The 114,627-nt window shown below is 65.6% G+C and carries 97 protein-coding genes (2 of these 97 only partly in view); 34 read left to right on the forward strand and 63 right to left on the reverse strand.

Annotated features, from left to right (window positions below; genetic code table 11):
• The 3 genes from mfd to FAZ95_RS11420 form a co-directional block, all read left to right on the forward strand.
• Positions 1-2,297: the 3' portion of a transcription-repair coupling factor gene (gene mfd / locus FAZ95_RS11410; RefSeq protein ID WP_137332552.1), read on the forward strand. It extends 1,192 nt beyond the left edge of the window; only the last 2,297 of its 3,489 coding nucleotides appear in the window; the start codon falls outside the window, past its left edge; its stop codon occupies positions 2,295-2,297.
• Positions 2,298-2,589: 292 nt separating this feature from the next.
• Positions 2,590-3,846: an acetylornithine deacetylase gene (gene argE / locus FAZ95_RS11415; RefSeq protein WP_137332553.1), complete on the forward strand. Its 1,257-nt coding sequence runs from the start codon at positions 2,590-2,592 to the stop codon at positions 3,844-3,846.
• A gap of 59 nt (positions 3,847-3,905) precedes the next feature.
• Positions 3,906-4,919 carry a threonine/serine dehydratase family protein gene (locus FAZ95_RS11420; protein WP_137332554.1) on the forward strand — a complete coding sequence of 338 codons (1,014 nt, stop codon included), beginning with the start codon at positions 3,906-3,908 and terminating at the stop codon, positions 4,917-4,919.
• 220 nt (positions 4,920-5,139) lie between these two features.
• Here the strand turns inward: FAZ95_RS11420 and FAZ95_RS11425 are convergent, their stop codons facing one another.
• Positions 5,140-7,611, reverse strand: coding sequence for a penicillin-binding protein 1A (locus tag FAZ95_RS11425; protein WP_137332555.1), 2,472 nt, complete (start codon positions 7,609-7,611; stop codon positions 5,140-5,142).
• A 513-nt stretch (positions 7,612-8,124) separates the two neighbouring features.
• Between FAZ95_RS11425 and FAZ95_RS40035 the strand changes: the two genes are divergently transcribed.
• The 4 genes from FAZ95_RS40035 (at position 8,125) to FAZ95_RS11445 (ending at position 12,555) form a co-directional block, all read left to right on the forward strand.
• Positions 8,125-8,718, forward strand: coding sequence for a plasmid mobilization protein (locus tag FAZ95_RS40035; protein WP_254699673.1), 594 nt, complete (start codon positions 8,125-8,127; stop codon positions 8,716-8,718).
• A gap of 430 nt (positions 8,719-9,148) precedes the next feature.
• Complete coding sequence (locus FAZ95_RS11435) at positions 9,149-9,829, forward strand: PspA/IM30 family protein (RefSeq protein ID WP_137332556.1); 681 nt, start codon at positions 9,149-9,151, stop codon at positions 9,827-9,829.
• Positions 9,830-9,877: 48 nt separating this feature from the next.
• On the forward strand, positions 9,878-11,062 hold the full coding sequence (locus tag FAZ95_RS11440) for a tetratricopeptide repeat protein (RefSeq protein ID WP_137332557.1): 1,185 nt from the start codon (positions 9,878-9,880) through the stop codon (positions 11,060-11,062).
• Positions 11,063-11,118: 56 nt separating this feature from the next.
• Complete coding sequence (locus FAZ95_RS11445) at positions 11,119-12,555, forward strand: flavin-containing monooxygenase (protein WP_137334516.1); 1,437 nt, start codon at positions 11,119-11,121, stop codon at positions 12,553-12,555.
• Between the two features lie 38 nt (positions 12,556-12,593).
• Here FAZ95_RS11445 and FAZ95_RS11450 read toward each other — a convergent pair whose 3' ends face one another.
• Both FAZ95_RS11450 and FAZ95_RS11455 read right to left on the reverse strand, forming a co-directional pair.
• Positions 12,594-13,361, reverse strand: a complete 768-nt coding sequence (locus tag FAZ95_RS11450) for a class I SAM-dependent methyltransferase (protein WP_137332558.1) — start codon at positions 13,359-13,361, stop codon at positions 12,594-12,596.
• A gap of 187 nt (positions 13,362-13,548) precedes the next feature.
• Entirely contained in the window at positions 13,549-15,147 is a 1,599-nt protein-coding gene (locus tag FAZ95_RS11455) for a methyl-accepting chemotaxis protein (protein ID WP_137332559.1), read from the reverse strand.
• Between the two features lie 332 nt (positions 15,148-15,479).
• Here FAZ95_RS11455 and FAZ95_RS11460 point away from each other — a divergent pair, with 332 nt between their 5' ends.
• Both FAZ95_RS11460 and mscL read left to right on the forward strand, forming a co-directional pair.
• A complete protein-coding gene (locus FAZ95_RS11460; protein ID WP_137332560.1) occupies positions 15,480-16,886 on the forward strand; it encodes a methyl-accepting chemotaxis protein in 1,407 nt (468 codons plus the stop codon).
• A gap of 134 nt (positions 16,887-17,020) precedes the next feature.
• Complete coding sequence (mscL, locus tag FAZ95_RS11465; protein ID WP_137332561.1) at positions 17,021-17,467, forward strand: large conductance mechanosensitive channel protein MscL; 447 nt, start codon at positions 17,021-17,023, stop codon at positions 17,465-17,467.
• A gap of 25 nt (positions 17,468-17,492) precedes the next feature.
• Here mscL and FAZ95_RS11470 read toward each other — a convergent pair whose 3' ends face one another.
• Entirely contained in the window at positions 17,493-19,481 is a 1,989-nt protein-coding gene (locus FAZ95_RS11470) for a hybrid sensor histidine kinase/response regulator (RefSeq protein ID WP_137334517.1), read from the reverse strand.
• 43 nt (positions 19,482-19,524) lie between these two features.
• A complete protein-coding gene (locus tag FAZ95_RS11475; protein ID WP_137332562.1) occupies positions 19,525-21,264 on the reverse strand; it encodes a sensor histidine kinase in 1,740 nt (579 codons plus the stop codon).
• 419 nt (positions 21,265-21,683) lie between these two features.
• Between FAZ95_RS11475 and FAZ95_RS11480 the strand changes: the two genes are divergently transcribed.
• Complete coding sequence (locus tag FAZ95_RS11480; RefSeq protein WP_137332563.1) at positions 21,684-22,166, forward strand: hypothetical protein; 483 nt, start codon at positions 21,684-21,686, stop codon at positions 22,164-22,166.
• Between the two features lie 80 nt (positions 22,167-22,246).
• On the opposite strand, the gene FAZ95_RS11485 is transcribed toward FAZ95_RS11480, so the two are convergent.
• Together FAZ95_RS11485 and FAZ95_RS11490 are read right to left on the reverse strand one after the other, a co-directional pair.
• Positions 22,247-23,131 carry an NAD(P)-dependent oxidoreductase gene (locus FAZ95_RS11485; RefSeq protein ID WP_137332564.1) on the reverse strand — a complete coding sequence of 295 codons (885 nt, stop codon included), beginning with the start codon at positions 23,129-23,131 and terminating at the stop codon, positions 22,247-22,249.
• A 102-nt stretch (positions 23,132-23,233) separates the two neighbouring features.
• On the reverse strand, positions 23,234-23,824 hold the full coding sequence (locus FAZ95_RS11490) for a flavin reductase family protein (protein WP_137332565.1): 591 nt from the start codon (positions 23,822-23,824) through the stop codon (positions 23,234-23,236).
• A 126-nt stretch (positions 23,825-23,950) separates the two neighbouring features.
• On the opposite strand from FAZ95_RS11490, the gene FAZ95_RS11495 reads away from it, so the two are divergent.
• On the forward strand, positions 23,951-24,160 hold the full coding sequence (locus FAZ95_RS11495) for a dodecin (RefSeq protein ID WP_137332566.1): 210 nt from the start codon (positions 23,951-23,953) through the stop codon (positions 24,158-24,160).
• Between the two features lie 180 nt (positions 24,161-24,340).
• Here the strand turns inward: FAZ95_RS11495 and FAZ95_RS11500 are convergent, their stop codons facing one another.
• From FAZ95_RS11500 to FAZ95_RS11515, 4 genes are all read right to left on the reverse strand, one after another.
• Positions 24,341-25,429 carry a BMP family ABC transporter substrate-binding protein gene (locus tag FAZ95_RS11500; protein WP_137332567.1) on the reverse strand — a complete coding sequence of 363 codons (1,089 nt, stop codon included), beginning with the start codon at positions 25,427-25,429 and terminating at the stop codon, positions 24,341-24,343.
• Between the two features lie 96 nt (positions 25,430-25,525).
• On the reverse strand, positions 25,526-26,455 hold the full coding sequence (locus tag FAZ95_RS11505; RefSeq protein WP_137332568.1) for an ABC transporter permease: 930 nt from the start codon (positions 26,453-26,455) through the stop codon (positions 25,526-25,528).
• An 86-nt stretch (positions 26,456-26,541) separates the two neighbouring features.
• Positions 26,542-27,645 (reverse strand): ABC transporter permease, encoded by a 1,104-nt coding sequence (locus FAZ95_RS11510; RefSeq protein WP_137332569.1) that lies wholly within the window; start codon positions 27,643-27,645, stop codon positions 26,542-26,544.
• An 87-nt stretch (positions 27,646-27,732) separates the two neighbouring features.
• Positions 27,733-29,334 (reverse strand): ABC transporter ATP-binding protein, encoded by a 1,602-nt coding sequence (locus FAZ95_RS11515; RefSeq protein ID WP_137332570.1) that lies wholly within the window; start codon positions 29,332-29,334, stop codon positions 27,733-27,735.
• A 348-nt stretch (positions 29,335-29,682) separates the two neighbouring features.
• On the opposite strand from FAZ95_RS11515, the gene FAZ95_RS11520 reads away from it, so the two are divergent.
• Entirely contained in the window at positions 29,683-30,615 is a 933-nt protein-coding gene (locus FAZ95_RS11520) for a LysR substrate-binding domain-containing protein (RefSeq protein ID WP_137332571.1), read from the forward strand.
• An 87-nt stretch (positions 30,616-30,702) separates the two neighbouring features.
• Here FAZ95_RS11520 and FAZ95_RS11525 read toward each other — a convergent pair whose 3' ends face one another.
• Positions 30,703-32,139 (reverse strand): 8-oxoguanine deaminase, encoded by a 1,437-nt coding sequence (locus FAZ95_RS11525; protein WP_137332572.1) that lies wholly within the window; start codon positions 32,137-32,139, stop codon positions 30,703-30,705.
• A 543-nt stretch (positions 32,140-32,682) separates the two neighbouring features.
• Between FAZ95_RS11525 and uraH the strand changes: the two genes are divergently transcribed.
• Both uraH and FAZ95_RS11535 read left to right on the forward strand, forming a co-directional pair.
• Positions 32,683-33,036: a hydroxyisourate hydrolase gene (gene uraH, locus FAZ95_RS11530; protein WP_137332573.1), complete on the forward strand. Its 354-nt coding sequence runs from the start codon at positions 32,683-32,685 to the stop codon at positions 33,034-33,036.
• A gap of 41 nt (positions 33,037-33,077) precedes the next feature.
• A complete protein-coding gene (locus FAZ95_RS11535) occupies positions 33,078-34,268 on the forward strand; it encodes a urate hydroxylase PuuD (protein ID WP_137332574.1) in 1,191 nt (396 codons plus the stop codon).
• Between the two features lie 399 nt (positions 34,269-34,667).
• Here FAZ95_RS11535 and FAZ95_RS11545 read toward each other — a convergent pair whose 3' ends face one another.
• The 15 genes from FAZ95_RS11545 to FAZ95_RS11615 all read right to left on the reverse strand — a co-directional run bounded on the left by FAZ95_RS11545 (position 34,668) and on the right by FAZ95_RS11615 (position 49,644).
• Positions 34,668-35,180 (reverse strand): ureidoglycolate lyase, encoded by a 513-nt coding sequence (locus FAZ95_RS11545; protein ID WP_137332576.1) that lies wholly within the window; start codon positions 35,178-35,180, stop codon positions 34,668-34,670.
• A gap of 11 nt (positions 35,181-35,191) precedes the next feature.
• The gene (alc, locus tag FAZ95_RS11550) at positions 35,192-36,202 is read right to left on the reverse strand and encodes an allantoicase (RefSeq protein WP_137332577.1); all 1,011 of its coding nucleotides are present in this window, start codon (positions 36,200-36,202) and stop codon (positions 35,192-35,194) included.
• A 135-nt stretch (positions 36,203-36,337) separates the two neighbouring features.
• Entirely contained in the window at positions 36,338-36,859 is a 522-nt protein-coding gene (uraD, locus tag FAZ95_RS11555; protein WP_137332578.1) for a 2-oxo-4-hydroxy-4-carboxy-5-ureidoimidazoline decarboxylase, read from the reverse strand.
• The gene (gene puuE, locus FAZ95_RS11560) at positions 36,856-37,809 is read right to left on the reverse strand and encodes an allantoinase PuuE (RefSeq protein ID WP_137332579.1); all 954 of its coding nucleotides are present in this window, start codon (positions 37,807-37,809) and stop codon (positions 36,856-36,858) included. The genes uraD and puuE overlap by 4 nt, the downstream gene beginning before the upstream one ends.
• Before the next feature lie 197 nt (positions 37,810-38,006).
• On the reverse strand, positions 38,007-38,861 hold the full coding sequence (locus FAZ95_RS11565) for an aspartate/glutamate racemase family protein (RefSeq protein ID WP_254699674.1): 855 nt from the start codon (positions 38,859-38,861) through the stop codon (positions 38,007-38,009).
• Positions 38,862-38,885: 24 nt separating this feature from the next.
• Positions 38,886-40,382: an NCS1 family nucleobase:cation symporter-1 gene (locus FAZ95_RS11570; protein WP_137332580.1), complete on the reverse strand. Its 1,497-nt coding sequence runs from the start codon at positions 40,380-40,382 to the stop codon at positions 38,886-38,888.
• 216 nt (positions 40,383-40,598) lie between these two features.
• The gene (locus FAZ95_RS11575) at positions 40,599-41,324 is read right to left on the reverse strand and encodes a GntR family transcriptional regulator (protein ID WP_137334518.1); all 726 of its coding nucleotides are present in this window, start codon (positions 41,322-41,324) and stop codon (positions 40,599-40,601) included.
• Positions 41,325-41,632: 308 nt separating this feature from the next.
• The gene (ldcA, locus tag FAZ95_RS11580; protein WP_137332581.1) at positions 41,633-42,559 is read right to left on the reverse strand and encodes a muramoyltetrapeptide carboxypeptidase; all 927 of its coding nucleotides are present in this window, start codon (positions 42,557-42,559) and stop codon (positions 41,633-41,635) included.
• Between the two features lie 37 nt (positions 42,560-42,596).
• On the reverse strand, positions 42,597-43,154 hold the full coding sequence (tadA, locus tag FAZ95_RS11585; RefSeq protein WP_137332582.1) for a tRNA adenosine(34) deaminase TadA: 558 nt from the start codon (positions 43,152-43,154) through the stop codon (positions 42,597-42,599).
• Positions 43,151-43,552 (reverse strand): DnaJ family domain-containing protein, encoded by a 402-nt coding sequence (locus tag FAZ95_RS11590; protein ID WP_137332583.1) that lies wholly within the window; start codon positions 43,550-43,552, stop codon positions 43,151-43,153. The genes tadA and FAZ95_RS11590 overlap by 4 nt, the downstream gene beginning before the upstream one ends.
• A 215-nt stretch (positions 43,553-43,767) precedes the next feature.
• Positions 43,768-44,019, reverse strand: a complete 252-nt coding sequence (locus FAZ95_RS11595) for a hypothetical protein (protein ID WP_137332584.1) — start codon at positions 44,017-44,019, stop codon at positions 43,768-43,770.
• Between the two features lie 152 nt (positions 44,020-44,171).
• Entirely contained in the window at positions 44,172-45,410 is a 1,239-nt protein-coding gene (gene boxA / locus FAZ95_RS11600; RefSeq protein WP_137332585.1) for a benzoyl-CoA 2,3-epoxidase subunit BoxA, read from the reverse strand.
• A gap of 4 nt (positions 45,411-45,414) precedes the next feature.
• A complete protein-coding gene (gene boxB, locus FAZ95_RS11605) occupies positions 45,415-46,842 on the reverse strand; it encodes a benzoyl-CoA 2,3-epoxidase subunit BoxB (protein ID WP_137332586.1) in 1,428 nt (475 codons plus the stop codon).
• Between the two features lie 57 nt (positions 46,843-46,899).
• Positions 46,900-48,561: a 2,3-epoxybenzoyl-CoA dihydrolase gene (boxC, locus tag FAZ95_RS11610; RefSeq protein ID WP_137332587.1), complete on the reverse strand. Its 1,662-nt coding sequence runs from the start codon at positions 48,559-48,561 to the stop codon at positions 46,900-46,902.
• Positions 48,562-48,684: 123 nt separating this feature from the next.
• Positions 48,685-49,644: a helix-turn-helix transcriptional regulator gene (locus FAZ95_RS11615; protein ID WP_137332588.1), complete on the reverse strand. Its 960-nt coding sequence runs from the start codon at positions 49,642-49,644 to the stop codon at positions 48,685-48,687.
• Between the two features lie 165 nt (positions 49,645-49,809).
• On the opposite strand from FAZ95_RS11615, the gene FAZ95_RS11620 reads away from it, so the two are divergent.
• The 4 genes from FAZ95_RS11620 (at position 49,810) to FAZ95_RS40490 (ending at position 52,871) form a co-directional block, all read left to right on the forward strand.
• Entirely contained in the window at positions 49,810-51,402 is a 1,593-nt protein-coding gene (locus tag FAZ95_RS11620; RefSeq protein WP_137332589.1) for a benzoate-CoA ligase family protein, read from the forward strand.
• Positions 51,399-52,262: an alpha/beta fold hydrolase gene (locus FAZ95_RS11625; protein WP_137332590.1), complete on the forward strand. Its 864-nt coding sequence runs from the start codon at positions 51,399-51,401 to the stop codon at positions 52,260-52,262. The genes FAZ95_RS11620 and FAZ95_RS11625 overlap by 4 nt, the downstream gene beginning before the upstream one ends.
• 108 nt (positions 52,263-52,370) lie before the next feature.
• Complete coding sequence (locus tag FAZ95_RS11630) at positions 52,371-52,706, forward strand: ArsR/SmtB family transcription factor (protein ID WP_137332591.1); 336 nt, start codon at positions 52,371-52,373, stop codon at positions 52,704-52,706.
• Positions 52,707-52,742: 36 nt separating this feature from the next.
• Positions 52,743-52,871: a hypothetical protein gene (locus tag FAZ95_RS40490; protein ID WP_302674731.1), complete on the forward strand. Its 129-nt coding sequence runs from the start codon at positions 52,743-52,745 to the stop codon at positions 52,869-52,871.
• Between the two features lie 71 nt (positions 52,872-52,942).
• On the opposite strand, the gene FAZ95_RS11635 is transcribed toward FAZ95_RS40490, so the two are convergent.
• From FAZ95_RS11635 to FAZ95_RS11650, 4 genes are all read right to left on the reverse strand, one after another.
• Positions 52,943-54,523: a methyl-accepting chemotaxis protein gene (locus FAZ95_RS11635; RefSeq protein WP_137332592.1), complete on the reverse strand. Its 1,581-nt coding sequence runs from the start codon at positions 54,521-54,523 to the stop codon at positions 52,943-52,945.
• Positions 54,524-54,668: 145 nt separating this feature from the next.
• Positions 54,669-55,226, reverse strand: a complete 558-nt coding sequence (locus FAZ95_RS11640; RefSeq protein ID WP_254699675.1) for a cation:dicarboxylate symporter family transporter — start codon at positions 55,224-55,226, stop codon at positions 54,669-54,671.
• Positions 55,227-55,353: 127 nt separating this feature from the next.
• Complete coding sequence (locus FAZ95_RS11645; protein ID WP_137332593.1) at positions 55,354-56,529, reverse strand: UxaA family hydrolase; 1,176 nt, start codon at positions 56,527-56,529, stop codon at positions 55,354-55,356.
• 57 nt (positions 56,530-56,586) lie between these two features.
• Positions 56,587-56,868: a UxaA family hydrolase gene (locus tag FAZ95_RS11650; RefSeq protein ID WP_137332594.1), complete on the reverse strand. Its 282-nt coding sequence runs from the start codon at positions 56,866-56,868 to the stop codon at positions 56,587-56,589.
• A gap of 221 nt (positions 56,869-57,089) precedes the next feature.
• Here FAZ95_RS11650 and FAZ95_RS11655 point away from each other — a divergent pair, with 221 nt between their 5' ends.
• A complete protein-coding gene (locus FAZ95_RS11655; RefSeq protein ID WP_137332595.1) occupies positions 57,090-57,848 on the forward strand; it encodes a GntR family transcriptional regulator in 759 nt (252 codons plus the stop codon).
• 30 nt (positions 57,849-57,878) lie between these two features.
• Here the strand turns inward: FAZ95_RS11655 and FAZ95_RS11660 are convergent, their stop codons facing one another.
• From FAZ95_RS11660 to FAZ95_RS11675, 4 genes are read right to left on the reverse strand one after another with little or no spacing between them, the layout of a single operon-like run.
• Positions 57,879-58,556, reverse strand: a complete 678-nt coding sequence (locus tag FAZ95_RS11660) for a DUF2894 domain-containing protein (protein ID WP_137332596.1) — start codon at positions 58,554-58,556, stop codon at positions 57,879-57,881.
• A complete protein-coding gene (locus FAZ95_RS11665; protein WP_137332597.1) occupies positions 58,537-59,184 on the reverse strand; it encodes an OmpA family protein in 648 nt (215 codons plus the stop codon). Before FAZ95_RS11665 ends, FAZ95_RS11660 begins: the two co-directional genes overlap by 20 nt.
• The gene (locus tag FAZ95_RS11670) at positions 59,181-61,277 is read right to left on the reverse strand and encodes a DUF802 domain-containing protein (RefSeq protein WP_137332598.1); all 2,097 of its coding nucleotides are present in this window, start codon (positions 61,275-61,277) and stop codon (positions 59,181-59,183) included. Before FAZ95_RS11670 ends, FAZ95_RS11665 begins: the two co-directional genes overlap by 4 nt.
• A 10-nt stretch (positions 61,278-61,287) precedes the next feature.
• On the reverse strand, positions 61,288-62,064 hold the full coding sequence (locus FAZ95_RS11675; RefSeq protein WP_137332599.1) for a DUF3348 domain-containing protein: 777 nt from the start codon (positions 62,062-62,064) through the stop codon (positions 61,288-61,290).
• Positions 62,065-62,358: 294 nt separating this feature from the next.
• Between FAZ95_RS11675 and FAZ95_RS11680 the strand changes: the two genes are divergently transcribed.
• Genes FAZ95_RS11680 through FAZ95_RS11690 form a run of 3 tightly spaced genes read left to right on the forward strand, consistent with a single transcriptional unit; the run spans position 62,359 to position 65,097 of the window.
• Entirely contained in the window at positions 62,359-63,036 is a 678-nt protein-coding gene (locus FAZ95_RS11680; protein ID WP_254699676.1) for an ATP-binding cassette domain-containing protein, read from the forward strand.
• Positions 63,037-63,061: 25 nt separating this feature from the next.
• Entirely contained in the window at positions 63,062-64,087 is a 1,026-nt protein-coding gene (locus FAZ95_RS11685) for an ABC transporter permease (RefSeq protein WP_254699677.1), read from the forward strand.
• A gap of 17 nt (positions 64,088-64,104) precedes the next feature.
• Positions 64,105-65,097 (forward strand): sugar-binding protein, encoded by a 993-nt coding sequence (locus tag FAZ95_RS11690; RefSeq protein ID WP_137332601.1) that lies wholly within the window; start codon positions 64,105-64,107, stop codon positions 65,095-65,097.
• An 88-nt stretch (positions 65,098-65,185) separates the two neighbouring features.
• On the opposite strand, the gene mdeB is transcribed toward FAZ95_RS11690, so the two are convergent.
• Positions 65,186-67,906 (reverse strand): alpha-ketoglutarate dehydrogenase, encoded by a 2,721-nt coding sequence (gene mdeB / locus FAZ95_RS11695; RefSeq protein ID WP_137332602.1) that lies wholly within the window; start codon positions 67,904-67,906, stop codon positions 65,186-65,188.
• A gap of 153 nt (positions 67,907-68,059) precedes the next feature.
• Between mdeB and FAZ95_RS11700 the strand changes: the two genes are divergently transcribed.
• On the forward strand, positions 68,060-68,587 hold the full coding sequence (locus FAZ95_RS11700; RefSeq protein WP_137332603.1) for an Lrp/AsnC family transcriptional regulator: 528 nt from the start codon (positions 68,060-68,062) through the stop codon (positions 68,585-68,587).
• A gap of 310 nt (positions 68,588-68,897) precedes the next feature.
• A complete protein-coding gene (gene pdxR, locus FAZ95_RS11705; protein ID WP_137332604.1) occupies positions 68,898-70,415 on the forward strand; it encodes a MocR-like pyridoxine biosynthesis transcription factor PdxR in 1,518 nt (505 codons plus the stop codon).
• Between the two features lie 41 nt (positions 70,416-70,456).
• On the opposite strand, the gene FAZ95_RS11710 is transcribed toward pdxR, so the two are convergent.
• Complete coding sequence (locus FAZ95_RS11710; protein WP_137332605.1) at positions 70,457-71,887, reverse strand: amino acid permease; 1,431 nt, start codon at positions 71,885-71,887, stop codon at positions 70,457-70,459.
• A 180-nt stretch (positions 71,888-72,067) separates the two neighbouring features.
• Complete coding sequence (locus FAZ95_RS11715; protein ID WP_137332606.1) at positions 72,068-73,486, reverse strand: NAD(P)/FAD-dependent oxidoreductase; 1,419 nt, start codon at positions 73,484-73,486, stop codon at positions 72,068-72,070.
• 262 nt (positions 73,487-73,748) lie between these two features.
• Here FAZ95_RS11715 and FAZ95_RS11720 point away from each other — a divergent pair, with 262 nt between their 5' ends.
• Positions 73,749-74,573, forward strand: coding sequence for an IclR family transcriptional regulator (locus FAZ95_RS11720; protein ID WP_137332607.1), 825 nt, complete (start codon positions 73,749-73,751; stop codon positions 74,571-74,573).
• 21 nt (positions 74,574-74,594) lie between these two features.
• Here the strand turns inward: FAZ95_RS11720 and FAZ95_RS11725 are convergent, their stop codons facing one another.
• The 3 genes from FAZ95_RS11725 to FAZ95_RS11735 all read right to left on the reverse strand — a co-directional run bounded on the left by FAZ95_RS11725 (position 74,595) and on the right by FAZ95_RS11735 (position 77,304).
• On the reverse strand, positions 74,595-75,332 hold the full coding sequence (locus FAZ95_RS11725) for an ABC transporter ATP-binding protein (protein ID WP_137332608.1): 738 nt from the start codon (positions 75,330-75,332) through the stop codon (positions 74,595-74,597).
• Between the two features lie 103 nt (positions 75,333-75,435).
• A complete protein-coding gene (locus FAZ95_RS11730; protein ID WP_137332609.1) occupies positions 75,436-76,455 on the reverse strand; it encodes a taurine ABC transporter substrate-binding protein in 1,020 nt (339 codons plus the stop codon).
• Between the two features lie 24 nt (positions 76,456-76,479).
• Complete coding sequence (locus tag FAZ95_RS11735) at positions 76,480-77,304, reverse strand: ABC transporter permease (RefSeq protein ID WP_254699678.1); 825 nt, start codon at positions 77,302-77,304, stop codon at positions 76,480-76,482.
• Between the two features lie 441 nt (positions 77,305-77,745).
• Between FAZ95_RS11735 and FAZ95_RS11740 the strand changes: the two genes are divergently transcribed.
• From FAZ95_RS11740 to pta, 3 genes are all read left to right on the forward strand, one after another.
• On the forward strand, positions 77,746-78,150 hold the full coding sequence (locus tag FAZ95_RS11740; RefSeq protein WP_137332611.1) for a nuclear transport factor 2 family protein: 405 nt from the start codon (positions 77,746-77,748) through the stop codon (positions 78,148-78,150).
• A 136-nt stretch (positions 78,151-78,286) separates the two neighbouring features.
• Positions 78,287-80,104 (forward strand): sulfoacetaldehyde acetyltransferase, encoded by a 1,818-nt coding sequence (gene xsc / locus FAZ95_RS11745; protein ID WP_137332612.1) that lies wholly within the window; start codon positions 78,287-78,289, stop codon positions 80,102-80,104.
• A 120-nt stretch (positions 80,105-80,224) separates the two neighbouring features.
• Positions 80,225-81,241: a phosphate acetyltransferase gene (gene pta, locus FAZ95_RS11750; protein ID WP_137332613.1), complete on the forward strand. Its 1,017-nt coding sequence runs from the start codon at positions 80,225-80,227 to the stop codon at positions 81,239-81,241.
• On the opposite strand, the gene FAZ95_RS11755 is transcribed toward pta, so the two are convergent.
• On the reverse strand, positions 81,238-82,959 hold the full coding sequence (locus FAZ95_RS11755; protein ID WP_137332614.1) for a cobaltochelatase CobT-related protein: 1,722 nt from the start codon (positions 82,957-82,959) through the stop codon (positions 81,238-81,240). The two genes, pta and FAZ95_RS11755, sit on opposite strands and share 4 nt — an antisense overlap.
• The gene (locus FAZ95_RS11760) at positions 82,956-83,930 is read right to left on the reverse strand and encodes an AAA family ATPase (RefSeq protein ID WP_137334520.1); all 975 of its coding nucleotides are present in this window, start codon (positions 83,928-83,930) and stop codon (positions 82,956-82,958) included. Before FAZ95_RS11760 ends, FAZ95_RS11755 begins: the two co-directional genes overlap by 4 nt.
• 319 nt (positions 83,931-84,249) lie before the next feature.
• Here FAZ95_RS11760 and FAZ95_RS11765 point away from each other — a divergent pair, with 319 nt between their 5' ends.
• Positions 84,250-85,899 carry a GMC family oxidoreductase gene (locus tag FAZ95_RS11765; protein ID WP_137332615.1) on the forward strand — a complete coding sequence of 550 codons (1,650 nt, stop codon included), beginning with the start codon at positions 84,250-84,252 and terminating at the stop codon, positions 85,897-85,899.
• Positions 85,900-85,950: 51 nt separating this feature from the next.
• Here FAZ95_RS11765 and FAZ95_RS11770 read toward each other — a convergent pair whose 3' ends face one another.
• The 3 genes from FAZ95_RS11770 to sauS all read right to left on the reverse strand — a co-directional run bounded on the left by FAZ95_RS11770 (position 85,951) and on the right by sauS (position 90,578).
• A complete protein-coding gene (locus FAZ95_RS11770; protein ID WP_137332616.1) occupies positions 85,951-87,333 on the reverse strand; it encodes an MFS transporter in 1,383 nt (460 codons plus the stop codon).
• Between the two features lie 96 nt (positions 87,334-87,429).
• Positions 87,430-89,133 carry an AMP-binding protein gene (locus tag FAZ95_RS11775; RefSeq protein ID WP_137332617.1) on the reverse strand — a complete coding sequence of 568 codons (1,704 nt, stop codon included), beginning with the start codon at positions 89,131-89,133 and terminating at the stop codon, positions 87,430-87,432.
• Positions 89,130-90,578, reverse strand: a complete 1,449-nt coding sequence (gene sauS, locus FAZ95_RS11780) for an acylating sulfoacetaldehyde dehydrogenase (protein WP_137332618.1) — start codon at positions 90,576-90,578, stop codon at positions 89,130-89,132. Before sauS ends, FAZ95_RS11775 begins: the two co-directional genes overlap by 4 nt.
• A 211-nt stretch (positions 90,579-90,789) precedes the next feature.
• Here sauS and FAZ95_RS11785 point away from each other — a divergent pair, with 211 nt between their 5' ends.
• Positions 90,790-91,554, forward strand: a complete 765-nt coding sequence (locus FAZ95_RS11785; RefSeq protein WP_254699679.1) for an IclR family transcriptional regulator — start codon at positions 90,790-90,792, stop codon at positions 91,552-91,554.
• A gap of 229 nt (positions 91,555-91,783) precedes the next feature.
• Positions 91,784-93,130 (forward strand): cupin domain-containing protein, encoded by a 1,347-nt coding sequence (locus FAZ95_RS11795; RefSeq protein WP_137332619.1) that lies wholly within the window; start codon positions 91,784-91,786, stop codon positions 93,128-93,130.
• A 273-nt stretch (positions 93,131-93,403) separates the two neighbouring features.
• Here the strand turns inward: FAZ95_RS11795 and FAZ95_RS11800 are convergent, their stop codons facing one another.
• Genes FAZ95_RS11800 through FAZ95_RS11810 form a run of 3 tightly spaced genes read right to left on the reverse strand, consistent with a single transcriptional unit; the run spans position 93,404 to position 96,734 of the window.
• Positions 93,404-93,526, reverse strand: a complete 123-nt coding sequence (locus FAZ95_RS11800) for a helix-turn-helix domain-containing protein (RefSeq protein WP_175425572.1) — start codon at positions 93,524-93,526, stop codon at positions 93,404-93,406.
• Positions 93,523-95,904, reverse strand: a complete 2,382-nt coding sequence (locus FAZ95_RS11805) for a hypothetical protein (RefSeq protein WP_137332621.1) — start codon at positions 95,902-95,904, stop codon at positions 93,523-93,525. Before FAZ95_RS11805 ends, FAZ95_RS11800 begins: the two co-directional genes overlap by 4 nt.
• Positions 95,905-95,951: 47 nt before the next feature.
• A complete protein-coding gene (locus tag FAZ95_RS11810; RefSeq protein ID WP_137332622.1) occupies positions 95,952-96,734 on the reverse strand; it encodes an eCIS core domain-containing protein in 783 nt (260 codons plus the stop codon).
• A 546-nt stretch (positions 96,735-97,280) separates the two neighbouring features.
• Here FAZ95_RS11810 and FAZ95_RS11815 point away from each other — a divergent pair.
• The 3 genes from FAZ95_RS11815 to FAZ95_RS11825 all read left to right on the forward strand — a co-directional run bounded on the left by FAZ95_RS11815 (position 97,281) and on the right by FAZ95_RS11825 (position 99,907).
• Positions 97,281-98,807: a hypothetical protein gene (locus tag FAZ95_RS11815; RefSeq protein WP_137332623.1), complete on the forward strand. Its 1,527-nt coding sequence runs from the start codon at positions 97,281-97,283 to the stop codon at positions 98,805-98,807.
• Between the two features lie 180 nt (positions 98,808-98,987).
• Positions 98,988-99,470, forward strand: coding sequence for a lysozyme (locus tag FAZ95_RS11820; protein ID WP_137332624.1), 483 nt, complete (start codon positions 98,988-98,990; stop codon positions 99,468-99,470).
• On the forward strand, positions 99,470-99,907 hold the full coding sequence (locus FAZ95_RS11825; protein ID WP_175425573.1) for a lysozyme inhibitor LprI family protein: 438 nt from the start codon (positions 99,470-99,472) through the stop codon (positions 99,905-99,907). The genes FAZ95_RS11820 and FAZ95_RS11825 overlap by 1 nt, the downstream gene beginning before the upstream one ends.
• 86 nt (positions 99,908-99,993) lie before the next feature.
• On the opposite strand, the gene FAZ95_RS11830 is transcribed toward FAZ95_RS11825, so the two are convergent.
• The 14 genes in view from FAZ95_RS11830 to FAZ95_RS11890 are tightly spaced (at most 49 nt apart) and all read right to left on the reverse strand, a layout consistent with a single transcriptional unit that may run on beyond the window.
• On the reverse strand, positions 99,994-102,162 hold the full coding sequence (locus FAZ95_RS11830) for an ATP-binding protein (protein ID WP_137332626.1): 2,169 nt from the start codon (positions 102,160-102,162) through the stop codon (positions 99,994-99,996).
• Between the two features lie 10 nt (positions 102,163-102,172).
• Complete coding sequence (locus tag FAZ95_RS11835) at positions 102,173-103,186, reverse strand: hypothetical protein (protein ID WP_137332627.1); 1,014 nt, start codon at positions 103,184-103,186, stop codon at positions 102,173-102,175.
• Complete coding sequence (locus FAZ95_RS11840) at positions 103,161-103,817, reverse strand: phage tail protein (protein WP_137332628.1); 657 nt, start codon at positions 103,815-103,817, stop codon at positions 103,161-103,163. Before FAZ95_RS11840 ends, FAZ95_RS11835 begins: the two co-directional genes overlap by 26 nt.
• Positions 103,814-104,890, reverse strand: a complete 1,077-nt coding sequence (locus FAZ95_RS11845) for a hypothetical protein (RefSeq protein ID WP_137332629.1) — start codon at positions 104,888-104,890, stop codon at positions 103,814-103,816. The genes FAZ95_RS11840 and FAZ95_RS11845 overlap by 4 nt, the downstream gene beginning before the upstream one ends.
• A gap of 5 nt (positions 104,891-104,895) precedes the next feature.
• Positions 104,896-107,793 (reverse strand): putative baseplate assembly protein, encoded by a 2,898-nt coding sequence (locus FAZ95_RS11850; protein WP_137332630.1) that lies wholly within the window; start codon positions 107,791-107,793, stop codon positions 104,896-104,898.
• Complete coding sequence (locus FAZ95_RS11855; RefSeq protein ID WP_137332631.1) at positions 107,790-108,203, reverse strand: GPW/gp25 family protein; 414 nt, start codon at positions 108,201-108,203, stop codon at positions 107,790-107,792. Before FAZ95_RS11855 ends, FAZ95_RS11850 begins: the two co-directional genes overlap by 4 nt.
• A 49-nt stretch (positions 108,204-108,252) precedes the next feature.
• Positions 108,253-108,900 carry a phage baseplate assembly protein V gene (locus FAZ95_RS11860; RefSeq protein ID WP_137332632.1) on the reverse strand — a complete coding sequence of 216 codons (648 nt, stop codon included), beginning with the start codon at positions 108,898-108,900 and terminating at the stop codon, positions 108,253-108,255.
• Positions 108,897-109,967: a phage late control D family protein gene (locus tag FAZ95_RS11865; RefSeq protein ID WP_137332633.1), complete on the reverse strand. Its 1,071-nt coding sequence runs from the start codon at positions 109,965-109,967 to the stop codon at positions 108,897-108,899. Before FAZ95_RS11865 ends, FAZ95_RS11860 begins: the two co-directional genes overlap by 4 nt.
• Complete coding sequence (locus FAZ95_RS11870; protein ID WP_137332634.1) at positions 109,964-110,668, reverse strand: CIS tube protein; 705 nt, start codon at positions 110,666-110,668, stop codon at positions 109,964-109,966. The genes FAZ95_RS11865 and FAZ95_RS11870 overlap by 4 nt, the downstream gene beginning before the upstream one ends.
• Positions 110,659-113,322 (reverse strand): hypothetical protein, encoded by a 2,664-nt coding sequence (locus FAZ95_RS11875; RefSeq protein WP_137332635.1) that lies wholly within the window; start codon positions 113,320-113,322, stop codon positions 110,659-110,661. The genes FAZ95_RS11870 and FAZ95_RS11875 overlap by 10 nt, the downstream gene beginning before the upstream one ends.
• Positions 113,319-113,774 (reverse strand): phage tail protein, encoded by a 456-nt coding sequence (locus FAZ95_RS11880; RefSeq protein ID WP_137332636.1) that lies wholly within the window; start codon positions 113,772-113,774, stop codon positions 113,319-113,321. Before FAZ95_RS11880 ends, FAZ95_RS11875 begins: the two co-directional genes overlap by 4 nt.
• A gap of 3 nt (positions 113,775-113,777) precedes the next feature.
• Entirely contained in the window at positions 113,778-114,005 is a 228-nt protein-coding gene (locus FAZ95_RS40690) for a DUF6760 family protein (RefSeq protein WP_367872632.1), read from the reverse strand.
• Positions 113,948-114,316 (reverse strand): phage tail assembly protein, encoded by a 369-nt coding sequence (locus FAZ95_RS11885; RefSeq protein WP_137332637.1) that lies wholly within the window; start codon positions 114,314-114,316, stop codon positions 113,948-113,950. The genes FAZ95_RS40690 and FAZ95_RS11885 overlap by 58 nt, the downstream gene beginning before the upstream one ends.
• Positions 114,313-114,627 carry the 3' portion of a phage tail protein gene (locus tag FAZ95_RS11890; protein ID WP_137332638.1) on the reverse strand. Its footprint extends 132 nt past the window's final position, so 315 of the gene's 447 nt are visible here — the last part of the coding sequence; its start codon lies off the right edge, out of view; it ends in the stop codon at positions 114,313-114,315. The genes FAZ95_RS11885 and FAZ95_RS11890 overlap by 4 nt, the downstream gene beginning before the upstream one ends.

The raw sequence follows: 114,627 nt of genomic DNA on the forward strand, positions 1-114,627 counted from the left end.
GCGAGACCATCGCGCAGTTGCTCGCGGAGCAACACCTGCGTCCCACGTCGAGCGACAGCTTCGAAAACTGGCTGACGAGCGACGAGCGCTTCGCGCTCGGCGTCGCGCCGCTCGCCAACGGCTTCGCGCTGCCGGGCGAAGGCTACGCGATCATCACCGAGACCGAACTGTACGGCCCGCTCGCGCGCCGCGCCGGAAGGCGCCGGCAGGAACAGGCGAGCAACGTCGACTCGATGGTGCGCGATCTGTCGGAGCTGAAACTCGGCGACCCGGTCGTGCATTCGCAGCATGGCATCGGCCGCTATATGGGTCTCGTGACGATGGACCTCGGCGAAGGCGACACCGAGTTCCTGCACCTCGAATACGCGGGCGACAGCAAGCTCTACGTGCCCGTCGCGCAACTTCACGTGATCTCGCGCTACAGCGGCGCCGATCCGGAAAGCGCGCCGCTGCATTCGCTCGGCTCGGGCCAATGGGAAAAAGCGAAGCGCAAAGCCGCTCAACAGATTCGCGACACGGCCGCCGAGCTGCTGAACCTGTACGCACGCCGCGCGGCGCGCGAAGGTCACGCATTCAAGCTCGATCCGCGCGACTACGTGAAGTTCGCCGAAAGCTTCGGCTTCGAGGAAACCCCCGATCAGGCGGCGGCGATCGCCGCCGTGATCGGCGACATGACGAGCGGCAAGCCGATGGACCGGCTCGTCTGCGGCGACGTCGGTTTCGGCAAGACCGAGGTCGCGCTGCGCGCCGCGTTCATCGCCGTGATGGGCGGCAAGCAGGTCGCGCTCCTTTCGCCGACCACGCTGCTCGCCGAACAGCACACGCAGACCTTCTCCGACCGCTTCGCCGATTGGCCCGTGCGGGTGGCCGAACTGTCGCGCTTCAAGTCGGGCAAGGAAGTCAGCCAGGCGATCTCGCAGATCAACGAGGGCAGCGTCGATATCGTGATCGGCACGCACAAGCTGCTGTCGTCCGAGGTGCAGTTCAAGCGGCTCGGCCTCGTCATCATCGACGAGGAACACCGCTTCGGCGTGCGGCAGAAAGAGGCGCTCAAAGCGCTGCGCGCCGAAGTCGACGTGCTCACGCTCACCGCGACGCCGATTCCGCGCACGCTCGGCATGGCGCTCGAAGGGCTGCGCGACTTCTCGGTGATCGCCACCGCGCCGCAAAAGCGGCTCGCGATCAAGACCTTCGTGCGGCGCGAGGAAGAAAGCGTGATCCGCGAGGCGATGCTGCGCGAATTGAAGCGCGGCGGCCAGGTCTACTTCCTGCACAACGAAGTCGAGACGATCGAGAACCGCCGCGCGATGCTCGAAGAACTCGTGCCCGAAGCGCGCATCGCCGTCGCTCACGGACAGATGCACGAACGCGAGCTCGAGCGCGTGATGCGCGATTTCGTGGCGCAACGCGCGAACGTGCTGTTGTGCACGACCATCATCGAGACCGGCATCGACGTGCCGAGCTCGAACACGATCCTGATTCATCGCTCCGACAAGTTCGGTCTCGCGCAATTGCACCAGTTGCGCGGACGTGTCGGGCGCTCGCACCACCAGGCGTACGCGTACCTGCTCGTGCACGATCCGCAGGCGCTCACGAAGCAGGCGCAGCGGCGGCTCGAAGCGATTCAGCAGATGGAGGAGCTCGGCTCGGGCTTTTATCTGGCGATGCACGACCTCGAGATCCGCGGCACCGGCGAAGTGCTCGGCGACAAGCAATCGGGCGAAATCCAGGAGATCGGCTTCCAGCTCTACACCGACATGCTCAACGACGCCGTGAAGGCCCTCAAGGACGGCCGCGAGCCCGATTTGACGGCGCCGCTCGCCGCGACCACCGAAATCAACCTGCACGCGCCGGCGATCCTTCCCGCCGACTACTGCGGCGACGTGCAGGAGCGTCTGTCGCTCTACAAGCGTCTCGCGAATTGCGAGCACAACGATGCGATCGACAACATCCAGGAAGAGCTGATCGACCGCTTCGGCAAGATGCCGCAACAGGCGCACGCGCTGATCGAAACGCACCGGCTGCGGCTTGCGGCCAAGCCGCTCGGCATTTCGAAGATCGACGCGGGCGAGTCCGTGATCGGCTTGCAGTTCATCCCGAACCCGCCGATCGACGCCATGCGGATCATCGAGATGGTGCAGAAGCACAAGCACATCAAGCTCGCCGGCCAGGACAAGCTGCGCATCGAAACGCGCAGCCCCGATCTCGCGGTGCGCGTCTCGACGGTCAAGGAGACGCTGCGCGCGCTCGGCACGCCGTCGAAGCAAGGCGCGCAAGCGGCAGCTGCGGCACGCTGAGCGCGGAAACCTCGAGCCCCTTCCGTTAGCCGCGTGGAAGGGGCTTTTCTGTCGACCAGAGTGAGCCTGGTCCCATGCAACGCTGCACTGCCGCATCGCCGCGCGACTCAGTTCGTCTTACGGATTGCCGACCGACGAAGGCCACCCCACGCAAGCTCCCTGCCGCCCGCAAACGTTATACCTCGCTCGCGGCGCAAGGAGCGTTCGCCACCGCGCGCAATCGGCCCCCGACCGCTTTGGCGCACACCGATTTTTCGGTATGATCGAAAGACTAATGAGTTGGAGTCTTCTCATGTCACAGGTCGCTGAAACGGCGCATCTCGTCTCCCCCGCCTCCTCGCATTCGCAGCCCTCCTCCCCCGCTTCTTCCCATTCGTCGCCCGTCAGCCTGCCTTGGGTCGAGCGTCTCGTATCGATGAATACAACGAGCCGCCTGCCGAACCTGGGGCTGATCGAAACCGTGCGCGACGCATTGCGCGAACGCGGGATCGACGCGACGCTCACCCATGACGCACGCGGTCAATGGGCGAACCTGTTCGCCACCGTGCCCGCGCACGACGGCGAGACCAACGGCGGCATCGTGCTGTCGGGGCATACGGACGTGGTCCCGGTCGACGGCCAGCCATGGGACAGCGACCCTTTCAAGCCGGAAACGCGCGACGGCAAGCTCTATGGACGCGGCACTTGCGACATGAAAGGCTTCATCGGCGCCGCGCTCGCGCTCCTGCCCGAGATGCAGGCGGCGAAGCTCGCGAAACCGATTCACTTCGCGCTGTCGTTCGACGAGGAGATCGGCTGCGCCGGGGCGCCGCTCATGATTGCCGATCTGCAAAAGCGCGGCGTGAAGCCGGACGGCTGCATCGTCGGCGAGCCCACGAGCATGCGCCCGATCATCGCGCACAAGGGCATCAACGCTTACCAATGCTGCGTGCGCGGCCACGCGGCGCATTCGTCGCTGACGCCGAAGGGATTGAACGCCATCGAATACGCCGCGCGCCTGATCTGCTATATCCGCGACATGGCCGATCGCTTCCGCGCGGAAGGTCCGTTCGACGACCTCTACGACGTGCCGTTCACGACCGCGCAGACCAGCACGATCGAAGGCGGCAACGCGCTCAACACCGTGCCCGCCGAATGCCGCTTCGCGTTCGAATTCCGCAACCTGCCGACGCTCGACCCCGAGCCGATCTTCAAGCGCATCGAAGACTACGCCAAGAGCACGCTGCTCCCGCAGATGCAGCGCGAGCATCCGAACGCGGCGATCGAGTTTTCGAAGATCGCCGCGGCTCCGGGTCTCGACGCATCGGAACAAGCCGCGATCACGCAGCTCGTGCGCGCGCTCACGGCGAATCAAGAGAAGCGCAAGGTGGCCTATGGCACCGAAGCGGGTCTCTTCGCACTAGCCGGCGTGCCGAGCATCGTCTGCGGCCCCGGCAACATCGAGCAAGCGCACAAGCCAAACGAGTACGTCGAACTCGATCAACTGGTCGCCTGCGAGGACTTCTTGCGCAAGTTCATCCATAGCATGTCGGTGGAGGCGCACGCGTAACGCGTGCGCGGGTCAGACCGAGCACCGCCGATCTCCTACAAAACGAGACGCCCACGCCCATGTCCACCGCTACGCCGCAGCACACCAATCACACGATTGACGGCGAACCGATCCCCACGCTGGATGCGATCGCCACGCAGCACTTTGCGCTCACGCCCTGGGTCATGCGCACGCCGGTGTTCGAACGTCAGGACTTTCCGTCGCTCGAAGGGACGCACGTCAACTTCAAGTTCGAGCTCTTGCAGGCAAGCGGCAGCTTCAAGGCGCGCGGCGCGTTCACGAACCTGCTTGCGCTCGACGCCGCGCAACGCAGCGCCGGCGTGACCTGCGTCTCGGGCGGCAATCACGCGGCGGCCGTGGCGTACGCCGCGATGCGCCTCGGCATCAGCGCGAAAGTCGTGACCTTCCGGACCGCGAGCCCCTCGCGCATCGCGCTGTGCAAGCAATATCGCGCGGAAGTCGTGACGGCCGATACGCCCGCCGAGGCATTCGAACTCGTGCGCCGTATCGAAGCCGAAGAAGGCCGCTATTACGTGCATCCGTTCAACGGCTATCGCACCGTGCTCGGCACCGCGACGCTCGGCTACGAATGGGCCACCCAAACGCCCGATCTCGACGCGGTGATTCTGCCGATCGGCGGCGGCGGTCTGGCGGCCGGCGTCTCGACGGCGCTGCGTCTCGCGAATCCGCGCGTGCACGTGTACGGCGTCGAGCCGGAGGGCGCCGATGCGATGGGCAAGAGCTTCGCCGCCAATCACACGGTCAAGATGGGGCCGATGCACACGATCGCCGATTCGCTGATGGCGCCGTACACCGAGCAATACAGCTACGAGTTGTGCCGGCGGCATATCGACCGCCTCGTGACCGTATCGGACGACGAGTTGCGCTCTGCGATGCTCAAGCTCTTCGCGAATCTCAAGCTCGCGGTGGAACCCGCCTGCGCTGCCGCCACAGCGGCGTTGCTCGGGCCGCTGCGCGAGACGCTGCAGGGCAAGCGCGTCGGCGTGCTGCTGTGCGGGACCAATACGGACCCGGTGACGTTTGCGGCGCAGATCGAAAGCGCGAAGCCCTGACGCGCGTTTGCGCGCAGCGCAGCGCCGCACACGCTTTGCCCTTATCCACAGATTGTGTTGACAGGGCTGTTGATAAGCGCTGGGCTAACCGCGTAAGTGGTTGAGCCCGCAACGAATTCTGCCACTGACAAACAAAAGGCCCGCGGTGCGCAAAAGCGTGCGCATCGCGGGCCTTTTCCGTTTCCTTTTCCCTACCGCGGGTACTTTCCGCGCGCTCGGATCAAGGCTTGTTGTCCTCGAACATGTTCATGATCTGCTGCTTCTCGCCTTGCGAGACAGACGGCGTCTGAAGCCCCGCCGGCCCGATGCTGCCCACCGCATCGCTCGCCGCCGCAAGCGCGTTGCCCGACTCGAGGCCGATGCTCGCGACGAAGCCGTTGCCCGGCACCATGTCCGCGAAATACAGCTCGCCGTCGACGGTCGTCACGCTATCGGGCATCGGCATCTCCTGCTGCGGCACGCCGCGCAGCGCGCGTCCCATGTACTCGACCCAGATCGGCAGCGCGAGCTGCGCGCCGAATTCGCGGCTGCCGAGGCTTTTCGGCTGGTCGTAGCCCATCCAGGCGACCGCGACCAGCGACGGTTGATAGCCCGCGAACCAGCCGTCCTTCGCATCGTTGGTCGTACCCGTCTTGCCCGACAGATCCGAACGTTTCAGCACGTTCGTGCCGGCGCCCGTACCGGACGTCGCCACCGAATGCAGGAGGCTGTTCATGATGTAGTCGTTCGCGGCGCTGATCGTGCGCGGCGCGTTCTGTCCGGCGACGATCGGCTGCGCCTTCGAGATCGGCTGGCCGCGCGCGTCGTCGACTTCGGCGATCAGATACGGGTTGATGCGATAGCCGCCGTTCGCGAACACGCTATAGGCTCCCGCCGATTGCAACGGCGTGACGAGACCCGCACCGAGCGCCATCGGCAGGTACGGCGGCGTCTTGTCCGCGTCGAAACCGAACTTCTGCGTCACGTAGTCCTGCGCGTACTTCGTGCCGATGTACGAAAGGATGCGGATCGACACGAGGTTCTTCGACTTCTCGAGCGCGACGCGCATCGGCATCGGACCGTCAGGCTGATCGTCGTCCTTCGGCTCCCACGCGTCGCCGCCCGGCGTGCTCGGCGGGAAGTACAACGGCGCATCGTTGATGATCGTCGCGGGGGCGAGCCCTTTTTCGAGCGCGGCCGAATAGATGAACGGCTTGAAGCTCGAGCCCGGCTGGCGCCATGCCTGCGTCACGTGGTTGAACTTGTTCTTGTTGAAGTCGAAACCGCCGACGAGCGCGCGGATGGCGCCGTCCTGCGGCGTCAGCGACACGAGCGCGCCCTCCACTTGCGGCAATTGCGTGATCTGCCAATCGCCGTCCTTCGCGCCCGGCATCACGCGCACGATCGAGCCGGGCTTGATGCGCTGCGCCTGGTTCGCGCGCGGGCTCAGTGCCGTCGCGACGAACTTGAGGCCGTCGCCCTTCACCGTCACCGTCGTGCCGTCGACGAACTGCGCCGTCACCGAAGCCGGGCTCGCCTCGGTCACGACGGCCGCGACGATCTCGCCGTTGTCGGGGTGATCGGCGAGCGCATCGTCGATCGCCTGATCGCGGTCGTCGGCGTTGTCCGGCAGCTGGATGAAGCCTTCCGGGCCGCGATAGCCATGGCGCCGCTCGTAGTCCATCACGCCCTTGCGCACCGCGCGATAGGCGGCGTCCTGATCGCCGGAATCGATGGTCGTCACGACCGTCAGGCCGCGCGTGTAAGTCTCATCCTTGTATTGCGCGTACATGAGCTGACGCACCATTTCCGCGACGTACTCGGCGTGCACGCTGTACTCGTTGCCCGACGCCTTCGTATGAATCGGCTCCTTCACGGCCTGGTCGTACTGCGCCTGCGTGATGTAGTTCAAATCGAGCATGCGCTTCAGGATGTATTCCTGACGGATCTTCGCGCGCTTCGGATTGACGATCGGGTTGTACGCCGACGGCGCCTTCGGCAAGCCCGCGAGCATCGCCGCCTGAGCAAGCGAGATGTCCTTCAGGTCCTTGCCGAAGTAGACACGCGCCGCGGCGGCGAAGCCGTATGCGCGCTCGCCGAGATAGATCTGATTCATATACAGCTCGAGAATCTGATCCTTCGTGAGCGCGCTTTCGATCTTGTACGCCAGCATCATTTCGTAGATCTTGCGCGTGTACGTCTTCTCGCTCGACAGGAAGAAGTTGCGCGCGACCTGCATCGTGATCGTGCTCGCACCCTGTGAAGCGCCGCCGTGCATGAAGTCGGTCATGCCCGCGCGCAGGATGCCGATGAAGTCGACGCCGCCGTGCTCGTAGAAGCGGTAGTCCTCGATCGCGAGCACCGCTTTCTTTTGCATGTCTGGAATGTCCTGGAAGCGCACGAGGCTGCGGCGCTCTTCGCCGAACTCGCCGATCAGCACGTGGTCCGCCGTGTAGACGCGCAGCGGCACCTTCGGCCGATAGTCGGTCAAGGCATCGAGCGACGGCAGCTGCGGCGCCATCACGACGAGCGCATAGCCGACGATCAGCGCGCCGACGACAGCGAGCGTCGCGAAGAGACCAACGAACGTGAGCGCGATGCGCGCGCCGAATGAGCGGCCGCGAGGTGCGGATGAGCGTTCGGTGTAGTGTCGGTTGGAATCTCGGTCGTCTGCCGATTCGTGCGAGGATTGCGGTCGTTTAATGATAGGCATGACTGGAAAGGTGGACGCGGCGTGCCGCGCCGGTTGCGCGCTGGTTTCTCGCGCGTGTGGATCGTGATCGTGACGTCATGGCATCGTGCGTGCGCGGCGTGTCTGTCATGTTTGGCCGGCCGCGTTTTCGAGACTTCCCGGCAGCGCCCGCCCCCCGGGCCAAGCCGCTGCACCACGCCAAGCGTGCAATGCAACAGCGCATTTTAATAAAACCCGACGGTTGACAACGAACTTTTTTTGTAAGAATTCCCTATTGGTCGGACCCTGTTCCGCCGGATCTCGGGCCGGCGCACATACCGGCGCGATCGGCCTAAGTTATCAACAGAATATGTTGAAAGCCCTGTGGAAAAAAGTCAGACAAGGTCATCAACTCGTTGATACCGCAGACATTTCGCGGGCTGCACGTTTCGCGCCTGCCGATCTCGTCTTATGATGGACAACGTTCTGCACCGTCTGCCTCGAGGCGCACAACGCCGGGCGCTTCGGAGTCAAACGCATGTCCGCGAATCGACCATGAACAAGTCCAGTGAACGCATCGTCATCTTCGTCACGCCTGCGCAGAAACTTGCCATCTCGACGAGCGCGCAGCGTCTTGGGATCAGCGTCAGTGAATTGATCCGGCGAGCCGTGCTCGAGTTCGATGCGACGGGCGATCAGGTCAAGGCGGCGAGCATCGTCGATCGTCTTCATGCCCCTCAAGCCCCCAATGCGTTGAACGAAACGCTGCGGCGCGTGGCGAAAGCGGCGCCTGCGGGGCGTCACGTCGTGCCGGCGCTTTCGGGAGAGACGCGGGGCGAGAAGCCAGGCGATGGCAAGCCGCCGCGCACGTCGCTCGGCGCGTCGGTCGCGCAAGCGCTCGCCAAGGCCGACGACGACACGCGCTTCACACAGGAGGCCGTCGAAAGGGTCACCGCGAAAAAAGCAGCGGAGCAGACGCGTCCGCGGGCGAAAGCGGCCACGCCGAAGCCGGCCTCGGCGAAGTCGGCTGCGCCAGAAACGCCGCTCGACGCCGATGGCTCGGGCTCCGAAGTGACCTCCAACGTCACCTCCAATTCGGCTGGCGACGAAGCGGCAGGTTCTACCGACGATGACGGCAGTTTCGCTTGACACGAATCCTTTCAAAATCGAAAGCATCAGTCGCGAATTTAAGCGGCAATTCGCTAAAGCATTCGTTTTCCATGCCTGATTACATGGCGTGTTTTTCCCGTTCGCCTTGCCCATTTACGCCACGCAAAAACACCAACCTATTCGTCATCCGTTGAAATCGATACGCAGCGTGCGTTTAAGCATTCTTTAAGCGAACGCATGCTGTAATATTCGCCGCGTAAAGCACAAATAGCGTTGGCGCTTGCGGATAGGACTCACATACGCCAGTCACCGCATCCTCATAAAATGGACGCATGACTATTGCAATCCGCCCGCCTGCCCCGACATCCGCGTCGCGTGCATCCAATGGCGCACAGGCGCCCCGCGTAGCGTATCGATGGCTCGCAGCGCTATTCGGCTTAGGCGCCGATTTCAATCCACGGAGGAATTCATGTCGCTTTTCGATAGCATTTCGCGCACGGTCAAAGGACTTTTGAACGACGCTGCCGATTCCGTGCAGGACCCGTCGCGCGACGCGCGCCAGATCGTGCGCGAGCTCGACGACAGCATCGCCAAGGCGGAAAACTCGCTGATCGAGATCGAAGCGCAGGTCGCCACGCAGCAAAGCAAGCGCGATGTCGCGGCTGAAAAGGCGAAGAAATACGAGGACGGCGCGAAGCGCGCGCTGCAATCGGGCGACGAGGGCCTCGCACGCGAAGCGCTTTCGGCGCAGGCGAATGCGGAAGCCGAGCGCGACGCGCTCGCCGGCGAACTCGCCAAGCTCGAACCGTCGGTCGATCAATTGAAGTCGCAGATCGCCGACATGCGCCAGCGCCGCAACGATCTCAACGCGCGCTCGAACATCCTCCAGGCGAAGCAGGAAATCGCGCAGGCGAAGGACGTCGCCGCGACCGCGCTTGGCGGCATCGGCGGCAAGAACCTGTCGGAAGACTTTCAGAAGCTCGAAGACAAGGTCACGCTGCAGAACGCGCGCTCCGACGCGCGCCTGAATTCCGCCGATACGGCAAGCGGCAAGGCGCTCGACGACAAGCTCGCCGCGCTGAACCATGGCCCGTCGGTGGAAGATCGTCTCGAAGCGCTGAAAAAACAGTTGAATACGCCGGCGGAATAACACCGCGTTCACGACATGGAGACGGGCGCTCGCCGCCCGGTCCGCATCATGAAGAAATTTCTCGCAGCCGCTGGAATGTCGCTGATGCTGGTATCGGCCGCGGCGTTTGCCGTGCCGAGCGCGCAGCAAGTCGAGCGCGCGATGGCGCAAGGCAACTGGCAGCAAGCCGATTCGGAACTGAGCCAGGTGCTCGAAGCGCATCCGAACAACGCGCACGCGCATTACCTCTACGGTCAAGTCCTCGATCGCGAGGGACGCTACGCCGACGCGCTCGCGCAAATCCAGCAGGCGAAGTCGCTCGATCCGCAAATCCGCTTCACGAATCCGTCGAATTTCGCGCAGGTCGAGGCGCGTATCCAGGCCCACGCGCAAGCCCATGCGAATGCAGGCAGCGTGACGACGCAGCCACGCTCCTCCGTCATGTCGACCACGTCGAATCCGTTCACGCAAACGCAGGCCATGCCGCAAGCGAGCGAGCGCCATGGTCCGTCGATGGCGGCTTGGATCGGCATCGTGCTGCTGTTCGTGGTGATCGCGCTCGTGCTGCGCTGGACGTTGCGCCGCGCCCGCTCGACCGAAGACACGCGAGCCGACGAAGACCGCCGCGCCCAACTGAAGCGCGCGACCGATTTGCTGAACGCGGTGCGCTCGCTGAAGCTCGACGTGCGTCTTTCGACGGCGCCGGGGCATGAGGCGCTGACAAACGAAGTCGAAGGCGCCGAGAACCAATTGCGCGACCTCGTCGAAACGCTCTCGAACGGCAAGAACCCGGTGCCGCCGTATCAGATCGACGACCTCGAAAAGCAAGTCGCGAGCCTCAAGGCGCGCGCCGAAGGACGGCCCGATCCGAACGCGGCGCCCGCGCCCGGACAGTCCGCCTATGCGCAAGAAGCCGAGCGCTTCGGACAGCCGCAACAACCGCCCTATCCGCCTCAGTATCCGCCGCAGCAACAGCCGCAAGTCGTCGTGCAGCAAGGCGGCGGCTTCGGCAGCGGCATGGGCGGCCTGCTCACCGGCGTGCTGCTTGGCGAAGCGCTGTCGGGCAACCGTGACCGCGTGGTCGAGCGCGACGTGATCGTCGATGACGAAACGCGCCGTCGCGAACCCGGCGGCGCCCAAGGCGGCGATGGCGGCGTCGACTTCGGCACAGGGTCGAACGACTGGAACGACAACAGCGGTGGCGGCGTCGACATGGGCAACAACGACGATTCGGGCGGCTGGTCCGACACGTGAAGCACCCTCCATCGCCGCGCATTGCGATCGTCGGCAGCGGCTTTGCCGGCATCGGCATGGCGATCCGCTTGAAACGCCTCGGCATCACGTCGTTTACGGTCTACGAGGCAGCCGACGACATCGGCGGTACCTGGCGCGACAACACCTATCCCGGTACCGCCTGCGATATCCCTTCGCACCTCTACTCGTTTTCGTTCGAGCCGAACCCGTCGTGGTCGCGCGCGTTCGGGCAACAGCACGAAATCCTCGCCTACCTCAAAGGTTGCGCGCGCAAGTACGACATCGAGCCGTTCATTCGCTGCAAGACGCGCGTCAATTCGGCCCGCTTCGATGACGCACGAGGCGTATGGCAACTCGAACTGCGAGGCGGCGGCAGCGCTCAGGAATCGGCGAGCGTCGAAGCAGACATCGTGATCGCCGCGAGCGGCGCGCTGTCGCGTCCGGCGATGCCGCGCATCGTCGGCATCGAGCGTTTCGAAGGCACGCTCTTTCATTCCGCGCGGTGGGATCACGCCTATCCGCTCGAAGGCAAGACCGTCGCCGTGATCGGCACCGGCGCGAGCGCGATTCAGTTCATCCCGCGGATCCAGCCGCTCGTCGCGCGCTTGCATCTGTTCCAGCGCACCGCGCCGTGGATCATGCCGAAGCCCGATCGCGCGCTCACCGAGCGCATGCAGCGGCTCTTCAAGCGCCTGCCGTTCACGCAGCGGCTCGTGCGCCACGCGCTCTACTGGCAACACGAGTCGCGCGCGCTCGCGTTCGTGGCGCACCCCATGCTGATGAAGTGGCCGACGAAGTTCAGCCTGAGCTATCTCGAGCGGCGCGTCCCCGACCCGGTGCTGCGGGCGAAGCTCACGCCGAACTACACGTTCGGCTGCAAGCGCGTGCTCTTGTCGCGCGACTACTATCCGGCGGTGAGCCAGCCCAACGTCGACGTCGTGACCACGCCGATTCGCGAGATCGTCGCCGACGGCATCGTGACCGACGACGGCCTGCACTACCCCGTCGATGCCATCATCTGCGGCACCGGTTTTCAGGTGAGCGATGCCGGCGGCGCGCCATTCGACGTGATCGGCGCGCAAGGCGCGGATCTGGATGCGCTATGGCGGCAGCACGGCCCCGAGGCGTATCTCGGCACGAGCGTCGCCGGATTTCCGAACTTCTTCATGCTGACGGGCCCGAACACGGGGCTCGGCCACAACTCGATGATCTACATGATCGAGTCGCAAATCGCGTACATCGTCGATTGCCTGCGCGCGATGCGCCGGCGGGGCGCGCGCACGATGTCGCTCAAGCACGAAGTGCAGCGTGCGTTCAACGCGCAGCTGCAGCACGACACGCAACGCTCGGTGTGGGCCACGGGCTGTCATAGCTGGTATCTGTCGAAAAGCGGCAAGAACACCGCGCTATGGCCCGGCTTCACGTTCACGTTCCGGCGGCGCACGCGGCGCGTGCGCGCGGCCCACTATCACTTCAATCACTTCGGGCCGTGAGCGCAGCCCCGCGCTAACGCGGCAATCGCCACGCCCGCTCAAGCCGGCTTGCGCCCCACGTACACAAGCGTGTCGTAGACGAAATCGACGAGGCCGTCTTGCGCATCCTTGTCGAACAGCTCGCGCAGCGCCGCAAGCATCGGCTCGTAGTTCGCATGCCCAGGTTTCGGCGCATACGACGACGAGGCGAGCCGCCCCTTGAGTCCGTCGAAGTCGAGCCGCTGGATGTTGTCGAACATGCCCTTTTTCACGAAGTCCGCGCCGAACCACTCGGCCATCCACGCATCGCCCGGATAGCCGTCGGCAACTTGCGCGTAGTCGAGCGAATAGCGGCGCAGCAGGGCTTCGTAGTCTTCGAGAAACGGCGTGCCCGTCACGCGCCGGAAATTCCAGATCAAGGCGATCGAGCCGCCCGGTTTCAGAACCCGCGCGAACTCGCGTTTGGCGGCCGGCGGATCGAACCAGTGAAACGCCTGCGCGGCGATGACGAGATCGACGCTCGCATCGGGCAACGTCGTCGCTTCGCCTGTGCCCGACACGCTGCGGTATTGGATAAAGCCGGCGAGCCACCGATCGGCGGCCTGGCGCATCGCATCGTTCGGTTCGACGGCCACGACCGGATGGCCCGCGTCGAGAAAAAGCTTCGCCGAGATGCCGGTGCCCGCGCCGATATCGGCGATGCGCGCATCGGCCGCGAGTCCGCACGTGTCGCGCAGAAACGCGACGATCTCGCGCGGATACGTCGGCCGGTATTTGACGTAGTCGGCGACGCGGTCGGTGAAGCGATGGGTGGAGTCGTTGCTCATCGGCGGGGTCCTCGGTCGGCTGGATCAGGGTGCTGACGAGGAACGTTACCGCAAGCGCGCGTCGCGTGCAGCGGCAATCAACGGCCGCCCAAAAGCTGCAGCAAGCGCCACAGAAACCGGATCACCAGCACGATCAGCTCCCACAACTTGACGAGCTGATCCCAGCCTGTGGCGCTTGGCGGATCGATCACGTCGGCAGGAGGCGAGGCGCGGCCAAGCGCGGCGGATCGGCCGCCCGATCGCCCACGTGGAACACGGCGACCGCCGCATCCAACTGCGCGGCCTGCTCCTCGAGCGAGGCCGCGGCCGCCGCCGCTTGCTCGACGAGCGCGGCGTTCTGTTGCGTCACTTGGTCCATTTGCGCGACTGCACGATTGATTTGCTCGATCCCTGTCGATTGCTCGGTCGAGGCCGAGCTGATCTGGCCGATGATGTCGGTCACGCGCCGCACCGACGCGACGACCTCGTCCATCGTCGAACCGGCGCGCGCGACGAGCGCCCCGCCCGCCTCCACGCGGTCCGCCGACGCGACGATCAGCGCCTTGATCTCCTTCGCGGCGCTCGCGCTCCGCTGCGCGAGACTGCGCACCTCGCCCGCGACGACCGCGAAGCCGCGCCCTTGCTCGCCCGCGCGCGCCGCTTCGACCGCGGCGTTCAATGCGAGGATGTTGGTCTGGAACGCGATCCCTTCGATCACGCCGATGATATCGCCGATCTGATTCGAGCTCGTGGCGATCTCGTTCATCGTGCGCACGACTTCGCCGACCACTTCGCCGCCGCGCGCGGCCGTCTCGGACGCGTCGGACGCGAGCGCGCTCGCCTGCTTCGCGTGATCGGCATTCTGCTTCACCGTCGACGTCAGTTGCTCCATGCTCGATGCGGTCTGCTGCAGCGACGCGGCCTGCTCCTCGGTGCGCTGCGACAGATCGGCGTTGCCGGACGCGATTTCGCGCGCGCCGTGCGTAATCGCCGCCGACCCGCCGCGCACTTGCGCGACGGTGGCGGAAAGCGCGGTCTGCATGCTCGCGATGCCCGAGAACAAGCGGCTCATTTCGTTGTTGCGCGAGACGTTGACCGCGCCCGTGAGGTCGCCGGCGGCGATACGCTCGAAGTGGCGCACGGCCCCGTCGATCGGCCGCACGACCGCGGCGACGAGCGCCGCGCGCGCAAACACGCCGATCACGAACGCCGCCACCGCGATCGCGGCCGCGGCGATCAAGAGCCGATGGAACAGCGCCTGCGCGTCGTCATAGCGCGTTTTCTGATGCGCGACCTGCAGCGCTTCGAGCGCCGTCATCGCTTGCGCGTAGCGGGCGTAGAGCGCATCGGCCGTCTGCGCCTGAATGGTGCGGAACGTGTTGAAGTCGTTTTGCGTGAGCGCCTGGAACTCCGGCTCGATCGCCTGCGCGACGAGTGCCGCGCGCGCGGCCTGCACCGCATCGGCCAGATGCGCCTCGTCGCCGGTGCGCGGCTTCGTGAGATACGCGGCCCAGTTGTCGTCGCTGTCCTTCAGCACGGCGTGCGCCTTCGGAAGCAAATCGTCGCTCGCGCGCCCCATCGAAAACAGCGTCTCGAAGTTGCCGAGCGCGAGGCGCACCTGGAGCATGCGCTCGGAACTCGTCTTGAGATGCGTGAGCGCGGCCGTGTCGGTCGCGTACATCTGCTCGAGCGCGCCGTTGCTTTGCTGGAGTCCGAGCATGCCGACCGCCATCGTGGCGATCAGGGCGAGCGTGTAGCCCGCAATCGTGAGCGTGAGCCCGCCGCGTATCGTGAAGCGTTTGAACATGGCAATCGGCGTGCGGCCGCGCCCGGGGCGAGGCGGCGCACGTTCCCCTCCGTAGTGGTCTGCGCGCACGGATCGCTCTCTGACGGAGCGTCTGGGTTGGCGGACACGGCCTGCTGCGAGCGGTTTGATGGCGGCGTCGTGCGTGCGGCGCCGCCCAATCTATGCGTTTCCACGCGATTGCGCAATGCACGAAAGTCTCTAGCGTTTTACCGCCCTCAAGTCATGCGGAAAGCTGCCGTAAATGCGATGTAGAGAGCCCGCATCCACCGTGAAAAAAGCACGGAAAAGTGGCAACAAGCGGGCCCGCCAAGCCACCAAGGAGACCCCTCACCATGCGGCGCTTCCGCTTTCCCCGTCCCGCCACCAAGTCGAACTCGCTCGTCGGCGACATCGCCGCGCAGGCGGGCAAGCTCTCGATCGAGATCTGCGATGTGTCCGGGCACGTCGACGAAGTCGCGGCGCGCGTCGCGGGCCAGGCGCAGGTCTGCCGGACCTTGCGCGAATCGGCGGCGGTGACGATGGAGGGCAACCACCGGATCGCCGAGGCGGCGCGGCAGGTGCGCGTCGTGAGCGCCGAGGCGTCGTCCGAAGTCGGAGCGTCGCAGGCGACGCTGGACGCCGCGCTCGCCGACATACATGGGCTCGTCGAAGGCGTGACGGTCATCGAAAGCCAGATCGGCTCCCTGCGCGCCGCGCTCGCGCACGTCAGCAAGGTATCGGAAGAGATTTCGCTGATCGCCCGGCAGACCCACCTGCTGGCGCTGAACGCCGCGATCGAAGCGGCGCGCGCCGGTGACTCCGGCAAGAGCTTCGCGGTGGTCGCAGCCGAAGTCAAAAATCTGTCGAGCAAGACGGCGCAGGCCACCGCGCAAATCGAAACGACGCTCGCGCAGCTCACGCAGCAGACCGACCGCCTGATCGCCGAAGGCACCGAGAACACCGCGCGCGCGCATCGCGTGAAGGACGGCACGCGGATGATCGGCGACGTCGTGCAGGCGACCGGCCACGCGATCACGCAGCTTCATGGGCAAGCCGAAGAGATCGCGACCCTCACCGGCGAAATCGAATCGCAATGCAACGGCCTCGAAGCCCAGGTGCTGGAGATGGCGAGCGGCGTCGAGGATTCGAGCGAGAACTTCGCGCGCGCGAAAGACCGCTTGGGCAGCCTGCTGTCGGTCTCGGAGACGCTGATCGAACTGACGGCCGCGACCGGCGTGGAGACGCCCGACTCGCGCTTCATCGCCGCCGCGCAAGAGACGGCCGCAGCCATCGCGAAGGTCTTCGAGCGCGCGGTGGAGCGCGGTGAGATCACGCTCGCCGACCTTTTCGACGATACCTATGCGCCGATCCCGAACACGAACCCGCCGCAGTTCCTGACGCGCTTCACCGCGTTCACCGACCGCGTGCTGCCCGCGATCCAGGAGCCGCTTCTCGCACTCGACGAACGGGTCGCATTCTGCGCGGCCGTCGACGTGCGCGGCTACCTGCCCACGCACAACCGCAAATTCTCGCAGCCGCAGAGCCCGGACCCGGTATGGAACGCCGCGAACTGCCGCAACCGCCGCCTCTTCAACGACCGCACGGGTCTCGCCGCGGGCTCGCATACGAAGCCGTTCCTGCTGCAAACGTACCGCCGCGACATGGGCGGCGGCGCCTTCGCGATGATGAAAGATGCCTCGGCGCCGATTCTCGTCGCCGGGCGGCATTGGGGCGGCGTTCGGATCGGCTACCGAGGATAGACTCTCCTGCCGCGCCGGTTTATCCGAAAAAAGTTTTCGCCTGCGCCGCCTCCCTTCGCTATCATGACCGCCAACGCACGCGCGGCCTGCCGGGCGCCGCCGCGTGCGGTTCAACATCACGGAGGAAGCCACCTATGAGCATCGTTAAAGAATTTAAGGAATTCGCCCTCAAGGGCAACGTGATGGACCTGGCGGTCGGCGTCATCATCGGTGGCGCGTTTTCGACCATCGTCAACTCGATCGTCAAAGACCTGATCATGCCGATCGTCGGCGTGGCCACCGGCGGGCTCGACTTCTCCAACAAGTTCATCCGCTTGGGCAACATCCCCGCGAGCTTCAAGGGCAGTCCGGAGTCGTACAAGGATCTGCAAACGGCCGGCGTCGCCGTGTTCGGCTACGGTTCGTTCATCACGGTGTTGATCAACTTCATCATCCTCGCGTTCATCATTTTCATGATGGTGAAGTTCATCAACAACCTGCGCAAACCGGCCGAAGCGGCCCCGGCCGAGCCGCCGCCTCCCGCCGAAGACGTCCTGCTGCTGCGCGAGATCCGCGATTCGCTGAAGAACTCGCCGCGCTAAACGAGACTGACCCACGCGCGCGGCGTCACGCGGACGCCGCGCCGCTCATCCCTTGCGCCTTCGCGCTCGCCGCGCTCTGGATCACCTCTTCGAGCTGATTGAAGTTCACAGGCTTGGTCAGATGCGACGTGAAGCCGGCAGCGAGGCAGCGGCGCACGTCGTCGTCGGTGCCGAAGCCGGTTAGCGCAATGGCGGGCACCTGAGAGCGCTCGCGGAACGCGCCGATGAAATCGAGTCCGGTGCCGTCCGGCAAGCCCACGTCGCTCACGATCAGGTCGAACACCGCGGCTTGCGACGCGGCAAGCGCGTCGGCCACGCGCCCCGCCACGGTCACGTCGTGGCCGAGCCCGCGAATCAATTGCGCCATGACCTCGGCGGTATCCTCATGGTCCTCGATCAACAGGATCGCGAGCCGCTCTTCCGTGCGGCGCTCGGCAGGCGCCACCTGTTCCGCTTCGCTCGACGGCTCGGGCGCCGTCGGCAGCGTGATCGTGAAGGTCGCGCCGCAGTGCGCCCCCGGGCTCGCGGCGCTCACCGTGCCGCCGTGCACGTCGGTCAACGCCTTCGTGATCGCCAGGCCGAGGCCGAGACCGCCGAACTGCTGCGTCATCGTCTGGCTGCCCTGCTCGAACGCGTTGAACAGCTTGCCGATCTGCTCCGGCGCGATGCCGATGCCGGTGTCTTCGATCTCGATCTCCACCTGCATGCGCGAATCGCGCGTGCGCACGTAGATGTGGCCGCCGTCCGGCGTGAACTTCGCGGCGTTGCGCACGAGGTTCCAGAACATCTGCTGCAGCCGCGCGCGATCGGCGAGCACGTAGTGGTTCGCCGCGCGCTTGTCGAGATGGACGTCCTGCTGTTTGACCTGGATTTCGCTGCGGAACAGCTCGAGCACGGCATCGATCACCTCATGCACGTCGACCGTTTCGAGCGAGAGCCGCAGCTTGCCGTTCGCGACCCGAGTCAGGTCGAGCAAGTCGTCGATGAGCCGCGCCTCGAGTTCGATGTTGCGGCGAATCATCTTGACGTTCGAGCGCGCCGCTTCGGGCAAGTCGCCCATCAGCTCCAGGAGCCGCGTGCCGGCCAGCACCGGCGTGAGCGGCGTGCGCAGCTCGTGCGAGAGCATCGCGAGGAAGCGGTCCTTCGCGCGATTCGCCTCTTCCGCCGATTGGCGCGCGCTTTGCTCGGCCGCGAGCAGCCGCTCGCGGTCCTCGATCGCCTCGCGCTGCGGATGAATGTCGGTGCAGCTGCCGAACCATTTGCTCACGCGGCCGGCCGCGTTGCGCACCGCGACGATGCGCGCGTCGAACCAGCGATATTCGCCGTCGCGCGAGCGAATGCGCAACTCGTGGCGGTAATCGGATGCGTCCATGCGGACCGTATCGAGCCAGGTGCGGCGGATCTCTTCGCGGTCGTCGGGATGCACTGCGTCGAGCCACGCGAGGCCGCGCGACAGGTCGACGTCCCAGCCCGTGTACTCGTACCACTGGGTCGACAGGAAATCGCAATCGCCGTTCGCGTTGCAGGTCAACACGAGGTGCGGCAGCGCCTCCGACAAGCTGCGGTAAAACTGTTCGCGCTCGCGCAAGAGCGCCGCTTCCGCCGACGCGCGCTGCAGCCTCACTTGCGACAGCACGCGCTCGACCGCCTCGGGCAGATAGTCGAGATAGCCTTCGGACTTCGGCACGACGTCGGAGACGCCGGCGCGCAGCGCTTCGATCACGCGCGATTCGTCGGCAAAACCGGTGACGAGAATCGCCGGCAGCCGCACGCCATCGGTGCGCAGACGGCGGAAGAAATCGAGCCCCGTTTCCGCGCTGCCCAACTGATAGTCGAGCACGAGGAGATCGGGTGCGTCGTTCGTGATGCAATCGCGCGCGGCGTTCACGGTCGCGCACGCGAATACGCGGCAGCCCGCGCGTTCGAGCGATTTGCGGGCCAGCCGGAGAATGCCCTCGTCGTCATCGACGACGAGCACATGGGCGGGTTCGGGAAGCGAGACTTCGTCGGTCATGTTGGTCTTGTCGTTGCGTCTTCTTGTATTCACGGCGCGCTCGTCACGACGGCGCGCGCATCGGCTGCTCGGGCAGCGACACGAAGAACGTCGCGCCGGCGCCTTCGGCCGATTCGACCCAGACGCGCCCGCCATGCCGCTCGGTCATGCGCCGGACGAGCGCGAGGCCGATGCCGTCCCCTTGCGCGACGTCGCCGTGCAGCCGCTGGAACGCATTGAACATTTTCGGCATGCAGGCCGCCGGAATGCCGAGCCCGTTGTCGCGCACATAGTAGGTCCGCATCGGCGGCGCGTCGGGCGCCAGCGAAGCCGTCCCCGATGCTATCGCCCCTGGGGCAGCCGATGCTGCTGCGGCCGTTGCTGCGGCAGTCGAGGCGCTGGCGGTCAACACCGCAGCGCCGGCCTCTTGCGCACCGCCTTCGGCCGGCTCCTCGGCCTCGGGCGCGGCAAGTGCGCCGATCTCGATGCGGCCGGGCCGCTCCGGATCGAGATAATTGACGGCGTTGCCGATCAGGTGACTGAAGATCTGCTCGACCGCGCCGGCATCGCCCCAGGCCGGCGGCAGGTCGGCCACTTCGAGCGCCGCGCCGCGCTCGTCGAGCGTCGGCTGCAGCCGCTCGACGATGCGCTCGACCACGCGCCCCACGTTCACGCGCTGCCACTGGTATTCGAAGCGGCCGGCGCGCGAAATGCGCAACAGCGCGTCGATGATCGACGCCGAGCGCGCCACGGCGGTGCGCAGATAGTGCAGCGATTCGCTCAGGTCGCCATCGAGCACATCCGCCATGCGCGCACGGTCGGATGCGCTCACGTGCGCGGCGTCGAGCGTCGCGCGCAATTCATCGCACGATACCTGCAGCTCGCGCGAGAAACCCTGCAGGTTCACGAGCGGCGAGCGCAAATCGTGGGACACGCTGTAGATGAACATCTCGTTGTCCTGCGTCTGCTGCCGCAGGTCGTCGTTCAGGCGCGTCAGTTCCTCGGCGCGCGCCTCCAGCTTTTCTTTCAGCGCGGCCTGCTCGCCCTCGGCCTGGCGCAGCCGCACGCTGGTCTGGTGCAGCACCGCATCGAGCTGCGCGATCTCGTCGTCTCCCGACAGCGGCGTGCCGAGCGATTGGCCGCGCCCCAGGCGTTCCGCCTTGGCCGTCAACGCCGCGAGCCGCCGCCCGATATTGCCCGCCAGCGCGAGCGCCGCCAGCCCCCAGATCAGCATCGAGCCCGCGACGGCCGCGATCAACGCGTTGCGCTGCTCCGCGCGTGTGACGGAGAGCGCCTCGCTGCGGTCGCCGTCGAGGCGCGATTCCTCGGCGACGAACGCGTCGAGCTGCCGGCGAAACTCCTGGATTTGCGGCGGTAATTGCGTGCCCTCGAAGGCCGCGAGCACGATCGGGCGCTCGCCGTCGGCGAGTGCCTCGTAAACCTGGTTGGTCTGCGCCCGGTAGACGTCGACCGCCTCGCGCATGCGGCGCACGCGATCGAGCTGCAGCGGATTGTCGGCAACGAGACTTTGCAGCTGCGCGAGCCGGTCGTTCAAGTCGATCCAGACGGCGTGCTTGTCGATGAACGACGCGTCGTCGACGATGATCGCCGCGCGCAGACGCGAAGCCTGGCGCAACAGCGGGTCCATGATCGTGGAAGCCTGATAGAGCACCTGCTTGCTGCGCGACGCCCACAGCGCGGCCTGCGCTGCCTGCCCCTGCGTCTCGAACAAGACGCCGAGCAGCGCAAGCTCGACGATGCTCGGCACGGCAATCAGCAGCAAACCTTTGGTGAACAGTTTCATGTGCCCTTGGCAATCCTCTTGGCGCGCACGCAACGCACGAACCGCCCGCTGGCCGATACGGAAGATGAGCCAAGAAGCCGCGAGGCGCTGATCGAGCGCCGGGCGAGGCGCTGCACCAGGCGCGCGTGAGCCCGGACCGGCCCATTATCGATGCAGTTTTGAGATATTACAACGGAGCCAATAGAAGCGACGCCGCACAGAAAGATGGCTTTTTTATGTCCTGAAAGCGCACGCGGACGAATCTCGGGCCTATTATTGAGAAACACGCCGAATACAGCAGGGTGCGCGAACCGCGGCGATTCGGCAGGCAGCGTGCGAGCGTCCGGAGAGCACGGGCGAGGCGTCGAATCACCGTGAATCCGCCATCCTCGTATGCTATAAAAGATCGACGTGCGGCGCGCGAAGCCGGGAGTGGTCGCATGAGGACGCTGTGTTTCTTGCAATCCTTTTTCAGGCGAATTTTTATGTCCTTCCCGAAAAAGCGTAGGCGCGCGCGAGTGGACAACGAGGAATCGTTCCTCGCTGTGCTGCGTCATTTCAAGCCGTTCGGCCAGCTCGATACGAAGATCGCGCGTGCGCGAGCCCAGGACGAACCGGTTCTGTATGCCCACGTGCTGCCGGGTCTCGACGTGCTGCTCTGTAGCGTGCGCGGCACGCAGCCGCCCTATCCGGCCATCGAGGAATTGCACCGGCGCTGCATCGAATCGATCGCGAATGCGCTCGAGCAGCCGCTCGACGGACTCGAAAACGGCGGGTACTGGTACGAGGCCAACGGATTCGGTTTTCTCGTGTTCGCGAGCCGCGCGCGGGCGCGGATTCTGCCCGAGTTCGGTGCGGGCGCCGTGCGGCGCGGCACGCGGCGCCAGGATGCGGGAGACGCGGCGCCGCGCTCGTTCCGGTAGTTCGCTGCGGTGATGCGTTCGCGCAGTTCGTGCTTTTTTTAGGTGTGATCTCGCTTCGCTAGACCGCTTTCCCGGCCGGCTCAGCGCCTTGGCCGCACCACGTCGATGAACGCGGCGAAGTCCGCGTCCGAGAGACCCATCGCCCCCGCGAGACGCAACACCTGCTGCACCGCCCCCGACACCGGCATCGCCGCGCCGACCTCGCGCGCGGCGTCGGCCACCGTGTCGACATCCTTCTGATACGTCCTCAGCGCGCCGATCGGCGCGAAGCCCGCGCTTGTCATGCGCGGCACGAACGTCTGCAATAGCGTCGAATCCGCCCATCCGCCTGCGAGCGCCTCGGCGAGACGCGCAGCGTCGATGCCCGAAAGCTGTGCGAGATTCACCGCTTCGGCGATCGCCGCAATCGTCGCGGAGACGATCGCCTGGTTGCAGAGCTTGGTCGTCTGCCCGGCGCCGGCCGCGCCCATGTGCGTGACGCGTGCGGCGTAAGCGCGAATGGCCGGTGTAACCGCGGCGACATCGTCCGGGCTGCCGCCCGCCATCACCGCGAGCGTGCCCGCTTCGGCGCCCGGCACGCCGCCCGATACCGGCGCGTCGATCCAGCCCACGCCCATCGCGGCCGCGCGCTCGGCATAGGCGCGCGTGGCCGACGGGGGAATGCTCGAATGATCGACGATCCAGCGCAAGCGGCTCGCGCCGGCGTCCGCTGTGTCCTCGCCGATCACGCCGCCGAGGCCGAACACGACTTCCTCGACCGCATGCGCGTCCGTCACGCACAGGAACACCGCGTCCACGCGCGACACCAATTCGCGCGGCGTATCGACGATGTGCGCGCCGTCGGCGGCCAACGGCTCGGCTTTCGCGCGCGTCCGGTTCCAGACCCACACGGTATGGCCCGCGCGCAACAAGTGCCGAATCATCGGCGCGCCCATGAGCCCGGGGCCGCAAAATCCAATGTCCATTCCCACTCCTCGACTTCGTATCGACTTCGTCAGCGGCTTCGACCGGTGCAGATCGCACCGCTCGCCGTCAAACGCCCCTCGTTTGACGGACTACCGCATCGCTCATTCCACCGGCTCGCTGCCGCGAACCGTCAGCGGATTGCCGATAGCGTAGAAGTGGCCGCCCGCGACGTAGTGAAGACTGCGCCACGCGGGATCGGCGCTCTCGAAGTTCCAATGACCCGACGCGAACACGCGCGTATCGGACCACGCCCCGACGACCTCGCCGATAAACAGGTCATACGTCTGCTGGTTGTGAGGTTCGGGAATGAGTGTGCACGCGAGCCACGCCGAGCATCCGGCGACGAACGGCAAGTCATGGCCCTCGATGCCGAACAGCTCCACGCCGGCGCGCGCGAGCTTGCCGGGTTCATCGGCAAGACTCGAGGTGCCCACCTCGTGCGTCAGCTGCAGTTGCGCCGCCGTCGGCACCTGGATCACAAACGTGCCGCTTTTCTCGACGAGCTCGCGCGTCTTCGCCGTCTTGTCGAGGACGACCGTCAGCTTGGGCGGCGAGAAATCCAGCGCGCAAGCCCATGCCGCCGCCATCACGTTGTCCACGCCGTCATGGCGAGCGGACACGAGCACGGTCGGGCCGTGATTGATCAGCCGGTGCGCTTTTTTCAGCTCGACCGGAACGATGTAGCTATCCATGCCAATTTTTCCAGAAAGAAACCCATTCGAAACGGTACGCATTGTTACCGATCTGCGGGCCGACGAACAAAGTCCGCAGCCCTTCAAGGGGCATTCTAAAATGACCAGTACACGGAGGAGGCAACCATGAGCGACCACGTCTACAAGCAGATCGAACTCACCGGCTCGTCGACGCAATCGAGCGACGACGCGATTCGTTGCGCGATCGCAAAGGCGTCGAAGACGCTGCGCAACCTGCATTGGTTTCAGGTGACGGAGACCCGTGGGCAGATCGAGAACGACGCAGTCGTTCGCTGGCAGGTGACGATCAAAGTCGGCCTGCGCATCGACGATTAGCGGCGACGCGCGCGCGTAGAGCACACCGAGCGATACGTGAGATAGCGCGCGCGATGACTGACGAGCAATAAAAAGGGCCGCGTCGTTCAAGACGCAGCCCTTCGATGAGCCGTTGCCTTCGGCAATGGCAAAACCGCGCGGCGCCCTTCCGAGCAGCGCCGCGTGGGTCACTAAGCGCGCTTATTTCGGCAGCGCGCCATCGACACCTTCGACATACCAGTTGAGCCGCTGCAATTCCGGATCGGCGAGCGTCTTGCCGGCAGGCACCTTCACGGCGCCCGTCTGATCCTTGATCGGGCCCGTGAACACGTCCCACTTGCCGCTTGCCAGCTCATCGCGCTTCGCGGCCACCGCCTGCTGCGCATTCGCCGGGATCGCCGCCGTGTTCAGATCCTCGAGATTGACGGCCTTCTGCGGAATCCCCCACCACACCGGCGCATTCGTCCACTTGCCGTCGAGCACCTGCTGGATCGCGGCGTCGTAATAGACGCCCCAATGCGCGACCACCGAGCCGAGGTGTGCGTCAGGCCCGAATTTCTTCATGTCCGAATCCCAGCCGAACGCGTGCACGTGCTTCTCGGACGCGGTCGCGAGCGTGGCGCTCGAATCGGTGTTCTGCAGGAGCACGTCGGCGCCCTGGCCGATCAGCGTCTCGGCGGCCTGCTTTTCCTTGCCCGGATCGAACCAGCTGTTGATCCAGATGACCTTCGTATGAACCTTCGGATTCACCGAGCGCGCGCCGAGCGTGTACGCGTTGATGTTGCGCACGACCTCGGGGATCGGCACCGATGCGACGAAGCCGAGCGTGTTGGTCTTCGTCACGTAGCCGGCCGCGACGCCCGCGAGGTAGGCGCCCTGATACATGCGCACGTCGTAGGTGCCGAAATTCGCCGCCTTCTTGTAGCCGGTCGCGTGCAGGAACACGGTGTCGGGGAAATCCTTCGCGACCTTCAGCTCGAAGTCCTGATAGCCGAAGCTCGAGCCGATGATGATCTTGTTGCCCTTGCTCGCGAGATCGCGGAACACACGCTCGGAGTCGGCCGATTCCGGCACGTTCTCGACGCGCGTGATCTTGATCTTGTTGCCGAACTTCGCCTCGGCTTCCTTCGAGCCGGCATCGTGCGCGAAGGTCCAGCCCGCGTCGCCAGGGTTGCCGAGATAGACGAACGCAACGCCCGGCGCGTCGGCGGCTTGCGCGCCTTGCGCGAGTGCGCCGCCGAAGGCGAGCACCGCGGCCGCGGCGAACGTGGTCAGCACTTTTCTTCTCATTGGGATTCTCCAGTCGTGTGATTGATGTGCGAAATGAAGTGCGAAATGAAGTACGAAAGGGTTGGGAAACTCAGCGATGCAAGCCGCGTCTCGCGCTCAGCTCGTCGCAAAGAACGGCTTGCCGAGCGACGCTGGCGCATTCAGCTTGATCGTGTTCGGATTGCGCGAAATCACGGCGAGCACGACGACGGTCGCGAGGTACGGCAGCATCGCGAGAAACTGCGTCGGCACCGGCACGCCGATCGCTTGCGCGTAGAACTGCAGGCCCATCACCGCGCCGAACAGGAGCGAGCCGATCAAGAGGCGCCCGGGCCGCCACGTCGAGAACACGACCAGCGCGAGCGCGATCCAGCCGTAGCCCGCCGTCAACTGCTCCTGCCACAGATGCAGGTAGACGATCGAGTAATAGCCGCCCGCGAGACCCGCCATGCCGCCGCCGAACAGCACCGCGCCGTAGCGCACGCCGATCACGGGAAAGCCGACCGAATGCGCGACCTGCGGCGACTCGCCGACGCTGCGCAAGACGAGCCCGGCACGCGTGCGATAGAGGAACCAGCCCACCACGCCGAACATCGCGAACGCGAGATAGCCGAGCGGCGTCAGGCTGAAGAACGCGGGCCCGAGCACGGGAATCTGCGAAAGCCCCGGAATCGGCCAGACATCGATCGTCGCGCGCACCGCCGCCGACGTATAAGGCTTGCCGACGTAGGCCGACAAGCCAATGCCGAAGATCGTCAGCGACAGGCCCGTGGCCACTTGATTGGCGAGCATCGTGAGCGTGAGAAAGGCGAACAGGAGCGCCATCGCGACGCCCGCCGCGATGGCCGCGACGACGCCGAGCCACGGGCTGCCCGTGATGGCGGTGACCGCATAGCCGCTGACGGCGCCCATCAGCATCATCCCTTCGACGCCGAGGTTGAGCACACCCGATTTCTCGGTGACGAGCTCGCCGACACCGGCGAGCATCAACGGAATCGCGGCGATGACGGCGGTCGAGGCGAGCGTGCTGGCTTGTTGAATGTCCATGTTGGAAATCGGGTTCTTTCTGGATCGTATCGGTGGCTGTGAACGGCGCTGGCTGCAGGCGCTGGCTTTGAATTGCGCGCGTTGCGTCAGTGGGCTGCAGCCGTCGTTCTGCGGCGCACCCGGTAGTTGACGAACAGGTCCGCGCCGAGCAGGCAAAACAGCAAGAGGCCCTGGAACACGCCGCTCAATGCTTGCGGCAATTGCAGCGAGGTCTGCACCGATTCGCCGCCGAGATACAGGAGCGCCATCAAAAGGCTCGCAAGCACGATGCCGACCGGATGCAGCCGCCCGACAAACACGACGATGATCGCCGTGAAGCCGTAGCCCGGCGACCACGTCGCCTGCAACTGGCCGATGGGGCCCGCGATCTCGCCCATTCCCGCGAGACCCGCGAAGCCGCCGCTGATGAGCAGCGACGTCCAGATCGTCTTCTTGTCCGAGAAGCCCGCGTAGCGCGCGGCGAGCGGCGCGAGACCGCCCACGTTCATCCGGTAGCCGGCGAAGCTCTTCCGAATGAAGATCCACACGAGCGGGATCGCAATCAACGTAAGGAAGATCGACGCGTTCAGACGCGTGCCGCGCAAGACATGCCAATGCCAGTCGCCGCCGAACGTCGGGTAGAGCGCATCGCCCGAAAACATTTCGGAGAGCGGAAAGTTCATCCCTTGCGGATCGCGCCACGGGCCGCTCACGAGGTAGATCAGGAGCTGCGTCGCGACGTAGGTGAGCATCAGGCTCGTCAGGATTTCGCTCGTGTTGAAGCGGCTTTTGAGGAAGGCGGGAATCGCCGCCCACACCATGCCGCCGACAATGCCCGCCAGCATCATCAGCGCGAGAATCCACCAGCCCGTCGATTGATCGAAGTAAATGGCGACGCCGCTCGCCGCGATGCCGCCGAGCAGCATCTGCCCTTCGGCGCCGATGTTCCAGACGTTCGCGCGGTAGCCGATCGCGAGGCCCAGCCCGATCAGGCACAGCGGCGACGCCTTGAGCAGCAGTTCGGACCAGCCGTTCACGTTCGACAGCGGATCGACGAAGAACGCACGCATCGCAGCGGCCGGGTCTTTGCCGACGAGGCCGAAGATCAGAAAGCCGATCACCAGCGTGAGGAGCGCGGCGATCAGCGGCACCGCGAGCTGCATTTTGCGGGACGGCGTGGTGCGCGCTTCGAGTTGATAGGGGAAGTGCATGGTTCGGTCTAGGTAGCGTGTCGTGATCTCTGTGGTGGCGCGTCGGCATTTGCCGCCGCGCATCTGCGTGATGTGTAGCGACAAACGCTACACATGCGCCGGCTCTTCCGCCGGCGGCGGCATGGCCCCGCCCTTGCCGTCGAACAGACCTGCCATCCAGAGCCCGATTTCCTCGGCGTTCGTCTCGCCGGTCTTGCGCGACGGCGACAGGCGGCCGCGCGCGAGCACGGCAATGCGGTCGCAGATATCGAACAGCTCGTCGAGCTCTTCGGAAATCACGAGCACCGCGACGCCGCGCGCCGACAAGTCGAGCAGTTGCTGCCGAATGAACGCCGACGCACCCACGTCGACACCCCAGGTCGGCTGCGCGACAACGAGCACCTTCGGCGCCTGCAGCATCTCGCGCCCGACGATGAACTTCTGCAAGTTGCCGCCCGAGAGCGACTGCGCGAGCGCATCCGGGCCGCCGCAGCGCACGTCGAATGCCTGAATGCAGCGCTCGGCAAAGCCGCGCATCGCCTTCGCGCTGATCCATCCGGAGCGCACCATCTGCTGGCGGTGTCCGGTGAGCAACGCGTTCTCGGCCAGCGACATCGCGGGCACCGCGCCGCGCCCCAGGCGCTCTTCCGGCACGAACGCGAAGCCGAGCTTGCGCCGGCCGCCCGCGCCGAGCTTGCCGGCGGGCTTGCCGCAGATCGTCACCGCATCGGCCTTCGCCCCGCCGTGTTGCTCGCCCGAAAGCGCCGCGAGCAATTCCGCCTGCCCGTTGCCCGACACGCCCGCGATCCCGAAGATCTCGCCCGCGTGGACATCGAACGAGACGTTGTCGAGCGAGGTGCCGAACGGATCGTCACTTGCGACCGACAACTGCTTCACGCTCAGCAGCACATCGCCCGGCTGGTGCGGACGGCGCGTGTAGTCGGGCAGCGAGTGCCCGACCATCAACTGCGCGAGCGACGCATGCGTCTCGTTGCGCGGCTTCACATTGCCGGTCACGCGGCCGCCGCGCATCACGGTGGCCGTGTCGCACAGCTCCTGAATCTCGTCGAGCTTGTGGCTGATATAGAGAATGCTGCAGCCTTCGGCCGCGAGCCGCCTGAGCGTTTCGAAGAGCGTCCTCACGGCTTGCGGCGTGAGCACCGAAGTGGGCTCGTCCATGATCAGGAGGCGCGGGTTCTGCAGCAGGCAGCGCACGATCTCGACGCGCTGCCGCTCGCCGACCGTCAGGCTATGCACGTGGCGCTGCGGATCGATATCGAGCCCGTACTCCGCCGACACCTCCTTGATGCGCTTGCCAAGCGCCTTCATGTCGAACTTCTCGTCGAGCGCGAGCGCGATGTTCTCGCCGACGGTCAGCGTCTCGAACAGCGAGAAGTGCTGGAACACCATGCCGATGCCGAGCTTGCGCGCGGCGGCCGGATTCGCGATGTCGACGGCCCGCCCTTCCCAGCGGATCTCGCCGGCATCGGGCCGCACCGCGCCATAGATGATCTTCATCAGCGTACTCTTGCCCGCGCCGTTCTCGCCGAGCACGGCGTGGATCTCGCCCGGCGCGACGACGAGGTTCACGTTGTCGTTGGCGCGCACGGCCGGGTATTGCTTGCTGATGCCCGCGAGCGCGAGGCGCGGCGCCGCGAACGTGCCGCCTGCGCCTATCGAATGGCCGTCGAAAGTGGAAGAGTCGCCCATGTGATTCAGTCGTTTAGCCTCAAAACCAACTTGATGAATTCAACGTTGCTACGTCGAAGCGAAATACTTTTGAATCTGAAATGAAATGCATTAGTAAGAAATAGCCAATATCGACTCGAATATCCCGCCGCGCTCCGTGATGCGTGGTCATCTGCCCCAATCGCCGGGTGACGATACCCAAATCGGGCCATAGCGTCGAGCCATCAAAATTCGCCGGGGACACGGCGCAAAGCCCCGCCACGCCGTGCTTTGGGGGTATCCCACTCTTGACGCAACTTTATGCGCATATTAAAAGCGATATACCCCTGCCCCAGTTCGATCAGCCAATACATATAAACCGGAGAAATCATGAGTCAGCAACGCGAGGCGATCGACACTTATTTATTGCGCGTCTTGCACACCCTTTTGATGGAACGCAGCGTGACGCGCGCGGCTGTCAAGCTCAATCAGTCGCAACCCGCAATCAGCGCGGCGCTGCGGCGTCTGCGCGACATCACCGGCGATCCGCTCCTCGTGCGCGGCAAGTCCGGCATGGTGCCGACCGAATACGGCCTGCGTCTGCTCGAGCCCGTGCAGAACGCGCTGCGCGAAATCGAGCGCATCAAGTTCCAGCAACACAACTTCGATCCGGCAACGTCGATCCGCTGCTATCGGATCGGCTGCCCCGACTACCTCAACGTGCTGTTCGTGCCGACGGTCGTCGAACGTTTCCGCCAAGCCGCGCCGAATGCGACGCTCGAATTCCATTCGCTCGGGCCCGCGTTCGACTACGAGCTCGCGCTCGAGGACGGCAAGCTCGACATCGTCGTCGGCAACTGGCCCGAGCCGCCCGAGCAACTGCATTTGTCGAACCTGTTCGTCGACCAGATCGTGTGCCTCATGAGCAACACGCATCCGTTCGCGAAGCGCGGCAGCCTCACGCTCGACCAATACCTGAACGCCCCGCACCTCGCGCCGACGCCCTACTCGGTCGGCCAGCGCGGCGCGATCGACGTGCATCTCGCGCGCGAGCGGCTCAAGCGCCATGTGGTCGTGACGCTGCCGTATTTCAATTTGGCACCGTACGTGCTCGTCAAATCCGATCTGATCTTCACGACCACCCGCCTCTTTGCCGACCATTACGCGAAGTTCCTTCCGTTGACGGTGGTCCCGGCGCCGCTCGATTTTCCGCCGATGCAGTACTACCAGCTGTGGCACGAGCGCTGCCACTACTCCGACGAAGTGCGGTGGCTGCGCAGTCTCGTCGCCGATGCGACCAAGACGCTGATCGATCGCCCCTGACGCGAGCCGCGGCCGGCCGCTCGCGTTCGACGCCGGCGGCTTCCATGGGCCGCCGGCGTCGAAGCGTCCGATGCGTCCGAACTGTCCTTAACGCGCCGCTTCGAACAAGTCCTTCGCCAAGCGGTTGTGCCGCTCGATGACCGGCCCCAATTCGACCGTCGCGAGCTGCCCTTCCCGCACCACCACCTTCCCGCCGATCACGCTGTACGCCACCTGCGACGGCGCACAGAACACGAGCGCCGCGACCGGATCGTGCAACGCGCCCGCAAAGAGCGCCTGGCGCAGGTCGAACGCGACGAAATCGGCCGCCATGCCCGGCGCGAGCGCGCCGACGTCATCGCGATTGAGCACCTTGGCGCCGCCGAGCGTCGCGATTTCGAGCGCCTCGCGCGCCGTCATCGCATCGGGGCCGAAGCCGACACGCTGCAACAGCAGCGCCTGCCGCACTTCCGCGACCATCTGCGCGCCGTCGTTGGACGCCGAGCCGTCGACGCCCAGCCCCACCGGCACCCCCGCCAAACGCATCTTGCGAATCGGCGCGATGCCCGACGCGAGCCGCATGTTCGAGCACGGGCAATGCGCGACGCCCGTGCCGGTGCGCGCGAAGAGCGCGATGCCGGGCTCGTCGAGCTGCACGCAGTGTGCGTGCCAGACGTCGTGCCCGACCCAGCCCAGATCCTCGGCATATTCGGCGGGCGTCATGCCGAACATCTCACGGCTGTAGGCGATATCGTTGACGTTCTCGGCCAGGTGCGTATGCAGCGACACGCCGTACTGCCGCGCGAGCACGGCCGAATCGCGCATCAGATCGCGGCTCACCGAAAACGGCGAGCACGGCGCCACCACGACGCGCAGCATCGCGTAGCGCCCTTCGTCGTGATACGTCTCGATCAGGCGCTGCGTGTCCTTCAAAATGTCGGCCTCGCGCTCCACGACCGAATCGGGCGGCAAGCCGCCATCCTTCTGTCCGACGCTCATGCTGCCGCGGCTCGCGTGAAAGCGCATGCCGATGCGTCGTGCCGCCGCGATGCTGTCGTCGAGCCGGCTGCCGTTCGGGTAGATGTACAGATGATCGCTCGACGTCGTGCAGCCCGAGAGCATCAGCTCGGCCATCGCCGTGAGCGTCGAGACTTCGATCATCTCGGGCGTCAGGTTCGCCCAGACCCGGTACAGGTTGGTCAGCCAGCCGAAGAGCTCGGCGTCCTGCGCGGCGGGGATCGCGCGCGTCAGGCTTTGGTACATGTGGTGGTGCGTGTTGACGAGCCCGGGAATCACCAGATGCCCGCGCAAATCCAGCACTTCGTCGGCCGTCTGCGGCAGCTCGGCCGTGGGGCCGACCGCGACGATCCGGTTGTCCTCGATATACAGACCCGCGTCGCGCAATTCGCGGCGCGCGCCATCCATCGTCACGAGCACGTCGGCGTGCTTGACGAGCATCGTCTTGCCACGGTTCGTTCCGCGCGTCTGTCCGGAAGCGCCGCCGTTCTCAACGGCTGTCGCGCCGGTTTGCTGCTCCATCGTCATTCGTGTCTCCGCTTCAAAGGTGCCTGTCTAGGCGGTAAGCAAAGCCGTCCGAACGCGATTGGCGAGAGCACGCCGCCGGTGCCCACGCGTTCGTCTCGTTCGAACGCACTGGCCCGGTTACCCAGCGTGCTGCGCCGTCTTCGGGATGCGCTGCCCTGCTGCGCATGTCGCTACGATCCGAAGCCAAAATAGCGATGACAATGCGCGCCGGTGCGATACCCGCCTTCACATCCCCAATATATTCATCGAATTTTGGTGTGGATAGGATCGGAAAAAACCGGCAACCGGCGGGTTTACCATGCCTCCGAAGCGCTCGGGCGCCTTGCCCACCAAGGCTTTCGACACCCTGTCATGCGCGGCCTATTATCTTTCTTATCGGTCACGCACAGGCTGCCGCAAATTCCTACAATGGCCCCCACGGCGCTCGCTTCAATTCGCCGACGGGTATGTAGCCACAGCTGACGTGGAGCCTCGATCCGCCGCACATCGTCATTGGATCGAGACGCCGCCGAAACCTCGCATTCATCACAAGGAAAATTGCGAATGGGCAAGCTGACTACCCACGTGCTCGACACCTCGCATGGCCGCCCCGGCGCGGGCATCAAGGTCGAACTCTTTGCGCTTGACGGCGACGCGCGCCGTGCGCTCAAAACCACCACCACCAACGACGACGGCCGTTGCGACGCGCCCCTGCTCGAAGGCGCTGCGCTCGTCCCCGGCGAATACGAACTCGTATTCCACGCCGGCGCCTACTTTGCCGCTGCGGGCGTGAACGTGCCCGAACCGCGCTTTGTCGACCGCGTCGTGCTGCGCTTCGGCATCGCCGACGCCAACGCCCACTATCACGTGCCGCTCCTCGTTTCCCCGTGGGCGTACAGCACGTACCGCGGCAGCTGAACTTGAGCGCAGATAACAAATCAGGAGTTTGGAGGCATTAAATGGAAGGCTTTATCACTGACGGGCTGAATCTCGTCCTTCGCTGGCTGCACGTCGTCGCCGCGATCGCGTGGATCGGCGAATCGTTCTACTTCGTCGCGCTCGACAACAGTCTCAAACCGCCGACCGATGCGAACCTGCGCAAGCGCGGCGTGTTCGGCGAGCTGTGGCACGTCCATGGCGGCGGTTTCTACAACATGCAGAAGTACACGGTCGCGCCGCCCGAGATGCCGGAAGACCTGCACTGGTCGAAGTGGCCTTCGTACACGACGTGGATGTCGGGCTTCGCCCTCTTCACCGTGCTGTACCTCTTCTCGCCGGAAACCTACCTCATCGACAAGAACGTGCTCGACATGGGCCCGGTCGTCGCGATCTTCTCGGCGCTCGGCTTCCTGATGGGCGGCTGGATCGTCTACGACTCGCTGTGCCGCCTGCTGGTCGGCAAGGACAAGATCCTCGGCATCTGCGTCGCCACCTATGTCCTGATCGCCATCTGGCTCGCGTGCCATATCTTCGCGGGCCGCGCGGCTTACCTGATCGTCGGCGCGATGATGGCGACGATCATGTCGGCGAACGTGTTCTTCGTGATCATCCCCGGCCAGCGCAAGATGGTCGACAAGATGCTGAAGGGCGAAGAGCCGAACCCGATCTACGGCAAACGCGGCAAGCAGCGCTCGGTGCACAACACCTATTTCACGCTGCCCGTGGTGTTCGCGATGCTGTCGAACCACTACGCGATGACGTACACGCATCCGTTCAACTGGGCGATCCTCGCGATCATCATGGCAGCCGGCGCGATGATCCGTCAGTTCTTCGTGATGCGTCACCGCGGCCAGGTGCTCTGGTACCTGCCGGCGGGCGGCGTCGTGCTGATGGCCGCTGCGCTCGTCTGGATGATGCCGCGCCCGATCGCGCCCGAAGCGCAGGCCGCGAACGCGCCGACCGTCAAGGTCGCCGACATCCAGCCCGTGCTGCAACAGCGCTGCGTGGCCTGCCACTCGGCACACCCGACGCTGATGGGCGCAGCTCCGGCCGGCGTGCTGCTCGATACGCCTGACGAGATTTCGAAGAATGCGCAGCGCATCTATCAGCAAGCCGTGACGCTGAAGGCGATGCCGCTCGGCAACGTCACGCACATGACCGACGATGAGCGCATGAAGATCGCCGCGTGGTTCCAGGAGGGCGCGAAGTAAGCGCGATGTGATGTGCGGAGGGAGCGGCATTCCCTCCGCTGTTGCTGATGTTCTGTCTGCAAGGCCCGCTTTCATAGCGGGCCTTTTCGTTTGGCGTGCGCCATTGCGCTCCGTGCGCGTCGCGTCTTGCTCGCCTCGCAGCGCACTCATGCCGCCGGGTCTACTCCTTTCGAACGACTCCCGATGAGCGGCCGGCCGGTCGTCGCCAACGACGTGACGGTGAAGCTCATCGCGCAAATGCGCCGCACTGCGTGTCCGCTCGATGCCAGGACGATACAGAACCGGCGACGCAATAAAAAACGCCCGCAGTATGTCGCGGGCGTCAATCAAACTGCTTTAGAAGGCAAGCCGTCTGCCTCTTCATGCTTCACACGCGAGCTATCCGCCCGCTAACGAGCTTCAAGCCGTCACCGCACTCAGCGCATCTTCGGTCAGCCAAAGCGACTCGGCCAAATCCTGCTCGTTCAGGTTGAGCCCCTCGCCACCGCGATCGACGACGATGAAATCGCTCACGTCGCCAAGCGCGATCAGCGGATGGTGCCAGACACCCTTCGCGTAGTTCACGCCCTGCCAGCCGCTCGTCACGAACGCGCGGATCTTGGCCGGATCGAGTTCGCCCGCAGGCGCGACGACGACGAGATACGGCTTGTCGTTCAGCGGCACAAAGGCTTGGCTGCCAAGCGGATGGCGCTCGAGCATCTTGATTTCGAACGGCAGCGTGCGCGGCTGCCCGCGAAACAGGTTCACGAGCGTGCGGCCGCCCTCGTCGGTGACATCCACTTTCGCGAGATCGTGATAGCGGATCGTCGTGCCGAGATTGATCGGAATCTGCTTCGCGCCTTCGAGTTCGACGACGTCGCCGAAGGGCGCGAACGCCTCGCGCGTGAGCGGTTCGATTGCGAGCGATTTCATAAACACCTCAGTCAGTCCAACGTGCCCCACAGACGCAGGCGCGAAACGCCGCCGTCCGGGATGATGTTCAGGCGCACGTGCGTGACCGGGCCGAGCGCCGCGACTTCGCCTTCGAAGTAGTGCTGCTTGTCCATCTGCAGCTTCTGTTCCCCAAGCAGCACCGGCCAGAACATCGCCTGCGTGATGAGCGAGCTGTCGGTGCCGCCCTGCACGTAAGCTGCCTGGATCGAGCAGCGGTCCGGATAGTTGCCCTTGAAGTGCGCGGTGTCGACTTCGATCTTCTTGATGGTGCCCGGTTGCGCGAGCGCGATGATCGCCCAGTCGTTGCCCGGCTCGCGGCGGCGCCGCGTTTCCCAGCCGTCGCCCATGTTCACGCCGCGGCCCGGCATCAGGATGTTCGACGCCACGCCGAAGTGCTGGTTGTTCGCGGCGACGACGTACGCGCCGTTTTCCATCGCGGCCAGATCGAACTGCTCGCTGCGGCTCGCACCCGCCCAGTCGACTTGGGGCTGGCCGTAGACGCGCAGACGTGCGATGCCGCCGTCCGGGTAGATGTTCACGCGCAGATGCGTGTAGGCGCCCGTGTCGGTCACGTCCACGTAGTGGTGGCTGTTGCCTTGGAGCGTCGTCGACGAAACGATCTCGACCCATTGCGTCGACGCGTTCGGTGCGCCGTCCACCACACGCGCCGCCTCGACCGAAGCCGCCGGCGGGAAGTTGCCGGTGAAGTGGCTCGTGTCGATGTCGAGACCCTTGATGACGCCCGGACGCGCGAGCTTCACGATGCACCAGTCATAGCCGGTCGTGCGCTTGCGGCGCGTTTCCCAGCCGTCCATCCACTTGCCGTGATCGTCGTACTTGCCGGGAATGAACACGGCCGGCTCGGGGTTCAGCATGCGGTCTTTCGGCGCGAAGAAATCGTCGCTTGCTTCGAGCGCCTGCGCCCCGAGACGCGGGTCCGCCAGGTTCACATAGCGGCGAGTGAAGTCGGGAGCGTTGGGGTCGAGAGTCGGGAGAGCCATTGTTGTCGTCCTTCCAGTCTGTTTATGCTTGAGAAAACACCCGCGTGGAGCGGGTCCTGCGAAGCCGGCGCGGGGATCGCCGCGCGACGAGGTCCGCGCGGCAATCCAAGCGTCGCTAATCGTCCTGAAGCGTCTTTAAGCCCCGGCCAGATCGTCGAGCCGGAAACGCGCAATGCGGTAAATCTGGTCCAGGCTCGCGCGCATTTCGTCGGCGCGGCTGTTGTTCACGCGCGATTCGAAGTTGGCGATGATCCCGTGACGGTCATAGCCGCGCACCGCGAGAATGAACGGAAAGCCGAACTTCTCGCGGTACGCGCGGTTCAGGCTCTGCAGCTTGTCGAACTCTTCCTGCGTGCATTGCGAGAGGCCGGCGCCGCTCTGCTCGCGCGTCGACTCCTCAGTCAGCTCGCCACGCACCGCAGCCTTGCCCGCCAGTTCCGGGTGAGCGTTGATGAGCGCGAGCTGCTTGTCTTCGCCCGCCGCTTCGACGATGCCCGCCATGGTCTTGTGCAGCGCGTCGATGCTCGCGTACGGGCGCTTGCCCGCCGCTTCGACCGCCACCCACGGCGAGTGCTCGAAGATGCCCGAGAGCGCCGCCGTAAAGGCGTCGGCCGACATCGTGTTCAATTGTTCCAACGTGTATCGCATCGCTTTCATGCGGCGGCCCCGCCGTTCGTCTGGGATTGATAGGGATGATGTTCGCGCCAATGCTTGGCGATGTCGACACGCCGCGTGACCCACACGCGGTCGTGCTTTTCGATGTGATCGAGGAAGCGCTGCAGCGCGCGGAAGCGGCCCGGACGGCCGAGCAGCCGGCAGTGCATGCCGATCGACAGCATCTTCGGCGCTTCGTCGCCCTCTTCGTAGAGCACGTCGAACGCGTCGCGCAGGTACGTGAAAAAGTGGTCCGCCGTGTTGAAGCCTTGCGGCGAAGCGAAGCGCATGTCGTTGGTGTCGAGCGTGTACGGCACGATCAGTTGCGGCTTGTTCTCGCCGCCCGTCACTTCGACGTCCATCCAGAACGGCAGATCGTCGCCGTAGTAGTCGGAGTCGTAGAGGAAGCCGCCGTATTCCGCGACGAGGCGATGCGTGTTGGGGCTGTCGCGCCCGGTGTACCAGCCGAGCGGCCGCACGCCGCTCACGCGCTCGATCGCCTCCATGCCGACGCGCATCAGTTCCGCTTCACGCTCCGGCGACATGTCCTGGTAGTGAATCCAGCGGTGCCCGTGGCACGCGATCTCGTGACCCAGCTCGACGAACGCGCGGGAGAGCTCGGGATGACGCTCCATGGCCATGCCGACGCCGAACACCGTCAGCGGCAGCTTGCGCTTTTCGAACTCGCGCAGAATGCGCCAGACACCCGCGCGCGAACCGTACTCGTAGATCGACTCCATACTCATGTGCCGCGCCGGATAAGCCGCGGCGCCGACGATTTCGGAGAGGAATTGCTCGGACGCCGGATCGCCGTGCAGCACGCAGTTTTCGCCGCCCTCTTCGTAATTGAGCACGAATTGGACGGCCACGCGGGCGCGGCCGGGCCAATTGGCCTGCACCGGATGACGGCCATAGCCGATCAGGTCGCGGGGATAGTTGGGATCGAGTGGCATGGTTCGAAAAACCTTAGTGCGGGCTTAGTGCGGGAATACGCACGGGACGGGAGACGCGCGGGAATCCAGGGCCGTGAAACCGGGCTTGTGCGCCTCGAAAATGTGCGGAAATCCAGTCACTTTCGAGGCGCACCAGGATGGAGGCAGTGTAGCGAAAAGGTCCGGGTGCGCCCATACACCCGGACGGATAGTGCGGGTCAGACGGAGTGTATGTGCGGTGCAGCAACGGCCTTATCCGCTGGGCCCGAGGCCGGGTTTTCCCCAGCTTTTGCCACCACTGCGGCCCGGACGGAGACCGCCATCGGCCGAGCGATCGCAGGCACCGGACTGAAGCGCTCGAACGCGCCGTCGTAGCGCTTCGGCAGCGGCCGGGCATAGTCGCCGCGCTTCGCCGTGAAGAGCTTCAGCGCGACGAGCGCCTCGACCCACTTGACCGCCGCCGTCACGCCCTCCACGACCGGCGCGCCGATGGCGTCCTCGATTTCCGCGCACAGCTCCGCCATGCCGGCGCAGCCGAGCACGATCGCATCCGAGCCGTCCTCGTCGAGCGCGCGACGGCATTCATCGGTAATGATCCGGCGCGCGGACGAGCCCGGACGGTCGAGGTCGAGCACGGCCACGTCGGTTGCGCGAACGTTGCGGCAAAACCGCTCCATCCCATAGCGCTCGGCAAGATGCCAGGCCATGCCGCAGGTGCGGGCAAGCGTCGTCACGACCGAAAAGCCCGGCGCCAGCACGCTCGCCGCGTGCATCGCCGCCTCGGCGATACCGATCACGGGCCCGTGCGCCAGCTCGCGCGCCGCGTACAGACCCGGATCGCCGAAGCACGCGATCACGTAGCCGTCGAAGCCCTCGCGTTCGCCCGCGCTGATTTCGGCCAACAGGCCGGGCGTGGCGAGCGCCTCGTCGTAATAGCCTTCGATCGACGGCGGCCCCATCGTCGGGCTGACCGCCACGACTTCGGTGCCGCTCGCCGCGACGCTCGCGGCGCAGCGCCCCATCGCTTCGGTCATCCGTTGAGTGGTATTGGGATTGATCAGTTTGATTCGCATGTCCGTTCTCTGCTTGACTATGAATTACTTCGCGCGCACGAGGAGCCGATAGACGACACCGCCGACCAGCACGCCGACGAACCACGAGTAGTTCGCCGCCTCCTGCAATGCCGGGATCAACACGCAGGCCATGGCGATCACCGCGGCAGGCAAGAGCGCCAACACCGCGCGATAGTTGACGCCGTTGCGATACCAGTACGCGCCCTTCTCCGAGACCGAATAGAGATCGTCGAGCACGACCTTCTGGCGCTTGACCAAGTAGAAGTCGACGATCAACACCCCGTAGAGCGGCCCGATAAAGCAACCGAGCACGTCGAGCGTGTAATGGATCACGGCCGGGTTGTTGAACAGGTTCCACGGCGTGATGAAGATCGACGCGACCGCCGCCAGCATCCCGCCCGCACGCCAGCTGATGAAACGCGGCGCGACGTTGGAGAAGTCGAACGCGGGCGACACGAAATTCGCGACAATGTTGATGCCGATCGTGGCGATCGTGAAGGTCAGCGCGCCGAGGATCACCGCGGTCGGATAGTCGATACGGCCGACGGTTTCAACCGGATCGGTAATCAGTTCTCCGAACACAGGCAGCGTCGCCGCCGTCGTGACGACGGTCACGAGCGAGAACATGAGGAAGTTCACCGGCAGGCCCCAGAAGTTGCCGCGCTTCACGCTGCGGAAGCTCTTGCAGTAGCGCGAGAAGTCACCGAAGTTCAGCATCGGGCCCGAGAAGTACGAGACGACGAGCGAGATCGCCGTGATCATCACCGGCACGACTTCGAGACCGTGATACTTCACGCCGCCGAGGTTCAGGCCGATGTTGCGCCAGCCCGCGCGCCAGATCATGTAGCCGGCCAGAATGAACATCACGACATAGACGGCGGGGCCGGCAAAGTCGATGAACTTCTTGATCGTCTCCATCCCGTTCCAGAACACGAACGCCTGCAGCACCCACAGCAGCATGAAGCCGGCCCAGCCGAGCGTCGACAGGCCCGCGAAGCCGTGGTGGTGCAAGTCCGCATAGGGCAGCAGCTGCGGGAAGAACTTGAGCACGACGATCACGAGCGCGCTCGAGGCCAGATACGTTTGGATTCCGTACCAGGCCACCGCGATCAGGCCGCGAATCACGGCGGGTACGTTCGCGCCGAGCACGCCGAACGTCGCCCGGCACGCGACCGGATACGGCACGCCGTTCAGCTGGCTCGGCTTCGCGATCAGGTTGCAGAACACGTTGACGATGCCGATGCCGACCAGCAGCGCCACGAGCACCTGCCAGCTCGTCAGGCCCAGCGCGAAGAGACTCCCCGCGAACACATAACCGCCGACGCTGTGCACATCCGACATCCAGAACGCGAAGATGTTGTAAGCGCCCCAGCTTTGATGCCGCAGCGGCGCGAGGTCTTCGTTGTAGAGACGCTCGCTGTAGCCTGCCGGCAGATGCGCGCCGCCGTGGGCGTCGCCTGCCTCGCTCGCGCCGAACGCCGGCATCGCGGGACCCTCTTGGGTTGCACTGAACTGAGCCATGACCTCTCCTTGATGAGTGTCGATCGATTGACATTCGAAAGTCGATTCGTCCGACGCCATACCGTAGCCGTCTATCAGGACCACTAACGGCAGCATCGTCAACGCCGCGGTTGTCTCCGTACTTACGTACTTGTGTTTTTCGCTTCGACGCAGGCCGCGGGCCTCACCGAAGCGTTGAAAAAGCGCCGAACCGGGGGTGGTCCCGCGCAAGGTCCTTCATTTACCGCTCGATTCCGAGCCCCCAAGCGTTCCGAAGACTTCTCGCAGATCGGCCGCGCCTTGTGCCGGGCGGTCGAGCATCTTCAATTCGACGCTTTGCAGATGGCTCGACATCAACGCCGCAGCTTGCTTCGCATCGCCCGCCTCGATCGCCGCGAGGATCGCCTCATGGTCCTCGAACGAACACGGGCTGCGCCCTAGCGACTCGTACAGCGCCGAAATCAGTGTCGAGCGCGCGACCAACCCGTCCAAGCAATCGCACAGCACGGTGTTGCCGGTCAGCGCGGCGAGCTCGGTGTGGAATTCGCCCGAAAGCCGGATCCACGCCGGGAAATCGCGGCTTTCGAACGCCTTGCGCTCGCGCCCGATCATGCCGCCGATCGTCTTCAAGCGCCGCGCACCGTGGGCGTGCCCCGCGCAAACCCGCTCGACCACCGCCAGCTCGATGATCCGGCGCATCTCGAACACCTCGTGCACCTCCTGAAGCGACGGGCTGGCCACGAAGGCGCCGCGATTCGGCTCCAGGTCGACCAGGTGATCGGTCGCCAATTGGGCGAGCGCCTGGCGGATCGGCCCGCGCTTCACACCGAAGACTTCGCATAACTGCGCTTCGGTCAGCTTCGCGCCGGGCGCAAGGCGGTGCTCGAGGATCGCGGCGCGAATGCGCTCGGCGATCGCCTCGGGTTTCAATCCACCGGACTCGGCAAGTTTCGTGTCGGACATCATGTACGTCTCGCTATGGGTTGTATCCTAGTTTGGACATTAAAATTGTCAACAATTTTTATCACGATTTTCGACAATCCACCGTGTGACAGGCTTATAGGGGATGTGCCAAGCAGGCTGAGGTGCTCTAAAGGCGTACTTAAAAGCTAAACCGCCGCCGCCGCTCGTTATTTTGTCAACAATTTAGCCCATTTGATAGGGCTCGATCGGTGTCATGGACGGTGGATTGGCAGACAGTTAGTTGCGTGGTGAGAGTAATAAAAAAGGCGGGAAAACTTCCCGCCTTTTCGACCCGCCCTGCTTTCGGCCTAGCTCAGATGCGGGTAGTCGGAAGCCGTCAGCCTGAAGCCGTGCGGGTTCGCGACCAGACGCGCCTTCGCGCCGACCGGAACCGTCACCATGTTGTCGATATGGCCGAACGGCAGCCCGGTGATCACCGGAATGCCGATCACCGAGCGGATCTGCTCGATCATCGCTTGCAGGTCGTAGCCGTTGTCGTAGTCGAACGCCTGCCCGCCCGAGAAATCGCCCAGCACGAGCGCCTGCTGGTCCGCCAGGATGCCGGCCAGGTGCAGTTGATAGATGAGGCGCTCGATCCGGAACGGCTGCTCGTTCACGTCTTCGAGAAACAGGATGCCGCCCTGCACCGGCGGCATATACGGCGTGCCGACCAGCGCCGCGATCGTCGCCAGATTGCCGCCCCAGAGCGTGCCGGTCACGTCGACCGATTGCGTCTGCGGGACGTCGACCACGAGCGTGAAGGAAGGCTTCGTCACCGTGCTCCAGAAGTGATGCATCGTATAGGCGCTCAGCTCCGGCGCGCCGAAATTGGTGGCGAACATCGGGCCGCCAAAGGTCGTCACCCCCGAGCGCGCGAGCAGCGCGAATTGGATCGCCGTGAAATCGCTGTGTCCGACCAGCACGACCGGCTGGTCGCGCAGCCGCCGCTGCAGCCCTTCGTAATCGAGCCCGTGCAGGATGCGAACTGCGCCGTAGCCGCCGCGCACGGCGAGCACCACGTCCGGCAGCGGCTGGGCGGCGTCGGCTAGGCGGTTCAGCTCGGCCGCGCGTTCGCCGTCGGTGCCGCCGAAGCGCTGATACCGGCGCCGAGTGGCCTCCAGACCTTTGACCTTATGCCCTTGCGCGTGCAATCGGGCGAGCCCGCGCTCGACAGTGGCCAGGTCCTGCGGATACCCGGAAGGCGCGATCAGTTCGATGGTGCGGTGAGCAGTCATGGCCGTGTGCCGACGAGACGAAACGATATCGAGGAGTTTAGACGGGCTCGGTCGGGCCGTGTGTGCGGGCGGCCTCTGCCTCTGCCACGCGTGCAGCCCGAATCGCGCGGCGCCGGTCCGCGAAGAACGACTTGAGCGCCTGGCCGCACTCGTCCTCCAGTACGCCGCCCGTCACGGATGTGTGGTGATTGAGTTGAAGATTCGCAAAGGCGTCGACGACGCTGCCGCACGCGCCCGTCTTCGGATCATAGGCGCCGAACACCACGCGGGCGATACGCGCGTGCATGATCGCGCCGGCGCACATCAGGCAAGGCTCGAGCGTCACGTAGAGTTCGCAGCCGGGCAACCGGTAGTTCGCGAGCGCCTGGGCGGCCGCGCGCAGCGCGACCATTTCGGCGTGCGCCGAGGGATCGTGCCCGCCGATCGGATGATTGAAGCCGGTCGCAATCACCTCGTCACCGCGCACGAGCACGGCGCCGACCGGCACCTCGCCCGCGGCGCGCGCCTTTTCGGCGGCGGCTTGCGCGAGCGCCATGAAGCGGCGGTCGCGCTCGGATATCTCGGTGGGATTGGGTGCGCCCTCGTTCGGGCTCACGGCTGCTCCACGACCGCGCCGACCTCGGCGCGCGCGCGTTCGCACAGGCGTTGCGCGATACGCTCGCAATACTCGCGCGGCGCGAGCATCGGAGCGCCGCGCAGCGATTCGAGCGCCATGTCGAGTGCGAGCATCTTCGCCTTCAGCGCGCAGCGCGTCGCCGGGTCGCTGACGGAGTTCAGCGCGGTCTGGAGATCGCGCAGCGAGCGTAGCTGTTCCACCGCGGGCGGCACGAAGCCCGCGTTCTTCAAGATCCGGTTCGCGACGCGCACTTCCTCCGGGACGAGCAAGTCGTCATCCAGTTCCTGCGGCGCGCCGGCGCCCGGCAAACCGTCGAACTCGCCCCGCGCGGCCGCGGCGGCAATACGCTGTTCGACTAACGCATCAAGCAATTTCATCTGCGATCCACTACATTGCGGCCCCCGCATTCTAGCAGGCGCCCTGATCGCCTCCGGCAACCATCCTGGGAATAAGCGGAATGCACGGAGACTCCGTGACTCAATAAGTGATCGAACAGATGATTCGAATGACGATGATCGGTATCGTGCTGACCGTCGCGACACCAGCCAGCGGAGGCGCCGCGACGATGCTCGCCTCCGCACCCCGCGCCGCCTTACTTGCCGAGTTTCACCCGCAACTCGCGCGCCGTCTCCAGCAATCCCTCATAGCCCGAGCGCGAATGCGCGGGAAGATCGGGGTCGCCGACGAGCGCCCCGAGCGTTTCGATCAAGCTGTACAACAGCCCTTTCGCCGCGCCTTTGGCGATGCTGCCCGATGAAATCAATTCGTCGACGTGGCTGACCGCGGCGTCGAGATGTTCGAGCCGCTCTTGGCCTTCAGCCGGCTTTTCCGATGGGTCCGACATAGTATTTTCCTCGCGTTTTCGAGGGCGCCCCCGCGGACGCCGCTTCTTTCTTTTTCTTATATACCTGCGGCGGACGCACGTCCACCGCACGCCGCACCCGTGCGCTTTAGCCGTTGATCTCCATCAATCGCGAGTCACCGCCGCCGGACTCTTCAATACGTCTCGAGGTGCAGCCGCCCTTCGCGCTTGAGCCGCGACCACAGCGCTTCCCAGTCGAGCCCGCTCGCGCCGGCGATCTCCTGCAACGCCTGCAGCACGCCGTCCTCCATGCCCTTCAAGCCGCACACGTAGACGTAGGCGTTGTCGTCCTTCAAAAGCTGCGCGACGTCGCCCGCGCGCTCGCGCATCGCGTCCTGCACGTAGCGCTTCGGCACCCCGGCCGTGCGCGAGAACGCGAGGTTCGTGTCGATGAAATCCTTCGGCAGATTCGTGAGCGGCCCGAAGTACGGCAGCTCCTCTTTCGTGCGCGCGCCGAAAAACAGCATCAGCTTGCCAGTCGCGCCCTTGAGGCGCCGGCGCCGCCGGTACTCGGTCATCGCGCGCATCGGCGCCGAGCCGGTGCCGGTGCAGATCATCAGCAGGTGCGAATTCGGATGATTCGGCATCAGGAACGTCGTGCCGAACGGTCCGATCACGGTGACGGTGTCGCCTTTCTTCAGGTCGCAGAGGTAGTTCGAGCAGACGCCGTCGGTCGGATCGCCGCCGTGATCGTGCGTCACGCGCTTCACGGTCAGCGAGACGTTGTTGTAGCGCGGACGCTCGCCGTCGCGAGGGCTCGCGATCGAATACTGGCGCGCGTGGTGCGGCTTGCCGTCGGCACTCGCGCCGGGCGGCAGGATGCCGATCGACTGCCCCTCCAGCACCGGAAACGGCATCGCGCCGAAATCGAGCACGATGTGATGGATGTCGCTCTCGACCGATTCGTCCGTGAGCCGGTAGTTGCCGACCACGGTCGCCGTGGTCGGCGCCTTGTGCGTGTAGAGGTTCACGTAAGGCTTCGCCGCCGACCACGGCGGCACCGACGCGCCGCGCACCATATCGGAGGCGACGAGGTCGTTGTCCGCTTCGAGAGCGGCGGCGGCATCGCCCGGTGGCTCGGGCACCGCTGCCGCCGTCGTGTTCTGCGCGGGCAGTTCGTCCCATGTGAATTGCTCGTCGGTGCCGTACGCCTCTGCCTTCATCACGTGGCGCCAGTTATCGATCGCGCCGGTCGGGCAAGGTCCGATGCAGGCCATGCAGCCATTGCAGACGTCCGCCTTCACGACGTAGTTGCGATCGTCGTGCGTGATCGCATCGATCGGGCACGTCTCTTCACACGTATTGCAGCGGATGCAGATCTCGGGATCGATCAGATGCTGCTTGATGATCTCGATGGGTTCTGGGGCGTTCATGATTTCAGTTGAAGCGCACGTATTCGAAATCGAGGGGCTGCCCCTTGATCCCCATCGCGGGTGGCGCGATCCAGTTCGCGAACTTGCCCGGCTCGACCACGCGCCCCATCAGCGACGCCACGAACGCGCGGTCGTCCGATGTCGGCAGCCATTTCGCCTCGTTGGCCGCCCATTCCGCCTCGCTCACGACGCGACCGTCCGGCGACACGCGGATGCCCGCGAAGGTGCCGATCTGCCGGTTGAACGCCTTGTGCGGCACCGTCAGGCGGAAGTCGACGCCGGCCTTTTCGAGCACCTTGTTCCAGCGGTTCACGCCCGCGATCGAATCCTTGATGTAGTCGTCGCGCAGCACCTCGTTCATCGAGTTGAGCATCGGTGCATCGCGCTCGACGAGCTTGCCGTCTTCGACGTCGAGCAGCCGGTAGGTCTGGCCGCTCAATTGATGGTCGTCATCGCGCTTGGTCTCCTCGTAGCGGCCCTTGAGGCCCGCGCTGTAGAACGTCGCCGCGTTCGACGATTGGTCGGCGCCGAACAGGTCGATCGTCACCGAGTAGTGAAAGTTCAAGTAGCGCTGGATTGTGTCGAGATCGATCACGCCGGCCGCGCGGATTGCCGAGGCGTCCTGGGTCTTCAGCTCGTTCATGACCTGCGCGGTGCGCTGGACGACGCGCGACACGCCCGACTCGCCGACGAACATGTGATGCGCTTCCTCGGTCAGCATGAACTTCGTCGTGCGCGCGAGCGGATCGAAGCCCGATTCGGCGAGCGCGGAGAGCTGGAACTTGCCGTCACGGTCCGTGAAGTACGTGAACATGAAGAACGCGAGCCAGTCGGGCGTCTTCTCGTTGAATGCGCCGAGAATGCGTGGATTGTCGTCGTCGCCGGAGCGCCGGCCGAGCAATGCTTCGGCCTCCTCACGGCCGTCGCGGCCGAAGTAGCGATGCAGCAGGTACACCATCGCCCACAAATGGCGGCCCTCTTCCACGTTCACTTGGAACAGATTGCGCAGGTCGTACAGCGACGGCGCCGTGAGGCCCAGGTGACGCTGCTGCTCGACCGAAGCGGGTTCGGTGTCGCCCTGCGTGACGATGATGCGGCGCAGGTTCGCGCGATGCTCGCCCGGCACGTCGTGCCACGCGGCCTCGCCCTTGTGCTCGCCGAAATGGATCTTGCGCTCGGCATCACCCGGCGCGAGGAAGATGCCCCAGCGGTAATCGGGCATCTTCACGTAGTCGAAGTGCGCCCAGCCGCCCGGATCGACGCTCACTGCCGTGCGCAGATAGACATCGAAATGGTGCGAGCCTTCCGGCCCCATGTCGGACCACCAGGACAGGAAGTTCGGCTGCCATTGCTCGAGCGCGCGCTGCAGCGTGCGGTCGTCGGCCAGGTTGACGTTGTTCGGGATCTTCTCGCTGTAGTTGATCGTGGACATGTCAGTACCTTGTGAGGGGTTCGTCGAGTGCGGACCGGACGCGTTTCGGCCGGCACATCAAACGCGGGCCGCGTCGAACTGCGCCTTGGCGCCCTTGCCGTACACCTTGAGGGCGCCCTTCTCGCCCACCGCGTTCGGCCGGTTGAAGATCCAGTTCTGCCACGCGGACAAGCGCCCGAAAATGCGCGTTTCCATCGTCTCCGGGCCGTTGAAGCGCAGGTTCGCTTCGAGCCCCGTCAGCGCGTCGGGCGACATCGCCGCGCGCTCTTCGAGCGCGATGCGGATTTCGTCGGCCCAGTCGAGGTCGTCGGGCGCCGCGGTCACGAGGCCGAGCCGCTCGGCCTCGGCGGGCTTGATCGGCTGGCCGATCGTTGCGCGCGCGGCGTCGAGCGGCACGGCCTCGTCGTAGAAGCGGCGCGCGAGGCGCGATTGGCGCGTGACCATCGGATAGAGGCCGAAGTTGACCTCCGACAGCGTGATCGCAGGCTCTTCGTCCTCGTTGGCGGGCAGCGCCGCCATGTAGCTGCGGTCGGCGGCGAACGCGAGTTCCGCGAACGTGCCCGCGAAGCACGAGCCCGGCTCGATCAGCGCGAAGAGCGAGCGCGACGACACGTCGATGCGCGCCAACGTGCGGCGCAGCATGCCGATCGTTTCCCGCACGAACCAGTGATCGCGATGGGCCATCAGGGACGCGTCCGCCGCGAGCACCGTCTTCGCGTCGCCTGCGGTCTTGAAGATCCACGTGCCGATGTCGAGTTCGTTGGTGCGCATCGAGAGGATCGCGTCGTCGAGTTCGCGGGCGAATTTCAGCGGCCACCAGTTCGCGCCGGCTGCGACGATGGCGTCGATATCCGCGGGCGGGGCGCCTGCAGGCGCTTTTGCGGTAAACGTCGCGGTGCGCTTGGCGCGATCGATCGTCACGTCGACGGTGTCGTAGGCGAGGCTGTCCTCACGTTCTGTGCGCTCGATGCGGGTCAATGCGATGCCTTTGGCCTCGGCGGGCCGGTCGCTTTGCGCTGCCAGTTCGAGTGCGCGGGCGTGAATCGCCTGCTCGAACTGATTGGGCTTCACGACCTCGTCGACGAGCCGCCACGCCTTCGCGCGCTCGCCGCGAATGCCCTCGACCACCGTGCAAAAAATATCGGCGTGATCGTGCCGCACGCGGCGCTTGTCGGTGAGGCGCGTCAGGCCGCCCGTGCCCGGCAGGACACCCAGCAGCGGCACCTCCGGCAGCGCAACCGACGACGAGCGGTCGTCCACGAGCCAGATCTCGTCGCAGGCCATCGCGAGTTCATAGCCGCCGCCCGCGCACGAGCCGTTGACCGCCGCGACGAACTTGAGCCCCGATTCGCGCGACGAGTCTTCCATGCCGTTCCTCGTCTCGTTCGTGAACTTGCAGAAGTTCACCTTCCAGGCGTGCGACGAGAGGCCGAGCATGAAGATATTCGCGCCCGAGCAGAACACGCGGTCCTTGAGGCTCGTCACGACGACCGAGCGGACCTCCGGATGCTCGAAGCGGATGCGCTGAAGCGCGTCGTGCAGCTCGATGTCGACGCCCAGGTCATAGGAATTGAGCTTGAGCTTGTAGCCGTCGCGGATGCCGCCGTCTTCGGCGATGTCGATGCCGAGCGTGGCGACCGGGCCGTCGAACGTGAGCTTCCAATGCCGGTATTGCGAGGGGTCGGTGCGGTAGTCGACACGGGACTGCGGTGCAGACATGGGCGTCTCCTGGTGTTCGCCATCGTTTCGATGAACGATAGTGCACACAAAGAGACACGTAAAGCATTTTAATGCATACACCACGGCAACCTAGGGTAAACCTCGTCGCACTCCTTCGCGTGGCTACGTCTCGGCCGCGAGGCGCGCAGCAAGCCGGTCGCGAAGCTGCAGATAAGCATCGGCGAGCGTCTTGTCGCTCGTGTCGTACGCCATGTCGGCGCGGCCGTACAGCTCGCTGCGGCCGGCGAGAATCCGCTTGAGGTCGTCCATGGCTTCGCGGTTTCCGGACATCGGCCGCAAGTCGCCTTGCGCGATCACGCGCTGCATGTGCTCTCCCGGCGACGCTTGCAGCCAGATCGTGAAGCAGTGCGCGAGCAGCATGCTGAACGTGGCCGGCTCCGACACGAGCCCTCCAGGCGAAGCGATCACCGCCCGCGGATGCTCGGCGATCACCCCTTCGAGGGCCCGGTGCTCGTAGCGCCGGTACGCGCTCGCCCCGTAGAGCGAATGGATCTCGGACGGCGGGCAGCCCGCGAGCTGCTCGATCACGCGGTTCAGCTCGATGAACGGCACCTTGAGCTCCTGCGCGAGCATCCGGCCCAGCGTCGACTTGCCCGCGCCGCGCAAGCCGATGAGGGCGAGGCGCTCCTTGCGGTGCGGATCGGCCGGCGCCGCCTGCAGCAAGTCCTCGAGCGCAACGCGGCAGCGATGCAAGGCGGCCTGGTCGCGATCCTGCAGCAGCTCGCGGATCAGCAGCCATTCGGCGGACGACGTCGTGACGTCGCCGATGATCTCCGCAAGCGGGCAGCCCAGCGTGGACGCGATCTGCCGCAACACCTGCACGGACGGATTGCCGACGCCCGATTCGAGGTTGGCGAGGTGCCGCTCCGAAAGCCCCGTCTCGGTCGCGAGCGTCTTGCGCGTCATGCCGCGCCTCGCGCGCAGCAGGCGCACGCGCTCGCCCATGGCGGCCATGAACGGGTCGCGCTCCACCGCTTCGGCGTTGCGCGCCTCGTTATCCGCGGTCTCCTGCGCTGCGCTTTGCGCATCGGACTGCGTCACTTCAGGGTAAACCTGCTTCATGTTTATCGTTCCACGACTTCGGTATATGCACTATAGTGCGTGACACGCGCGATTGCAGTCGCTAATTTTCGCGAAAATACCGATACCCGACAAATCGGAGTGCGCCGCATAAGCAGCCACCTAAGCAGCCACCTAAGCGGCCGCATGATCGGACGGAGACGAAACATGATGGAGCCCGCCACGACGGCGCCCGCGAAAGCGGCCGCCCCGCCCGCCTTGTTCAACTTCGCCGCGCATGTTTTCGGCTTGAACGCGTCGAGGGCGGAGAAAACCGCGTACATCGACGACTACGGCGCGACCACCTACGGCGAACTCGAATCGCGCTCCCGCCGCTTCGCCGCCGCGTTGCGCCGGCTCGACGTGCACCCCGACGAGCGCATCCTGCTCGTCATGCTCGATTCGGCGGATTTGCCCGTCGTCATTCTCGGTGCGCTTTACGCGGGCGTCGTGCCGGTCATCGTCAACACGCTGCTGACGCCGGCCGATTACGTCTACATGCTGACGCACAGCCGGGCACGCGCAGTCGTCGTGTCATCCGCGCTGCAGGCCGTCGTCGCCGAGGCGCTCGCCGAATCGGGCCTCGACCAAAGCCTGCAGATCGTCGCGCGGCAGCCCTCCGAACCCGAGTGCGCCGGGCACGACCTGCGCGCGCTGATCGACGCGGCCGAGCCTGCGCCTCACCCGCTCGCGACCCACGCCGACGACATCGCATTCTGGCTCTACTCCTCGGGCTCGACCGGCAAGCCCAAGGGCACCGTCCACACCCACGCCAATCTCTATTGGACGGCCGAGCTGTACGGCAAAGCGATCCTCGGCATTCGCGAAACGGATGTCGTGTTTTCCGCCGCGAAGCTGTTCTTCGCGTACGGACTCGGCAATGCCTTGACGTTCCCGCTCTCGGTCGGCGCGACGACTGTGCTGATGGCCGAGCGCCCGACGACCCATGCCGTGCTGCGGCGCATGGTCGAATACCGGCCGACCGTCTTCTACGGCGTGCCGACCTTGTACGCGAACATCATGGCGTCGCCGAGCCTGCCCGCTCGCAGCGAAGTCGCGCTGCGCATCTGCACGTCGGCCGGCGAGGCGCTGCCGAGCCAGATCGGCGAGCGATTCAGCGCGCACTTCGGCTGCGAGATCCTCGACGGCCTCGGCTCGACCGAGATGCTCCACATCTTCCTGTCGAACCGGCCCGGCGCGGTCCGCTACGGCACGACCGGCGTTCCCGTGCCCGGCTATGAAATCGAGCTGCGAGACGAACATGGCCGTCTCGTTGCCGACGGCGAGATCGGCGATCTCTACATCAAGGGCCCGAGCTCGGCCGTGATGTACTGGTGCAACCGCGAGAAATCGCGCGCGACCTTCCTCGGCGAATGGGTCAAGAGCGGCGACAAGTACCAGCGCCTTGCCGACGGGCATTACGTGTACTCCGGCCGCAGCGACGACATGCTGAAAGTCAGCGGCCAGTATGTTTCGCCGATCGAGGTCGAGATGGCGCTGATGCAGCACGAAGCGGTGCTCGAAGCGGCGGTCATCGGCGTCGATCATGGCGGGCTCGTGAAGACCTGCGCGTTCGTCGTGCTGAAGCAAGAGCACGTGGCGGACGATCGGCTCGCGGACGAGATGAAGGCGTTCGTCAAATCGCGCCTCGCGCCTTTCAAGTATCCGCGGGAGATTCAATTCGTCGACGATCTGCCGAAGACGGCCACAGGTAAAATCCAGCGCTTCAAGCTTCGCGAGCAAGCCAACCGTCAAACATGAACACGACAGCACACGACGCCACGATCTCGCCTGACGCGGGCTTTGCCGAGCTGACCGCCACTGCCGGGCGGCCGGCGCTTCAGCTCGAATATCGATGGCTGAATCGCGATCGGCAAGACGCGCCCATCGCCCTGTTCCTGCACGAGGGACTCGGTTCGATCGCGATGTGGAAGGACTGGCCGCAGACGCTCTGCGACCGGCTCGGCATGCGCGGCCTCGTTTATTCGCGCCCCGGATACGGGCGCTCGACGCCTCGACCGCACGACGTCAAATGGCCCGTCGATTTCATGGCGTATCAGGCCCACGACGTCCTGCCGGCGTTCCTCGATGCGCTCCATATCGACGCCGCCGAACGCGCGCGCATGTGGCTGATCGGCCATAGCGACGGCGGGTCGATCGCGCTCTTGTACGCGGGCGCATTTCCTGACGCGTTACGCGGCGCGGCCGTCATCGCACCGCACGTGTTCGTTGAGGACGTGACGGTCGAAAGCATTGCGGAGGCAAAAGTCCTCTACGAATCGACGGACTTGCGCGCGCGCCTCGCCCGCTATCACGCGGACGTCGATTCGGCGTTCTACGGCTGGAACGACATCTGGCTCGATCCGGCCTTCCGCAACTGGACGATCACCGATGCGCTCGCGGCGATACGATGCCCGCTCATCGAGATTCAAGCCGAGGACGACCACTACGGAACGATGGCGCAGATCGAAACGATCGCGCATCGCGTCCCGCATTCGCGCTTATGCAAGCTCGCGCATGGCGGGCACTCGCCGCATCGCGACGCTCCGGAAACCCTGACGGACGAAATCTCCCGCTTCGTCGCAAGCGTCGAGCGCGGCGGCGCGCGTTCGCCTGGCTGACCGCTGGGGGCGCGGGCGGCTAGCGTTCATTTCGGCTCAATTAATTTATATTTTTATATAATGTCTTTTTAGATAACTTCGGGCACCGTGCCAGGCCCGGAAATCCCCATGAGCGAATCCCTTTCTCCCGCCGGACTCAAGGCACTGAGGCAATCCGCCTCCAAGTGCTGCGCCCTTCTCAAAGCGATGGCCCAGGAGGACCGCTTGTTGCTGCTGTGCCAGCTGACCGAAGGCGAACACAACGTAGGCGAACTCGAAGCGGCCGTCGGCCTGCATCAACCGAGCCTTTCGCAACATCTCGGCGTCCTGCGCGACGAAGGGCTCGTCAGCGCGCGGCGCGAAGGCAAGTTCATGTACTACAGCCTCGCGAGCGCCGAGGTCGTGAGCATCATGCAGACGCTGTCGAGCCTCTATTGCGGCAAAGTCAAAGGACGCTCGAAATAAGAAGCAACCGAAAAGGTCGATCCGGATGCATCGCTTTTGACGAAAGGCATTGCGGCTGTGGCAGGGTTCAAGGGAGCGGGCGCCCTGGAAGATCTGGTGGAAAAAAAGAAAGAGGAAGAAGCCAGCAACACCGACAATACCGAAGGCAGCCAACCTCAAGCCTGACCTTGTCGAGCGGGCCTAGTCCGCTCTCGGCCGGGGACGCGGCTAGCCGCGTCCCGGTCCGCTGCCAAGTCTCAACGTTGCATTGAGAGCGCGTTCGCCGCCGTCTCGCGAATCTTGAACTCCCGGACTGCCCGCGCGAGGCTCGCGGCCTGATCGTGCATGCTGTGGGCCGCCGCCGATACCTGCTCGACCAAGGCCGCGTTCTGCTGCGTCACGGTATCCATCTGCGCGACCGCCTGGTTGACCTGCTCGATGCCCGTGCTCTGCTCGGCCGACGCCGCCGAGATCTCCGCCATGATGCCGGACACCTGCTTGACCGATTGTACGATCGCTTCCATCGTCCTGCCCGCTTCGCCGACGAGCGTCGCGCCGCCCTGCACCTTGCTCGCCGAATCGCCGATCAAAGCCTTGATTTCCTTCGCCGCCGCTGCGCTGCGCTGCGCCAGCGTGCGGACTTCGCCCGCCACCACCGCGAAGCCGCGCCCCTGTTCGCCCGCGCGCGCCGCCTCGACGGCCGCGTTGAGCGCGAGAATATTCGTCTGGAAGGCGATGCCGTCGATGACACCGATGATGTCCGAGATCTTGTCCGAGCTCGCCGAAATCTCCTCCATCGTGCTCACGACGCGACTCACCACGTCCCCGCCGCGCGCGGCGATGTCGGATGCCTTGGCCGCGAGCGCGGTGGCCTGCGTCGCACTCTCCGCGTTGTTCCGCACGGCGCCCGTCAGTTCCTCCATGCTGGCCGCCGTCTCCTGCAGCGACGCCGCCTGCTCTTCGGTGCGCGACGACAAGTCGAGATTGCCCGCCGCGATCTGCTGCGCCGCGGACGTGATCGACTCCGTGCTCGCGCGAATCTCGCCGATCACGGACGACAGATTCGTTTGCATGCTGGCGATCGCATGCAACAGGCTGTCGTCGTCTCCTGGCTGCAATTGCACCGCCGCTTGCAGATCGCGGCTCGCAATCCGGGTCGCGATCTGCGCGGCATAAGCCGGCTCGCCGCCGAGGCTTCGCTTGATGTTGCGCATGATCAGCAGCATCGCGATCGTCACCGCCGCGCCGATCGCGGCCAGCACGGCCAGATTGATCAGCAGGTTCCGGTAAAAGGCTTGATTGATGTCCTGCATGAAGACGCCGGTGGCGATGGTCCAGTCCCACGGCTCGAAGTATTTGACGAACGTCACCTTGGGCGCGCGCGTGTTGGTGCCGACGAGGATGCCCTCATAGTCCACGTAGCCCTCGCCTTCACCACGCGCGGTCTTCACCATGTCGACGAACAGCAGCTTGCCGTTCGTGTCGCGCACGCTGCTCACGTCCTTGTTGCGCAGGCTCGCGTTGGTCGCGTGCATCACGACGACGGGACGCGAATCGAGAATGAACAGATAGCCGTCGGTGCCGTAGCGCATCGTCGACAGACGCTGCTTGGCCTCCTGCTGCGCGGCATCCGTCGACAGCTTGCCGGCCGCCGCTTGCGCCGCGTAGTCCTTGACGATGTCGTCGGCCGTATCGACGATGTTCTTGATGTCGGCGCGGCGGTCGCGAATCATCGTGCCGCGCTCCTGCAGCGCACCCCAGCCCCCGAGAAGCAACAACCCCAGCCACATGAGCGTAAGCGCGGACCAGAGCTTGGCATTCAGACTGATACGTTTCATCAGGAATCTCAACTAAGGAGTTCGATTTTTTATACGCACAGCAACAGCATCATTAACGGCAGCATCGCGGAAACATTGAGCATTGCCTGCTCCGCCTTACCCGCTCGACTTGCACCGTAAGCTCGGCGTTAGTTCGAGCTCTCGCTTACAGGCCCCACGCGGACGACGCTGTCGGCATCGGACGCCGCCGACTCGCCGGCTTCGTCTCCATGATCGAGAGCGCAATGCCGAACAGCACCGAAAACAGCAGCACTTGCAGCAGGTTCCCGCTTGCGAACGCGCCGATCACCGAGTTCGGCACGATCTCTTCGAGCAAGCCGGTCGACGCCCCGGCATGAGCCTCGGCGACGTAGCGGCTCACGGCGTGCGCGTCGAGCGCTTTCGGGTCGATGTTCATGCCCGCGCCCGGATGCGCGACGTTCGCAACGACCAGCCCGAGCACGAGTGCGACCGTCGTGACGGCCTCGAAATACAGGATCGTCCTCAAGCCCACGCGGCCGACATGCTTGAGGCTCTCCATCCGCGCGATACCCACGGTCACGGTGCAGAAGACCACGAGCGTGATGACCATCTTGATGAGCCGGATGAAGGTGTCGCCCAACGGCTTCATTTGAATGCCGAAGTCAGGCGCGAAGAAGCCGACGAGAATGCCGGCGGCCAGTCCGATCAGGACTTGCACGTAAAGATGTTTGAGCAGGCGCAAGGTCGTGTCTCCTCAACTCGCTGCTGCACAGTGGGTAGCGCCGAATGGCGCGGAGCGCGGCGAGCTCGTCTTGCCCCCGCCGCACTCCGCGCCTTTATTCAGGGGCTGTCGCCCCCTTCGGTATCGCTCACGCGCTTTCGAACAACCGCGTCAGTACGAACTCGCGATGACCCAGCGCTTCAGCAGCCGTCCAGCGGCCGCTGATCGTCGCAAGCATCGCTTCGAGCAGCTTGTCGCCGGCCTGATCGAGGTTTTGTTCGCGCTGCAGAAGACCGGAGACGTCGACGTCGATATGCTCCGACATCGTGCGCACCGTGCGCGGGTTCGCGCAGATCTTGATGACGGGCACGATCGGATTGCCGATCACGTTCCCCTGCCCGGTCGGGAAGAAATGCACGGCGAAGCCTGAAGCCGCGCACAGCGTGACCATCTCGGCGGCAGCCGACGACGAATCCATGAACCAGAGCCCCGGTCCGGCCGGCACTTCGGCCTTGTCGAGCACGCCGTCGATCACGCACTTCTTGCCGATCTTCTGGATGTTGCCGAGCGCCTTCTCTTCGATTGTGGTCAGGCCGCCCGCGATGTTGCCCTTCGTCGGTTGGGATTCCGAAAGGTCGTCGGTCTTCCAGCGATTGATCATGTCCTGGTAGCGATCGAACATGAACTGGAAGCGCTCGCGCACCTGATCGTTCGCGCAGCGTGCGGCCACGATCTGCTCGCCGCCCGTCAGCTCCGACGTTTCGCCGAAGACGAGCGTGGTGCCGAGGCCGTAAAGCTTGTCGAACGCGTTGCCGACCGTTGGATTTGCGCCGCAGCCCGAGGTCGTGTCCGATTCGCCGCATTTCGTCGACACCCACAGATCGGCAATCGGGCACGTCTCGCGCTCGAGCGAGGTGGCGTACTGCACCATGTCCTTGGCCGCTTTCGACGCGCGCATGATCGTGTCGTGATCGCCGTGCAGCTCGATGCCGAAGCCCATGACCGGCTTGCCGGACTTCGCGATGCCGTCGACCACGCGCTGGGTCCAGCCGTCCTCGATGCCGATCACCACCACGGCGGCGACATTCGGATTGCACCCCGCGCCGATCAGCGTACGGAAATGCAGGTCGAGATCGGCGCCGAACTGCAGGCGCCCGTAAGGATGGGGCAACGCCATCGTGCCCTTGATGTTGTTTTCGACGGCTTGCGCGGCTGCGTTCGACAAATCGTCGACCGGCAGGATGACCACATGATTGCGCACGCCGACGCGCCCATTGGCCCGGCGATAACCGCGAAAAGTCGTGTTGGAATCGATCACGCTCATGGTGCCTCGCTGTTCTGGCTTGACTGAAAGGAAGGGTTGCCGCAGAGGATGCGGCGCTTACCAGCGCTTCGTCTTGATGTTGTGCACGTGAGCGTGCTCGCCGGCGGCGATCGGGGCAACGACGCGGCCGATATCGACGCCGTACTTGTAGACGGTATCGCCGACGTTCATGTCCTTGAGCGCGACCTTGTGGCCGATCGGGATGTCCTGCTTGGCGACGACGGTGATGACCTCGTCGTCGTCCATGATCCACGCGCTCAACCGCTCGCCTGCCTTGATGCCCTCCACGACCGCCACGCCGACGGTGTCCTTCGACTCGTGCAACACGATATGGATCATCTTTCGCTCCTGGGGTGAGGTTGAGCCTGCATCTTCGTCAACTATATCATCTATATGTGTAACGTCAACCACGCAAGGTAGAATCCCAACGACAAGCCGGCCGCCGAGGGCCGGAATCCAATAATCAAGGGAGGTGTTATGAACTGCCCCCACGTTCACTATCGTTCACTGCCCCCCGAGGGGGCGATTGCCTCCCTTGGGGCGGCCCGGCGGGAGGCAATATGAACGCGCGTACGTTGGGTGTCTCCGCCGTGGGCGGAACGCGCTACAAGGAAGTGAAGAACGCGCTGCTGGCGGCGCTCGCCGCGCAGGAGTGGAAAGGCGGGGAAGCGATTCCGTCGGAAAAGCGTCTGTCAGAACGCTTCGGCGTATCGATCGGCACGCTGCGCAAGGCCATCGACGAACTCGTCGCCGACAACATCCTGATCCGCCACCAAGGGCTCGGGACGTTCGTGGCCCAGCACCAGCGCGACCAGCACTACTTCCGGTTCTTCCGGATCACTCGGCAGGACGGCGACAAAACCTACCCCACCGTCGAACTCGTCGCGTTCAAGAAGGCGAAGGCAACGCGCGAGGTGGCCGAGTTGCTCGACATCGAACCGGGCGCACGCGTGTTGACGTTTACCAATCGGCTCGCGCTGCACGGCGAGGCCATCATCGTCGACACCATCACCGTCGCCGAATCCCGCTTTCCGGGATTGACCGAGGCCGCGCTGCGCGGGCGTTCGAGCACGCTCTACAACTTCTATCAGGAAGCGTACGGCATCAACGTGGTCGGCACCAGCGAGCGCGTGCGCGCCGCGAGCGCCAACGCATTCGAAAGCGAGCTGCTCGGTCTCGCGCAAGGCGACCCGCTGCTCGAGGTGCGGCGCGTCGCTTACTCGTATCACCAGTTGCCGGTCGAAGTGCGCATCTCGCACGTGAACACCGAGCGCTATGAATACGTGGTCGGGATGACGTCGCGTGACGAGTCCGCCTGATGGCGTATCGGCACTTGGATTGAAAAGGTATTAGCGCGGCTTGCTGCGCGCACTCTTCTTGGCGCTTGCTGCGCGAGGCGCCTCTTTAGCCGGCGGAGCAGCGACAGCGGTCATCTGCTCCAGCCATGACAAGGCGTCCGCGTACGCAAGGAACTGCCGCAAATAGCCCGGGGACAACTCGCGCATCAGCGAGAGCGACCGGTGCACGAGGCTGCTCGAATTGAGCGGACCGGCGTTCTTGGGCACTTGGTACTCCGATTGCCGCAACTGCCGATCGGTGCTGACTTTGGACCAGATCTCGCGGAACTCGTCGAGCATCGCCAATTCCGGATAGGAGCGCGGCGTGGGCCCTGCATTGTTGCCCGCGGATAACCCGCCTTCTTCCGATGCGCGGCTGGCCGCGATGGACTCGACCAGGTCTTTCAGACCCTTCCCCGTCCCAAGCGCCGTTTCACGCGACGATGCCGCGTTGAGACCGTCGCCTGCGTTGGACGCGGCGCACTCGAGATCGCCCGCATAGGCATCGAGCAGCGCGGACAGCTTCTCGTCCAACATGCGCCGCGCCGCGCCGCTATGCGCGGCCGAGCGCCGCTCCAACGCATCGATGAAACGAAAGCGCACGGGGTCCAGGCGATCGGCACCGCGCTCGCGCCACGCGTCGAGCGTCGCCCGGGCGGATGCGCCGCCGTTATTCACCGTGTCCGCCATTGGATGCGGTCGGCCTCGGGACCGGCGCGATTTCCACGCGCCGGTTCTTCGCCCGCCCCGACTCGTCGGCATTCGAGCTGACGGGCTGCTCGGAGCCGAACGCCGCCGCAAAGACCGACGAGGCCGGCACGCCTTCGTCGATGAACGCGCGCGTCACCGTCAACGCACGCTGGGCCGACAGCTCCCAGTTGTCGGCGAAGCGGCGATTGCCCGAGCGCACCTGCTGGTCGTCGGCAAAGCCGCTCACCATCAGAATTTCGTCGCGGGACTTGAGGTAGGCCGACAGCGGCCCGGCCAGGCTCTTCAACAGCTCGCGGCCTGCGGGCTGCAATTGATCCGAGTTCAGCGCGAACAGCACGCTGCCGCTGATGCCGATGCGCCCATTGACGAGCGTGATCCGCCCTGCCGCGAGCGGGCCCGCCAGCGCCTGTTCGAGCGTCTTGCGGCGCTGCGTTTCCAGTTGCCGTTCCTTGACCTCTTTCTCGAGATTGGCCGAGAGCTGAAGCTGGATGCCGATCACGCAGACGAGGATCAGCACGAAGGCGCCCAACAACGCCGACATCAAGTCGCCGAACGCGGCCCAGATCGGCGCGGCCGGTTCCACCCCGCCGTCGATGTCTTCCATCATGCCGGCTCCGCTCCGGCAGCGGCCTCTCGACTGGCAAGCTGCTGCAAGTCTTCGATGATCTGCTTCTGCGACAGCAGGCTCAGGTCGATGACTTCCCGCGCCTGCGCCACGTAATAAGCCAGCTGTTCGTCGCTGCGCGCGAGCGACTTGTCGAGCGCGGCTTCGATCCGCTGCAGGTGGGCCACGAGCTTGTCGTTCGACTCGCCGAACATCTGCACGGCCGCGCCGAACGCCTCGCCCAGGCTCGCCACTTCGACGGCGCCGCCGGTGACCTGCGCCGCCACCTCGGAGAGATGGCGCGTTTCGGCTTCGACCTGGTCGGTGAACCGGCTACCGACACGGTCCAGCAGATCCGCCGACGTGGCGACCAGCGCGTCGACCGCCGAGCGCTGCTCGGTCGACGCATGGTTCACGGCATCGAGCAGCGTCTCCAGCGTGTCGAGCAGGCGGGCGCGCTCCGCGAGCATCGCCGTGTCGCGCGCCATGCTGTCGGCGAGCTTCTGGCGCAGTTCGGCGACGACTTCGGCCGCGGCCCTCGGCGCTTCCGAGGCGGCCTCCACGAGCCGCGAGATCTCGGCGATCGTGCCGCTCGCGTGCGCCTGTGTCTGCCCGGTGATGTCGCGCGCCGTGCGCGCGAGCGTCTCGCAGATGTCCTGTTGCTGGCTCGCGGTGCGCGCGCTCGTTTGCGCCCACTCCTCGCGCAAACCGGCGGCCATCGTGGCGAGCGACTCGGTCCAGGCCGCGAGGCGCTCCTGATCACGCGACGCCAGTTGGGTCTGCAAGTCGGCATGCGACTGGTTCATGGCGCCAAGCAACGACGCCGAGTGCTGCTCGAACACCCCTGCGGCCGCAGTCAGCGCGTGCTGGTTGTGCTCCGCCATGGCCCCGCTGACGCGCTCTTGCCGCGACAGCGCCTCGTTCCATGCCTCCGACACATGACCGGCGGTCGCGTCCAGGCGCGCGGAAACGCCATCCAGCAGGCTCGCCGAGCGATGCTCGAAGGTTTCGGCGAAGCGCTCGAGCGACGCGCGCAGCTGCTCGGCAAGCGCTTCGCTCGAGCGCTGGTGCCCGGCCAGCGCCTGGTTCCAGATATCCGCGACGTTAGCGGCTGCCGTCTCGAAACCGGTCGACAGCCCGTGCAGCTGCCGCTCGACGGCGTGCGTCACCGTGTCGTGCAGCGTGGCGGTCTCGCGCTTGAGACCGTCCATCGTCGCCGCCACGACGGGCTGGAGCGCCGCGCTTGCCGCGCGGGCGCCGTCGGCAACGCTCTCCTTGAGCGATTGCCCCACGGACGAAGCAAGACGCGTATAGGCGGCCTGTGCGTTGTCGAGGAAAACTTGCTGGCTTGCGATCTGCCGTTCGCTCAACGCGAGGCTCTGCTGCTCGATCGCCGACATCATCGTCTGCAAACGATCGACCAGCGCAGGCATCGCCTCGGCCTGCCGCTGCAGCAGCTTGAACGACGCCTCGCGCTGATGGGCGTGCGAATAGACGCGCAACGTGGTCGCGATCTTCACGTCGAGCTGCTGCGCCGCCTCGATCCGCTCACGGCGGCACAGCGCGGACAGCAGCCCCAGCATCGCGGACGTGGCGACACCCGCAATCGACGTGCCGAAGGCAAAGCCGAGCCCCTTCACGGGCGCGGCGAGCGACGCGCGAATCGCGTCGAGATCCGTCGCGCTTTCGAGCGCGGCCCCGGTGCCGCGCAAGGTCGCCACCATGCCGAGCAGCGTGCCCAGCATGCCGAGCAGCACGAGCAAGCCGACCAGATACGGCGTCAGCGCCGGGCCGGGCAAGGCGGCACGCTCGCCGTCGATACGCACTCGCACCGCGCTGCGCAGGCTGGGATGCAACGCGTCGAGCCAGGCGCCGAGCCGCGGCGGCGGCTCCGACAGACCGGCGACGGCACGCGCGAGCGTCGACGTCGCCTGCTGATAGCGCCGCAATTCGAAGGCGCCCGCCAGGTAGCACGCGCCGATCAACAGCGTGACGGCGAGCGCGAGCGGGTTCGATCCGATATAGCCGGCGCCGATCCAGCACACCGCGAAAAGACCTGCAAAGAAAACAACGAGATCGATACGAAATTTGGACATAGCGTCTTGGTTAGCGGGTGCGAAGAGCCGCGAGCAGCCCTTCGACCGGTTTGAACCGAACCTCGAGTTCGGCGAGCAACACGCTCTGCATATCCTTGCGGAACACGTCCAGCCATGCGCCGGGCGTGACCGTCGCCGGAACTTCTTCGGCGTCGGCGTCGGCGTCGGCGTTGGCATCGGCGGCTTCGGCCAGCCTTTCGTCCTCGGCTTGGCGCAGACGTTGGAAATGCCCGGCGAGCCACGCGGGCACCGCGGCAAAGAGGCTCTGCTCGCGCGCGCTCAATGCGCGCTCCATGACGGCGTCCACCATCGCGAGCCGGGCCACGCCGTGCGGCCTGCTGGCCAGCATCGTCCGCAGACGGGTGCGCAGCGTGCCGATTTCGGTGTCCATCGTCTGTTGCAGCGAAAGATAGCGCTGACGAAAGACTGCGAAATCGGGCCGCGCATCCGGCGGGGCTTCCTGGCCGCGCGATGGCGCGCGCCCGTCCCGCCTGGCGGACGCGGACGCGCTATCGCCGACGATGGCTTTCGTCAACGCGCTGCGCACGTGGGCGCACCGTTTCGCGAGGTCGTCGTCCATCGCGGCGCCGCGCGCGCCGGAAGCCGCCGGGGGTGGATTCCCGTTCAACGCCGTCGACAGCGCGATGGCGTCGGTCCAGCCGAGCCATTGGCTCAACCGGTCCGAGAGCGGTTGGCTGGATTCGGGCACGTCGGCATCGGCCAGGCGCGCGAGTAAGCGAACGAGCGCCGGGCCGCCGAGGGCCGTGCGCTGAGGGGCTTGCACCATACTGCAAGAGGCAAAAAGACCGTAGTTTACACGCTGCCGACGCCCCGGCCGTCACTCTTCCAAGATTCGCCGCCTCGCGCACTGGCCCCCATTCCGTCTCGAATGAAGCCGATGGCCGTGCGCGGCTTGCCAAACGCGCCCTCGTGCTATACAAAAAATGCTAGTTAGTATGCCTATTTGGTCGCCCGGCCAAAGCGATGGGCGGCTCCACGGGAGCGAGCGAGACAGTCCATGAGTCTTCTGGAACTCAAAGGCGTTTCCAAACACTTCGGCGCCATTCAAGCCCTGACCGACGTGACGCTGACCCTGGAGCCGGGCCAAGTCGTCGGGCTCATGGGCGACAACGGGGCCGGGAAATCGACGCTGGCGAAGGTCATCGCCGGCAACTTCCCCCCTTCGCATGGCGAGATGCTGATCGACGGCAAACCGGTGCATTTCAGCAAGCCGCTCGACGCCCGCGCTCAGGGCATCGAAGTCGTCTACCAGGACCTCGCGCTCTGCGACAACCTCACGGCGGCCGCCAATGTGTTCCTCGGCCGCGAGCCGCGGCTCGGTTTCGGGCCCTTCCGCATTCTCGATTACGCGACCATGTACCGCCGCGCGGGCGAACTTTTCAAACAGCTGAAATCGGAGACGCGCCCTCGCGATCTCGTCCGACAAATGTCGGGCGGTCAGCGGCAGGCGGTGGCGATCGCTCGCACGCGCCTGTCCGACGCGCGCCTCGTCGTCATGGACGAGCCGACGGCTGCGATCAGCGTCCGGCAGGTGGCGGAGGTGCTCGACCTCATCAAACGCCTGTCTGAACACGGCATCGCGGTCATTCTCATCAGCCATCGCATGCCCGACGTGTTTTCGGTCGCCCATCGCGTGGTCGTCATGCGGCGCGGGCGCAAGGTCGCGGACAAGAGCACCGAAGCGTCGTCGCCCGAGGAGGTGACGGGCCTCATCACCGGAGCGATCTCCGCCGCCTGACACGCCCTATATCGGAGCCCGGAAATTGAACGATCCACCGGAACGGCCCAGCCCCATCTCGAGATTGCTCGACGAGCCGCAAGCAGAGAAGACCCATACCCGCTGGACGGGCTTGCTCGCGAGCCAGGTGTTCTGGGTGGTGCTCGCGACGCTCGTCGGCTGCCTCGCGCTCTCGTTCGTGACCTCGACCTTCGCGACGCAGCAGAACATTTTCAACGTCACGCGCAACTTCGCGTTCGTCGCCATCGTCGCGCTCGGCATGATGGCGGTGATCGTCACGGGCGGCATCGACATTTCGGTCGGCTCGACGATCGGCATCAGCGGCATCGTGCTCTCGGTGGTCATGAACGCCGGCTGGTCGATCTGGGCCGGCATCGGCATGGGGCTCCTGACCGCGGGGCTTGTCGGCCTCGTGAACGGCCTGCTCATCGCCTATCTCGACATGCAGCCGTTCGTCGTGACGCTCGGCATGCTGAGCGTCGGCCGCAGTCTCGCACTGGTGATCTCCGGCAGCCGGACCATCTTCGATTTCGGCCCGGACGGCAGCCAACTCCTGGCGCTCGGCGGCGGCTCGACCTTCGGCGTCGCCAATCCCGTGTGGTTCCTGGTCGTCCTGGCCGTGCTCTTCTGGTTCGCCTTTCGCTGGACGCGCTGGGGCCGCTACGTCTTCGCGGTCGGCGGCAACCGCCATGCGGCGAATCTCACGGGCGTGCCGGTGCGCAGCATCATCTGCTCCGTCTATGTGCTCGGCGGGCTCATGGCAGGCGTCGCGGCCATCCTCGAAGTCGGCTGGCTCGGCGCGGTGACGACCGGCCTCGGCACGGGCGACGAATTGCGCGTGATCGCTGCGACCGTGATCGGCGGCACGAATCTCGCGGGCGGCGTCGGCAGCGCCTTCGGGACGGTCGTCGGCGCCGCGCTCATCGAAGTGATCCGCAACAGCCTGATCCTGCTCGGCGTCGACGCGTTCTGGCAGGGCACGGTTGTCGGCGGCTTCATCATCATCGCCGTGCTCTTCAATCGGCTCGGCGGCGAGCGGCAAGGAGGTTGAAATCTCAGGAGGTAACAATGAAGAAATCGTGGATGTGCATTGCCGCGATCGGAGGGCTCGCCATGCTGGCCTCCTCCGCGTTCGCAGCCGACAAGACCCTGGCGCTGGTGGTGAAGGGTCTCGACAACCCCTACTTCGACCTCATGCATCAGGGATGCGACCGGGCGAACAAGGAACTCCATCAACAAGGCTACACCTGCTATTACACCGGCCCCGCGACCGCCGCGGACGAAAGCGCCGAAGTGCAGATCATCGACGATCTTTTGACCAAGGGTGTCGCCGCCATCGCGATCTCGCCCTCGAACGCCCCGGCCGTGGCCGAGGTGATTCGCCGCCGCCACACGAAGATCCCGATCATCACCGCGGATGCCGACCTGCTGCCGAAGGACGCCTCGCTGCGCAAGAGCTACGTCGGCACCGACAACTACGACCTGGGCGTCAAGCTCGGCGAGCAGTTGAAGCTGCTGATGCCGAACGGCGGCAAGATCTGCCTCGTGATGGGCAACCCCGCGGCCGAGAACATCAATCAACGCGCCCAGGGCACGCGCGACGTTCTCTCCGGCAAGAAGGGGATCGCGAAGCTCGCGGGCGAGAACGGCTGGACCGAAATCAGCGCCTGCCCGCTCTACGTGAACGACGACGCCGCCAAGGCGAACCAGATGATGCAGGACACGCTGACTGCCAACCCCACCGGGCTCGATGCCTTCGTGCTCGAAGGCGGCTGGCCGCTCTTCGCCCCGCAGGCCTATTCGCAAGTCGTCGCGCCGATCATGGATAAGATCCAGAGCGGCAAGTTCGTCATCGTCTCGGCCGATACGCTCGGACCGGAACTGCAAGCGCTCAAGGACCACAAGGTCAATGTCCTCGTCGGGCAGCGGCCGGAGGAAATGGGTTATCGGGCGGCGATGACGATGCGCGAGCTCGCGGAAGGCAAGACGGTGAAGCCGCTGATCCACACCGGTCTCGACACCTGTACCTGGAAGAATGCGGACACCTGCCTCAAGCATTGAGGGCTGGCGGGCGCTTCGCCTCTCGTGCGCCGAGCACGCGGCGGCGCCGGACTGGAAAGGCGGCGCACCGCCCGTTGCGCCAGTCCGATCACCGTTGCCAGGGCGCGGCGCTCGGGTGCGCCGTCATTTCGTAGCGCTCGCGCGCCGCCCGCACGATGGCGGCATCGATCTCGCCTTCGTCCGCGAGCGCCTTCAACGCGGCAATGACGATGCTCGCGCGGTCGACCTCGAAGAACGCGCGCAACGCCTGCCTCGTATCGCTGCGGCCGAAGCCGTCGGTGCCGAGCGTCACATACCGCCGAGGCACGTACGCGCGGATCAGCTCCGGCACCGCGCGCGCGTAGTCGGTCGCGGCGATCACCGGCCCGCGCGACGCACCGAGCGCGGCGCTCACGTAGGGGCTCACGTGCGTGTCGCCGAGCCGCGATTGCCGCTCGGCCTCCATGCCGCCGCGCTGCAATTCGGTGAAGCTCGTCACGCTCCACACGGCGGCGTCGATGCCCCAGTCTTCCTTCAGCATGCGTTGCGCGGCGATCGCCTCGCCCAGAATCGCGCCCGAGCCGAGCAACTGCACGCGCGCCGTCTCGTGCAATGCCGGCGACAACGGATAGAGCCCCTTGAGGATGCCTTCGCGCAAAGCGCGAGGGTCGCCCTCCGGCACGGACGGCTGCGCGTAGTTCTCGTTCGTGACGGTCACGTAATAGAACACGTCGCGCTGCTCCTCGACCATTTCACGCATCCCCGCATCGACGATCGTCGCGACCTCGTACGCGAACGCCGGATCGTAGGCGCGGCAGTTCGGAATCGTCGATGCCGCGAGGTGGCTCGTGCCGTCCTGATGCTGCAGGCCCTCGCCACCAAGCGTCGTGCGGCCCGACGTGGCGCCCACGAGGAAGCCGCGCGAGCGCTGGTCGGCGGCGGCCCAGATCAGGTCGCCGACGCGCTGAAAGCCGAACATCGAGTAGTAGATGTAGAACGGCAGCATCGGCAGGTCGTGCACGCTGTACGACGTCGCCGCGGCGATCCATGACGAGATCGCGCCCGCTTCCGAAATCCCTTCTTCGAGAATCTGGCCGCGCGTGTCCTCGCGGTAGTAGAGCATCGAGCCGAGGTCTTCCGGCTCGTAGCGCTGGCCGAGCGGCGAATAGATCCCGACTTGCCGGAACATATTGGCCATGCCGAAGGTGCGCGCCTCGTCGGCGACGATCGGCACGACGCGCGAGCCGATCTCGGCGTCCTTCAGCAACGCGGTGAGCATGCGCACGAGCGCCATCGTCGTCGACATCTCGCGGCCGCCCGCCTCGAGTGCGAACGCGCCCCAGGTGGGTATCGAAGGGACGGTCAGCCCCTTCGACGCCGCTCTCCGCCTTCTGGGCAGATAGCCTCCCAGGGCAGCCCGGCGGGCATGCAGGTAACGCATTTCCGGGCTGTCTTCCGCAGGTTTGTAAAACGTGAGCTGCTCGACGTCGTCGTCCGACAACGGCAGACGGAAACGATCGCGGAACGCCTTGAGGTCGTCGACGCCGAGCTTCTTCTGTTGATGGGTCGTCATGCGGCCCTGCCCCGCCGCTCCCATCCCGAAGCCTTTCATCGTCTTCGCGAGGATCACGGTCGGCTGGCCCTTGTGAGCGAGCGCACGCGCATACGCGGCGTGCAGCTTGCGCGCGTCGTGGCCGCCGCGGCGCAGCCGGTCGATCTCGGCATCGGTGAGCTGCGCGCCAAGCGCCGCCAGCGCCGGATGCCGACCGAAGAAGTGCGCGCGGTTGTACGCGCCGTCGTTCGCCGAGAACGTCTGGAACTGGCCGTCGACGGTGTCGGCGAATGCGCGCGCGAGCGCGCCGGCGTGATCGCGCGCGAACAGCGGGTCCCAATCGGAACCCCACAGCACCTTGATCACGTTCCAGCCGGCACCCGCGAACACCGCTTCGAGCTCGTCGATCACGCGAGCGTTGCCGCGCACCGGGCCGTCGAGCCGCTGCAGGTTGCAGTTGATCACGAACACGAGATTGTCGAGACCTTCGCGCGCGGCAAGCGACAGCGCACCAAGCGATTCGGGCTCGTCCATCTCGCCGTCGCCGAAGAAACCCCAGACCGTGCGGCCGTCCGTGTTCGCGAGGCCGCGGTGCTGCAGGTAGCGCATGAAGCGCGCTTGGTAGATCGCGTTGATCGGGCCGATGCCCATCGAGCCGGTCGGGAACTGCCAGAAGTCCGGCATCAGCCAAGGATGCGGATAGGAACACAGGCCCGGCCCGGCGATTTCGCGGCGGTAATGCCGGAGATGATCCTCAGTCAGAAAGCCCTCGAGATACGCCCGCGCGTAGACGCCCGGCGACGAATGCGGCTGGAAATAGACGAGATCGCCGCCTGCGCCGGCGCCGCCATCCTGCGCGGCCGCGCGAAAGAAATGGTTGAAGCCGACCTCGAACAGGTCGGACGCCGACGCATAGCTCGCGATGTGGCCGCCCAGCTCGCCATACGCGCGGTTCGCGCGCACGACCATCGCGAGCGCATTCCAGCGCAGCGCGGCTGACAGCCGCTCCTCGATGTCGAGGTCGCCGGGATAGTGCGGCTGCTCGGCAAGCGGGATCGTGTTCAGGTAACGCGTGACAGGCATGCGGGAGGACGCGAGTCCGATCGCGCGCGCATGCTCGGCGAGCCGGTCGAGCAGATATTGCGCGCGCGCCTTGCCGACGTGGGCGGCGACGCCGTCCAGCGCATCGATCCATTCGGCCGTTTCCCCAGGATCGAGGTCGGCGTTCGTCGTTTCAAGGCGTTGGGTCTGCTCGATACCGCTCGATAAATCCGTCATCGCTGGTCTCCCGCACGCAAGCTCCGTGGCGTGCATCAATGGGAAGTCATGCTACCTGCCGCACCGCAAAATTTGCGTCTCATTTCCTTGGATTTTCGCGCTGCGGTAGTGTAAATATTCTGGTGACACTCAAACTTCCGGAATATTTCGACTATGGGCTCAAACCCGCGGCGCCTCGACCGCATCGACATCGGCATCCTGAACCAGCTTCAGCAGAACGCGCGGATCACGAACGCGGAGCTCGCGCACTCCGTCAACCTGTCGCCGACGCCCTGCTTCAATCGCGTGCGCGCACTCGAAAAGCTGGGCCTCTTCAAGCAGCAGGTCACGCTGCTCGATCCCGAGCCGCTCGGCTTGCGGATCAACGTGTTCATCCAGGTGAGCCTCGAGAAGCAGGTCGAGGACGCGCTGCGGCGCTTCGAAGAAGCCATCTCGCAGCGGCCCGAGGTGATGGAGTGCTACCTGATGTCGGGCGACGCCGACTATCTGCTGCGCGTCGTGATGCCGGACATGCGTACGCTCGAACGCTTCATCATCGAGCGGCTGACGACGATTCCGGGCGTGTCGAACATCCGCTCCAGCTTCGCGCTCAAGCAGGTGCGCTACAAGACGGCGCTGCCGCTGCCGGCGGGCGGGCTCACGCTCGCCGATCCGGAACAGACGACGGCCGAGTGGGATTGACGCGTCGCTCCGTCAGGAAGGCGCGCGAAGCAACGTGCTGCAGCAGGGTCAGCCAGTGCATTAGGCAGCGCGCACCCTAGCTGGCCCTGAAGGCTCGCGCCTGCGCTGCCGATCCAGGTGCCGCTCATCGCAGCGTGAGCCACCGGCATTTGCCCGGATCGTCGGCGCATCGCGAGTTTGAGTATTCTGCCGCCAGGACCGTACACCGCCGAAGGCTCCAAGTAAGCGCTGAAGCGCTAACTTGGAGCAACTCCGGCATGGGACCCGAGTAAGCGCTAAAGCGCCAACTCTGGTCGACATAGGAGCCAGCATGCCGAACCGTACCCCGACCGCCTTGTGGGCCCAGCAATTCAGGCGGTCGTCAGCATCGAAGACGAGTCTGCAGGACCAGATCCGGCAGATGCTCGTGGCCGCGATCCTCGACGGCCAACTGCCTCCCGACGCCGCGCTGCCGTCGAGCCGCGAGCTGGCCGACCAGCTTGGCGTCGCGCGCAACACCGTCGTGCTCGCGTACCAGATGCTCGTCGACGAGGGCTACCTGATCTCGCGTGAGCGCAGCGGGCACTTCGTGAACCCGCAGATGCTCGAAGGCCGGCCCGGTTTCGCGGCGTCGCCCGCGGCCGACAGCGGCGATGCACCGAGCCGCCCCATCTGGCGGCAGCGGATCGCGCATCCGCCTTCGGCGCAGCGCAACATCGTGAAGCCGGCGAATTGGCAGCACTACGAATTTCCCTTCATCTACGGCCAGTTCGACCAGTCGCTGTTTCCTGCCAACGATTGGCGCGAGTGCTGCATGAAGGCGCTGTCGATCATGGAGATCCGCAACTGGGCGCCCGACCTGATCGAGCGCGACGACGAATCGCTGATCCAGCAGATCCGCACGCGCGTGCTGCCGCGGCGCGGCGTGTTCGCGGCGGCGGAGGAGATCGTCATCACGAACGGCTGCCAGCAGGCGCTGTATCTGATCGCCGACCTGCTGTGCGACGAGGACACGACGGTCGGCTTCGAGAATCCCGGCTATCCCGACGCGCGCAATATCTTCGAGAACCGCAACGCGCGGCTGCTGCCGCTGCCGGTCGACAGCAACGGGATCGCGCCCGATGCGCTCGGCGAGTCGCTCGCGCGCTGCGACTACGTGTACGTGACGCCGAGCCACCAGTGCCCCACCACCGCGACGATGCCGGTCGAGCGTCGCCGTGCGCTGCTCGATTGCGCCCGGCAGCACGACTTCGTCATCGTCGAGGACGACTACGAGAGCGAGAACACGTTCTCCGGCACGCCGCACCCCGCGTTGAAGAGCCTCGACACCGCCGACCGCGTGATCTACGTCGGCAGTCTGTCGAAGACCTTCGCGCCGGGCCTGCGGCTCGGCTACGTGGTCGGTCCGCGCGAGCTGGTTCGCGAGCTGCGCGCGCTGCGGCGCCTGATGGTGCGGCATCCCGTTGCGTACATCCAGCGGGCATTCGCGACGTTTCTCGCGCTCGGGCACCACGACGCGCTGCTGCGCAGGCTCGCGCATGCGTACAGCGAGCGCTCGCAGGCGCTGATGGCGGCGCTCGATGCGCACTTGCCGGAAGCGCGCTACGTGCGCGTGACGGGCGGCGCGTCGTGCTGGGTCGAGGGCCCGCTGTGGCTCGACGCCGCGCGCCTCGCGGTCGACGCGCAGGCGGTCGGCGTTTTGATCGAGCCGGGCAGCGTGTTCTTCACGAACGACGACGACGCGCGCCGCTATTTCCGCATGGGCTTCTCGGCCATACCACTCGAGAAGATCGAGCCCGGCGTGCGTGCGCTCGCGCAATGCGTGCGAGCGCAGCAGCCGGGCGGCTGATGCCTACTCGCGCCGGCCACGAACAGAGCCGGAGCGATCGTTCAATGCTGCGAAAACGTCACGAGCTCATGCTCGTCGACCGACGACGATGCGCGGCGACGTCGAATGAACAGCCCATACGCGACAAGCAGCACGCCGAGACTCGCGACACCGAGCCACAGCGGCTTGCGCTGCGCGGGAATGAACGCCATCGCGACGAGAATGCCGATCATGCCGGCGATCGACAGCCACGTCAGATACGGAAAGCCCCACATCTTCACGCGCAGTTCGTTCACCGCCGTGGCACCGAGCCGGCTGCGCAGGCGCAGTTGCGAAATCGCGATCAGCACGTAGACGAAAATCGCGACGGTGCCGTACGAATCGACGAGGAACGCGAACACCGTATCGGGCGACACGTACGACATCACGACCGACACGTAGCCGAACAGCGTGCCGAGCAGGATCGCCCGCACCGGCACGCCGCGCTTGTTGACTTTCGCGAGCGAGGCCGGCGCGTCGCCGTGGCGCGTCAGCGCGAACAGCATCCGCGACGCCGCATAGAGGCCCGAATTCAGCGCCGACAGCACGGCGGTCAGCACGATCGCATTCATCACGTTCGCGGCGGCCGGCAGGCCCATCACCTGCAGCGCGCTGACATATGGCGTCGACATTTGATGCGAATTCCACGGCACGAGCGCAACGACGAGCGCGACCGAGCCCACATAGAAAACGAGCACGCGCGTGATCACCGAATTGGTTGCCTTCGCAACGGCCTTCGCGGGCTCGCGCGCCTCGGCCGCCGCGATCGTCACGATTTCCGCGCCGAAGTAGAAGCCGGTCGCCGCAACCGCCCCGCTCATCACGGGGCCGATGCCATGCGGCATGAAGCCGCCGTGGCCGAGCAGCGTCGGCAGCACCGCCGTCGTGTGCAACGACGCAGGCCAGAGGCCGAGCACATAGAGGCCGCCGAGAAACAGGAACACGACGATCGCGCCCACCTTGATCGACGAGAACCAGAACTCGAACTCGCCGTAGCTGCCGACCGAAATCAGGTTCGTCGCGGTGAGCACGACCAACAGCGTCAAGCTGATGATCCACGCGGGCACGTCGGGCAGCCAGAACTGCACGAGCTTCGCGCCCGCCACCGCTTCGAGTGCGACGACGATCACCCAGAAATACCAGTACATCCAACCCGTCAGGAAGCCGGCGAGCCGGCCCGGCCCGCGCCAGTTGCCGAACGCGAGCCGCGCATATTCGTAGAACGAGCCGACGGCGGGCATCGCGCACGCCATTTCGCCGAGCATCCGCATCACGAGCACGACGAGTCCGCCCGTAATCAGGAACGACAGAATCGCGGCGGGGCCGGTCTGCTGTATCACCACGCCGCTGCCCACGAACAGCCCCGCTCCGATCACGCCGCCGAGCGCGATCATCGTCATGTGCCGCTGCTTGAGTCCGCACTTCAGGTCACTTCTGTCCATCGAGGGTTGCATGTCTTCTCCCTATCCAGATGTCTTGGACGGCGCTCGTGCGTTTCCCGTGCGCTCGAGCGCCCGCACTCGCGCCGTCTGAACTGAGCGTGCAAAGGCGCCTCTCGCGCCTTGCCGCAAGATTGATCGCTTTTGTCATGAGGGAGCGCCGGCCGGGCGGCTGGGCCCGCCGGCGCGTGAGGATCAGGGCTTTTCGTCGCGCCGGAAGTAGCCGACGTAGAGCATCCGCTGGCCAAGGCGGCGGAACGGCGCAAACAGATGGCCGGGCAGCGGCGACGTGAAGATCGGCAGCGTCTGCTGCGCGCCCTTGCCTGCGATCCGCTCGGCCATCCGGCGGCCCGCCTGCTGCGAATACGACACGCCGTTGCCGCCGTAGCCGAGTGCGTAGAACACGGCTTGCTTGGGATCGGGCTGGCAGACGCGCGGCATCATGTCGTGGCTCACATCGACCCAGCCCCACCACGAGAAGTCGATCTGGATGCCCGCGAGCGCCGGAAACTTGCGCGCCATCCCTTCCTTGAGCAGATCGAGGTGGCGCGGGTTCGGCGCGTCGGCGCCCGTGATCGCGCTGCGGCTGCCGATCTGCAGACGCTTGTCCGGCAGGAAGCGATAGTAGAAGCGCAGCGTGCGCGTGTCGGTCAGTACTTGCGTCGTGCGGAAATTGCACGCTTCGATCTCCTGATCGGTCAGCGGCCGCGTGACCATCGAATTCGACAGGATCGGCATCACCTTGCTGCGCAGCGAGGGATGCAAGCGTTGCGCGGTGTAGGCGCCCGTTGCGATGCCGACCGCGCGCGCACGAACGATCCCGCCCGGCGTGCGCAAGTGATGCACGCCGTTGACCGTTTCCCAGCCGATCACGGGGCTGCTCGTATGCACGCGCGCACCGGCTTCGCGCGCAAGGCGCAGATAGCCGAACGCGAGCTTCAATGCGTGGATGCCGATGCCTTCCGGCTCGTGCAGCGCTCCGGCCGACTCGTGATCGTTGACGAATTCGCGGCGGAACGTCTCGGCGCTCAGCAGTTCGGACGGATAGCCGAACACGTCCCTCCAGACCTTCGCTTCGGCCGCGAGCTTTTCCATGATCCGCGGACGATGCGCGATCAGGAAGTGGCCACCCGGCTGCGGATCGCAATCGATCTCGGACACGAACGCCTTGAAGTGCTGAAAGCCTTCGAGGATCTCCTCGTGCATCTTGAGCGCGACGTCCTTGCCCCAGCGCTCGATCCATTGCGAGCGCGACAGGCGTCCCGACGCGTTCTGCCCCTGCCCGCCGTTGCGGCTGCTGCAGCCCCAGCTCGTGCGGTTCGCCTCCAGCACGACGGCCTTGATGCCATGCTCGCGAGCGAGGCACAGCGCGGTCGCGAGGCCCGTGTAGCCGCCGCCGATGATCGCGACGTCGACGTCGATGTCCTTCGTGATCGGACCGTCGTCGGGGGGCGGACTGCCCGCGGTCGCGACCCAGTAGGTCGGCGCATAGTCCTTGCCGTGCCCCGGTCCCGGCGATACGAGCGGGTCGTAGGTCGGGTCGTAACGCGTATCGGCCGGCGCGCCCGAGATGAAGCCGCCCGCGACTCGCTCCATTGAACTGGTGGATCCCATGCCTGTCTCCATTTCATTTTCTTCAGGTCGATCGCTTCGTTGCAGCGACCTGTTGAAGAAAGTGTAGGAAGGCAAATTTTCTGCAGGTAGGACCAGTGACCCGGATTCGCTTGGACCAGCAAAATCGTCCCGCTTAGTGTTGGCGCTAGGGTATTCATGCCGCGCCATGCCCTACAAAAACAGTCCAATTTGTTTCATTTTTAGCTATGCTGAAACGCACGGCGAAATCAACTAAGCGACTAAGAATCGACTAAGGAGACTCATGCGCGCCACCGCTCCGAAGCAGCTTGAAGCCGCACCCGATGCCACGCCCGCCGACGACGCGCGCGTGCTGCGCGCGCTTGCCGTGCTCGAGGCGCTCGCGTCGGCGGGGCAGCCGTACACGCTGTCGCAGCTCGCCGCGCGCCTGCACATTCCCAAAGCCACGCTGCTGCGGCTGATCGAATCGCTGGAGACGCGCGGCTACGTGATGCACATGCCGGACTCGCGAGGCCATGACCGCAGCATCGCACTCGGTCCGAGCGCAGCACAGTTCGCGCTCGCGACCCTCGCGAACAACACGTTCACGCGCGCATGCCGCTCGGTGCTGCGCGCGCTCGTCGAGGTGCTCGGCGAGACGTGCAATCTCACGGCACTCGACGGCGACAGGGTGCTGTACGTGGAGCGTGTGGAAACAACCGAGCCGCTGCGGCTCGAGATGCGGCCCGGCATGCGCGTGCCGCTGCATTGCACGGCAAGCGGCAAGCTGTTCCTGTCGCAGATGACGGTGCTCGAGCGCAACGCGATGCTTGCGCAGCTCACGCTCAAGAAGATGACTTACCGGACGCTGACTGATAAGCAGTCGCTCGCCGCCGAACTCGAGCGCCTCGCCACGCGCGGCGTCGGTATCGACAACGAAGAATTCGTGCGAGGAATGGTGGCCGTCGCGGTGCCGGTGAAGGATGCCGCCGACGGGCGCGTGCTCGCGGCGCTAGCCGTGCATGCGCCGACCGCGCGAGCGACGCTCAACGACCTGCTCGAAGCCGTGCCGCAGATGCGGGAAGCCGCCAGCCGGCTCGCCCCGCTCCTGCACCTGCACGACGGCTAACCGCCGCGCGAGGCAACGCGCTCAATGCGCAAGAATGCCCATCGCCTCCTTTTTCAACTCCAGGAAATGCGGCTCGAATGCGACCTGCGGCGTGCGCGGCCGCTCGAGCTCGATCGGCACGTCGATCGCGACCCGCCCAGGCCGCGCCGACAGCACGACCAGCCGCGTGCCGAGAAAGATCGCTTCGTCGATGTCGTGCGTGATGAACACGATGGTGCAATGCAGTTGATCCCACAGCGAGGTCAAGAAGGTCTGCATGGAGGCGCGTGTCTGCGCATCCAACGCGCCAAAGGGCTCGTCCATCAGCAGCACTTTGGGCTTCATGACCAGCGCGCGGGCGATGGCCACGCGCTGCTGCATGCCTCCCGACAACTCGTAAGGCTTGTGCTTGGCGAAGGACTCCAAGCCGATGATGCGCAGGATGTCGGCCGAAGCCTGCCGGCGCTTTGCCTTGGGCACGTTGTGCAGCGAAAGCCCGAACTCGATGTTGTCTTCCACGCTGAGCCACGGAAACAGCCCCGACTGCTGGAACACGACGACGCGGTCGGCCCCCGGCTCGCTCTTGACCTCGCCGTCGACGTAGATGTTGCCCCGCGAGGGTGACGTCAGCCCCGCCAGCAGGTGCAGCAAGGTAGTCTTGCCGCAGCCGGAAGCCCCGAGCACGGTGACGAACTCGCCGCCTTGGAACGTCAGATTGATGTTTTCCAGTGCGGCGGTGGCGCCGAAGGTCTTGTACAAGGAATCGATGACGATGTTCAAGTTCGTCTCCTGCTAGGCGGATGAGTCACTCAATGGGCGAGCCCGTTAATGGGTCAGCCCTCAATGGGCCTGCTCCAATGGGCCGCCCGTCAATGGGCCAGCCCTAATGGGCCAAATGCTTCGAATACTGCGGCGCGACGTTGGCCTCGAAGCTCGCCGGCACCGACTGGATGCGGCCGATCTGTTTGAGCACCTTGCCGGTATTGACCAAGGTCAGGTACGTGGCCGAGGTCTTCACGCCGGCATCGAGGCCCATGACTTTCGGCGTCGTCTGGTCGGCGCCGGAGAACAGCTCGTAGCCGGCCAGTTCGCTCTTCGCAACGTCCAAGGTGACGCCCGTTTCCTTGGCCATCTCGCCGAGCGCCTTGTCCTGCTCCTTCTGCGTCACCTGATAGCCGTCGTCGAGCGCGGCGACGAAACCTTGCACGAGATCCGGATGCGCCTTCGCCCAATCAGCGTTCGCGATGCACACGTTGTAGCTCGATGCCTCGCGCGGCAGATCGCCGTCGGTCTTGATCGCCTTGCCGCCGGCCGTGCGCAGCGCGCTGAATACCGGGTCCCAGACGATGGCCGCGTCGATCGCGCCGGTCACCCAGGAGGTGCGCATCTGCGGCGGCGCCATGTTGATTTGCGTCACCGAGTCATACGGCACGTGTGCTTCGGCGAGAAAGGTGGCCAGTTCGAAGGACGCCTGCGAGCCGGCAACGATCGCAATCTTCTTGCCTTTCAGTTCGGCGACGCCTTTGATGCCGCTCTCGGGCTTGACCACGATACCGGCCGCGTTCGTATAGCGCTCCTGGTTGTAGACGATGGTCATCGGCAGGCCCTGCGAGATGGCCGTGACGAGCGGCGGAACGCCGAGCCCGCACATGAACGTGAGGCTGTTCGACGCCAGCGCGCTCATCGCCGCCGGGCCCGAGCTGAACAGCTTGTACTGGACGTCGGCCTTCATGTGCTTCTCGAACATATGCTCCGCCATCGACACCATGTAAGGATCGGCGCCGTTGTCCTCGTAGCCGATGATGACTTCGGGCTTGTCCTGGGCGTGGACCACGCCCGAGGCGACACAGCCGGCGGCGAGCAGCACGGCGCTCGCGGCCTGAACCCATTGCATTCGCTTCATTTCCAGTCTCCTCGGATCTTTCGATCAGTTATGGCTGCGCCAAGGCACGATCAGGTTTTCGAGCTTGCGTATCACCAGCTCCATGCCATACCCGATCAACCCGATGATCACGATCCCCACGATCACGATGCTGACCTGCAGGGCTTGTCCCGCGAATTGCACGAGCCAGCCCAGCCCGCTGCTCGCGGCAATCAGTTCCGCCGCGACCAGACACGTCCACGCGACGCCGATCCCCACGCGCATCGCGGTAAAGATTTCAGGTAGCGCCGAAGGCAGCACGACTTTGCGAAAAATTTGCGCATTGCTCGCGCCGAGCGTGCGGGCCACCGAGATGCGCAGGGCCGGCGTGCTCTTCACCCCTGACATGGTGCCGATGATGATGACGGGGATCGTGCCGACCAGAATCAGAATGGCCTTGGGCAATTCGCCGATGCCGAACCACACCACCAGAAGCGGGATGTAGGCGAGTGGCGGAACCGGACGGACGAACTGCAGGAAGGGGTCGATGATGTCGAACACGAACTTGTTGCGCGACATCGCGAGCCCGATTGGCACCCCGATCACGACCGCGCCGACGAAGCCGATGATGATGCGCACGCAGCTGATGAGGATGTCGCTGCCTAGCGTCTGTCCGCCGTAGCCGTTGCGCAGAATATCGATGAGAGACTGCCAGACCGCCACCGGCGAAGGCAGCGCAAACGAAGGGAACACGCCCGCCATCGACACCGCCTGCCAAATCAAGACCGATGCCACCAGCACGGCGGCGGTCAGCCAGTACGAGCTCGATCCGAAGCGAACGCGGCGCAGCTTGATCGCCTGCTCGCTGGGTGACGCAACGGAGTGCTTCATCTTTCCGTGTCCTAGTGTCAATCTCATCACCGCCTCCTCTAACTGGTCTGCAATAAGTAGACCTCATCACCATGGCTTCCGGCTTCAAGTATAGACAGCGCAGGCAGCGAAGGACTTCGGCCCGGGACGTGGCGCGCACTTGCCAGCCCGCCCGTTGAGACCAGCATCGTCAATCCATAAAGGAGCGGGTAGTACCAGCCAAAAGGTTCTGATGGGGCCAGCCAGATGAGGGATTTCCCTGGGTTGCGCGGGCCGTCTGGCCGGCCGTCAAGCAAGCTCTGGTGCGGGCCGCCGCGCGGGCCACGCGCTGGCCCGCTGGCCCAAGCGAAACTTCCGAACTGGTGCTACTCGCCGAGGCACACCCTCACTAACGTGTCAGTACGAGATGCCGCATTGCGCACTGGTGCGATGCGGCCACCGCCATCCCCTATGGAGACACGTATGACAGACACGCCCCTCGCCTCTTCCGCCGTCACAGCCGATACGCTCGCCGCGTTTTCCGATGCCTTCAACCGGCACGACGCGAACGCGCTGATGCGCTTCATGACCGAGGACTGCGTGTTCGACGCGGCCGCCGGCCCCGACATTTTCGGCACGCGCTTCGTCGGACAGGAAGCGGTGCGCGCCGCATTCGAAGCCGTGTTCAAGACCTTTCCCGATGCGCACTGGGGCCACGGCCGCCACTACGTCGCAGGTGAACGCGGCGTGTCCGAGTGGGTGTTTACCGGCACGCACGCGGAAGGCTGGCGAATCGAAGCCGAAGGCTGCGACCTGTTCGAGTTCCGCGACGGGCTGATTGCCGTCAAGCGCGCGTTCCGCAAAGAGCGGCCGAAGCAGCCAGCCTGAGCACGCACGCATTTGGAACAAATCATTTCATTTCATTCCAGATTCCTGAGCGGCACGCGGAATCGGTTGACCTGATTTCGGCAGTGAATAGCATCGGAAACGAGACATTCCATTAGATGACGAACGGAGACACCGTATGAACGACCAATCCACTCCCAAGCGCGCGACCGTGACCGGTGCGCAAGACATGACGCCGTCCGAAGCCTTCGTCGAGACACTCGCGGCCAATGGCGTGACCGAGATGTTCGGCATCATGGGCTCCGCGTTCATGGATGCGATGGACATCTTCGCGCCCGCCGGCATCCGCCTGATTCCGGTCGTCCACGAGCAGGGCGCGGGCCATATGGCCGACGGCTATGCGCGTGTATCGGGCCGCCACGGCGTCGTGATCGGCCAGAACGGCCCCGGCATCAGCAACGCCGTCACCGCGATCGCCGCCGCGTACTGGGCGCACAGCCCGGTCGTGATCGTCACGCCCGAGGCCGGCACGATGGGCATCGGCCTCGGCGGTTTCCAGGAAGCGAACCAGCTGCCGATGTTCCAGGAATTCACCAAATACCAGGGCCATGTCACGCACCCCGCGCGCATGGCCGAATTCACCGCGCGCTGCTTCGACCGCGCGCAGGCCGAGATGGGCCCGACCCAGCTCAACATCCCGCGCGACTACTTCTACGGCAAGGTCAAGGTCGAGATTCCGCAGCCGCGCAGGCTCGACCGCGGCCCCGGTGGCGACGAGAGCCTGAACGAAGCGGCCGAACTGATCGCACAGGCGAAATTCCCTGTGATCATTTCGGGCGGCGGCGTCGTGATGGCCGACGCGATCGAGGCATGCAAGGCACTTGCCGAACGCCTCGGCGCACCGGTCGTCAACAGCTACCTGCACAACGACTCGTTCCCGGCGAGCCACCCGCTGTGGTGCGGCCCGCTCGGCTATCAGGGGTCGAAGGCCGCCATGAAGCTGCTGTCGCGCGCCGACGTCGTGATCGCGCTCGGCTCGCGGCTCGGGCCGTTCGGCACGTTGCCGCAGCATGGGCTCGACTACTGGCCGAAGGAGGCAAAGATCATCCAGATCGATGCCGATCACAAGATGCTCGGTCTCGTGAAGAAGATCTCGGTCGGCATCTGCGGCGACGCGAAGGCCGCCGCGGTCGCGCTCACGCAGCGCCTCGCGAACCGCACGCTCGTGAGCGACGCGACGCGCGACGAACGCGCGGGCCAAATCGCCTCCGAGAAAGCGGCGTGGGAGAAGGAACTCGACGAGTGGACCCACGAGCGCGATCCGTACAGCCTCGACATGATCGAGGAGCAGTCGCACGAGCGCCCGTTCAGCGGCGGCAGCTATCTGCATCCGCGCCAGGTGCTGCGAGAGCTCGAGAAGGCGATGCCGGAGGACGTGATGGTGTCGACCGACATCGGCAACATCAACTCGGTCGCGAACAGCTACTTGCGCTTCAACAAGCCGCGCAGCTTCTTCGCAGCCATGAGCTGGGGCAACTGCGGCTACGCGTTCCCGACGATCATCGGCGCGAAGGTCGCGGCTCCGCACCGCCCGGCGGTCTCGTACGCGGGCGACGGCGCATGGGGCATGAGCCTGATGGAGACGATGACCTGTGTGCGCCACAACATCCCGGTGACGGCCGTCGTGTTCCATAACCGCCAGTGGGGCGCGGAGAAGAAGAACCAGGTCGACTTCTACAACCGCCGCTTCGTCGCGGGCGAGCTCGACAACCAGAGCTTCGCGGCGATCGCGAAGGCGATGGGCGCGGAAGGCATCGTCGTCGACCGGCTCGAGGATGTCGGCCCGGCGCTGAAGAAGGCGATCGATCTGCAGATGAATCAGGGCAAGACGACGATCATCGAGATCATGTGCACGCGCGAGCTCGGCGATCCGTTCCGCCGCGACGCGCTCTCGAAGCCGGTTCGCTTGCTCGATAAGTACAAGGACTACGTGTGAGGCTGTGACCGGGGTCAGTGCATTGGCACTGACTCCGGTCCCGTGGTGAACGAGTCCGGGTTGGCGCTTCAGCGCTAACCCCGGCCGTTTTCGCTTTAGACGTCCCCCACCTCGCCAACCATGAAAGCCCTGAACCGCATCATCGAAACCGCGCGCTCATCGCCGATGCGCATCGCACTCTGCGAAGGCGACGACGCGCGCATGCTGCAAGCGGCGCAACGCGCGACGCAGGAAGGTATCGCTCGCATCGTGCTCGTCGGCGATGCCTCGTCGATACGCGCCACCGCGGAGCGCGTCGGCGTCGACCTCGCCGGCGTGGAGCTGATCGACCCGGCAACGTCCACCAAGCGCGAGGCATACGCCGACGCGCTCCACGCCCTGCGCGCGAAAAAAGGCATGACGCCCGACGCCGCGCGCGACGCGGTGCGCCAGCCGCTGACCTACGCGAACCTGATGGTGCGCCTCGGCGACGCGGACGGCTCCGTCGCGGGCTGCGTGCATACGTCGGCCGACGTCGTGCGCGCCGCGATCCAGATCATCGGCATCGATCCGTCGGTCAAGCTCGTGTCGAGCTTCTTCCTGATGATGCTGTGCGAGCCGTTCCATACGATGAAAGGCGGGCTGATCTTTTCCGACTGCGCACTCGTCGTCGATCCCGATGCCGCGCAATTGTCGGAGATCGCGATGGCTGCAGCCGACAGTGCGCGCGCGCTGCTGATGGAAGAGCCAAGGGTCGCGATGCTGTCGTTCTCGACGAGCGGCAGCGCGCGACACGCGGCCGTCGACAAAGTCGTCGAAGCCACCCATCGCGTCGAGGCGCTGCGGCCCGATCTCGCGATCGACGGCGACGTGCAGCTCGACGCCGCGATCGTCGCCGAGATCGCGGATCGCAAGATCGAGCACTCGCACGTGCACGGCCACGCCAACGTGCTCGTGTTCCCCGACCTCGGCGCCGGCAACATCGGCTACAAGCTCGCGGAGCGCATCGGCCGTGCGAAGGCGATCGGCCCGCTGCTGCAGGGGCTCGCGAAGCCGGCGAACGATCTGTCGCGCGGCTGCTGCGCCGAAGACATCTATTACGTGATCGCCGTGACGACGGTGCAGGCGCAGGCTGCGGCGCAACGCACTCCCCGCTAGCGGCGCACCCCGATCCATCGCGCGAGGCCCACGAGCCGCGCCATGTCGAGCGGCTCCGCGAGATCGAGCGCCACGCAATGCCGGTAATACGGGCTCAGATCGAGCCCGACGCCCAGTCCGATCACGTCCACGTCGCGCAACGTCTCGTGCCGCGCAACCACCTCCTTCAGATGGTTGTCGAGATAGAACGCGTCGTTGGCCTGCGCGGTCGCCGCATCCATCGGGCTGCCGTCCGAGATCACGACGAGGATGCGCCGCGCTTCCGTCCGCGCGGCGAGCCGCGTGCACGCCCACTCGACGGCCTCGCCGTCCACGCCCTCGCGAAACAGATCGGCCTTGAAGAGCGCGGCAATGCCGGTGCGTGCGCGCCGCCAGCTGTCGTCGGCGCATTTGAACACCATGTGGCAGGTCTCGTTCAGTCGCCCAGGATGAGGCGGCCGCCCGCACGCGAGCCAGTCGAGCCGCGCGCGGCCGCCGTTCCAGGCGCCGGTCGTGAAGCCGAGCACTTCGGTCGCGAGCCCGGCCTGCTCGGCTGCGCGCGCAACGACGTCGACCAGCATCGCGACGGGCTCGATGTGCGCCTTCATCGACCCCGAGCAGTCGATCAGGAAACTCACCACGCAATCGCCGCGCGGGCGCAGCCGCTCGCGCGTGAACACGCGCCGCTCGGCCGGAGAGCTGACGACTTGCGCGAGGCGCCGCCCGTCGATGCGCCCGTCCTCTTCGCCGAATGACCAGCCGTCGCGCTGCGGCACCGCGAGCGCCGCCTGCAACACGCGCGCGAGCCGCGCGACATGGATACCGCGCGCGGCGATGCGCTCGTCGAGTTGCTCGCGATATTCGCGCAACTGCGGCTCGCGGATGCGCGCGGCCGGCCGGATCTCGGTGTCGAACTGCGTCGTGTACGCGCGATAGCCGTCCTCGGCCGCCCCGAGCACGCGACTCTCGCCGGTTGGCGCGAGCGCGTGCAGCGCTTCGTCGGACTCGTCGAAATCGACCCACAGCGAGAACGACGTCAAGGCGTCGTCGGGTTGGCGGGCGTCGCCGGTGTCATCGGCGGCGAAGGCCGCACGCTCCTCAGCGAGCATCGCCGCGACGCGACGCGCCAGTTCCCGCGCGTCGTGCGCGTAGGCGCACTGGTCCCGCCGATGCCGGCGCAGGCCCGCGAGCTGCACGCCGATCGCCGGCACGATGCCGGCACGGGTGGTTTCGATCAGGTCCTCGGTGTCTTCGAGCACGGGCCAGCCGGTCACGCGCGACCACACGATCTGCGCAACCGTATAGATGAGAATGCCGAGCTGATCTTCGGCGAGCCCCGCGCGGCAATAGGCGCGCGACCACGCGTCGAAGCGCTCGCGCAGGTTGTGCGCGAGACCGCGCATGCCGGGCGGCACGTGCGCCTCGCAGCGCACCTGCTCGAACAGCTCGAACAGCAGGCGCTCGACGGGATCGTCGGGACACAGCCGCCGGTGCAGCGCCGCGTCGGAATGCATGAGCCGCAACGCGGCGCCGTCGGCGGCGCCACGCAGCGACGCGAAGTCGTCCTCGTAGGCGTTGCTGCGCAGATGCGGTGCGTGGAGCGGCAACGGCCGCAACTGCCGGCACAGGCGGCCGCCCCGGTAGTGCAATGCGGGGTCGCCGGTGAGCGCGCGCACGGCCGCCGCGCACAGCGCCTCGCGGCGCAGTGCGTCGCGCACGGCCTCGCGCGAGGGCATCATCGGCCCGGCTCCGGCGCGCCGCCCACCCCAAGCTCGACACCGAAGCAGCGCTGGTAGTACTCGGCGACGATCGGCCGCTCGGCCTCGTCGCACTTGTTCAGAAACGTCAGCCGGAACGCAAGCGCCGGGTCGCGGAAAATCTGGCAGTTCTCGGCCCAGTCGATCACGGTGCGCGGCGACATCAGCGTGGACAGGTCGCCGGTCGCGAAGCCCTTGCGCGTCAGCGCGGCCATGCCGACCATCGACTCGACGAACGCGCGGCCGCCACCGTCGGCCATGCCGGCCATCTCGGGCACGCGCGCGAGCACGATGCCCTCTTCCTCCTCGCGCGGCAGATAGTTGAGCGTCGCCACGACGTTCCAGCGGTCCATCTGCGCGTGGTTGAGCATCTGGGTGCCGTGATAGAGGCCGTTGAGATTGCCGAGGCCGATCGTGTTGGTTGTCGCGAACAGCCGGAAATACGCATGCGGACGAATCACGCGGTTCTGGTCCAGCAGCGTGAAACTGCCGTCGCGCTCCAGAATGCGCTGAATCACGAACATCACGTCGGGACGGCCCGCGTCGTATTCGTCGAAGATCAAGGCGACCGGACGCTGCAGCGCCCACGGCACGATGCCTTCCTGGAACTCGGTCACCTGGACGTCGTCGCGCACGACGATCGCGTCCTTGCCGACCAGATCGAGCCGGCTGATGTGCCCGTCGAGATTGACTCGCACGCACGGCCAGTTCAGGCGCGCCGCGACCTGTTCGATGTGCGTCGACTTGCCGGTGCCGTGCAGGCCCTGAACCATCACGCGCCGGTTGCGCGTGAAGCCCGCGAGAATCGCGAGCGTCACCTCCGGGTTGAAACGGTAGGCGGAATCGATGTCCGGCACGTGGTCGTCGCGCTCGCTGAACGCCGGCACCATCAGGCCCGAGTCGATGCCGAAGTGCTCGCGCACCGACACCATGCGGTCCGGCGCCGCCTTCATGAAATCCGTCGTCACAGCGTTCTCCTCGCCATTCACATTGCGCACTTCGACACCATCGACAGGCTCGACCCGATCCCGCGAGACCACCTCGCCAACGCGATCCGCAGGGAAAATTCTAAGCAGGCCCGATGGGCTCAGGTAGGGCCAGTGGCCGGGTTTCGGCTGGTACAGCTGGCGGCTTTTGGTGCCGATTCGGTACTTTCCGTTCCACTTTCGGCGCGCGAACGCGGCTGAACTTGCGAACGCCCGCGCCATCCGCGACATTGAAGCGAAAAGCACGAAACACTAGGTTTCGCGTGGATTGTGAGGAACGCTTTCCATGGAACACGAAGTCGACTATCTGATCGTCGGAGCGGGCTCGGCCGGATGCGTGCTGGCCAACCGCCTGAGCGCCGATCCGCGCAACTCGGTCCTGCTGCTGGAGGCCGGCGGCAAAGACACGAACCCCTGGATCCACGTGCCGGTCGGCTATTTCAAGACCATGCACGATCCCGAGCTCGACTGGTGCTATCGCACCGAGCCCGACGACAACGTCGCCGGCCGCCGGATCGACTGGCCGCGCGGCAAGGTGCTGGGCGGCTCGAGCTCGCTCAACGGCCTGCTCTACGTGCGCGGGCAGCGCGAGGACTACGATCGGTGGGCCGAGCTCGGCAACCGCGGCTGGCGCTATGCCGACGTGCTGCCCCACTTCAAGAAATCCGAAGACCAGGAGCGCGGCGCCGACGCGTATCACGGCGTAGGCGGGCCGCTGAAAGTGTCCGACCTCCGGCTGCGCCGCCCGATCGCCGATCATTTCATCGCGGCCGCTCAGGACATCGGCATCCCGCTCAACCCCGACTACAACGGCGCCGCCCAGGAAGGCGTCGGCTATTTCCAGCAGACGGCCTACAAGGGCTTTCGCTGGAGCACCGCAAAGGGCTTTCTCAAGCCCGCGCGCGATCGCGCCAACCTCCGCGTCGAGACCCGCGCGCAGGCCTGCCGCGTGCTCTTCGAAGGCAACGCGGCCGTCGGCGTCGAGTACCTGCAGGGCGGCGAGCGCAAGACGGCGCGCGCGCGCGTCGAAGTCATCCTCGCATCCGGGGCGATCGGCTCGCCGCAGCTCCTCCAGCTCTCCGGCATCGGTCCTGCGAAGCTGCTGCAAAGCGTCGGCGTGCCGGTACGTCTCGATCTGCCCGGCGTCGGCCGGAATCTCCAGGACCATCTGCAAGTGCGGCTCGTGTTCCGCACGCGCGAGCGCACGCTCAACGACGAAGTGAACCATCCGCTTCGCAAAGCGTGGATCGGCGTGCAATACGCGCTCTGGCGCACCGGGCCGCTCACGCTGGCCGCGAGCCAAGTCGCCATCTTCACGCGCTCGAGCCCCGGCGCCGATCGTCCCGACATCCAGTTCCACATGCAGCCGCTGTCCGCCGACAAGCCCGGCCAAGGGGCGCATCCGTTCTCCGCGTTCACCGCTTCGGTGTGCCAGCTGCGGCCGTTCAGCCGCGGCAGCGTCGAGCTCCGCTCGGCCGATCCGCTGCAGTATCCGGCGATCCGCGCCAACTACCTGTCGGACGAGCGCGACCATCCGGTCGTGATCGGCGGGATCAAGGTCGCGCGGCGCATCGCGGCCGCGCCCTCGCTCGCGCCGCACATCGTCTCCGAGTTCGTGCCCGGCGCGCAGTACCAGAGCGATGCCGAGCTGCTCGACGCGGCCCGCCAGTTCAGCCAGTCGATCTATCATCCGGCGGGCACCTGCAAGATGGGCCACGATCTGAGCCGGGATCCGCTCGCGGTCGTCGACGAGCGCCTGCGCGTGCACGGCGTCGCGCGGCTGCGCGTGGTCGACGCGTCGATCATGCCGGAGCTCGTCTCGGGCAACACTAACGCGCCCGTCATCATGATCGCCGAGAAGGCCGCCGACATGATCCTCGAAGACCGGACACTGTCGCCCGTCTCGCGGTTCGAACACGCCGAAGCCCGCACTTGAAGTCGCGAGGCGCCCCATACCGCGCTCGCCCCGCCCGTCAATGCCGTCCGCTCAACGCCGCCAGCGCAGCGGCCGGCGGAAGATGTGCCGCTCGATCCGCACCGGCGGCACCGCGTCGAGAAACGCCAACGCGCCGCCCGTCCGTGCGCCCTCTTGCCGCTCGCGTTCCTCGTCGGCCTCGACGGTGCGGCTCGTGTCGATGAACAGCGCCGCGACGATGCCAAGCGCAAGCAGCCCCGCCGAGACGGCGAACGGCGCGCCATAGCCGCCGGTATGCTCGATCAGATAGCCGAACGCGACCGGCGAGACCATCCCGGCGAGGCCGAAGCCCGTGTTCATCATGCCGCCCGCCGTGCCCGCGTACTTGCCGGCGATATCGAGCGGCAGCGTCCACAAGACGGGGTTCGTGATTTCGAGGAAGAAGAACGACCCGGTCAGCAGCCACACGGCCGTCAACGGATCCGCCACCGAGATCGTCGGCAGCAGGAACGCGAGCGAGCCTCCCATGCCGACCACCAGCACCGCGCAGCGCGCGAAGCGCAGCCGCCCGGTGAGCTTGAAGATCCGGTCCGACACCACGCCGCCGAGCGTGTCGCCGACCACGCCCGCGAGCAGCGGCAGCGCAGTGAAGAGCGCGAGATGCTTGAGGTCGAAGCCGCGCGACTCCTTGAGGTAGGACGGCAGCCAGGTCAGGTAGACCCACAGCAGCCAGCCATAGCAGAAGTCGACGAAGGTCACGAGCCACATGCGATGGATCAGCTTGCGCCACGGCGTCGCCGAGCGCTTCGCGCGCTCGCAGTCGCCCGCGCGATAGCCGATTTCGGCGGTTTCCTCGGGCGTGATGCGGCGATTCTGCTCAGGCGAATTGGTGAACACGAAGAGGTAGAGCACGGTCCACGCGAGGCTCGCGATGCCGAGCAGGATGAACGCGCTGCGCCAGCCGCTCGCGACCACCACCGCGAGCACGACGGGCGGCGTCACCGCGCCGCCGAGGCGCGCGAAGCTGTGCGTGATCCCCTGCGCGAAGCCGCGCTCGCCGACCGGCATCCAGTAGGTAAAGGCGCGCGTGGCCGTGGGGAACGCACCGCCCTCGCCGATGCCGAGCACGAAGCGCAGCATCACGAGCACGATGACGCTGCCGGCGAAGCCCGTGGCGAGCGTCGCCGCGCCCCAGATCAGCGAGAGCGTCGTCAGCACGAGCTTCGGGCCAAATTTATCCGACAGCCAGCCGCCGATGATCTGCATCGCCGCATACGGATAGGCGAACGCCGAAAACACGAGGCCGAGCTCCATCGTCGTCAGGCCCATCTCGTGACGGATCAGCGGTCCCGCGACGGCGATGTTCACGCGGTCGATGTAAGAGATGAAATACATCAGACACATGACCGCCAAGATGATGTGGCGCGTCTTCACGCGCCGTAGATGCTGTCCCATGCTGTTGTCTCCGAATGTCTCTTTTGTGATGACTGCCGGGCCTGCCTGATCTGCCAAACCGGTCGCCGGCCGCACGATGCGAGCGGTCAACGCGCGTCAATCGGGCGGCGGGGCCACGAGCTTCAGGCGCTGCACCTTGCCCGAGGGACCGCGCGGCAATTCGCTCACGAAGCGGATTTCCTTCGGCGTCTTGTAGCGGCCCAGTTCGCGCAGGCAGTGCGCGCGCAGCGCGTCGGCATCGGGCGCGCCGCCGGGCCAGTGCGACTCGCGCGGCACGACGAAGGCCACGATCTCCTGCCCGTAGGCGGGATCGGGCACGCCGACCGCGGCCGCGTCGAGCACGCCCGGGTGGCGCAGCAGCGCCTCGTCGACCTCGCGCGGCGCGATGTTCTCACCGCCCTTGATGATCAGCTCCTTCGCGCGGCCGTTGATGTAGAAGTAGCCCTCGTCGTCGCGATAGCCGAGGTCGCCGGTGCGCAACCAGCCGTCGGCCGTGAACGCCTTCGCGGTCTCCTCCGGGCGCTTGTAGTAGCCGCGCATCACCTGCTCGCCGCGCAGCACGATTTCGCCGCTCTGGTTCGGCGCGCACTCGCGGCCTTCGAGGTCGATCACCTTCGCCTCGCCGCCCGACGGCAGGCCGATGCTGCCGACGCGCCGCCGAGCCGGTTCGTACGGATTGCTGAAGGCGGGCGCGGCGGTTTCGGTCATGCCCATCGTCTCGATGATGCCGATCCCGAAGCGCGCTTCGAAGGCGCGGTGATGGTCTCCCGGCAGCGCCGCCGACGCGCTGCGGCAGAACTTGAGCGCCGAGAGGTCGAAGCCGAGCGGCCCATCGCCGTTGAGCAGATACGCGACGATCGTCGGCACCACGTTGATCCAGGTGCAGCCGTAGCGCGCGGCGTCGCGCCAGAAGGTGCGCGTCGAGAAGCGCGGCGCCATCGCGACCGAGCCCGCGTGATAGAGCGGCGTGACGAGCGTCACGACCAGCCCGTTGATGTGATAGAGCGGCAGCGACGCGAGCACGCGGTCTTCGGCGCCGAGCCGATGCTCGGCGCTGATGTTGCGCGCATTGGCGAGCAGGTTGCGGTGGCTCAGCTGCACGCCCTTGGGCGCGCCTGTCGTGCCGGACGTGTACATCAGCAAGGCGATGTCGTCCGCGTGGCACGGTGCGCTCCGGGCGGCTTCGCGGCTCGCGCCGGTGCTCGCCGCCGAGGCGCCTTCTCGCCGCAGGGCTACGGCCGCCGGCGCACTCGCTTCGGCGAACGCGGTCTCGAGCGTCGGCAACACCGGCAGCATCGGCAGTTCCAGCGCATCAGGCGCCGTGCGCACGAGGGCGATCTCGCGCGTCGAGCCCGCTTCGCGCAGTTCGGCGAGTACGGCGGCCAGCGCGTCGACGGTCTCGTCGCACGCGAAGATCATGCGCGTGTCCGAATGCTCGACGATGTAGCGCAGTTGCGAAGCCTGGCACAGCAGATTCAGCGGATGCGCGACGAGCCCGCTGTACATGGCGCCGAGCAGCAGCGTGGCCGTCTGGTTGCCGTTGCCCATGAATACCGAGACGACGTCGCCGGGCCGCAGGCCAGCATCATGAAAGCGCGTTTCGAGCTCGCGGCAGCGCGCGCGCAGCATCGCGAAGGTCAGCGCCGCGGCGGCCGCTTTCTCGTCGCGCTTTTCGTCGCGCATTTCGTCCTTCTGCCCGCTGCTCTCCTCGCCCTCGGGCACGGCCAGCAGGAACGGCTTGTTGGCATCGTGCGCAGCGCGTGCGTCGATCAGCGCGCGCAGAGTCATGGGCTTGCTCATCGGCCGACTCTCCTGAAGTAATCGCCAAGCAACGCGTCGAGCTCCGGCACACGCTCTTCGATCGGATACGCCACGCGCGTCACGTTCAGGTAATGGCGAAAGCCGAGGTTGCCCGAGAAGTTGTTGCGGCCCCACGTGCCGCAGCCCATCGACAGCGAGAACGGCAAGCCGTTGTCGAAGTTGCCGCCCGTCGCGAGGCAGTGCGCCTGGTTGACGATCACGCGGGCGACCGGCAGCCGTTCGCCCAGCGCGATGGCGAAGAAGTCGGGGTTCGCCGTGTGCAGTCCGACCGAATGGCCCGCGCCCATGTACGCGTAGATGTCGCGAACAATCTGTCCGGCGGCGGCGAAGTCGCGCGCACGATAGACCGCGAGCACCGGCGCCAGCTTCTCGCCCGAGAACGGATGGCCGGCGCCGAAGCCGCTTTCCTCGACCATCAGGAACGTCGGCTCGCGCGCAGCCACGTCGGCGAGACCCGCCCTCTGCGCGATCTGCGTCGCCGATTTTGCAATGCAGCGCTCGGAGAGCTTGCCATCGCGCCACATCGCCGCCTGCAACTGCGCCTTTTGCGCCGCATCGAGCAGCACGCCGCCGCACTGGGCCAGCTCGGCAAGCATGGCGTCGTAGACCGCGTCTTCGATCACGACGCTGTTTTCCGACGAGCAGCTCGTCGCATTGTCGAAGGTCTTCGACAGCGCGATCTTGTGCGCCGCATCGCGCAGATCGGCCGAGCGCTCGACGATCGACGCGACGTTGCCCGCGCCGACGCCGAAGGCCGGCGTGCCGCTCGCATAGGCCATGCGCACGTTCGCCTGCGAGCCCGTCGCCACGACGAGGTCGGCCTGCCGCATCAGCGCGGCGGTCGCGGCCTTGCCGATCGGCGCGGGCAGCATCTGCACGAGCGCGGGGTCGAGCCCGGCCTTCTCGAACTGCGCGTGGATGAAGTCGATCAGCAGCGCGCAAGACGAATAGCCCTTCGGCGAGGGCGCGACGATCACGGCATTGCCGCACTTGAGCGCGTTGATGATCTTGTTCGCGGGCGTGGCGGCCGGGTTCGTGGACGGCGTCACCGCAGCGACGACGCCCACTGCGCGTGCAATCTCGACGATGCCCGCCGCCGGGTCGCGCGCAACCACCCCGCAGGTCGCTTGGCCGTGCAGATCGCGCAACAGCCCAAGGGTCTTGCGGTAATTCTTGCGGACCTTGTCGTCGGCGTTGCCAAGTCCGGTATCGCGTACCGCCAGCTCGGCGAGCTGGCGATTGCGCGCCGGTTCCATGATCGCCCATGCGGCCGCGGCGGCAGCCGTGTCGAGCGTCGCCTGCCCGGCGAACTCGAAGATTCGTTGTGCGTCCCGCGCACGCGCGACAAGCGCGGCGACGCGCTGCTCCATCTCGTCATCCGCCGACGCGACGGCAGACTCGGCTGCTGCTGCCCTGACATTCATATGCGGCACTCCCAATCGAAGAGAATCGGTGGTGCTGTCAATCTATTCCCGCAAGGGCGCGTTGCGAGTCCCGTTTCCCGGTCATTCCCGGACTGCGTGCGTCAGGGCAGCAGAAACTGCGAATTTCGGGACTTTCCATAGTCCCGAAAACTGCACGATGAGATACACAATGAGGACGTGCGCGGCACGACCGCCATCTTCAGGAGAGACCGTGTCGACATCGAATCAATCGAACGCGGCGGCCGTGCGAGCGTTTCGCGTGCTCGAAACGCTCGCCGAGGCAGGCCACCCGCTATCCATGATGGATCTCGTGCATACGCTCGACTTGCCCAAGCAGACCGTGCACCGCATCCTCATGCAGCTGGCCGACGCGTGGCTCGTCACGCGCGGCGCCGGTGACAAGCTCTACGAATGTTCGCCGCGCGTGCGCATGCTGGCCGTCAACGTGCTCATGCACGCCGGGCCGGCGGCGGCGCGCCACGAACTGCTCGAGCAGCTCGTGGCGAAGATCGGCGAGACCTGCAACCTGACCATGCTGTCCGGCAACGACGTCGTCTACGTGGACCGCGTCGAAACGGAGTGGCCGCTGCGCATGCATCTTCAGCCGGGATCGCATGTGCCGCTGCACTGCTCGGCAAGCGGCAAGCTATTGATCAGCTTCTTGCCGAAGGACCGGCGCGAGCGCGTCATCGAGACACTGCCGCTGCGTGCTTATTCGGAGCGCACCATCACCGACCGCGAAGCGCTGCGCAAAGAGCTCGCCGCAACCCGCCGGCGCCGGCTCGCGATCAACAACCAGGAGCATCTGCAAGGGCTGATCGCGATTGCGGTGCCGGTGATGCTCGACCGCAACCGCGCCTGCGCGGCGATCGCCGTACAGGCGCCGGTCGGGCGCGTGACGCTCGATGATCTGCTGGCGTTCGTGCCCGATCTGCGGCACGCGGCCGACGAGACCGCCAAGACCTTCCGCGAATGAGCGCGCCCCGGCACGCGGCCGGGGCGGTCGGAGAGACTGCCGAACAGCGGAATGAAGAAGCACATCACGAGCGCCGCGATCATCACGCCGAGCAGCGCGCCGGTGCGGTCCATCTTGATGTGCTGCGTCAGATAACCGATGCCTGCCAACTCTGACAGGCCGCATTTCGCGGCCTGTATTTATATAGTGGAGTGACCACCATCAATCGTGCCCCAAGGAGGAGACACCTATGACGCTGGTCCCGCAAACACGCGCCCCACTGCAGCAGTTGTTCCCCGCCGAGGCGTCCGCGCATACGCCTGCCGACACCCGTCCCGGCTCCGGCTGGCCCGTCGCGTTCACGAACTACGAATTCCCTGTCAAGGGACAAGGCACGGTCTCGTTCACGTTCAAGACCGAAGGGCCTTTCCGCATCGTGCTGGGCTCGGAAAAAAACTTGGACGGCACGCTGCTCGTGCTCGAGGTCGGCCTGGACAAGACAGTCCTGCGCCGCGACAACGGCACGGACGCCGCCGGCGTGATCGCCGAAACCACTGCGAAGAAAGCGCTGGTCGACCCGGGAATCGCGATCTCGTACTGGATGAGCCTCGATTACTTGAACGCGCGCGTGCGCTTCGGCAAGGGCGAGATGCTGCCGCAACTCGTCGTGTTCGAAGCGCCGCTGCCGGTCACGCCGCCCAATCCCGCCGCGCTGTCCGCCGGAGCGACTGCAAAGGCGCGTCGCGAAGCGCGCAAAGCAGCGGCAAGCGAGGCGGCCGGAGCGTTCAAGAGCCTGCGCTACATCGGCATCGCGGCGCGGGCAGGCACGCCGCGTCCGGTCGCGCTCGCGCACCTGCTGTGGCCGCTGCCCGTCGTGCTCGCACCGCCGCCCGTGCTGGTTTCGAGCGACCGCATCACGCTCGACATGATCGCGCGCAACCAGGCGACCGTGATCGAAAGCCTGCCCGACGCGTGCCAGGTGCTGTACGGCAATGTCGGCGGTCCCGCGATCGAGCTCGATACGCCGGACTTCCCCGATTTCTCGGCCGCGATCAACTACAGCATCGTCACGCCGGGCTGCCTCTGTTACGAGAAGCTGAAGGAAAAGGCCAGCGAGTTCGGCAAATACGAGCCGGACGAAACCTATCTGCGCATCACGATCGGCCCGAACCAGGGCGACTCGCCCGGCTCCCCTTACGTGCTGGAGATCTGGCCCGGCAACCACTATTCGCCGATCCACGACCACGGCGAGGCGTGCGCGGTGATCAAGGTGCTGCACGGCGACATCTGGGTCGAGCTCTATCCCGAGCTGAATCCGGACGTCACCGACTATTTCACCGAGGCGGTGTTTCACCAGGGCGAAGTGACCTACCTGACACCCGAGTATTACCAGGTGCACAAGCTCGTCAACCGCAACCCGCCGGGCAACATGACGGCGACGATCCAGTGCTACCGCTACCCCGATAACGACGCGGTGCACTGGGAGTACTTCGATTACATCGACGGCGACCAGATCAAGCAGTTCACGCCGAACTCGGATTGGGAATACCTGGCGTTCCGAGCGCTGATCCGGGCGGAATGGGCGAAGGTGAATTGAACTCGCGAGCCCGTGCCGCGGCGCCGACGAGGTCTTCGAGAACGTCGCGAACGATCTCGTCGTGCCGACCGAGGGCGTCTGGCAACGCAATGGGAACGTCGCATTCCCGTTGCGCCCTGAGCGTGTGTTCACGCTTGATCACTCGCAAGGCGTGATGCCCACCGGCTTTTTCCGCATGAGTCGGTTGCGAACCACCTGTTGAGCTGGCTCGAGCTGGCGGGGCACTGACTCGCTGGTTCAACAGCCGATGATTCATCGACTCTCGCGATAGCGCTACGGCGTTTCGCCCAACGCGCGCCGGAACATGCTGATGAAGACACTCAAATTCGCGTAGCCGAGGTCCGTCGCGATAGTCGGGACTGGCGTGCCCTGCACGAGCCGCGCTTTCTCAATCACGGGCAGGCACGTGGCGTCAGGCTAATGCATTTGATCGTGAAGTACTTATGATCGCGGTGGAGCCCCCGGCGCTTGAATTCGCCGATGCTCATTGTTTGCGGTGGATCTCCAGCTCGATCGGAAAACGTGATTTCCTGTAAATCGTTCTGGAGCGGCCCCGCACTCCGATTTGCGCTAGAGTCAAACGGCCACAAGTTATAAAACTCGTCCGGCCCCGCCCACTGGAGGTCCTGGTTGTGGTCGGCGTCGGTGCCTGCGCCCTTAGTACCTCCGTAGCCGTGCGCTTTCAATTTCTCGTTAAAGCGACGCTTTGCTCCGCCGTCTGGTTCGAAGGCGAGAATCAACAATTTCCCTACTTTGGCAAGGTATTGGCTCTCTACGCCGATCTCGAGGTTCGAATCGGGTAGAGGCAGTGGTTGACCGGGCTTCGTGCGACGGTACTTCTGTCCATCAAGTTCGATGGGCGTGTCGTACAGATTGTCTGGTTTGTACCATTGCATCTCGATCGGATCACTGGGCGTTCTGCCGGTCGGCGCGGAAGCGACACTGGGAGGCGTTACAGGGGGGGCTACCGGACCAAACGGAACCGGTGGGGGAGGACCCGGTGGCGTCGACGGCTTCGCCGGGAACAGCACAAGACAGATGTCAGGAGGCAGCTTTCCTTTCCTGCAAAGGAATTTGCCAAGCTCCTCCAGCCCCATGCAGTGCTCGGGTTCGTGGTCGTCTTGCAGCTCCGTCTCGATGGCGTCGGCCGGGAACTTAGCGGCAGTCGGAGTGCCAATCGCGACCGCCTTGCCGGAACCGGTTGCAATCGTAACTGGCACGCGAATCTCAACCCCTGCATCTCCCAAACGCTGCGACTTTATCGGCCAAATGACGGAGCAGATCTCCTCGCCTTCGATCTCAATGCGCAAGAACGCCTCGTGGTCCAGGTTGGCTAGGGCGCCAAGCTTCACGTCGAACACCTGTCGCAGGATGAAGGACCCGCCGGCATAGCCCACATTGACGGTGTCGCTGAAACCCTCTTTGCCGACCAGGCGAAGGATGGCGCGAAGCCCCAGCTCGGCGCTGGCAAGGATCGGAATCGGCGGCTCCGCAGGAATCACACCCTCTGCCTGAAGTTTGGCCTCATCGGCCTTCTCCACAGAGCCGCTTATCGCGGAGCCGATGTAAAGCTGTGCCGTGCCTAAATAAGTGCCCCCGACCGGATCCAGCACCAAGCTGATGTTCTGCAATCTGACCGGGCCGATAGCCAGGGTAACGGAGGGATCACCAACGATCGTTCCCGCCCAAGCGTCAATGACAAAAGGTCCTAACTTGAAGCCAGCGTCGAAGAGCGTTAGCGTAGGTATGCCGACAGGAAGCACAAAAGTTTCGTCTTCCACCTCGGCGATTTCCTGATCAGGAATGCTAATTACAACTCCCCCTGAAGGCGTTACCGTTACTGTCCCTCCAAAGAGTCCGGCGATGGCATTCGCTCCGCCCATGGCAGTCAATATATCCTCGGTGCCACCGACAACTGCCTGGCCCGCGGCTTCCACGCCGCTGACGACGGCCTTACCCGCCGCCACAGCCCCGCTGGCGACTGCTTCCGCCCCGCTGACCACAGCCTGGCCTGCAGCTTCTACGCCTTGAGCAACCGCCTGGGCACCCGTTTCGACCGCTCCCGCAACTGCCTGGGCGCCGCTTTCAACCGTCTGGCCCACTGCTTGGGCACCCGATGCAACCGCCGAAGCCGCCGCCTCTGCATCCTGCTTGACCGTATCCTCAGCGCTGGATACCACGTTGGCAACGTCGTCCCACGACAGCCGCTGTACAGTGCGCCGCATTTCCCCCGTTTGTTGAATTGTATGGTCATCTACGATACCCGGAGCTTCCGACCCGGCCGTTTCATCCGTGCATACCCGCCGCAGCGAAAGCCGATTCATCCGGCACTGCCCACATTCCTCGTCTGAATCTCCCCCACTCGCACATTTACGCTGGACTACGACCTTCTCCGCTATCTCTTCCGCTTCCTTCTCATATGGGTCGTCAGGATCACTAATAGTTAGCTTCGGCTGCAGTGGTCGGCTAGCACTCGTGGCACGAGATAGCTGCTTTAGCACGGAGGTCTTTGACGGAAGCTCAAGCCTGGCTGCAGGTATGCGCTCCACCTGAGATGCGCCCGCTTGACTGGCCGTGGAGAGCACCTTCTGCACATAGCCGTTGCCGTAGCTTCTCTGCAGCTGCAAGAGGTAATTGCCGGCTCGAGACGACCTTGAAGAAGCGATGCGCTGGATTGCAGAGGCGTGCGCTCGCACAGAAGAGCCGATACCACGGGCAGCCGGATAACGTGCAGAATCGCGCGGCGACGGAGTTGCCCGATCAACTTCGGACAAACTCTCTTCAACGTTTAGCGGCAGCTTCCCGCTAAAGACGACTTGGCTTACGAATTCGGGTCCCGGCACAGGCTCGTTCCTCCGTGGCATGAGGCTGATTCGAGCGGGGGCACCGCGCGATCCACGGCCTGCATCTGCTCCTGCTGGATTACCGCACGCGCCATCTGGTCAGCCTCGACCTCTTGGGGATCCCCAGGCTCGCTCACGGTCATCTTGCGCTGGAGGCCGTCGCCATTCTGCTGCACCACGTGCGTCAGTTCGTGTGCCAGCAACTCCCGGCCGGACGAGCTGCCGGGACTATATTCGCCATGGCGAAAAAACACGTCGCGGCCGGTGGTAAACGCCCGGGCAGCGAGCGACCCATTCAGGCTGTCCGATTTCGCATCCGTGTGAATGCGCACGTCGCTGAAATCGGCGCCGAAGGCGGCCTCCATCCGCGCGCGGGTGCCGTGATCCATACCATGACCGCCACCGCGTGCCGAGTCGATCGAACGTTCAATGGCCGTCATGTCCTGAGCTTGCTCGCCTTCGCCGGCGACACGGCTGAGAACCCGACCGACATACTGGTTGCCGAAGTCCCTCTGCAAGCGTAGCAGCGACTGCTGCGCCCCGGCGCCATCCAGACGCTTCGACCGACTCAGCACACCCGCGTGCGCAGACGCGCACGAAGCGTCCCCAATACGGCAGGCGACACGGTCCACCGGGTCCCGCGCGACAGCTGCACCCGGTGAAGCCGGTTGTATGCGGATCGCTGCTGCCAATCGCTCATCATTGCGCCTGGCCAACGATGTGGCAGCTAGCGCGCTATCGAGTTGTTCGCGTTCGCTCATATCAGCCACTCCTTTCGCGATAGCGCGGTCGCGGATGCCAAGTGCAACGGCCCGCAACAACCCGGCGACCGTGGCGGTCGGGAGTTGCACAAAGTGCGTGGCCCCCGCCCCTGCAGCACCCGCCCTCAGACGGTCCTGAACTCACTGCGGGAAAATGACGCCAACTAGCCGGAATTCATACAGCATATGCAATTCGGACGACTTTCGCGAGATTGATGCTTATCGACGGCGGCAAAGAATGGTAAGCGCGCTCGCTGCGTAGAACACTCCGGGTAGGCGCGATACCTTCAGGCACGCATTGAAATCACAAACTCGCATTAACGAATAAAGTGCGCTTGTACAAGCGCCTTGGCTGTCCTATCTTCAGGAGAAGAAACGACGTTCGATCCCGTTGTCCGGACGCGCACCGCGTTGCGGCACATGGCGGCATAAACGGTCTAACTCCGCATCCATCACCAGCGAATATCGCGTCGCATCTCACTCCTCCGTGGTCTGCCTGGCCAGTCGACGTTGCTGATCGCTGCTCTCATGGTGAAAAGCTAAGCCATGTTTCAAAGAAAAGAATCGGCTTTAAACGCCAAGACATCGACACCATTGTTTCTAAGAGGGTGGCAGAGGGGCGTCGCGCTCTGGGCAGTTGTGATCGCCGTCAATCTGATCGGTGACGGATTGGCCTATGCGTTCCTCCTGAAAGACCAATCGGCCACCGCGTGTTCCGTTGCGTCAACTTTCCCGCTGGCTCCCCACCTGGATGGCGGCGACGCACTTTCCGCCTGGTGGGACGCCGTCAGAATATGGGTCCCTTGCGAGCGGCTGACCGCGGGCAGCCCGCCGTTTTCCATCGAGGATTTCGAATTGGCGGCGACGCTCGCGGCGCTCGCGACAGCGGTATGCGCCGGCCCGTTCATCTGGTTCCTGATGCACACGTGGTTTGCGCGCTACGACGAATTCCGCAACAGCCTTAAGGACGGCGCATTGTGCGCGTATCTGGAGCGCTTCTGGGCACGCCGCCTGATCAGCGAGCTGTCCGACCGTGGCCTCATTGCAAAAGCCTCGGACGAGGAAGATGAGAATTCTTGGCGTACTGCAGCCGCCGCCAATCCTTCGGTTTGCCAATACGTATTCAAGGCGATCTATCACAGCCAATACGGACTGAGTGCTTTCTTGACACCGTTTGTCTTGCTTGTGGCAATTTCCTTTGGCTCGGCGGTGCTCGTCGCCCGCATGCGCGGATGCATGACGGTGGGCGCGGATTGTTCTGCCTTCCTCTTCGGCCATGAAGCACCCGTCGCAATCAGCGCGATCTCCGGGGCGTTCATGTTCGCGGTTGGCGATTCAGTACGTTGCATCAGGCAGAGGAGCCTGACCGTATCGGACGCATACTGGTATGCGTTGAGATTATTCCTTGCAGTGCCAGTTGGGCTCGCGGTTGCTCCCTCCGCCGATCCCAAGTTCGCGCAGACTGCGCTGGCTTTTGGTCTTGCGCTGTTTCCGCTGAACGACTTTCTGAAGGTCATCCGACGCTTCGCATACCCACAGTGGCAACCGAACGACGCTGACGAAAACGGCGACAAGCTGCTACAGCTTGGCGGCGTGACAATTCCCCTTGCCGCCACCTTCGCCGCCGAAGGAATCTACTCGACGGAACAACTGGCCACGACTGACCCCGTTCTGCTGTCGATCCGCACCGGGTTACCATTCCGCTTCATGCTTTCCCTCGGCGCCCAAGCGGTCGTGCGCCGTCATCTCGGCCCTCAGGCAGGCAAGCTGTTGGATATCGGGTTGGCCGACGCACCGTCCATCCTCGACGTCGTCCGGGCACTCGACGCCCCGGCCGGCACTGCCGGCCTCAGGGCACGATCACCGGACGCCATTATCCAGAGTGCGGTTAGACAACTGGGAGGCAGCGACACGAGTGCGCTCAACGCGGCGGTCATCGAGATGAAGTTCCGCCAAATCGCGGCCGAGGCGCTCACCCACTTCCTTGATCAAGCCGTGCCGCTCGAGACGAGGCCCGATCAACCTGCGGAGCCGACGATGCGCGACACCGATGCCGTGCCGGCCGCAGGCTGACGACAGAACCGCTGCACCAAAGGATTTTGAAAACAAGACATATTGGATCGACTTTAAAGAAAACGAATTAACCACGATTGCAGAGACGCCGCGAGAGGAATCTATCTCGAACGGCAAATTGTGGCGCGTCGGTGCCCTCGAAGGGCCCCCTCATGCCTTACTGTATTTCGGAGAGCAATCATGTCAATGCAAATGAGCGATCATGGACGCAGCTTGCTGACCCAATGGGAGGGCTACCGGAACCAGGCATACGACGACGGTGTCGGCGTGCTGACTATCGGCGTCGGACACGCCCTGACGCCGACAGAGAAGAGTTCGGGCGCGCTTGACATCAATGGCACGCCGGTGCCGTACGCGGGCGGAATATCGGATGACCAGGTACAGGCGCTACTGGCATACGATTTGCGGAAATACGAGGGCGCACTTAACGATGCCATTGCGACGGACCTGACGCAGAATCAATTTGATGCACTCGTATCATTTTGCTTTAACATCGGCGTCAATGGATTTCAGAGCAGCTCGGCGCTAAGCGACGTCAACAACAATAACTTGAACGCCGTGCCGGATGATTTGCGCAAGTGGGAAAAGGCCGGTGGCGTCTACAATCAAGGGCTTGCCAACCGCCGAGAAAACGAAATCAAGCTATGGCTAGGGCAGATCTGATGACCCGTCGCGAACTCGATCGAACCGCACTCACGCTCGGCGCACAGGTTTGCCTCGTGCTGACGGTCTGCACCGCCTGCGCGCCGTCCCCGGTCATCGCGCCTTCGGCCGAACCGACAATGGTGCAAACGCAGCAAAACGAAGTTGAGCAGCTCGGCCTTTCCCAGCGCAAGCTCGGAGACCTTCTGCGAGAGCTCTACACGACCTTGCCGCCTGATTCGGCGCGCCAGCTTCACGACACGCAAGCGCGGTGGGAGACGCTCGCTCATGACGAGTGTTCGTGGCAGCGCGATCTTTCCGGAGGCGGTTCGATGTCCTCACTGGTGTACGCCACCTGCCTCGATCGACGGCTACGCGAACGTATCGACTGGCTCAAGCTGTTCCTCTGCGAGGGTTACGGCAGCACCGGGGAGTGCCAGGCTTCGAAGCAGTATTGATTCCGACAACGATCCGCGCGCGTACGTCTTGTGACACGCATTCCGCTCCGTCTCAGCGTAACAAGGCGGCCCACCCGCACGGTGCGTTATTCGGAAGCGGTCCCGAATTCACCATCCGCGACCAGCTTGCCCATTTTCCGGTACTCCCGTTGAGTCGCCGCGATCAGGTGAGGCATACGGACGATGTCATGTTCGTCGGCGGCCAGAAATGCCGCAGCAAGCGCGATATTGCGGATGCTGCCGCCCGTCAGATCGAAGCGGCATGCAAGGAGTGCGAGATCGATCGCGGGGTCGCGCGGCGTCTGCTCCGGCAGGATGCGTTGCCACATGCGGTAGCGGTCCGCTTCACCGGGAAGCGCGAAATCCACGGTGAACTGCAGGCGCCGCACGAACGCTTCATCCATGTTTCGACGGAAATTCGTCGCGAGAATCGCGATGCCTTCGTATTCCTCGATGCGCTGCAGCAGATAACCGACTTCGATATTCGCATAGCGGTCGTGCGAGTCCTTGACCTCGCTGCGCTTGCCGAACAGCGCATCGGCCTCGTCGAAGAACAGAACCGCGTTGGCCGTTTCCGCTTCGTCGAAAATGCGCGCGAGATTCTTCTCCGTTTCGCCGATGAACTTGCTGATCACCGACGACAAATCGATTTTGTACAGGTCGAGACCCAGGTCCCCGGCGATGATTTCCGCCGCCATCGTTTTGCCGGTGCCGGAGGGTCCGGCAAACAGCGCCATCAAGCCTTTGCTGGACACGAGCTTGCGCTCGAATCCCCATTCGCTGAATACCTGGTGCCGGTATTTCATGTGATTGCAGATCTCGCGCAGCTGCACGATGCGATCTGGCGGCAGCACGATATCGTCCCAGCCGACGCGCGGCGTGATCTTGCGCGCGAGCGTCGCGAGCGTCCGGTTCGAATGATGACGACACGCGTCGTAGAGGTCCTGCACGGCAACGCGCGCGTTCCCCGGCGCGCGCCAGCTTGCGAGGTTCATCGCGGTATACGCCGACTCGTCGATCTGCCGCGGCGTGAAGCGGAAGCGGGTTGCGATCCCGGACAAGTCGGCAGCGTCGATGTCGAACGGCCGGCCGCTGAGCGCCCTGCGCCACAGCTCGAGCCGCTGCGGGCCCGATAACGGCGGCAGCGCGACGCTGACATAACGCACGTCATCCGCCGGGCTAACGGGGAAGTGCGCGGTCTCGCCCGCGACGAAAGCCAGCGCAGGCCCCTTCTCGACGATCTGCCGAAACGCTGCGAGCAGCGGGCGATGTTCGTCGGACGTCAACGCATCGAATCCGCTCCAGTACAGCGCCGCGCCTGCAAGACGGGCCTCGCGATCGATCAGCACGAGACACGTGGAGAAATCGGCGCCCTGCTGCATGCGCTCGAGGTCGGCGCCGACGAGCGGCCTCCCGCATGCCAGCGCCAACGCCTTCGCGATCGTGCGGCGCCCTGATCCCGCGCGTCCCTGCAGATGCACGACGAGCCGCCGCGTGCCGCGCGCGTCCACCGCAAGCTGCTGCAAACCGCGCCTCACGCCGTCCTCTACGACGAGTGAATCGAGCGCCTGCCCCAGTTCCATCCGGCGGACATACGGCGCGATCCTGTCGTCGAGTTGATCGGACCCGAGCAGGAACGACACGATGCGGTCGTCCACTTTCAGGAACCGGCCGATCAGCGGCGATGTCGGCCGCGACGGATCGTCGAACATCTCGATCAGCCGGTAGCGCCGCAGCGGCGCATCCGCGTCGAAGCACGCGCGCGCGGCAAACCTTCTGAGGGGGTCCACTTCGAGCAGATTGAGCACGAGATCGACGCTCGGTCTCGTCTTCGTCACGTCGTCCTGCAGATACGCATAGAGCCGTTCGTAACGCGCGTCCAAGCCGACCGCGACACTGATCAGCAACACCCCGACGTCCAGTTCGCTCAAGCCGAACAGCGAGCGCAGCCGTTCGAGCCGCAACTCGACGCCCGCCGCGACGCTCGCTTGCCGGCGCGCGGCGATCTGCTCGCGCAGCGGGGCAAGCCGGGACGGCAACGCCTGATCCCGGCCCACGCCGGCGGCGAGCCACGAAGGCGCGCCGAGCGGCGCCGCGAGCAACGCATCCACGCGCGCTTCGGACAGGTAAAGGCCGCGGAACTGATCGTCCTCGGTCTGCTCGGTCCGCACGCGCGCAACCAGTGCGCGAATCAACAGATCGACCCACTCCATTTCGGCGAGCAGGTGCGCGAGCGAGTGCTCGAACTTGGTCATGGCCGCTCGCTCATGCGCCCAGCGCCGCCGCAGGGAGCGCGGCCGGGTCGCAGGTCACCTCGACCGCGACGAGCGACACCCGCGCATACCCTTCGCAGCGGATCTCCAGCGACAACGTCGAGGTCTCCGGATGCACGTCTCCTTGATCGACGCTCCAGGTCTCGTCGAACGCTCCCTGCTTCACCTCGGCCTTCAGCACCTCGCGCGCCATATGTTTGCGCTGCGCGGGATCCCAGCCGCCGATCAGCAGTTCGACGTGGAGCCGCTTGTGGTTTTCCTCGCCGGCCACGCGCAGGCGCAGCACCCGCGTCACGCCCGGCGGCAGCGCGATGGCCATGCTGCCCGCCGCGCCGCGCAGATTGGGCTGCCCGTCCAGCTCGCGATGCGCGCGCGCCTCGGTCGGGCCGACGCGAAACGGCGGCGGCGGTTCGTCCTTGTCCGGCGGAATCGGCATCGGCCTGAACGGCATCCTGAGCCAGCCGATGCGCAGGTGCGTATCGAGCGCTGCCGCGCTCACCGAACCCGGCATGATCGGCGTCTTCAGGTGGCGGCGATTGGCGAAGCTGATCGCGTCGCGGCCGAGCTGCCCCTTGTCGTTCAGTTGCACCGATGCGAGCACGACCGCGGCCTCGGCGACGCCGACCGATGCGGCCAGCACGCCGTAGCAGTGGCGCACGCGCTGACCGGCTTCATCGCCGGCTTCGGCACCGCCCTCTTCCTCGTAGGCGAGGCTGATCGCCATCAGCGATTCCGCCGCTGCCGGCGCGAGACTTAGCTTCTCCTCATGCCGCAGCTCGATCTCGTGGCCGTGTCCGTCCACCGCGAAACCCGGACTGATCGCGATCGTCGTGTCGTCCACGCGGATCACCTCGAGCCCGCGCACGACACCCCAGCTGTGCAGATTCAGCGCGTGGCGATCGCGCGCATTCGAGTGGTAGCGCTGCTCGGCGATGAAGTCGTCCTCGAGCAGCAACTGGCCGTGGAAGTACCCCGGCTTCTTATGGAGTAGCTGTCTCTTTTGCATGGGTTGTGCCTCTTCTCAACACGAGGTCGTACACGGTGTGCGCGGGCTTCGCGAAGTCCACGACGGCACGCACCCGTTGCTCGAATACGTCCCACGGCTCATGCGCTTCGCCGGCGTCTTCGCGCAGCGCGATGTCGATGCTGAAGCGAAACGGCGCTTCGCGCACGAGCACCGAATCCTCGCCGAGCCGCGCACGGCCGATCGTGAAGCCGTGCAGCGGGTTCTCGTCGATGCGGATCTCGCCGATGCCTTCGAAGCACAGCCGCAACAGCGCCTTCAGGTATCGGCGCGTGCCGCGGCGGCCGTACAGCGGCACGATGCCCGCGATGATGATCCGCAGACGGTCGGCGGAAAAGAGCCGATACGGCTCGAACGCGACCCACTGCGCGAGCCACGGCAGGAAGCGGTCCGGCGTGCGCGCATGCGCATGGTCCGCCGCATCGAGTCCGAGCGGAGCAAACAGCGCGGGAATCGCGTCGATCTGCTGCGCGATCGCCGGCGCCTTGAGATCGTCGCTCGCGAACAGGATGTCCTCGAACGCCGCGAGGAGCGCGCGCAATTGCCCCGAGTCGTCCGCTGCGCGGTAGATCGCGGGCAGGCTGTGCAGCAGCCGGTCGCCCCGTGCGGTCATCTCGCCCTCCCGCGGCGGCCCGTTTCGCTGCGAACGGCCTGCTCGATTTCGCGCAGCCCGTCATGCGCGAGCCCGAGCCGCAGGCGTTCCCACGGCTTGAGCCGCACCGATGCGAGCACTCCCTCGCTGTCGCGGATCAGGCGTTCGCCGTCGTATGGCGACGCGCCGCCGATCCGCGTGTCCACGCCGATCGTCGCGCGTCTGCCCAGCTGTACGCCTACGCCGGCCTCGGCATGCGACAACGCAGCGCGCGCCGCACCCAGCTGCAGCACGGTGACGTCCTCGACATAGTCGACGCCCGGCAGGTCGTCGACGACGCGCGCGACCTCGGTCAGATTGAGCGTCACGCCGAGCGCAGGCGCGGCGTCAGCGCCGTCGAAGCGCTGCCGCAACGCGGTCGCGATGCGCTCGGCGACAGCCGGCAACGCGGCGCCCGGCCGCAGCGCGACGCTCAAGCCGAGCCCGACGTACAGGTCGTCCGGTGCGACGACATGCAGCCGCGTCGTCAACAGGCAGCGCGGCAGCAGATACCGTCGCACGTTCGTGCGCAGCCTCGCCGCGTCTCGCTCGGACAGGTCGTCGAGCGCAGCGACGATCACGCTGACGTGCCCGGGCTGGTGCCAATCCGCGCCACGCTGCCGGCCGTCGGCGAGATCGGCGTCCACCACGCAGCGCGCGATGAAGCGCGTGTCCGCCGGAGCGTGCCGCCGCGCGGCGGCGAGCGCGAGCCCCTCGAAGTCGCTTGCGGTGATCGCGCAAGCGGGCTGCGCGAGCGCGGCCACCGCGCTGTCGAGCGCGCGCTGCAACGCGTCCGGTTCCGTGCTGTCAGTGCGGATCGCGTCATTGCGCGACGCGCCGTTGATCAGGCGCAGAAACTGCAGCTTCGCGGCCGGTGTGACGCGTCCGACGCGATAAAGCAGCAGGTCCGAAAAGTACGCGAGCAACTCGACTAGCGTCACACCCGGATCGGACGGGTTATGGTCGGTCCACTCCGGCGCATACACAGGCAGCAGCGCCAGTCCTTCGCGGACCAGATCGTCGAAATCGCGCTCGTCGGCCATGATGTCCGCCATCGTCGTCACCCCGCGCACAACCGGTGGCAGCCCGCCGCAACGAGCAGACGCGCGGCGCCGGGCGCGTCCGCCCACGCTTCGTCGAAATGCAACCGCAGCGATTGCACATGATCGAGCCCGTCGACGCCGTCGAGCACCCGATAGCAATCGGACGCGTGCGGGCGCTCGCCGAACGCCCACCCTCGCCCATCCGGCCCGCCGGCGAGCGGATGGAGGAAGCGGTTGAGAAGCGCTTCGCACTGCGCGATGACACGCGCCGGGTGCGCGTCCGGACTGATCGCGAGCGCCGCGCTCACGCTCACGCACAGATAGCTCGGTCCGAACAGGACCAGCTCGACCCCGGCCGGGCGGCGCGGCTCGAGGTACTGCCTGACGTTGCGCAGCAGCGCGGCGGACGGCTGCGGCTGCGGCGCATCGCTGCGCGGCACGATGGAGATGCCGACGACGTTCGGCGGCGGCCCCGCCGGCTCGCTCAGGTTCAGCTCGGCCGCGCCGACGGCGGCCGCACGTGCGACGTCGGGCGACGCTCGCAGCGCGAGCGCCGCGTAGTCGTCGATGCATACCGCGCGGTCGCGGTGCCTCAGCCACGCCAGCGCCGCGCCGCGCACGGCGTGCGCGTCCTGTGCGTCCTGGCCGCCGCTGGCGGCGTCGACGTTCGTGACCGACTCGACATACGGAATCGTCGTGCGCAACTGCTTGACGGTCTGTGCCGCGCAGTTGCCACGCGCGCCGCCGCCCGACGCATAGCTGATGCGGATGTTGTTGCCTCCGGCAGGCGGGATCCGTCCGCGCCGGCCGTCGCCGAACACGACGGCCCCGTTCAGCCGGTCCACGACGACATGCGGCGAGTCCGGCGCCGAGCCGTCGAAGTCCGCGACGCACTGCCACCGCACCCAGGCGGCGCCGTCCGCAGCCGGACCTTCGCGCACTTCGAGCTCCATGTCGCCGATCAACGGACTACGCGCCACGTGAAACCGCTGCGCCGCCCGGCCAGTGCTCGAGCCGAGCAGCTCGCGCTCGTACCGCGCGGTCTGCACCGCGGGCACCGCGTTCAGCACGATGCGGCCGATGTCTGGCATGGCCGTCGCGCGCGTGCCGTCCGGATCGAGCAGCAGACGCAGCCACCACAGCTTGCCGTCGGGATCCGCAACCGCATCGCGCCATGGCGCGAGATCGTCGCCGACGCTGACGGTGACGAAGCCGGATTCGCGCAGCCCTCCCGTTCGATCGAGCGCGCTGCAGTCGACCCAGCCAGTCGCGCCGCGCACCTGCCAGCGAGCAGGCGGCGTATCAGGCGCAGCCTCGCGCAACACGGGCGGTGCATCGCCCGGGTTCACGCCGACGTAGAAACTGAGCGAATGTCCCGCCAGCTCGTCGCGTGCGGCCTGCACGCCGAGGCACAGTGCCTGGCCTCGCACGTCGAGCGCGTAAAATGCGCAGAACGGCGCGCGCTGCTGCGAGTCCGTCGTTTTCCTGACCTCCCTCTGCTCGAGACCGTTATCGACAATCAGACGCTCCGGTTCGTCGGGGCCTCGCGTGATCGACACGGCGATGGCCACGCTGGCAATCGCAGGCGCGGCAGGACGGATCGCCACGCCCGCGCCGCCGGGCGCGTCGCCCGCGCTGTAGCTACCCGATACGAAGCGCGCACGTATCCAGCCTGCCGTCACGTTGCCGACCATCGCCGGCGCGGCCGCCATAGGCACGGAGAAGGCGAGCGTGCCGCTAAGCGTGCACGCGTCGGTCCCATCGATGACGGCGAGCGGAACCCAGCCCGCCGCGGTATGGATATCCCATTGCGTGCGCGGGCTGCCGTCGCGGCTCACAGGAGCGATCGGAGTGGCATCCGGGTCCGCGTCCGCCGGATTGCACAACACGATGTGCAATTCGATGCGCGCGCCGGCGAGCGCGAAGTGCTGCGACGCGAGATAGAACACGTCGCCGAAATGCGGCCGCTCGCCGAACGGGAAAAACTCCCGCGTCACGTCGAGCGGCACGCGGCCGAATAGCGCGGCCTGTGGCGGAACCGCCGCGCTCGCGTGCTGCGTCGACACATGCAGCCGCCGAATCGTCACGCCAGGCGCCGGAGCCAGCGCCGCGTCGGTTGCCGGCGCCGCACGCAGGCGAGCCGTCAGCCAGCAGCATTCGATTCCGCGCAACACCGTTTGCGGCCATGCGGAACACGCGCCGAACGCAAGCTCGCCGCTGCGCGTCAAGCCCTGCGTCGTATCGCGCAGCGGCGCGAGCGGCACAAAGCCGCCGGGGCTCGCGATGCCCCATTCGATCGCCGGCCCCTTGGGGCACGCGAAGCGGTCGTCGATCTCGACCGTCAACTGCACACCCGCGAGACAAGACGGCTCGCCGAAACGGCGATCCCCGATATGCATTGCCCGGGTGAACGGCACCGCGTCAGCGAAGAGTCCGGCGCTCGCCGCGCGGCTGTCCTGCAGGATCGCGGCCGCATCAGCGACGACTTGGCGGCGGCCATCCACCGCCATCGCGCGAGTCAGCTCCGCTCGCAACACTTGCAGGTCGCGGGTCGTCTGAAACACCGCGAGCGCCCCGCCGCCGGCCGCCGCGGCGACCTCGGTACGGCGCGGCACGACGGGCGCCTCGCGGACCGCCGGTGCGCGCACCGCCTTGAACGCGAGCGACACCGTCGCCGGCACGGGCGGCACCGGCGACGGGCGCAGCAGCGACACGAAGGCGGCGAGATGCGCGTCCGGCACGCGGTTCAGCCCGGCAACCAGGAGTTGGCAATAGTGCGTCAGCACCGCTTCGAGCGCGCACCGGAGCGGGTCGGAACGGTCCGCGCCCGGCGCGAGCGAGCGCGTCACGACGGCGGACACTTCCGCCGCTGTCCATGCCGTCCTGCTGAACACCGGTACGCGATCGGAATTCATACGAGCGGCCTGTCGAGATAGAACGGATACACGAGGTTGAAACGGCTGTCGGTCAGACGCACGCGGTAGTCGATATCGATCAGCAGCTGTTCGCCGTGCTCACCCGCGCTTGCCGCCTCCACGCGCAGCACGTCGATGCGCGGCTCCCACTCCTCGAGCGCCTCGCGCACGTGAAACGCGGCCATCGCGCGCGTCGCCGCGCTGTTCACCGCGAACACGAGCTCATGGAGTCCGCATCCGAAGGTCGGCCGCATCACGCGTTCGCCCTTGGCCGTCGACAGAATGATCACGATCGCCTGCCTCACGCTCTCCTCGTAGCGCGCGAGCGCGAAGCGCTCGCCGCCGGGTGCGCCTTCGTCGACCAGCTCGACAGGGAAACCCCATCCGACTCCCAGCACCTCTGCGGGCATCTCCGCTCCTCCTCTGCACTCGGCGGCCCTCGCGGCCCGGCCGCCTGTGTCAATTCAGGTTGATCAACGCCGCTTTCAGATTCATCTGCGCGGTGGCCGTCACCTCGACCGTCTCGGCCGCCTTGATCTGCACGCCGGCCTTCGAATCGATCTCGACACCGACGGCTTCGATCGACAGCTTGCCGGTCTGCGAGCGGATCGCGATATCGCCCTGCGCCTCGATTGATATCGTGTTGCCGGACGCCGTAATCACGATTCGGTTGTGCCCCGTCTTGTCCACGATCTCGATGCTTTCCTGCCCCGCGCGATCGCACAGCCGCACGACGTGGCCGCTACGCGACTTGATGCTGCGGTTGTCGTTGTTGCCGTCCGCATTCGACTCGTGCGCGACGTCCTTGCCGTTCCACACCGAGCCGATCACGAACGGCTGCTCGACGCTGCCGTGCTCGAACGCGACCAGCACTTCATCGTCGACCTCCGGCAGGAAATAGGCACCGCGGCCGTTGCCCGCCATCACCGTCGCGACGCGGGCCCAGTTGCTCTCGTCGTCCCGGCTGAGCCACGGGAAGCGGACCTTCACGCGATGCATGCCATCAGGATCGCGGTTGTTGGTGACGACGCCGACCACCACGCCGTAATAGCGGCCGTCCGCATCGGCGCGCGCGAGCAGACTGCGCAGCAGGTCGTCGTGCATCATGTCGCATTCCTCCTTGCCGCGAAGCGGGTCCGGTAACCCGTCGCGATCGAAAAGCTCTGCTCGGTCGCGCTCACGTAGTAGAGCCCGCTGAAGCGCTCGCCGAGCCCTTCGATCTTCACGACGATGCCGGCCCGCAGGTGCGGCTCGCCGATACAGACGCCGTCCGCGTGGATGTAGCCGAGCGCCATCTGCGCGAAACGCTGCTTCGCAACCAGATCGGCTTCCTCCTGGCTTTGCACCGGCATGCGCACCACCGTGCTGCCCGTGCTGCCGAAGATTCGCTGCACGCTCGCGGGGCCGGACGACTTGCCTTTCATCAGTGTGGGTTCGTCGCCGACGCCCGCGTGCGAGACGATCTCCTCTTTGCTCTTCGGGTTCCAGCCGCGCACGACGAGCGTCTGTACCTGACCCATCGTCGTCATCCGCGGACGGAACTCGAGCAACTCGATTTCGCGTCTCAAGGTGAGCGTCTCGCTGTCCTTCACCTTGCGCGGCCGATAGATCAGCGCGTGGCCGTCGACGACCACTTCGTGGTCGATGCGAGCCGCGCGATTCAGCAGGAACTCCAGATCGGTCTGATTGTGTTGCAGCACATACGGCAGCACGACCTTCGTGTCTTCGACCTCGGGCCTGAGTCCCGCCCCGCCCGCGAGCTGTGCGGCGATATCGCTGTCCTTCACGTTCGTGTACGAGCGCGTCTTGCGCTCGCGCATCAACCGGTGCCGGCGGTCGTAGCCGCGCACCGTGAGCGTCGGCGGCCCGCCCTCCGGAAACGTGGGCTCCAGCCCGGTGATCTCGCCGCTGAACAGGATGCGGCGGTTATCGCGGTAGCCCATTTCGATCTCGACCGGATTGCCTTCGCGAAAGAGATCGTCGTCGATCCACTTGACCTTCATGTCCTCGGTGTTCACACAGGTGAGCGAGAACGTGAACATGCCCATCGCGTCGACGTCGTCGAGCACGACGATCGAGATCAGATCGGCGGCCGCGGCGGTCGGCAGTGCCGCGCCGTTGATCTTCAGCGCGAACTCGGGTGCGAGCGTGTCGAAATCGCTGCGTGCGTTCATCGCGAGCCCGCCTTCGACGGTATGCGCAGCGCCGGCAATATCAGCGTCACGCCCGGTTGCAGCGCAAGCGGATCGTCGATGCCGTTCGCGTCGGCGATCCGGCGCCAGCAGCGCGGATCGCGATACTCGGTGGCGGCGATGCTGGCGAGCGTCTGGCCGCGCCTCACGGTCCACATCTTCACGACGTCCGACGACATCAGGTTCTGCTTCTTCAGGTCGCTCTCATTGCTGCGCCATTGCGTGAACGTGCACTTGGCCGTGCCGCGCACGGGCGTGCCGTCGTCCATGAACATCGTGTACTGCTGGTCCAGCTGCTGCAGCACGCCCTGAAAAAAAATGCTCTGGCTGCCCCAGCTGATCCGGCATACCGGCGGCCGGTGCTTTTCGCTGCGTACGGTCGTCAGCTCGAGCAGCTTGCTCATGTACACCGTGAAGACGCTCTGCTTGCTGCCGGCAGGCCTCTCGTTGTCATAGGTGTCGAAGAACAGCTCGACGCTGAGCGTGGCCGGCTGCCCGCTCGTGTACTGCAGCTCCGGACTGTCGCGCTTGGACGCCTTCTGCTGCTGCCATTGCGCCTGCCTGGCGATGCTGAGGGTCTTCGGGTTGAACATCGCGACGATCCGGAATCGCTCGTCGGACTCGCTGAACTGCATTTGCTCGCCGGGCAGCTCGACGAGGATCACCATTTTGTTCAAGGCCATGATGCATACCCTCGCCGTTCACGCTCTGACGCGAGCCTGTCCTGAATGATCTGCCATACGCGTTCGGCCAGCTCGTTCACGTCGTCCGCACGGCCTCCGGCATGCGGCGCACCCGGCGCTGCGGGGAGCGCGGCCGGCTGGGCGCCCGGCGGCGTGGCCGCACGCTGGAGGGCGGCCGGCACGACGCCGTACTCGTCAGCGACGCGCTCCACTTCCGATGGCTCGGCCGCTTCGCTGCGTGACACGCCTTGCGAGGTGGCCGCGCCCGGCCGCGCGTGAACGCCGCTGCTGCGCATCACGGAGCTAGCCTGCGATTGCACGGCTTCGGGCACTGCAGCCGAGGGCACGGCGACAGGCCCCGCAGACGCCAAGACCCGCAGGATATCCGGCATGCGGGTGTCGCCGCGTCGGACAGCGGTTGCATGCGCAGATGGCGCGACCCGCGCGGGAGCAACCGCAGGCATGCTCGGTTCACCGGCATGCGCGGGAGCGAGGGCAAAGTCGGGGAGCGCGACGCTGCCGTGGTGGCCGCCGGCCTCGCGTCGCTGAACCGTGCTGCCCTCTGGCGATGGCGACACGAGCGACGCATCGCGTCGTGCCTGCGCCGATCCGAGAGCTAGTGCCATCGCAGCTTTGCCGTGTGTAGCGGTGGCCAACGGGTTATCGCTGTAGGCCCGGATTTCGCGGGACGACGTAACGTGTGCGGATGCTGTCGCCACGGGCGGTGCTTCACTGCCGGTCCGTGCACGGTGCAGCGTCTGCGCTGCCGTTACGGTTTGTACCGGCACCGCGCTTTGGGCCCGGGCGATCACAGGCGTGGGCACTGTTCGCGAATGTGTTGGCTCGTGAGCGGTATGCGCGTCATGAGCGTCATGAGCGTCATGAGCGAGCACCTCCGGCGCGGACACGCTCGTGCCCGCCATGCCAGAACGCGCGACACTGTCCGCGTCGGATCGGACGCCGGAATGACCGGTGGCGCGCACGCCGGGCGATGCGATCACGCGCGCGACGATCGGACCGGTATCGTTCGCTGTTCGCGTGGCGATAGTCGCGGCGCCCGCCACGACGGCGCGGTCCGCCTCCCGGTGGACCGCCGCTGCGCGTTCTCCAGCCGATGCCTTCGTGTCGCGCAACCACCGCACGATGGAGCGCGCATTCGCATCCATCACGCTGTCCACGGTTCGCTCAGTAGGCGAAGGTTCCGCCGGCAGCACAACCGCTGCAGGCTCGGTGCGAGCATCGCTCGCGCTCTCGCTTTCGGCCCGCGCGGCCACGACCGGCATTGCCATCGCACTCGACACGCGCTGCACGGGTTCTGCGTCGACCGCGTCGCGATTGAGATCCGGCCCGCCGGTTGCGCTTCGCACGCCTTCCCCCGGCATCGACGCGCCAGCCTCGCGCATCGCCATGCCGTCGAACCGGGCTTCGGCAGCCGGCGTTCGAGAGGCGGCATCGCCGGTGGTGTTCCCGGGTAGCGTTATCGATCGAGACAGTGTGACGTGATCCGTGCGCACCTCCCTCCCGGCGCGCGTGAAAGTGCCGATACGACCGGCAGCTGCGAAGTCGACGCTTCGCGTCATGGCGTGTGGTTGTCGTACCCGGGGTCCGGTTGCCGGACCCGCTGCCCCACCCACATCGCCGAGCCACCGATGCAACGCCACCACCAGCGGCTTCGGCGCCGACGCCATGCGCGGCACGCGGGCGAGAACAGCCGGCAACGCTGCCGTTGCCGACGCGTGCTGCCATGCCGTGCCGGGCACAGCGGTTGTACCGGCTGAGTGCGGCGAGTTCCTCGCAGGCGCACGCATGACCGCGAATGGCGGCGTATCGACCGATTTCGACCTGGCGGATCCGTCCGCACCCCGCGCATGCGCGGCGGGCAGCCCGCGAATCGTCGGCGTATCGGCAAGCGGGCGATCCGGCAGTCGTTCGCGAGTGAGCATAGGTGTCGCAGAGGGTGCGCCACTTCCATCGTTTCCTACGTCGCGGATATCGACGACGTCGCCAACCTTGCGCACAGTGGACGCCGCGCCGCCTGTGTGCGCATCCGCAGCCCGCGAAGGCGGCGCCTCGACCATTTCGCTTGAATCGCGTGAACCAACTGGACTGATTGGGCTGACTGAGTCGCCTGCATCGCGCGCGACGGTAGGGCCCGCTCGCGTGACGTGCACTGGCTCGCCCGTCCGGGCAACCGGCGCGCTTTCGACGCGATGCGCGCCGGAGCTTGCGGATGGAGCGCCTGCTATCCGCTCCGTCGACGCAACGCTCGCTGGTCGCGCGTCGTCAGTCGCCCCCAAGGTCCCGATCGCCGCGCCGGCATGCTCGCCACCGCTTGCGCGTTCGCGCGAAATCGCCCCGTCTCGCGGAATCACACGCGCCCGCGCAACCGGCCGCGTTGCCGGCATCGCGGACTCAGGTGCCTCGCGATCGACATGAATACGCCGGCCGATCACGACCGGTCGTGACTCTCCGGCATCGTCCGCGGCGCCGCGGCCCGACATCCGGCGCCATGCGGAAGCGACGAAGTCCGCGTGCCGTTGATAGACCGCTGCGCCGATCTCACGCGTACGCACGCCCGCATTGAGCGCGGCGTGGGTGTGCCTCTGCCAGATCGAATGGCCGAGCGCGCGCGGATCGGAACTGCCGGTGCTCACGGCAGCACTCCCCGATGAACGAGCTCGATCGCTTCGAATGCGACCGCGGAGTTGCTCGCGTGCAACTCGGGACCGGTCCATTTGACCGGACAGGCATCATGAAACGTCCAGCTGAGCGGCTCGCCATGCGTCGGATCGTTGAGCGTGACGGTCACGTCTTGCCTCTCGATCTGGCCTTGCATCACTTTCTGATACCAGGACCAGAGATAGCGCGAGTCGCCGAGACCGCGCTTCAGCACGAGCCGCGACGGATACTTCGCCGGGCCGGCAAGCTGATGCTCGAAGCGGTTCTCGCCGCCTTCCCGTAGTGTCTCGACCTCGATTTCCACTGCGATGCCCGACACCTCGCTGAAGCCCGCAATCACGCCGTCCTCGCCTCCGCCGGCCTTCGTGAGCTTGACCGTGTACACGAAAGCGACATAGGGAAGATTTGCGCTGGTTGCGGCGGCCATGGACTACTCCATCGGATCGGTCTGTGCGTCATTGATTCTTCGATTGATCTTCGCCACCTCCGAGACCCAGCGATGCCGCTCGAGATGGTCAAGCTTCATCAGTTGCGAGCGCGGCCAGTGAAGGTGATACGCGACATAGGCTACCTCCTCGTAAAGCTGGTCGAGGGGGTAGCCTATGGCTCCCCCGATTCTTCGACCTCCACTTCGAATTTCTTTTCGCAGTGCGGGCAGGTGACGCGAACCCGGTTGTGCCCATTCGCGTTGATGCGCCGATACAGCTCCTCCAGATGCGCGAAGTCCGCAGCGAACATTTCCTCGATCACGCGCGGGTTGACCTGCGGCAGCTCGCCCAAGCGCGTCACCACGCGCGACAGCAGGATGATCGCGAGATAGCCGGGATTGGACTGCACGCGCGAGTCCTTCATCGGCGCGATCTCGTCGTTCGCGGTCGCGAGCCGCATCATGCCCTCGCGGTGCAGATTCCCCTGTGCATCCACGTAGCCATGCGGCAACGTGAATTCGAATTCGGTCACGATGCTCATTTCGTGCGGTCCAGACCTTCGTGCACGAGCTCGAGCGTGTCGATCGCGACTTCATTCGCAGTCGCGTTGAACGTCGGGCCGGTCCATTTGACGGGCCATGCCTCGACGAAATCCCATTGCGCGACGTCGTTGCCTTCGTCGTCCATCAGAATGATCGAGCCGTTCTTCCGGGCATTATTGATCTTGCCGTCCATCACCTGCTTGCGCCAGTTCCACAGGTCCTTGTCGTCGGTGATGCCGCGTTTCAGGGTGATGTTCGAGAACTTCTTCAGGCCGGGCAGCTTGCGAGTCGTCAGGGTCTTGTCGTCGCC

Origin of the sequence: Trinickia violacea (assembly GCF_005280735.1) — a bacterium.
Taxonomy (GTDB): domain Bacteria; phylum Pseudomonadota; class Gammaproteobacteria; order Burkholderiales; family Burkholderiaceae; genus Trinickia_A; species Trinickia_A violacea.

Excerpts from the sequence above, each read along its gene's own strand:
- boxB (WP_137332586.1), bottom strand. The coding sequence starts at position 46,842 with ATGTCCACGATCAACTACAGCGAGAAGATCCCGAACAACGTCAACCTG.
- mdeB (WP_137332602.1), bottom strand. The coding sequence starts at position 67,906 with ATGACGGATTTATCGAGCGGTATCGAGCAGACCCAACGCCTTGAAACG.
- FAZ95_RS11420 (WP_137332554.1), top strand. The coding sequence starts at position 3,906 with ATGTCCACCGCTACGCCGCAGCACACCAATCACACGATTGACGGCGAA.
- FAZ95_RS11880 (WP_137332636.1), bottom strand. The coding sequence starts at position 113,774 with ATGGCCGCCGCAACCAGCGCAAATCTTCCCTATGTCGCTTTCGTGTAC.
- sauS (WP_137332618.1), bottom strand. The coding sequence starts at position 90,578 with ATGAATGTCAGGGCAGCAGCAGCCGAGTCTGCCGTCGCGTCGGCGGAT.
- FAZ95_RS11860 (WP_137332632.1), bottom strand. The coding sequence starts at position 108,900 with ATGATGCACGACGACCTGCTGCGCAGTCTGCTCGCGCGCGCCGATGCG.
- FAZ95_RS11625 (WP_137332590.1), top strand. The coding sequence starts at position 51,399 with ATGAACACGACAGCACACGACGCCACGATCTCGCCTGACGCGGGCTTT.
- FAZ95_RS11440 (WP_137332557.1), top strand. The coding sequence starts at position 9,878 with ATGAAGAAATTTCTCGCAGCCGCTGGAATGTCGCTGATGCTGGTATCG.
- FAZ95_RS11820 (WP_137332624.1), top strand. The coding sequence starts at position 98,988 with ATGTCAATGCAAATGAGCGATCATGGACGCAGCTTGCTGACCCAATGG.
- FAZ95_RS11815 (WP_137332623.1), top strand. The coding sequence starts at position 97,281 with ATGTTTCAAAGAAAAGAATCGGCTTTAAACGCCAAGACATCGACACCA.
- FAZ95_RS11770 (WP_137332616.1), bottom strand. The coding sequence starts at position 87,333 with ATGGGACAGCATCTACGGCGCGTGAAGACGCGCCACATCATCTTGGCG.
- FAZ95_RS11460 (WP_137332560.1), top strand. The coding sequence starts at position 15,480 with ATGCGGCGCTTCCGCTTTCCCCGTCCCGCCACCAAGTCGAACTCGCTC.
- FAZ95_RS11840 (WP_137332628.1), bottom strand. The coding sequence starts at position 103,817 with ATGACCGCACGGGGCGACCGGCTGCTGCACAGCCTGCCCGCGATCTAC.
- FAZ95_RS11715 (WP_137332606.1), bottom strand. The coding sequence starts at position 73,486 with ATGGGATCCACCAGTTCAATGGAGCGAGTCGCGGGCGGCTTCATCTCG.
- xsc (WP_137332612.1), top strand. The coding sequence starts at position 78,287 with ATGAACGACCAATCCACTCCCAAGCGCGCGACCGTGACCGGTGCGCAA.
- FAZ95_RS11845 (WP_137332629.1), bottom strand. The coding sequence starts at position 104,890 with ATGGCGGACATCATGGCCGACGAGCGCGATTTCGACGATCTGGTCCGC.
- FAZ95_RS11740 (WP_137332611.1), top strand. The coding sequence starts at position 77,746 with ATGACAGACACGCCCCTCGCCTCTTCCGCCGTCACAGCCGATACGCTC.
- FAZ95_RS11525 (WP_137332572.1), bottom strand. The coding sequence starts at position 32,139 with ATGACGATGGAGCAGCAAACCGGCGCGACAGCCGTTGAGAACGGCGGC.
- FAZ95_RS11655 (WP_137332595.1), top strand. The coding sequence starts at position 57,090 with ATGAACGCGCGTACGTTGGGTGTCTCCGCCGTGGGCGGAACGCGCTAC.
- FAZ95_RS11490 (WP_137332565.1), bottom strand. The coding sequence starts at position 23,824 with ATGGATAGCTACATCGTTCCGGTCGAGCTGAAAAAAGCGCACCGGCTG.
- FAZ95_RS11885 (WP_137332637.1), bottom strand. The coding sequence starts at position 114,316 with ATGAGCATCGTGACCGAATTCGAATTCACGTTGCCGCATGGCTACGTG.
- FAZ95_RS11450 (WP_137332558.1), bottom strand. The coding sequence starts at position 13,361 with ATGAGCAACGACTCCACCCATCGCTTCACCGACCGCGTCGCCGACTAC.
- FAZ95_RS11830 (WP_137332626.1), bottom strand. The coding sequence starts at position 102,162 with ATGACCAAGTTCGAGCACTCGCTCGCGCACCTGCTCGCCGAAATGGAG.
- ldcA (WP_137332581.1), bottom strand. The coding sequence starts at position 42,559 with ATGACTGCTCACCGCACCATCGAACTGATCGCGCCTTCCGGGTATCCG.
- FAZ95_RS11660 (WP_137332596.1), bottom strand. The coding sequence starts at position 58,556 with ATGGCGGACACGGTGAATAACGGCGGCGCATCCGCCCGGGCGACGCTC.
- FAZ95_RS40035 (WP_254699673.1), top strand. The coding sequence starts at position 8,125 with ATGAACAAGTCCAGTGAACGCATCGTCATCTTCGTCACGCCTGCGCAG.
- pta (WP_137332613.1), top strand. The coding sequence starts at position 80,225 with ATGAAAGCCCTGAACCGCATCATCGAAACCGCGCGCTCATCGCCGATG.
- uraD (WP_137332578.1), bottom strand. The coding sequence starts at position 36,859 with ATGAAAGCGATGCGATACACGTTGGAACAATTGAACACGATGTCGGCC.
- FAZ95_RS11675 (WP_137332599.1), bottom strand. The coding sequence starts at position 62,064 with ATGGTGCAAGCCCCTCAGCGCACGGCCCTCGGCGGCCCGGCGCTCGTT.
- FAZ95_RS11480 (WP_137332563.1), top strand. The coding sequence starts at position 21,684 with ATGAGGACGCTGTGTTTCTTGCAATCCTTTTTCAGGCGAATTTTTATG.
- alc (WP_137332577.1), bottom strand. The coding sequence starts at position 36,202 with ATGGCTCTCCCGACTCTCGACCCCAACGCTCCCGACTTCACTCGCCGC.
- FAZ95_RS11870 (WP_137332634.1), bottom strand. The coding sequence starts at position 110,668 with ATGGCCTTGAACAAAATGGTGATCCTCGTCGAGCTGCCCGGCGAGCAA.
- FAZ95_RS11435 (WP_137332556.1), top strand. The coding sequence starts at position 9,149 with ATGTCGCTTTTCGATAGCATTTCGCGCACGGTCAAAGGACTTTTGAAC.
- FAZ95_RS11520 (WP_137332571.1), top strand. The coding sequence starts at position 29,683 with ATGAGTCAGCAACGCGAGGCGATCGACACTTATTTATTGCGCGTCTTG.
- FAZ95_RS11485 (WP_137332564.1), bottom strand. The coding sequence starts at position 23,131 with ATGGACATTGGATTTTGCGGCCCCGGGCTCATGGGCGCGCCGATGATT.
- FAZ95_RS11760 (WP_137334520.1), bottom strand. The coding sequence starts at position 83,930 with ATGAAGGCGGCGCCGGACCGCATGGTGTCGGTGCGCGAGCACTTCGGC.
- FAZ95_RS11620 (WP_137332589.1), top strand. The coding sequence starts at position 49,810 with ATGATGGAGCCCGCCACGACGGCGCCCGCGAAAGCGGCCGCCCCGCCC.
- FAZ95_RS11835 (WP_137332627.1), bottom strand. The coding sequence starts at position 103,186 with ATGCAAAAGAGACAGCTACTCCATAAGAAGCCGGGGTACTTCCACGGC.
- FAZ95_RS11495 (WP_137332566.1), top strand. The coding sequence starts at position 23,951 with ATGAGCGACCACGTCTACAAGCAGATCGAACTCACCGGCTCGTCGACG.
- FAZ95_RS11630 (WP_137332591.1), top strand. The coding sequence starts at position 52,371 with ATGAGCGAATCCCTTTCTCCCGCCGGACTCAAGGCACTGAGGCAATCC.
- FAZ95_RS11730 (WP_137332609.1), bottom strand. The coding sequence starts at position 76,455 with ATGAAGCGAATGCAATGGGTTCAGGCCGCGAGCGCCGTGCTGCTCGCC.
- FAZ95_RS11710 (WP_137332605.1), bottom strand. The coding sequence starts at position 71,887 with ATGCAACCCTCGATGGACAGAAGTGACCTGAAGTGCGGACTCAAGCAG.
- boxA (WP_137332585.1), bottom strand. The coding sequence starts at position 45,410 with ATGAACGCCCCAGAACCCATCGAGATCATCAAGCAGCATCTGATCGAT.
- FAZ95_RS11445 (WP_137334516.1), top strand. The coding sequence starts at position 11,119 with ATGGCGATCCGCTTGAAACGCCTCGGCATCACGTCGTTTACGGTCTAC.
- FAZ95_RS11455 (WP_137332559.1), bottom strand. The coding sequence starts at position 15,147 with ATGTTCAAACGCTTCACGATACGCGGCGGGCTCACGCTCACGATTGCG.
- FAZ95_RS11505 (WP_137332568.1), bottom strand. The coding sequence starts at position 26,455 with ATGGACATTCAACAAGCCAGCACGCTCGCCTCGACCGCCGTCATCGCC.
- FAZ95_RS11475 (WP_137332562.1), bottom strand. The coding sequence starts at position 21,264 with ATGAAACTGTTCACCAAAGGTTTGCTGCTGATTGCCGTGCCGAGCATC.
- FAZ95_RS11825 (WP_175425573.1), top strand. The coding sequence starts at position 99,470 with ATGACCCGTCGCGAACTCGATCGAACCGCACTCACGCTCGGCGCACAG.
- FAZ95_RS11510 (WP_137332569.1), bottom strand. The coding sequence starts at position 27,645 with ATGCACTTCCCCTATCAACTCGAAGCGCGCACCACGCCGTCCCGCAAA.
- FAZ95_RS11635 (WP_137332592.1), bottom strand. The coding sequence starts at position 54,523 with ATGAAACGTATCAGTCTGAATGCCAAGCTCTGGTCCGCGCTTACGCTC.
- FAZ95_RS11700 (WP_137332603.1), top strand. The coding sequence starts at position 68,060 with ATGGGCTCAAACCCGCGGCGCCTCGACCGCATCGACATCGGCATCCTG.
- FAZ95_RS11810 (WP_137332622.1), bottom strand. The coding sequence starts at position 96,734 with ATGAGCGAACGCGAACAACTCGATAGCGCGCTAGCTGCCACATCGTTG.
- FAZ95_RS11735 (WP_254699678.1), bottom strand. The coding sequence starts at position 77,304 with ATGAAGCACTCCGTTGCGTCACCCAGCGAGCAGGCGATCAAGCTGCGC.
- FAZ95_RS11850 (WP_137332630.1), bottom strand. The coding sequence starts at position 107,793 with ATGAATTCCGATCGCGTACCGGTGTTCAGCAGGACGGCATGGACAGCG.
- FAZ95_RS11755 (WP_137332614.1), bottom strand. The coding sequence starts at position 82,959 with ATGATGCCCTCGCGCGAGGCCGTGCGCGACGCACTGCGCCGCGAGGCG.
- FAZ95_RS11665 (WP_137332597.1), bottom strand. The coding sequence starts at position 59,184 with ATGATGGAAGACATCGACGGCGGGGTGGAACCGGCCGCGCCGATCTGG.
- FAZ95_RS11775 (WP_137332617.1), bottom strand. The coding sequence starts at position 89,133 with ATGAGCAAGCCCATGACTCTGCGCGCGCTGATCGACGCACGCGCTGCG.
- FAZ95_RS11765 (WP_137332615.1), top strand. The coding sequence starts at position 84,250 with ATGGAACACGAAGTCGACTATCTGATCGTCGGAGCGGGCTCGGCCGGA.
- mscL (WP_137332561.1), top strand. The coding sequence starts at position 17,021 with ATGAGCATCGTTAAAGAATTTAAGGAATTCGCCCTCAAGGGCAACGTG.
- FAZ95_RS11720 (WP_137332607.1), top strand. The coding sequence starts at position 73,749 with ATGCGCGCCACCGCTCCGAAGCAGCTTGAAGCCGCACCCGATGCCACG.
- uraH (WP_137332573.1), top strand. The coding sequence starts at position 32,683 with ATGGGCAAGCTGACTACCCACGTGCTCGACACCTCGCATGGCCGCCCC.
- FAZ95_RS11470 (WP_137334517.1), bottom strand. The coding sequence starts at position 19,481 with ATGACCGACGAAGTCTCGCTTCCCGAACCCGCCCATGTGCTCGTCGTC.
- FAZ95_RS11595 (WP_137332584.1), bottom strand. The coding sequence starts at position 44,019 with ATGTCGGACCCATCGGAAAAGCCGGCTGAAGGCCAAGAGCGGCTCGAA.
- FAZ95_RS11425 (WP_137332555.1), bottom strand. The coding sequence starts at position 7,611 with ATGCCTATCATTAAACGACCGCAATCCTCGCACGAATCGGCAGACGAC.
- FAZ95_RS11575 (WP_137334518.1), bottom strand. The coding sequence starts at position 41,324 with ATGTCCGACACGAAACTTGCCGAGTCCGGTGGATTGAAACCCGAGGCG.
- FAZ95_RS11690 (WP_137332601.1), top strand. The coding sequence starts at position 64,105 with ATGAAGAAATCGTGGATGTGCATTGCCGCGATCGGAGGGCTCGCCATG.
- FAZ95_RS11500 (WP_137332567.1), bottom strand. The coding sequence starts at position 25,429 with ATGAGAAGAAAAGTGCTGACCACGTTCGCCGCGGCCGCGGTGCTCGCC.
- FAZ95_RS11535 (WP_137332574.1), top strand. The coding sequence starts at position 33,078 with ATGGAAGGCTTTATCACTGACGGGCTGAATCTCGTCCTTCGCTGGCTG.
- FAZ95_RS11570 (WP_137332580.1), bottom strand. The coding sequence starts at position 40,382 with ATGGCTCAGTTCAGTGCAACCCAAGAGGGTCCCGCGATGCCGGCGTTC.
- pdxR (WP_137332604.1), top strand. The coding sequence starts at position 68,898 with ATGCCGAACCGTACCCCGACCGCCTTGTGGGCCCAGCAATTCAGGCGG.
- FAZ95_RS11645 (WP_137332593.1), bottom strand. The coding sequence starts at position 56,529 with ATGAGCGTGATCGATTCCAACACGACTTTTCGCGGTTATCGCCGGGCC.
- FAZ95_RS11545 (WP_137332576.1), bottom strand. The coding sequence starts at position 35,180 with ATGAAATCGCTCGCAATCGAACCGCTCACGCGCGAGGCGTTCGCGCCC.
- FAZ95_RS11855 (WP_137332631.1), bottom strand. The coding sequence starts at position 108,203 with ATGCCCGCAGAGGTGCTGGGAGTCGGATGGGGTTTCCCTGTCGAGCTG.
- FAZ95_RS11590 (WP_137332583.1), bottom strand. The coding sequence starts at position 43,552 with ATGAAATTGCTTGATGCGTTAGTCGAACAGCGTATTGCCGCCGCGGCC.
- FAZ95_RS11515 (WP_137332570.1), bottom strand. The coding sequence starts at position 29,334 with ATGGGCGACTCTTCCACTTTCGACGGCCATTCGATAGGCGCAGGCGGC.
- FAZ95_RS11865 (WP_137332633.1), bottom strand. The coding sequence starts at position 109,967 with ATGAACGCACGCAGCGATTTCGACACGCTCGCACCCGAGTTCGCGCTG.
- boxC (WP_137332587.1), bottom strand. The coding sequence starts at position 48,561 with ATGTCTGCACCGCAGTCCCGTGTCGACTACCGCACCGACCCCTCGCAA.
- FAZ95_RS11795 (WP_137332619.1), top strand. The coding sequence starts at position 91,784 with ATGACGCTGGTCCCGCAAACACGCGCCCCACTGCAGCAGTTGTTCCCC.
- FAZ95_RS11650 (WP_137332594.1), bottom strand. The coding sequence starts at position 56,868 with ATGATCCATATCGTGTTGCACGAGTCGAAGGACACCGTCGGCGTGGCG.
- puuE (WP_137332579.1), bottom strand. The coding sequence starts at position 37,809 with ATGCCACTCGATCCCAACTATCCCCGCGACCTGATCGGCTATGGCCGT.
- argE (WP_137332553.1), top strand. The coding sequence starts at position 2,590 with ATGTCACAGGTCGCTGAAACGGCGCATCTCGTCTCCCCCGCCTCCTCG.
- FAZ95_RS11565 (WP_254699674.1), bottom strand. The coding sequence starts at position 38,861 with ATGCGAATCAAACTGATCAATCCCAATACCACTCAACGGATGACCGAA.
- FAZ95_RS11615 (WP_137332588.1), bottom strand. The coding sequence starts at position 49,644 with ATGAAGCAGGTTTACCCTGAAGTGACGCAGTCCGATGCGCAAAGCGCA.
- FAZ95_RS11670 (WP_137332598.1), bottom strand. The coding sequence starts at position 61,277 with ATGTCCAAATTTCGTATCGATCTCGTTGTTTTCTTTGCAGGTCTTTTC.